This is a genomic window from Roseomonas mucosa ATCC BAA-692 (assembly GCF_000622225.1).
GTDB classification, from domain to species: domain Bacteria; phylum Pseudomonadota; class Alphaproteobacteria; order Acetobacterales; family Acetobacteraceae; genus Roseomonas; species Roseomonas mucosa.
In genome coordinates this window covers 276,747-390,025 of sequence record NZ_JHWD01000004.1, presented here as the reverse complement: position 1 = coordinate 390,025, position 113,279 = coordinate 276,747, and the positions used below count along the sequence as shown (strand labels likewise).

93 protein-coding genes and 1 riboswitch (2 of these 94 cut by a window edge) are annotated in these 113,279 nt (G+C 72.4%); of the genes, 46 read left to right on the top strand and 47 right to left on the bottom strand.

Annotated elements, in window-relative coordinates; all coding sequences use genetic code 11:
* The 3 genes in view from BT98_RS0108590 to BT98_RS23760 are tightly spaced (each overlapping or abutting the next) and all read left to right on the top strand, a layout consistent with a single transcriptional unit that may run on beyond the window.
* Window positions 1–269, top strand: partial view of a glycosyltransferase family 4 protein gene (locus BT98_RS0108590; RefSeq protein WP_019461685.1) — the final stretch only. The gene continues 886 nt to the left of window position 1, outside the view; 269 of the gene's 1,155 nt are visible here — the last part of the coding sequence; the start codon falls outside the window, past its left edge; it ends in the stop codon at window positions 267–269.
* Window positions 266–1,363 carry a glycosyltransferase gene (locus BT98_RS0108585; protein ID WP_019461684.1) on the top strand — a complete coding sequence of 366 codons (1,098 nt, stop codon included), beginning with the start codon at window positions 266–268 and terminating at the stop codon, window positions 1,361–1,363. Before BT98_RS0108590 ends, BT98_RS0108585 begins: the two co-directional genes overlap by 4 nt.
* Window positions 1,360–2,406, top strand: coding sequence for a glycosyltransferase (locus BT98_RS23760; protein ID WP_019461683.1), 1,047 nt, complete (start codon window positions 1,360–1,362; stop codon window positions 2,404–2,406). Before BT98_RS0108585 ends, BT98_RS23760 begins: the two co-directional genes overlap by 4 nt.
* Here the strand turns inward: BT98_RS23760 and BT98_RS0108575 are convergent.
* Window positions 2,397–4,541, bottom strand: a complete 2,145-nt coding sequence (locus tag BT98_RS0108575; protein ID WP_019461682.1) for an FUSC family protein — start codon at window positions 4,539–4,541, stop codon at window positions 2,397–2,399. The genes BT98_RS23760 and BT98_RS0108575 overlap by 10 nt on opposite strands.
* 351 nt (window positions 4,542–4,892) lie before the next feature.
* Window positions 4,893–5,987 carry an NAD(P)/FAD-dependent oxidoreductase gene (locus BT98_RS0108570; RefSeq protein WP_410527995.1) on the bottom strand — a complete coding sequence of 365 codons (1,095 nt, stop codon included), beginning with the start codon at window positions 5,985–5,987 and terminating at the stop codon, window positions 4,893–4,895.
* Window positions 5,988–6,138: 151 nt separating this feature from the next.
* Here BT98_RS0108570 and BT98_RS0108565 point away from each other — a divergent pair, with 151 nt between their 5' ends.
* A complete protein-coding gene (locus BT98_RS0108565) occupies window positions 6,139–6,423 on the top strand; it encodes a hypothetical protein (RefSeq protein ID WP_019461680.1) in 285 nt (94 codons plus the stop codon).
* A gap of 42 nt (window positions 6,424–6,465) precedes the next feature.
* Here the strand turns inward: BT98_RS0108565 and addA are convergent, their stop codons facing one another.
* The 3 genes from addA to BT98_RS0108550 form a co-directional block, all read right to left on the bottom strand.
* Window positions 6,466–9,930 (bottom strand): double-strand break repair helicase AddA, encoded by a 3,465-nt coding sequence (gene addA, locus BT98_RS23755; RefSeq protein WP_019461679.1) that lies wholly within the window; start codon window positions 9,928–9,930, stop codon window positions 6,466–6,468.
* Window positions 9,931–10,318: 388 nt separating this feature from the next.
* Window positions 10,319–13,390, bottom strand: coding sequence for a double-strand break repair protein AddB (gene addB / locus BT98_RS0108555; RefSeq protein ID WP_019461678.1), 3,072 nt, complete (start codon window positions 13,388–13,390; stop codon window positions 10,319–10,321).
* A 78-nt stretch (window positions 13,391–13,468) separates the two neighbouring features.
* Window positions 13,469–13,714 carry a DUF3297 family protein gene (locus BT98_RS0108550; RefSeq protein WP_019461677.1) on the bottom strand — a complete coding sequence of 82 codons (246 nt, stop codon included), beginning with the start codon at window positions 13,712–13,714 and terminating at the stop codon, window positions 13,469–13,471.
* A 238-nt stretch (window positions 13,715–13,952) separates the two neighbouring features.
* Here BT98_RS0108550 and BT98_RS23750 point away from each other — a divergent pair, with 238 nt between their 5' ends.
* Entirely contained in the window at window positions 13,953–14,948 is a 996-nt protein-coding gene (locus BT98_RS23750; RefSeq protein ID WP_019461676.1) for a GGDEF domain-containing protein, read from the top strand.
* A 57-nt stretch (window positions 14,949–15,005) separates the two neighbouring features.
* A complete protein-coding gene (locus tag BT98_RS0108540; protein WP_026033292.1) occupies window positions 15,006–15,686 on the top strand; it encodes a NeuD/PglB/VioB family sugar acetyltransferase in 681 nt (226 codons plus the stop codon).
* A gap of 80 nt (window positions 15,687–15,766) precedes the next feature.
* Here the strand turns inward: BT98_RS0108540 and BT98_RS0108535 are convergent, their stop codons facing one another.
* Window positions 15,767–16,927, bottom strand: coding sequence for a benzoate/H(+) symporter BenE family transporter (locus BT98_RS0108535; protein ID WP_019461674.1), 1,161 nt, complete (start codon window positions 16,925–16,927; stop codon window positions 15,767–15,769).
* Between the two features lie 363 nt (window positions 16,928–17,290).
* Window positions 17,291–18,202 (bottom strand): IclR family transcriptional regulator, encoded by a 912-nt coding sequence (locus BT98_RS0108530; protein WP_019461673.1) that lies wholly within the window; start codon window positions 18,200–18,202, stop codon window positions 17,291–17,293.
* A 176-nt stretch (window positions 18,203–18,378) separates the two neighbouring features.
* Between BT98_RS0108530 and BT98_RS27770 the strand changes: the two genes are divergently transcribed.
* The 4 genes from BT98_RS27770 to BT98_RS0108510 all read left to right on the top strand — a co-directional run bounded on the left by BT98_RS27770 (window position 18,379) and on the right by BT98_RS0108510 (window position 22,127).
* Window positions 18,379–18,609, top strand: coding sequence for a hypothetical protein (locus BT98_RS27770; RefSeq protein ID WP_202801206.1), 231 nt, complete (start codon window positions 18,379–18,381; stop codon window positions 18,607–18,609).
* A 320-nt stretch (window positions 18,610–18,929) separates the two neighbouring features.
* Window positions 18,930–19,562, top strand: coding sequence for a JAB domain-containing protein (locus BT98_RS23745; RefSeq protein WP_162175651.1), 633 nt, complete (start codon window positions 18,930–18,932; stop codon window positions 19,560–19,562).
* A 2-nt stretch (window positions 19,563–19,564) separates the two neighbouring features.
* A complete protein-coding gene (radC, locus tag BT98_RS0108515; RefSeq protein ID WP_019461670.1) occupies window positions 19,565–20,365 on the top strand; it encodes a RadC family protein in 801 nt (266 codons plus the stop codon).
* A 139-nt stretch (window positions 20,366–20,504) separates the two neighbouring features.
* Window positions 20,505–22,127, top strand: a complete 1,623-nt coding sequence (locus BT98_RS0108510; RefSeq protein ID WP_019461669.1) for an ABC-F family ATP-binding cassette domain-containing protein — start codon at window positions 20,505–20,507, stop codon at window positions 22,125–22,127.
* Between the two features lie 28 nt (window positions 22,128–22,155).
* Here BT98_RS0108510 and rsmA read toward each other — a convergent pair whose 3' ends face one another.
* The 7 genes from rsmA to BT98_RS0108475 all read right to left on the bottom strand — a co-directional run bounded on the left by rsmA (window position 22,156) and on the right by BT98_RS0108475 (window position 31,244).
* Entirely contained in the window at window positions 22,156–23,013 is an 858-nt protein-coding gene (gene rsmA / locus BT98_RS0108505) for a 16S rRNA (adenine(1518)-N(6)/adenine(1519)-N(6))-dimethyltransferase RsmA (protein ID WP_051004882.1), read from the bottom strand.
* A gap of 42 nt (window positions 23,014–23,055) precedes the next feature.
* Window positions 23,056–24,435, bottom strand: a complete 1,380-nt coding sequence (locus BT98_RS0108500; protein WP_019461667.1) for a peptidylprolyl isomerase — start codon at window positions 24,433–24,435, stop codon at window positions 23,056–23,058.
* A 104-nt stretch (window positions 24,436–24,539) separates the two neighbouring features.
* The gene (locus BT98_RS0108495; protein WP_019461666.1) at window positions 24,540–26,768 is read right to left on the bottom strand and encodes an LPS-assembly protein LptD; all 2,229 of its coding nucleotides are present in this window, start codon (window positions 26,766–26,768) and stop codon (window positions 24,540–24,542) included.
* Window positions 26,769–26,968: 200 nt separating this feature from the next.
* Window positions 26,969–28,105 carry an LPS export ABC transporter permease LptG gene (gene lptG, locus BT98_RS0108490; RefSeq protein ID WP_019461665.1) on the bottom strand — a complete coding sequence of 379 codons (1,137 nt, stop codon included), beginning with the start codon at window positions 28,103–28,105 and terminating at the stop codon, window positions 26,969–26,971.
* Window positions 28,102–29,256, bottom strand: a complete 1,155-nt coding sequence (gene lptF / locus BT98_RS23735; protein ID WP_019461664.1) for an LPS export ABC transporter permease LptF — start codon at window positions 29,254–29,256, stop codon at window positions 28,102–28,104. The genes lptG and lptF overlap by 4 nt, the downstream gene beginning before the upstream one ends.
* A gap of 170 nt (window positions 29,257–29,426) precedes the next feature.
* Complete coding sequence (locus BT98_RS0108480; RefSeq protein WP_026033290.1) at window positions 29,427–30,863, bottom strand: FAD-binding oxidoreductase; 1,437 nt, start codon at window positions 30,861–30,863, stop codon at window positions 29,427–29,429.
* A gap of 81 nt (window positions 30,864–30,944) precedes the next feature.
* On the bottom strand, window positions 30,945–31,244 hold the full coding sequence (locus BT98_RS0108475; protein WP_147292464.1) for a hypothetical protein: 300 nt from the start codon (window positions 31,242–31,244) through the stop codon (window positions 30,945–30,947).
* Window positions 31,245–31,428: 184 nt separating this feature from the next.
* Here BT98_RS0108475 and BT98_RS0108470 point away from each other — a divergent pair, with 184 nt between their 5' ends.
* A complete protein-coding gene (locus BT98_RS0108470; RefSeq protein WP_019461661.1) occupies window positions 31,429–31,875 on the top strand; it encodes a DUF3775 domain-containing protein in 447 nt (148 codons plus the stop codon).
* 148 nt (window positions 31,876–32,023) lie between these two features.
* Here the strand turns inward: BT98_RS0108470 and BT98_RS0108465 are convergent, their stop codons facing one another.
* A complete protein-coding gene (locus tag BT98_RS0108465) occupies window positions 32,024–32,752 on the bottom strand; it encodes a DUF1194 domain-containing protein (protein WP_037250073.1) in 729 nt (242 codons plus the stop codon).
* Between the two features lie 172 nt (window positions 32,753–32,924).
* Window positions 32,925–33,716, bottom strand: a complete 792-nt coding sequence (locus tag BT98_RS0108460; protein WP_019461659.1) for a phosphoribosyltransferase — start codon at window positions 33,714–33,716, stop codon at window positions 32,925–32,927.
* Window positions 33,717–33,821: 105 nt separating this feature from the next.
* On the opposite strand from BT98_RS0108460, the gene BT98_RS0108455 reads away from it, so the two are divergent.
* On the top strand, window positions 33,822–35,420 hold the full coding sequence (locus BT98_RS0108455) for an ABC transporter substrate-binding protein (protein WP_019461658.1): 1,599 nt from the start codon (window positions 33,822–33,824) through the stop codon (window positions 35,418–35,420).
* 51 nt (window positions 35,421–35,471) lie between these two features.
* Here the strand turns inward: BT98_RS0108455 and BT98_RS0108450 are convergent, their stop codons facing one another.
* Window positions 35,472–36,482, bottom strand: coding sequence for a calcium-binding protein (locus tag BT98_RS0108450; RefSeq protein WP_019461657.1), 1,011 nt, complete (start codon window positions 36,480–36,482; stop codon window positions 35,472–35,474).
* A 249-nt stretch (window positions 36,483–36,731) separates the two neighbouring features.
* On the opposite strand from BT98_RS0108450, the gene BT98_RS0108445 reads away from it, so the two are divergent.
* Genes BT98_RS0108445 through BT98_RS0108435 form a run of 3 tightly spaced genes read left to right on the top strand, consistent with a single transcriptional unit; the run spans window position 36,732 to window position 40,289 of the window.
* Window positions 36,732–38,336 (top strand): ABC transporter substrate-binding protein, encoded by a 1,605-nt coding sequence (locus BT98_RS0108445; RefSeq protein ID WP_019461656.1) that lies wholly within the window; start codon window positions 36,732–36,734, stop codon window positions 38,334–38,336.
* 28 nt (window positions 38,337–38,364) lie between these two features.
* Complete coding sequence (locus BT98_RS0108440; RefSeq protein WP_019461655.1) at window positions 38,365–39,387, top strand: ABC transporter permease; 1,023 nt, start codon at window positions 38,365–38,367, stop codon at window positions 39,385–39,387.
* A complete protein-coding gene (locus BT98_RS0108435) occupies window positions 39,384–40,289 on the top strand; it encodes an ABC transporter permease (protein WP_019461654.1) in 906 nt (301 codons plus the stop codon). The genes BT98_RS0108440 and BT98_RS0108435 overlap by 4 nt, the downstream gene beginning before the upstream one ends.
* Before the next feature lie 7 nt (window positions 40,290–40,296).
* On the opposite strand, the gene BT98_RS26055 is transcribed toward BT98_RS0108435, so the two are convergent.
* Window positions 40,297–41,364 (bottom strand): GGDEF domain-containing protein, encoded by a 1,068-nt coding sequence (locus BT98_RS26055; protein WP_019461653.1) that lies wholly within the window; start codon window positions 41,362–41,364, stop codon window positions 40,297–40,299.
* A gap of 205 nt (window positions 41,365–41,569) precedes the next feature.
* Between BT98_RS26055 and BT98_RS0108425 the strand changes: the two genes are divergently transcribed.
* From BT98_RS0108425 to BT98_RS26045, 5 genes are all read left to right on the top strand, one after another.
* Window positions 41,570–43,306 carry an ABC transporter ATP-binding protein gene (locus tag BT98_RS0108425; protein ID WP_019461652.1) on the top strand — a complete coding sequence of 579 codons (1,737 nt, stop codon included), beginning with the start codon at window positions 41,570–41,572 and terminating at the stop codon, window positions 43,304–43,306.
* A gap of 120 nt (window positions 43,307–43,426) precedes the next feature.
* Window positions 43,427–44,299 carry an ABC transporter ATP-binding protein gene (locus BT98_RS0108420; RefSeq protein ID WP_019461651.1) on the top strand — a complete coding sequence of 291 codons (873 nt, stop codon included), beginning with the start codon at window positions 43,427–43,429 and terminating at the stop codon, window positions 44,297–44,299.
* Entirely contained in the window at window positions 44,296–45,033 is a 738-nt protein-coding gene (locus BT98_RS0108415; protein ID WP_019461650.1) for an ABC transporter ATP-binding protein, read from the top strand. Before BT98_RS0108420 ends, BT98_RS0108415 begins: the two co-directional genes overlap by 4 nt.
* 121 nt (window positions 45,034–45,154) lie before the next feature.
* On the top strand, window positions 45,155–45,427 hold the full coding sequence (locus tag BT98_RS26050; protein WP_019461649.1) for a GntR family transcriptional regulator: 273 nt from the start codon (window positions 45,155–45,157) through the stop codon (window positions 45,425–45,427).
* Between the two features lie 12 nt (window positions 45,428–45,439).
* A complete protein-coding gene (locus BT98_RS26045) occupies window positions 45,440–46,033 on the top strand; it encodes a GntR family transcriptional regulator (protein WP_147292465.1) in 594 nt (197 codons plus the stop codon).
* Between the two features lie 18 nt (window positions 46,034–46,051).
* Here the strand turns inward: BT98_RS26045 and uvsE are convergent, their stop codons facing one another.
* Window positions 46,052–47,104 (bottom strand): UV DNA damage repair endonuclease UvsE, encoded by a 1,053-nt coding sequence (gene uvsE / locus BT98_RS0108405; RefSeq protein WP_019461647.1) that lies wholly within the window; start codon window positions 47,102–47,104, stop codon window positions 46,052–46,054.
* Between the two features lie 105 nt (window positions 47,105–47,209).
* Window positions 47,210–48,211 carry a cysteine synthase A gene (cysK, locus tag BT98_RS0108400; protein WP_037250072.1) on the bottom strand — a complete coding sequence of 334 codons (1,002 nt, stop codon included), beginning with the start codon at window positions 48,209–48,211 and terminating at the stop codon, window positions 47,210–47,212.
* A 99-nt stretch (window positions 48,212–48,310) separates the two neighbouring features.
* Here cysK and BT98_RS0108395 point away from each other — a divergent pair, with 99 nt between their 5' ends.
* Window positions 48,311–48,757, top strand: coding sequence for an RrF2 family transcriptional regulator (locus tag BT98_RS0108395; protein ID WP_019461645.1), 447 nt, complete (start codon window positions 48,311–48,313; stop codon window positions 48,755–48,757).
* A gap of 308 nt (window positions 48,758–49,065) precedes the next feature.
* On the opposite strand, the gene cobA is transcribed toward BT98_RS0108395, so the two are convergent.
* Window positions 49,066–49,905 carry a uroporphyrinogen-III C-methyltransferase gene (gene cobA / locus BT98_RS0108385; RefSeq protein ID WP_019461643.1) on the bottom strand — a complete coding sequence of 280 codons (840 nt, stop codon included), beginning with the start codon at window positions 49,903–49,905 and terminating at the stop codon, window positions 49,066–49,068.
* Between the two features lie 95 nt (window positions 49,906–50,000).
* Between cobA and BT98_RS0108380 the strand changes: the two genes are divergently transcribed.
* The 5 genes from BT98_RS0108380 (at window position 50,001) to BT98_RS0108360 (ending at window position 55,741) form a co-directional block, all read left to right on the top strand.
* The gene (locus tag BT98_RS0108380) at window positions 50,001–51,728 is read left to right on the top strand and encodes an NADPH-dependent assimilatory sulfite reductase hemoprotein subunit (protein ID WP_019461642.1); all 1,728 of its coding nucleotides are present in this window, start codon (window positions 50,001–50,003) and stop codon (window positions 51,726–51,728) included.
* A gap of 129 nt (window positions 51,729–51,857) precedes the next feature.
* Window positions 51,858–52,910, top strand: coding sequence for a sulfate ABC transporter substrate-binding protein (locus BT98_RS0108375; RefSeq protein WP_410527996.1), 1,053 nt, complete (start codon window positions 51,858–51,860; stop codon window positions 52,908–52,910).
* Complete coding sequence (gene cysT, locus BT98_RS0108370; protein WP_019461640.1) at window positions 52,907–53,746, top strand: sulfate ABC transporter permease subunit CysT; 840 nt, start codon at window positions 52,907–52,909, stop codon at window positions 53,744–53,746. Before BT98_RS0108375 ends, cysT begins: the two co-directional genes overlap by 4 nt.
* A 53-nt stretch (window positions 53,747–53,799) precedes the next feature.
* On the top strand, window positions 53,800–54,603 hold the full coding sequence (cysW, locus tag BT98_RS0108365) for a sulfate ABC transporter permease subunit CysW (protein WP_019461639.1): 804 nt from the start codon (window positions 53,800–53,802) through the stop codon (window positions 54,601–54,603).
* 88 nt (window positions 54,604–54,691) lie between these two features.
* Entirely contained in the window at window positions 54,692–55,741 is a 1,050-nt protein-coding gene (locus BT98_RS0108360) for a sulfate/molybdate ABC transporter ATP-binding protein (RefSeq protein ID WP_019461638.1), read from the top strand.
* Between the two features lie 148 nt (window positions 55,742–55,889).
* On the opposite strand, the gene BT98_RS0108355 is transcribed toward BT98_RS0108360, so the two are convergent.
* From BT98_RS0108355 to BT98_RS0108340, 4 genes are all read right to left on the bottom strand, one after another.
* Complete coding sequence (locus BT98_RS0108355) at window positions 55,890–56,213, bottom strand: chaperone modulator CbpM (protein ID WP_019461637.1); 324 nt, start codon at window positions 56,211–56,213, stop codon at window positions 55,890–55,892.
* Entirely contained in the window at window positions 56,210–57,208 is a 999-nt protein-coding gene (locus BT98_RS0108350; protein ID WP_037250210.1) for a DnaJ C-terminal domain-containing protein, read from the bottom strand. The genes BT98_RS0108355 and BT98_RS0108350 overlap by 4 nt, the downstream gene beginning before the upstream one ends.
* Window positions 57,209–57,331: 123 nt before the next feature.
* Complete coding sequence (locus BT98_RS0108345) at window positions 57,332–58,453, bottom strand: anhydro-N-acetylmuramic acid kinase (RefSeq protein ID WP_019461635.1); 1,122 nt, start codon at window positions 58,451–58,453, stop codon at window positions 57,332–57,334.
* A gap of 46 nt (window positions 58,454–58,499) precedes the next feature.
* The gene (locus BT98_RS0108340) at window positions 58,500–59,309 is read right to left on the bottom strand and encodes an MBL fold metallo-hydrolase (RefSeq protein ID WP_019461634.1); all 810 of its coding nucleotides are present in this window, start codon (window positions 59,307–59,309) and stop codon (window positions 58,500–58,502) included.
* A 384-nt stretch (window positions 59,310–59,693) separates the two neighbouring features.
* On the opposite strand from BT98_RS0108340, the gene BT98_RS0108330 reads away from it, so the two are divergent.
* Complete coding sequence (locus tag BT98_RS0108330) at window positions 59,694–61,658, top strand: DEAD/DEAH box helicase (RefSeq protein WP_027297193.1); 1,965 nt, start codon at window positions 59,694–59,696, stop codon at window positions 61,656–61,658.
* Window positions 61,659–61,846: 188 nt separating this feature from the next.
* Window positions 61,847–62,575: a hypothetical protein gene (locus BT98_RS23720; protein WP_139323567.1), complete on the top strand. Its 729-nt coding sequence runs from the start codon at window positions 61,847–61,849 to the stop codon at window positions 62,573–62,575.
* A gap of 33 nt (window positions 62,576–62,608) precedes the next feature.
* On the opposite strand, the gene BT98_RS23715 is transcribed toward BT98_RS23720, so the two are convergent.
* The 14 genes from BT98_RS23715 to BT98_RS28395 form a co-directional block, all read right to left on the bottom strand.
* Entirely contained in the window at window positions 62,609–64,090 is a 1,482-nt protein-coding gene (locus BT98_RS23715; RefSeq protein ID WP_081798556.1) for an aldehyde dehydrogenase family protein, read from the bottom strand.
* Window positions 64,091–64,167: 77 nt separating this feature from the next.
* Complete coding sequence (locus BT98_RS28400) at window positions 64,168–65,295, bottom strand: glycosyltransferase family 2 protein (protein WP_019461629.1); 1,128 nt, start codon at window positions 65,293–65,295, stop codon at window positions 64,168–64,170.
* Window positions 65,292–66,092, bottom strand: a complete 801-nt coding sequence (locus tag BT98_RS0108310) for a lysophospholipid acyltransferase family protein (RefSeq protein WP_019461628.1) — start codon at window positions 66,090–66,092, stop codon at window positions 65,292–65,294. Before BT98_RS0108310 ends, BT98_RS28400 begins: the two co-directional genes overlap by 4 nt.
* Before the next feature lie 5 nt (window positions 66,093–66,097).
* A complete protein-coding gene (locus tag BT98_RS23710; RefSeq protein WP_019461627.1) occupies window positions 66,098–67,681 on the bottom strand; it encodes a phytoene desaturase family protein in 1,584 nt (527 codons plus the stop codon).
* A 14-nt stretch (window positions 67,682–67,695) separates the two neighbouring features.
* The gene (gene crtI / locus BT98_RS23705; protein WP_037250205.1) at window positions 67,696–69,276 is read right to left on the bottom strand and encodes a phytoene desaturase family protein; all 1,581 of its coding nucleotides are present in this window, start codon (window positions 69,274–69,276) and stop codon (window positions 67,696–67,698) included.
* A 183-nt stretch (window positions 69,277–69,459) separates the two neighbouring features.
* Complete coding sequence (locus BT98_RS23700) at window positions 69,460–70,602, bottom strand: FAD-dependent oxidoreductase (RefSeq protein WP_019461625.1); 1,143 nt, start codon at window positions 70,600–70,602, stop codon at window positions 69,460–69,462.
* 147 nt (window positions 70,603–70,749) lie between these two features.
* A complete protein-coding gene (locus BT98_RS0108290) occupies window positions 70,750–70,905 on the bottom strand; it encodes a DUF2474 family protein (RefSeq protein ID WP_237719381.1) in 156 nt (51 codons plus the stop codon).
* Window positions 70,889–71,923, bottom strand: a complete 1,035-nt coding sequence (gene cydB, locus BT98_RS0108285) for a cytochrome d ubiquinol oxidase subunit II (protein ID WP_019461623.1) — start codon at window positions 71,921–71,923, stop codon at window positions 70,889–70,891. Before cydB ends, BT98_RS0108290 begins: the two co-directional genes overlap by 17 nt.
* A 6-nt stretch (window positions 71,924–71,929) precedes the next feature.
* Window positions 71,930–73,393 carry a cytochrome ubiquinol oxidase subunit I gene (locus BT98_RS0108280; protein WP_019461622.1) on the bottom strand — a complete coding sequence of 488 codons (1,464 nt, stop codon included), beginning with the start codon at window positions 73,391–73,393 and terminating at the stop codon, window positions 71,930–71,932.
* A 91-nt stretch (window positions 73,394–73,484) separates the two neighbouring features.
* Window positions 73,485–74,075 (bottom strand): GbsR/MarR family transcriptional regulator, encoded by a 591-nt coding sequence (locus tag BT98_RS0108275; RefSeq protein WP_019461621.1) that lies wholly within the window; start codon window positions 74,073–74,075, stop codon window positions 73,485–73,487.
* A gap of 339 nt (window positions 74,076–74,414) precedes the next feature.
* On the bottom strand, window positions 74,415–75,806 hold the full coding sequence (locus BT98_RS0108265; protein WP_037250071.1) for a GntP family permease: 1,392 nt from the start codon (window positions 75,804–75,806) through the stop codon (window positions 74,415–74,417).
* 149 nt (window positions 75,807–75,955) lie between these two features.
* On the bottom strand, window positions 75,956–77,785 hold the full coding sequence (thiC, locus tag BT98_RS0108260) for a phosphomethylpyrimidine synthase ThiC (RefSeq protein WP_019461982.1): 1,830 nt from the start codon (window positions 77,783–77,785) through the stop codon (window positions 75,956–75,958).
* A 90-nt stretch (window positions 77,786–77,875) separates the two neighbouring features.
* A riboswitch (TPP riboswitch) is annotated at window positions 77,876–77,998 on the bottom strand.
* A gap of 65 nt (window positions 77,999–78,063) precedes the next feature.
* On the bottom strand, window positions 78,064–78,354 hold the full coding sequence (locus BT98_RS0108255; protein WP_019461983.1) for a hypothetical protein: 291 nt from the start codon (window positions 78,352–78,354) through the stop codon (window positions 78,064–78,066).
* A 244-nt stretch (window positions 78,355–78,598) separates the two neighbouring features.
* Window positions 78,599–81,148, bottom strand: a complete 2,550-nt coding sequence (locus tag BT98_RS28395; protein WP_019461984.1) for a mechanosensitive ion channel family protein — start codon at window positions 81,146–81,148, stop codon at window positions 78,599–78,601.
* Between the two features lie 138 nt (window positions 81,149–81,286).
* Between BT98_RS28395 and BT98_RS0108245 the strand changes: the two genes are divergently transcribed.
* The 6 genes from BT98_RS0108245 (at window position 81,287) to BT98_RS26035 (ending at window position 86,658) form a co-directional block, all read left to right on the top strand.
* A complete protein-coding gene (locus BT98_RS0108245; protein WP_019461985.1) occupies window positions 81,287–81,481 on the top strand; it encodes a twin transmembrane helix small protein in 195 nt (64 codons plus the stop codon).
* 146 nt (window positions 81,482–81,627) lie between these two features.
* Window positions 81,628–82,377 (top strand): electron transfer flavoprotein subunit beta/FixA family protein, encoded by a 750-nt coding sequence (locus BT98_RS0108240; RefSeq protein ID WP_019461986.1) that lies wholly within the window; start codon window positions 81,628–81,630, stop codon window positions 82,375–82,377.
* Between the two features lies 1 nt (window position 82,378).
* Window positions 82,379–83,305: an electron transfer flavoprotein subunit alpha/FixB family protein gene (locus BT98_RS0108235; RefSeq protein ID WP_019461987.1), complete on the top strand. Its 927-nt coding sequence runs from the start codon at window positions 82,379–82,381 to the stop codon at window positions 83,303–83,305.
* Window positions 83,306–83,397: 92 nt separating this feature from the next.
* A complete protein-coding gene (locus BT98_RS0108230) occupies window positions 83,398–84,273 on the top strand; it encodes a 3-hydroxybutyryl-CoA dehydrogenase (protein ID WP_019461988.1) in 876 nt (291 codons plus the stop codon).
* A gap of 94 nt (window positions 84,274–84,367) precedes the next feature.
* The gene (locus BT98_RS26040) at window positions 84,368–85,498 is read left to right on the top strand and encodes a DUF898 family protein (protein WP_081798555.1); all 1,131 of its coding nucleotides are present in this window, start codon (window positions 84,368–84,370) and stop codon (window positions 85,496–85,498) included.
* A 140-nt stretch (window positions 85,499–85,638) separates the two neighbouring features.
* Window positions 85,639–86,658 (top strand): M48 family metallopeptidase, encoded by a 1,020-nt coding sequence (locus BT98_RS26035; RefSeq protein WP_157223117.1) that lies wholly within the window; start codon window positions 85,639–85,641, stop codon window positions 86,656–86,658.
* Here the strand turns inward: BT98_RS26035 and BT98_RS0108215 are convergent.
* Complete coding sequence (locus BT98_RS0108215) at window positions 86,645–87,148, bottom strand: pyridoxamine 5'-phosphate oxidase family protein (RefSeq protein ID WP_019461991.1); 504 nt, start codon at window positions 87,146–87,148, stop codon at window positions 86,645–86,647. The two genes, BT98_RS26035 and BT98_RS0108215, sit on opposite strands and share 14 nt — an antisense overlap.
* A gap of 111 nt (window positions 87,149–87,259) precedes the next feature.
* Complete coding sequence (locus BT98_RS23685) at window positions 87,260–89,113, bottom strand: ArnT family glycosyltransferase (protein WP_019461992.1); 1,854 nt, start codon at window positions 89,111–89,113, stop codon at window positions 87,260–87,262.
* Window positions 89,114–89,299: 186 nt separating this feature from the next.
* On the opposite strand from BT98_RS23685, the gene BT98_RS0108205 reads away from it, so the two are divergent.
* Window positions 89,300–90,541, top strand: a complete 1,242-nt coding sequence (locus BT98_RS0108205; RefSeq protein ID WP_019461993.1) for a transcription antitermination factor NusB — start codon at window positions 89,300–89,302, stop codon at window positions 90,539–90,541.
* A gap of 31 nt (window positions 90,542–90,572) precedes the next feature.
* Here the strand turns inward: BT98_RS0108205 and BT98_RS0108200 are convergent, their stop codons facing one another.
* Complete coding sequence (locus BT98_RS0108200) at window positions 90,573–91,010, bottom strand: GNAT family N-acetyltransferase (RefSeq protein ID WP_019461994.1); 438 nt, start codon at window positions 91,008–91,010, stop codon at window positions 90,573–90,575.
* Between the two features lie 191 nt (window positions 91,011–91,201).
* Between BT98_RS0108200 and BT98_RS0108195 the strand changes: the two genes are divergently transcribed.
* Complete coding sequence (locus BT98_RS0108195; protein ID WP_019461995.1) at window positions 91,202–93,232, top strand: AsmA family protein; 2,031 nt, start codon at window positions 91,202–91,204, stop codon at window positions 93,230–93,232.
* Window positions 93,233–93,259: 27 nt separating this feature from the next.
* On the opposite strand, the gene BT98_RS0108190 is transcribed toward BT98_RS0108195, so the two are convergent.
* Window positions 93,260–94,321: a Bug family tripartite tricarboxylate transporter substrate binding protein gene (locus BT98_RS0108190; protein ID WP_019461996.1), complete on the bottom strand. Its 1,062-nt coding sequence runs from the start codon at window positions 94,319–94,321 to the stop codon at window positions 93,260–93,262.
* A gap of 323 nt (window positions 94,322–94,644) precedes the next feature.
* On the opposite strand from BT98_RS0108190, the gene rpe reads away from it, so the two are divergent.
* The 4 genes from rpe to BT98_RS0108170 all read left to right on the top strand — a co-directional run bounded on the left by rpe (window position 94,645) and on the right by BT98_RS0108170 (window position 99,377).
* Window positions 94,645–95,343 carry a ribulose-phosphate 3-epimerase gene (rpe, locus tag BT98_RS23680; RefSeq protein ID WP_051004914.1) on the top strand — a complete coding sequence of 233 codons (699 nt, stop codon included), beginning with the start codon at window positions 94,645–94,647 and terminating at the stop codon, window positions 95,341–95,343.
* Window positions 95,340–97,130 carry a heparinase II/III family protein gene (locus BT98_RS0108180; protein WP_019461998.1) on the top strand — a complete coding sequence of 597 codons (1,791 nt, stop codon included), beginning with the start codon at window positions 95,340–95,342 and terminating at the stop codon, window positions 97,128–97,130. Before rpe ends, BT98_RS0108180 begins: the two co-directional genes overlap by 4 nt.
* Window positions 97,131–97,190: 60 nt before the next feature.
* The gene (locus BT98_RS0108175; protein ID WP_019461999.1) at window positions 97,191–98,300 is read left to right on the top strand and encodes a glycosyltransferase family 4 protein; all 1,110 of its coding nucleotides are present in this window, start codon (window positions 97,191–97,193) and stop codon (window positions 98,298–98,300) included.
* A gap of 147 nt (window positions 98,301–98,447) precedes the next feature.
* Complete coding sequence (locus tag BT98_RS0108170; RefSeq protein ID WP_019462000.1) at window positions 98,448–99,377, top strand: 2-hydroxyacid dehydrogenase; 930 nt, start codon at window positions 98,448–98,450, stop codon at window positions 99,375–99,377.
* A 121-nt stretch (window positions 99,378–99,498) separates the two neighbouring features.
* Here the strand turns inward: BT98_RS0108170 and BT98_RS27175 are convergent, their stop codons facing one another.
* Entirely contained in the window at window positions 99,499–100,749 is a 1,251-nt protein-coding gene (locus BT98_RS27175) for a hypothetical protein (RefSeq protein WP_019462001.1), read from the bottom strand.
* A complete protein-coding gene (locus tag BT98_RS0108160) occupies window positions 100,746–101,840 on the bottom strand; it encodes a hypothetical protein (RefSeq protein ID WP_147292466.1) in 1,095 nt (364 codons plus the stop codon). The genes BT98_RS27175 and BT98_RS0108160 overlap by 4 nt, the downstream gene beginning before the upstream one ends.
* Window positions 101,841–101,935: 95 nt before the next feature.
* Here BT98_RS0108160 and rfaE1 point away from each other — a divergent pair, with 95 nt between their 5' ends.
* Window positions 101,936–103,411: a D-glycero-beta-D-manno-heptose-7-phosphate kinase gene (gene rfaE1, locus BT98_RS0108155; protein WP_019462003.1), complete on the top strand. Its 1,476-nt coding sequence runs from the start codon at window positions 101,936–101,938 to the stop codon at window positions 103,409–103,411.
* A gap of 57 nt (window positions 103,412–103,468) precedes the next feature.
* Here the strand turns inward: rfaE1 and BT98_RS0108150 are convergent, their stop codons facing one another.
* Window positions 103,469–104,434 carry a glycosyltransferase family 8 protein gene (locus BT98_RS0108150; RefSeq protein WP_019462004.1) on the bottom strand — a complete coding sequence of 322 codons (966 nt, stop codon included), beginning with the start codon at window positions 104,432–104,434 and terminating at the stop codon, window positions 103,469–103,471.
* A 413-nt stretch (window positions 104,435–104,847) separates the two neighbouring features.
* On the opposite strand from BT98_RS0108150, the gene dgt reads away from it, so the two are divergent.
* Both dgt and BT98_RS23675 read left to right on the top strand, forming a co-directional pair.
* Complete coding sequence (gene dgt / locus BT98_RS0108145) at window positions 104,848–106,209, top strand: dGTP triphosphohydrolase (protein WP_019462005.1); 1,362 nt, start codon at window positions 104,848–104,850, stop codon at window positions 106,207–106,209.
* A 126-nt stretch (window positions 106,210–106,335) separates the two neighbouring features.
* A complete protein-coding gene (locus BT98_RS23675; protein ID WP_019462006.1) occupies window positions 106,336–107,466 on the top strand; it encodes an N-acetylmuramoyl-L-alanine amidase family protein in 1,131 nt (376 codons plus the stop codon).
* Between the two features lie 48 nt (window positions 107,467–107,514).
* On the opposite strand, the gene BT98_RS0108135 is transcribed toward BT98_RS23675, so the two are convergent.
* Complete coding sequence (locus tag BT98_RS0108135) at window positions 107,515–108,651, bottom strand: acyltransferase family protein (RefSeq protein ID WP_019462007.1); 1,137 nt, start codon at window positions 108,649–108,651, stop codon at window positions 107,515–107,517.
* A gap of 456 nt (window positions 108,652–109,107) precedes the next feature.
* Between BT98_RS0108135 and BT98_RS0108130 the strand changes: the two genes are divergently transcribed.
* The 3 genes from BT98_RS0108130 to BT98_RS0108120 form a co-directional block, all read left to right on the top strand.
* A complete protein-coding gene (locus BT98_RS0108130; RefSeq protein ID WP_019462008.1) occupies window positions 109,108–111,663 on the top strand; it encodes a penicillin-binding protein 1A in 2,556 nt (851 codons plus the stop codon).
* Window positions 111,664–111,783: 120 nt separating this feature from the next.
* Window positions 111,784–112,914, top strand: a complete 1,131-nt coding sequence (gene prfB, locus BT98_RS0108125) for a peptide chain release factor 2 (RefSeq protein WP_019462009.1) — start codon at window positions 111,784–111,786, stop codon at window positions 112,912–112,914.
* A 102-nt stretch (window positions 112,915–113,016) separates the two neighbouring features.
* Window positions 113,017–113,279 carry the 5' portion of a DUF2254 domain-containing protein gene (locus BT98_RS0108120; RefSeq protein ID WP_019462010.1) on the top strand. It continues 1,021 nt past the right edge of the window, so 263 of the gene's 1,284 nt are visible here — the first part of the coding sequence; its start codon is at window positions 113,017–113,019; the stop codon falls past the right edge of the window.

The window sequence follows — 113,279 nt, the reverse complement described above, 5'->3', positions numbered from 1 at the left end:
GAAGGCTGGCCCCGGCCGACGACGTGGAGGCGCTGGCCCGCATCATCCCGGAGGCCGGCCGCCTGTCCCGCGCCGACTGCCGCCACCGCGCGGAGGTCTTCTGCGATGCGCGGGTGATGGTGGACCGGTACGAGGCCCTGTACCGGGACACGATCCTGCGCCATAGGCAGGCCGAGGTGGCGGGCCGGTCCGGCCGGAACGGAGTCCGGATGGATTCCCGCCGCGACGGCTCGCCGGACGAAGGCATCGCACGCAGCCAGGCCACGTGATCCAGATCCCCGACCCGCTTTCCCTCGACCGCTGCGTCGTCTGTGTCCCCGCCCGCAACGAGGCGGTGGCGCTGCCCCGGCTGGTGGCCGCGCTGGCGCGGCAGGAGCTGTGCCGCGACGGCGGGCGGCTGCGGCTGGTGGTGGCCGCCAACAACTGCACGGACGGGACGGTCCCGGTGCTGCGGGGGCTGGCGACGCGCTATCCGGCGCTGCGCCTCCATGTGCTGGAGCTTTCCCTGCCGCCGGAGACGGCCCATGTCGGCGTCGCGCGGGCCCGTGCCATGGCCGAGGGCGCGGCCTGGCTGCGCGAGGAAGGCGTCGAGGACGGCATCCTGCTGGGCACCGATGCCGACACGCGGCCGCCGCCGCACTGGGTGGCGGCCAACCTGGCCGCGCTGGCGGGGGCGGATTGCGTGGGCGGCCGCATCGTCATCGAGGACAGCGGGGAGAACCCGGCGCCCGGCTGGTTGCGGATGATGCGGGAGCGGGTGGATGCCTACTGGTCGGCGGTGCGCGAACTGGCGCACGCGATCGATCCCCTGCCGCACGACCCGCCGCCGCGCCATGGCGACCATACCGGGGCGAGCCTCGCCCTGCTGGTCCGCTGGTACGAAGCCGCCGGCGGGGTGCCACCCCTGCCGGTGGGGGAGGACAACGCGCTGGTCGCGGCGGTGGAGCGTGCGGGCGGGCGGCTGCGCCACGCGCCGGATGTCTGGGTCGAGGTTTCCGCCCGGCAGGAGGGGCGCGCCAGCGGCGGCATGGCGGGCGAGATGCGCCGCTGGCGCCTGCTGGCCGAGAGCGGCTCGCCGCATCTCCTGCCGGGGGCGGGCTTCTGGCGGCGGGCCTTCGGGCGCCGCCGCATCCTGCGCGGGGCCTTCCATCGGGGAAGCTGGGCCGAGGATGCGGCGCGGCTGGGCCTGTCGGCGGAGGTGCTGGCACGGCTGGCGCTGGAAAGCCCCAACGACATCGCCTTCGTGGCCCGTGCGGAGCCCCTGCTGCCGCCCTTGCCGGCCGAGGAGGCGGAGATCCAGGCCGCCACCGGGGCGCTGGAGGCCATGAGCCGGGCGCTTTCCGGGACGGCGGAGGCGGTTTGAGGCCCATCGGCTATTACGTGCATCACCAGGGGGTGGGGCATTGGCAGCGCGCCACCGCCCTCGCGCGCCGGCTGCGTCACCCCTGCACCCTGATCGGCACGCTGCCGCCGGAGCGGGCGGCCAGCGCGCCCTGTCCGGTCCTGGCGCTGCCCGACGATGCGCCGGAGCCCGGCACGGCTTTTGATCCGGGGGGCGTCGCAGCGCTGCACTACGCCCCGCGCGGCCATGCCGGGCTGCGCGCGCGTTCCGCCGCCATCGCCGGCTGGATCGCCGCGCGACGGCCGGCGCTGATGGTGGTGGACGTATCCGTGGAAACGGTGCTGCTCGCCCGGCTCTGCGCCACGCCGGCGCTGTCCTTTCGCCTCGCCGGGCATCGCGACGACCTGCCGCACCGCACCGGCTTCGAGGCCAGCGAGGCGCTGATCGCCCCGTTTCCCGCCGCGCTGGAGGGGGCGGACACGCCAGGCTGGGTGCGGGAGAAGAGCTTCCATGCCGGCTTCCTCGCTCCCCCGCCCGAAATCGGTTCGGAGCCGGAGGACGGCTCGGTGCTGGTGATCTTCGGGCGCGGCGGGGCGGGCGGCTGCCGCCGGGCCCTGGCCGCGGCCGCGCGGGCCGTGCCGGAACGGCGCTGGCGGGTGCTGGGGCCGGTTTCCGGCGAGGCGGGAGAGGCGCTGCCGCCAAACCTGGAGATCCTGGGCTGGTCCGACCAGCCCGCCGCGCTGATGGCCCGGGCCTCGCTGGTGGTGGGCGGCGGTGGCGACGGGGTGCTGGCGGAGGTCGCGGCGCTGGGCCGGCGCTTCCTTTGCCTGCCGGAGCCCCGGCCCTTCGACGAGCAGCTTGTGAAGGCGCGGCGGCTCGCCGAGATCGGTGCGGCGGTGGTGCGGGAGGGCTGGCCGGAGGACGGCGCCTGGCCCGGGCTGCTGCGGGAGGCCATGGCGCTGAACCCCTCGCGGCTGGGCGGGCTGTTCGACCCTTCCGCCCTGGACCGCACGGCGGGTTTCATCGACGGGCAGGCGGAACGGGCGGTGCGCCTCTACGGCTGAGCCGGGGCTCCCCGCCCGATCCTTGTTTCCGTTTCCGGGGCCTGTTGCAGGCGTCCGATCGGGCCTTGCAGCAGCTCCACCTGGCGCACGATGCGGGCCAGGGGTTCCAGGGCGGGGCCTTCCGCGATCGCGGCGGGGCGGGGCAGCGGGCCAAGGCGGGCTTCGGCCAGGGCGGCCAGGGAGGCGTGGAGCCATTCCGCCCAGGCCTGCCAGCTCGCGTCGTCCAGCGCATCGCGCAGGCCGGGGTCGTGGCGCAGGGCGGCAAGCCGCCCGGCGATGCGGCGCAGGGTGGCGTCCACCACCAGCCCGGCCTCGATGCGTGCCCGGTCCTGCCCCGGTTCCTGCATGGCGCGGGAAAGCGAGGATTCCAGGTTGTTGGTGGAAACGCCGGCGGCGCGGCGGCTGGCCTCGATGCGGGAGTCCGGCTGGGCACCGGCCAGCACGGCACGGGCATAGTCGGCATGGGCGGCGAGGGCGGCCCGGACCTCCCGCCGCATGCGGTCGGGCTCCCAGCTCGGCCAGAGCAGCAGCCAGCCGGTCACGGCCATGAGGCCGCCCGCCAGGGTGAAGAGGGCGCGCAGGCCCGCCACCTCCCAGGAGGAATGGGTGGGGTGGAGCAGTTCCGTCAGCACCACGACGATGGTGGTGACCCCCGCCATCCAGGCGGAGAAGCTGACCTGCCGGCCGGCGAAGGCGAGGACGCAGAGCGGGAAGAGCAGGGCGGCATGGGTCAGCCCGTCATGCACCCCGGAGGCCAGGGCGGCGCCCAGCAGCCCGCCGAGAACCGTGCCGCCTGCCCGTTCCAGCGCCCTCTGCCAGGTGGTGGCGTAGAAGGGCTGCAGCGTCACCACCACGGTGATGGGCAGCCAGTGGGCGAATTCGTTGCCGGAGAAGGGCAGCGTCACCGCCAGCGCCGGGACGGCGATGACCGCCGTGCGCAGCGAATGGCGCAGCACCGCCGAGTTCCAGGTCAGGTTGGCCCGCACCGGCAGCAGCATCTGGTCGCGCCAGGGCAGGGCGGGCGTCGTGCCGGAAGCGCCGCCGGGCTGGTAGCCGCCGGGCGTGCTCAGCTTGGCGGCCACGCGCAGGCGCTCGGCGATGCTGGTGGCGATGCGGTGCAGGGCCGGGTCCGCCTCGGTGGCGCGCAGGGCCGTGGCGAGGGCGCGCTCGATCCGCCCGGGCGGCAGGGCGGTGTCGTCGAGGATCGCCTGGGACAGCACCACCAGGATCGGCCGCAGCACCCGCAGCAGCACGCCCGCCGCCGCCCTGCGCTCCGGGTCGCGGGCGGTCTCGATCAGCTCCGACAAGGCGATCAGCGCCCCGAAGAGCTGCTCGCCGGCCTCCAGCCGCAGCAGGGCCTGGGCGCCGCGCAGCGACAGCCGGCCGCGCATGCCCACCAGGTCCATGACGATGCCGCGGGCGAACTCGATCTCCTCCCGCACCGCGCGGCGATGGGCGCGGGCATGGGCCTCCCAGTCCTCGCCGCTGGCGTCCGGGCGGCCGGTCAGGTGGCGCAGGTCCTCGGTCAGCTCCGCCAGCCGATGCCAGACCTGCGACACCGCCGCCCGGGCGGGGCGGTAGGGGTGCAGCCGCCAGACCACCATGGTCAGCAGCGTCGCCCAGAGGCCGCCAAGCAGGAACAGCCCGGCGATCTCGCCCGCCGTGGCGAGGTCGAGCGGCTGGTCCAGGGACAGGATCAGCACCACCGAGAGCAGGTTGCCCACCGCCGTCGCCGCCGCGCCCCAGACGCGCACGAAGCTGGTGCAGAGCACGCCGAGGCAGGCCAGCGGGATGAGCAGCGGCAGGTCCAGGTTCCGCAGCAGGCCGAAGCCGCTCCAGATCAGCGCCCCGGCGACGGTGAAGGAGAGCAGGGCCGGGACGCGGGTGCGGATCGGGCCGCCGATGTCGCAGAGGCAGGTGAAGAAGGCGGCCATCGCCATGTAGATCAGCGCAGGCTTTCCCAGCCACTCGCTGAGCAGGATCACCACGGCACAGGCCAGGGCAGCGCGCACGCCCTCGGCCACACGGATGGCGCGGATGTCGAAGCCCATCGGCAGGCGCGACAGGTCGGCACCCGGGTTCCGTTCTGTCGCGCGCCAGGGGGAATGGAGGCGGGAGATGTCGGCGATGCGCATCGCCTGCTTTCTGGCGCAGCCGCGAGGCGGGCAAAACCCCCGCGGCTCCGTCTTTTCCGTGAAGGGAAGCTCCCGCGCCCGCTGGCTTGGGGAGTTGCACTCCGTGGTGGCCCGCCGGGGGAGAGGCGCCGCCTCTCCCGCCGGACCCCCTCTCCGCCGGGGACCGAAGCCGGTCCCCGGACCCCAGGCTTTCGTTGGCTCTCCGGCGCGATCCGGCACCAGCAAGCGCCAACGAACGGGAGGTCCAGGACCCTCAGGGTCCTGGCGGACAAGGGGGTCCGGCGGAAAAGGCGGAGCCTTGTCCCCCGGGGCGGCGCAACGCCAGACGGGATGCGCGGACCGGCCGGGGGATCAGGCGGCCAGTATGTCGCGAACGGCCCCGGCGAGGGAGAGGGAGGCGGTGAGGCCGGGGCTTTCGATGCCGTAGAGGTTCACCAGGCCGGGGACGCCATGCAGGGCGGGGCCCTGGATCACGAAGTCCTGGGCCGGAGCGCCCCGGGGCACGATCTTGGGGCGGATGCCGGAATAGCCGGGCTGGAGGGCGCCGTCGGGCAGGGCAGGCCAGTAGCGGCGGATGGCCTCGTAGAAGCTGTCGCCGCGGCGAGGGTCCACCTCATAGTCGATATGGTCCACCCATTCGACATCCGGGCCGAAGCGCGCCTGGCCGCCGAGGTCGATGGTCAGGTGGGTGCCCAGCCCGCCCGGCACGGGCACGGGGTAGATGAGGCGCGAGAAGGGCGAGCGGCCGGCGAGGGTGAAGTAGTTGCCCTTGGCGTAGTATTCCCGGGGCACGGTCTCCGGCGGCAGGCCCGCGATGGCGCGGCCGAGCGCCGGGGCGCCGAGGCCCGCGGCATTGACCAGGCTGCGGCAGAGCAGGGTCATCGGCTCGGCGCCGCCGGTCTCCAGCACGATGCCCTCGGGCACCACCCGGCCGGACAGCACGGGGCTGTGGAAGGCCAGCACGGCCCCGGCATTCTCCGCGTCGCCCTGCAGGGCCAGCATGTAGGCGTGGCTGTCGAGGATGCCCGTGGAGGGCGAGAGCAGGGCGCCGTGGCAGGACAGGGCGGGCTCCAGCGCCACGGCCTCGTCGCGGGACAGGACGCGCATGTCCTCCACCCCGTTGGCGGCGGCGCGGGCCTGGATCGAGGCGAGCCTGCCCGCCTCCTCCTCCGAGGTGGCAGCGATCAGCTTGCCGCAGCGGGCATGGGGCACGCCGCGTTCCGCGCAGAAGGCGTAGAGCATCCGTCGCCCGGCCACGCAGTGGCGCGCCATCAGGCTGCCGGCGGGATAGTAGATGCCGGCATGGATGACCTCGCTGTTGCGGGAGGACGTGCCCGTGCCGATCGCCTCGGCGGCTTCCAGCAGCAGGACCTCCCGCCCGGCCAGGGCCAGGCTCCGGGCGACGGCGAGGCCCACCACCCCGGCGCCGGCCACCACGCAGTCCACTGACTCCAAGTCCCGCCTCCTTCAAGAAATCCCATAAATTTTACGCATGAGGAACGCTGATGGCTCTACCCTTGGTTGCGCCGATTATGTGATATATAGGCCTCAATCAGTGTTGCGTGCAGGCAACATGCGAGTCGGGCCAGGAAAAGCCATGCTGACCATCGGAAGCATCGAGCGGATGTCGCCACGGCTGTTCAAGGCTGCCTATGCTGGCGTGTACCCGCAGCGCGAGCCGGCGGTCGATGTGAACGGGCTGGAGTTCTTCTCAGATCCAGAGGAGGCGCGCCGGTGGATCGTCGAGCAGATCGGCTGCGAGCCCGACCTCTGGGACCTGCACGACCTGGAAGGGGACGAGGTCCCGGATGGGCATCCCCGCGCATCGGCGCAGGGCGAGGGCCGGGACGCATACCATGGGGCGGCGCGGCCGGCGGGCTGAACGAGGCCGCTCCGGGACGGAAGCCGGCAGGGACGGTGGCTTTCATGCCGGTTCCGCGGCGGGGGCCGGGCTAGGGGACGGGTTCAGGGCCTGGGGAAGGTTGCGGTCCAGCAGGGATTCCGGCAGCGGCATCACCACGCCGGACCAGGTCCAGACCAGCACGCATTCGATCCGTCGCCCCGGCCAGGCCGCGCGCAGCACGGCGCGGTAGGCCGCCATCTGCCGCAGATAGGCGGGCGAGACGTCCTCGGCCCGTTCCGGCGGGGGGCGGTTGGTCTTGTAGTCCGCCACCACGATCCGGTCGCCTCCGATCCAGAGCCGGTCCACCTGCCCCGCCACCGTCACGCCGCCGATGCGGCCGGCGAGCGGCGCTTCTGACAGGCTGCCGGGGCCGAAGGCCTCCGCCAGGGCGGGGTGGTGCAGGACCCGCATCACCTCGGCGCGGGTCGCCTCCTGTTCCTCCGGGGACAGGCCGTGCCCGGACCGTGCGAGGTGGCGCTGCGCCACGGCCTCGCGCGCTGCCCCGGGATGTTCCGGCAGGTGTTGCAGCAGGGCATGGATCAGCGTGCCGCGCCGGAAGCGGCGGCCGGAGGGGTCCTTCTGCCCATGCGGCGCGGCGGCGGGGGGCACGGTTTCCTCGCCCGCGAGGCGCGAGGGTGCCACCGGGTCCTCCGAGGCCTCGGGCCTGGCGGGGTGGTGCGCCCAGGCGGGCAGCGCGGCGGACAGTGCCTTGCCGGCGCCCTCGCGGTCCGGCCGGGGCTCGGCGGTCTGGGCGGAGGACAGGCGGTAGAGCGGGCCGGAGAAGCCCATGCCGGGCGGCCCGCCGAAGGCCGCGGGGTCGAACTCTTCCTCCGCCACGCCGCCGCAGCGGGCGATGCCCTGGCGCACCAGCCCATGCCAGCTCGTCTCCACCACCTTCTTCGGCTCCAGCCCGCAAAGCAGCAGCCGGTCCTCGGCGCGGGTCAGCGCCACGTAGAGCAGGCGGTTCTCCTCCTCGGCATCGGCCTCGGCGCGGCGGCGCTCGGCCTCCTGCCAGGCGCGGGCCTGGAACTCCTTGCGCGGCGCCCAGAGGGGGAGGGACAGGGAGGCGTCCTCCTCCTCCCAGCGCAGGGGCGAGTTGCGGCCGCCGCGCCCGACATCGGGGATGATCACCACCGGCGCCTGGAGGCCCTTGGCGCCATGGGCGGTGAGGATGCGCACGGCGTCGCCGGCATTCTCGGCCTCGCGCTTCACCTCGGCGCCGCCGCGCCGGAGCCAGTGGGTGAAGCCCTGGAGGGAGGGCGGGTGGCGGTTCTCGTAGCGCAGCGCGGCGTTCAACAGCTCGTCCATCGCATCCGCCGCGTCGCCGCCCAGGCGTTCCAGCAGCTTCGCGCGGCCGCCATGCTCGCCCAGCACCTCGCTCAGCAGGGCGTGCGGCGTGACCAGGTCGGCGCGGTCGGCCAGCGCGGAGATCCAGCCGGCGGCCCGGCCCTCCGCCGTCAGCGCGCCCCGGTGCTGGAGCAGGCGGTGCCAGAGCGGGCCGTCCCGGTCATGGGAGAGGGCGAAAAGCGCCTCCTCCTCCAGCCCGATCAGGGGCGATTTCAGCAGCGCCGCCAGTTGCAGGTCGTCTTCCGGCAGCAGCAGCACGTCGCAGAGCGCCAGCAGGTCCTGCACCGCGATCTGTTCCACCAGCGCGATGCGGTCCACGCCGCCCACCGCCACGCCGCGCCGCTTGAGCTGGCGCACCAGAAGCTCCGTCAGCCGGGTGCGGCGGCGGACCAGGATCATGATGTCGCCGGGGCGGATCGGGCGGTCGCCGCGCGCGGGCAGGGTCTCATGCCGCACCATGTGGTCGATGCGCGCGGCCAGGGTCTCGGCCAGCAGCGCGTCGGCATCCTGCGCCACCACCGGCTGGCTCGGCACGAACCAGGGCTCCGGGTCCTCCGTGCTGCCGCGCGCGAGCAGGGGCCAGACCTCGACGCTGCCGGCATGACCGGCGCGGTCGGGGAAGTGGCGCAGCGGCTCGCCATCCGGCCGCACCACGCCGGCCCGCGCGGCGCCTTCGTGGAAGACGGCATCGACGAGCTGCAGGACCGGGGCGCAGGAGCGGAAGCTCACATCCAGCGCCACCGGCTGGAAGTTGCCGCCGGCCTGCCGCACCTGCTGCGAGAAGCGCGCCTCCCAGGTGGCGAAGCCCTGCGCGTCGGCACCCTGGAAGCCGTAGATCGACTGCTTCTCGTCGCCCACCACGAAGAGCGTGCGCTCCCCGGCCTCGCGCACACCCTCGCCGGCGAAGAATTCCTCGGCCAGCGCCTCGGCGATGCCCCATTGCGCCGGGTTGGTGTCCTGCGCCTCGTCGAGCAGGATGTGGTCGAGGCCGCCATCGAGCTTGAACAGCACCCAGGCCGAGCCGGGGTCGCGCAGCAGGCGCTGCGCGTGGTGGATCAGGTCGTCGAAGTCCAGCGCGCCCATGCGGCGCTTGCGGGCGGCGTAGTCGGACAGCACCGGCCCGGCGGCGACCAGCAGCGCGCTGGTGGCAGCCAGCAGGCGGTGCGCGTTGGCGCGTTCCTGGAACGAGCGGAGCCGCGCGGATTCCGCCGCCAGCGTGTCGAAGGGCTCCAGCGCCTTGCGGAGATCGCCCTTGCCGGTGTGCAGGCAGTCCCACCATTCCGCCTGCTGCGCCGCGCGCTCCTCCAGCGGCAGGGCCAGGAAATCGAGCATCCGCTGGCCGAGGTCGCGCGCCGTCTTGGTCTTGTGGGCCAGCAGCGCCTTCGCCTGTTCCGCGACCGCCGGGGGGATGTCGCAGATCAGCGCCGCCAGGTCCTCCTCGCGCTCCCCTTCCGGCAGGCCGAGGCGCCGGCCCAGCCTTCGTCCCAGCGCCAGCGCGCCGCCGGGCGTCTCGAACAGCGCGGCCAGCTTCTCCCGCCGCCCCGCCATCTCGCGCAGCGCCTCGGCGATCCGGTCGGCGGTGACAAGGCGGGCCAGGGCGGCCAGGGTTTCCGGGGGCACGCGCCCGCCGGACAGCGCCGCCTCCCGCGCCTCGGCCAGCAGGGTGGCGGAATCCGCGTCCTCCAGCATGGCGAACTGCGGCGGCAGCTCGGCCTCCAGCGGGAAGGAGCGCAGCAGCGACTGGCAGAAGGCGTGGATCGTGGCGATCCGCATCCCGCCCGGCTGTTCCAGCACGCGGCAGAACAGCTTGCGCGCGGTGGCGAGCTGCGCGGGCGGCACCGGCTCGCCGGTCAGCGCCTCGATCTCCCCACGCAGGTCGGCATCGTCGGTGACGGCCCAGCGGCCCAGGCGCCGGTTGAGCCGGATCGCCATCTCCGCCGCCGCCGCCTTGGTGAAGGTGAGGCAGAGGATGCGGCCCGGCTCCGTGCCCTCGCGCAGCAGCAGGCGCAGCACGCGGTCGGTGAGCACCTTGGTCTTGCCGGAACCGGCCGAGGCCCCCACCCAGGCGGAAAGGCGCGGGTCGGAGGCGAGGCGCTGGGCGTTCTGGGCGCGTTCGCGGGCGGAAAGAGGAATGTTCACGCCGGTCTCGATCCTGGCCTGGGCGTTGCGCCATCCCGGGTGAAAGGCGCCGCCTTTCCCCCGGCCCCCCTATCCGCCAGGACCCTGCGGGCCCTGGACCCGATGAGCTGGCGCCTGTCGTGGCCGGTTCGCGCCGGAGAGCGACGCTCTCCGGCGACTGGCGGCGCCATCCGCGCGAAAGGGATGCTGGTCTTTTTCCGGGAGCCCCGCGTCTCCGCCTGCTCCGACGGGTCGGGCGCCGGGCTGGTGGCCGCCACGCAGAGCCAACTCAGGCCCGGGGTCCGGGGACCGGCTCCGGTCCCCGGCGGAGAGGGGGGCCGGGCGGAGAGGGGGCGCCTCTCCCCCGGGGCCGGCCACGGGCGCGGCGCGGACATGGGGGACAGTGGCTTCACTCCGCGCCCGCTTCCTCGGCCCCGCCCCATTCGCGCTGGCGGGACAGGTGTTCGTAATCCGTGTTGCGGGGGCTGCGGCCCGGATGCGGGCGCGCCAGGAAGGGACGGTCGCCCAGCAGGAATTCCCGTGCCAGCACGTCCACCTGCCGCCATGCCGCCTCGGCCACCTCTGTCACGGTCACGTCGCCCCTGGGCTTGAAGACGAGTCGCTCGCCTTCCTCGATGGTACCCGAGAGCTTCCAGTGCTCCAGCGCCGAAACCGTGGCGGGGGCGATGTCGGGGAAGCCGCCCTTGAGCGCCATGGCGGCCTCCAGCGGCAGCTGCGGCGCGCGGCCGTCCTGGATGGCGATCTGGGCCGGGGGGGCGCCGGTCTTGAAGTCGAGGATGGCGAGGCCGCCATCGGCCAGGATGTCCAGCCGGTCGGCGCGCCCTTCCAGCCGCACGCCGCAGGGCAGCTCGATCTGGCCGGACTGTTCGGGGTGGCGTTCCCGCACCTCGGGGCGTTCCCGCTCGGTGGCCAGCAGGAATTCGCCGATGCGGCGCAGGCGCGGGCGCCAGAAGGCGGCGAGGCCGGGGCGCGGGGAGTGCCGGCGGATCGCTTCCTCCACCGCTTCCCCGAACCATTCCAGGGCCCGGTCGCCATAGGCACCGGCGCAGCGGCGGGTCCAGGCCGCCACCGCGTCATGCACCACCGAGCCGAAGGCGGCGCCGTCGGCCTCGGCATCCAGCGGATCGAGGGGGCGCAGCCGCAGTACGCGCTTGGCGTACCAGGCATAGGGATCGGCCTTCAGGTCCCAGACATCGGTGACGGTCAGGCGGCGCGGGCGCAGCAGCACCGGCGGGGCCGGGGCCGGGCGGGGGCAGGGGAGGACGACCTCCGGCATGTCCAGCCGCTCCGCCCAGCCGGTGGCGGGCGAGGCTTCGATCCGCAGGCCCTGGCCGTGCAGGAAGATCTGCAGCCGGGTCAGCCAGCGTGCCTGCACCGACGGGCTGCCGCCGCGCTTGCGGGCATGGCTCAGCACCACGTCCGGGGCGGACAGGGCGCTCATCATGAAATCGGCGGCGACGCGGCCGATGCGGGCCTCCGGCGCCGGCAAGCCGAACTCGCGGCGCATCGGGCGGCTCATCCAGGCGCCGGGATCGGTGGCGATGGGCCAGACGGTTTCCTCCAGCGCGCCCAGCACCACGCGGTCGAAGGATTGCAGCCGCGCCTCCAGCAGGCCCAGCACCTGCACCCGCGGATGGCTGCCGCCCTGGCGCCCGCGCATGTTGCGCACGCCCGGGGCCAGCGGCCCTTCGAGCAGCGCGTCGAACAGCGCGGGCCAGGCGGCGGCCGAGACGGGGGGCAGGCATTCCATGGCCGGGCCGAGCGAGGCGAGATGCACGGCCAGGGGCTCGCCCTCCTCCCCGGCATAGAGGCGCAGCCCGCCGGGCTCGCTGTCGGTGGCGGCCAGGGCCTCGGCGGCGTCGAGCAGGCCTTCCAGCACGGCCGCGGGCGGGCGGCCGATCTCGGGCAGGTCGGTGAAGCCGCCCAGGGCGCGTTCCAGCGCATCGAGCAGGGCGGTGGTGCGGGCCTGGCGTTCCAGCCGGGCCTGCCGCCGTGCCTCGCTTTCGGCCGGGGCCTCGGCGCCCGGCTCGGCGAAGGCGCGTGCCGTGGCGGCGCGGAGCCCGGCGAGACCGGGAGCGGGGCGGGGACCGCGCAGCGCGTGGCGCTCCAGGTCGCGCAGCGCGCGCAGCCAGTCGGCCCGCGCCATGCCGCCGGCGCAGGAGGGGTGCTTCAGGCAGGCGAGCAGGGCGACGGGGGAGAATTCCTCCGCCACCATGCGCGCGATCAGGCGCAGGAAGGCGCCGGTCGGGGTCTGGGCCAGGGGCTGGCCGGCGGAATCATCGGCCAGCACGCCATGGCGGGCGAGCTCCACGCAGACGCGGCGGGCGAGGTCGCGGTCCGGCGTCACCAGGGCGGCGCGGCTGCCAGGGGTTTCCAGCGCCTCGCGCAGCAGCAAGGCGATGGCGGCGGCCTCGCCGGCCTCGTCCGGGGCGGTGAGGAGGGTGAGGTGGTCGAGGGCCGGGGCCCAGCGTTCCGGCGCCTTCTCCTGCCAGCAGGCGATGTCGCCGGGCGGGCGCAGGGCGCGGGCGAGCAGGGTGCCGCGCGCCTCCCCGGCCGGGTCGGGCGGCAGGCCGTGGGGCCCCGGGGGAGGCCAGGGCCGCAGGTCGCCCGGCGTGGCGCCCATGGCCTGGAGCAGCCGCACCTGTCCGCAGAGGGGGTGGGTATGGCTGGCGCAGAGCTCGTCCCATGGCTGCGGGGGCAGCGGCTCGCCGGCGCCGTGCAGGACCACATGGCCGTTGGGGCAGTGCGCCAGGACCTTCAGCAACTCGGCGGCGGCGGGGATGGTGCCGCCCAGGCCGATCCCGGCGGCGATCACCAGATCCTCCGGCGGGTTCTCCTTCCACAGCGCGGTCTGGGCGCGGATGGTGGCGACGCGGCGGGTGCCGATGTCGGAGAGGCCCTGCTTCGCCAGCCAGGCCTGCCATTCCTGGATCACGCCGTTGAGGAAGACATGGGTGATCTGCCAGTGCCGGGCCAGCCGGTCCGGCACCAGGGAGGGCAGGCGGGCGGGGTCGCAATCCTCCAGCGCCATCTCGTCCAGCAGCGTCGCCAGCTCCTGCGCCAGCCGCCAGGCCTGGTCGGGATGCGAGGGGCCGCCGTAGTTCGGCGGCAGGCGCATCACCAGCGCGGTCAGCACCGCGAGACGCCGCGCCGGGTCCACCGCCGGGGGCTGGTCCATCAGGGCGGGGAGGGAAAGCTCCTCCGCATCCTCCACCGAAAGCCCGGCCAGGGGGCGCAGGCGCGGCAGCAGCAGGGCCTGCGCCCCGTTCACCTGCCCGGCGGCGCGCAGGAAGCTCTCGCGCAGGCTGCGGGCGGCGCGCCGGGTGGGCAGCAGGATCGTGGCGCGGGCCAGGATGGTGGGATCCGGGGCGGCCGGATCCTCCGCCCCGGCGAGGCGCACCACCCCCCGGGCCAGGGCGTCCAAAAAGGGGAGGTGGGCCGGGATCTCGTGAAGGTTCATGGATTCCCGATGGTTAGCCGATTTCCCTCCCATCCCGCCACCACCGTTTGCCGCGCTGCACCGATAAGGGGGGCGTTGTCAGTCCTGGGGCGGGCGGAAATAGGGCTCCACCGTGCCCTGGAGCTTGATGGTCATGGGATTGCCCTTGCGGTCGAGCGTGTTGCCCACGGTCAGGCGGACCCAGCCCTCGCTGACGCAGTATTCCTCGACATTGTTGCGGTCCACGCCCTTGAAGCGGACGCCGACGCCGCGTTCCAGCACGGACTTGTCGAAATGCGGGCTCTTCGGGTTGACGGAAAGGCGGTCGGGCGGCGTGTCGGTCATGCGTCGGTAACTCCGGAACCTGGAACGGGCGACCTGATAGAACAGGCGTGGCAGCGGAGCCACCCATCCCGGGAGAAGCGCGGCGCCGGCACGGGCATGGCGAGGGGGAGGATTTTCACGGCGGCCGAAACAACCCATAGTTGTAGACGCCCTGGTGAGTTGCGCCTGGATTTTCCTGCCCCGGACTCCCGGCCCGGCAGGATGGCCCCGCCATGAGATCCCGCTGGAGGTCGCCGCGATGCTTCCCCACCTGATGCCGCTTTCCGAGGAAGACCGTCTCGCGGCCCTGCGCTCCTATGACGTGCTGGACACGGCCTGCGAGGCCAGTTTCGACAACATCGCCCGGCTCGCCGCGGATCTGACGGAGAGTCCCATCTCGATGGTCTCGCTGGTGGATGCCGAGCGTGCCTGGTTCAAGGCGCATCATGGGCTGGAGGCGCCGGAAGCGCCACGGGAGCATGCCTTCTGCGCGCATGCCATCCTGGAGCCCGGGACGCCGCTGGTGATCCCCGATGCCAGCCGCGACCCGCGCTTCGCCGGCAACCCGCTGGTGACGGGGGCACCGGATATCCGCTTCTACGCCGGCGTGCCGCTGGTCAATCCGGAGGGGGCGGTGCTGGGAACCCTCTGCGTGCTGGACCGCAAGCCGCGGCGGATGAGCGCCGAGCGGCAGCGCATCCTGGTCCGGCTGGCCGAGGCGGTGATGACCACGCTCGAGCTCCGCCGCGCCATGAACCGGGTGCACCGGCTTTCGATGACCGATGCCCTGACCGGGCTGCTGAACCGGCCGGCCCTGATGGACGCGCTGGACAAGGCGGTCGCCCGGCTGAACCGGCATGGCGAGGGCTTCGCCCTGCTTTACCTCGACCTGGACGGGTTCAAGCAGGTGAACGACCGCGAGGGGCACGCGACCGGCGACGAGGTGCTGCGGGAACTGGCGGCGGTGCTGTGGGACAACCTGCGGCGGGAGGACATGGCGGCGCGGCTGGGCGGCGACGAATTCGCCGTGCTGCTGACGGGCCGCGAGCCGGATGCCGCGATCGTGGCGGAGCGCCTGCAGCGGATGCTGGAGGCGGCGATGCGGGCGAAGGGCTGGGCGGTGACGGCCTCGATCGGGGCGGTGAGCTTCCACAACGCGCCGGAGAGCGTGGATGCCGCCCTGTCGCTGGCGGATTCGCTGATGTACGGCGCCAAGGCCGCCGGCCGGAACCGGGTCCTGCACCGCGACCACTGAGGCGGGGATCGCGGCGCCGGCCCTTCAACGGGCGGGCGGACTGGGCTAGCGGAAGGCGTGACCCAGGCCCCGCTTCCTTCCCGTGTCGTGCTGATCGGTGCCGGCGGCCATGCCGCGGCGCTGATCGAGAGCATCCGTGCTGCCAATGGGGCCGCCAATGGGGCCGCCAACGGAGCCGCCAATGGGTTGGCCGGCGGGATGGAGATCGCCGGCTGCCTCGACCGGAGCGCGCGGGCGCCGGTGCTGGGCGTGCCGGTTCTGGGCGACGAGACCCTGCTGGAGCGGCTGCGCGGCGAGGGGATCGGGGCGGTGGTGGTGGCCATCGGGCACAACGCCACCCGCCTGCGCTGGCTGCGGCACGCGCGGGACCTGGGCTTCGCCCTGCCGGTGGTCGCGCATCCCTCCGCCATCCTGTCCCCCAGTGCGCGGATCGGCGCCGGCAGCGTCGTGCTGCCCCGCGTGGTGCTGGGCGCGCGGGCCGTGGTGGGGGAGGGCGCGATCCTGAACAGCGGCGCCATCGTCGAGCATGACGGCGTGCTGGGCGACGGCGTGCATGTCGCCTGCGGCGCGGCGCTCGGCGGCGGGGTGCGTGTCGGGGAGGGGGCGCTGATCGGGCTCAACGCGGCGCTGCGGCCGCTGGTGCGGGTGGGCGCCGGGGCCGTGGTGGGGGCGGGCGCCGCCGTGGTGGCCGATGTGCCGGAAGGGGCCAGCGTGTCCGGCGTGCCGGCGCGGGGCTAGGGCGGCGGTCGCGGCCCGGCATCCCGAAGAGGGCGCCGTCCGGTGGGCTCCTGGCTGGCCTGACGCCAGGTAAAGCGGGTTCAGGGTTCCAGCGGCCTGCGGAAGCGCGACAGCGCCAGCATGGCACCGCCCGCCAGCAGGCCCCAGAAGGCGCCGCTGATCCCGGCGAAGGCGGTGCCGGAAGCGGTGACGAGCAGGGTGACGATGGCCGCCTCGCGCTGTTCCGGCACGGCCATGGCGCCTTGCAGGGAGCCGCCCAGCGCGCCCAGCAGGGCGAGGCCGGCCACCGCCTCCACCAGCACCGGCGCCGCCGCGACGAAGGCCGTGACGAAGCCCGCGAGCAGGCCGAAGAGGATGTAGCCCACGCCGTTCACCACGGCGGCCTTCCAGCGCTGCGCCGGGTCGGGATGCGCGTCCTCGTTGGCGCAAAGGGCGGCGGTGATGGCGGCGAGGTTGACCGCGTGGCCGCCCAGGAAGGCGGCGGCGACGGAGAAGAGGCCGGTGGCGCGGAACAGCGGCCCGGGCGCGGGGCGGTAGCCGTAGAGGCCGAGCGTGGCCAGGCCGGGGATGTTCTGCGAGGCCATGGTGACCAGGAAGAGCGGGATGGCGGTGCCGATCAGTGCCTGGAGGGTGAATTGCGGCATCACCGGCACGGGGATGGGCCAGCTCGCCGCGATGGGGGCGCCCGGCATCGCCAGGATGATCCCGAAGGCCACGATCACCGCCGCCGGCACGGCGAGCAGCCGGTGCAGCCGCCCGGCGATGGCCCAGGCCGCGATCACCGCCAGGGCCGGGCCCGGCATCTGCGCCACCGCGCGCACCGGGGCGAGGCAGAGGCCGAACAGCACCCCGGCCAGCATGGCGCTGGCCAGCGTGGCGGGGATGGCGGCCACCCAGCGGCCCAGCGGCTTCCACCAGCCCGCCAGAACCACCAGCAGGGCGGAGGCGAGGAAGGCGCCGACGGCCACCGGGAAGCCGCCCGCGATGGCGCCGGAACTGGCCAGGAGGGCGGCGCCGGGCGTGCTCCAGGCGACGCTGACGGGCATGCGGGTGCGCAGGCTGAGCAGGATGCCGCAGAGGCCCATGGCGACGGCCAGGGCCATGAGGCCGGAGGCGGCCTGGGCCGGGCTGGCCCCGGCGGCGGTCAGGCCGCGCAGCACCACGGCAAAGGAGCTGGCGAAGCCCACGAAGGCTGCCAGCAGGCCAGCGGCCAGGGTATGGGGCGGCAGGAGGTCTCGCATGGCGGCGGCATTCCCCGGCACCGCGAAAGGTGCGGCGCATGACATCCGGCCGGCGCTTCGGGGCGCCTCCGGCCAGGGTTGGCCGCGGCAAGGCCGCCCGGCCACGGGACCATGGCTGTGGGGGCCTGCGAATCGCCGGATCGGCACCCATGAAAGCCAAGTTCGCCCAGGGAGGCCATACACGGGGGGCGGCCGGGGCGCAGGCCGCCGGATCAGGCGGTGATGCCGCCAAGGAGCGGTGCCTTCCCCGCCACGCCCGCCTCCGGCCCCCGCGTCGCCGCTGTCACCGCCAGGGCGGGGCCGCCGGCGCCGATCCCGGCGTGTCGCGGCTTCCCGCCCGCGTGCCCTCCGCCATCCCGCCCGTCAGCGCGGCCTCCCCATGGCGTTCCGGGCACCGTGCAGGGCGCGGTTCAGCAGGGGCGAGCCGAGGCTGGCCTGGGTCATCTCCGCCGCCGCCTCCAGCATCAGCGGGGCGAGCCCGTGCAGCTTCTCCTCCGGCAGGCGCATCAGCGGCCCGGCGATGCCGATCGTGGCACAGGCCGTGCCATCCGGCGCGCGCACCGGCGCCGCGATGGCCGACATCCAGGGAGTGAAGGTCTGGATCGCCACGGCATAGCCGCGCCTGCGGGTCTGGCGCAGTGCCTGGATCAGCGCCTTGGGCGTGCGCGGGGCGCGCGGGCCGAATTCCTCGGGCGGGCCGAAGCCCTGGCGCTCCACCAGGGCCAGGGCTTCCTCGTCGCCGAGCGTCGAGAGCCAGGCCCAGCCGCTGGCGCTGCAGGAGAGAGGGGCGACCTGGCCCATCTCCGGGTCGTAGCGCAGGCCGGACTGGGCGCCCTGCGCCCGGGCGACCCAGGTCAGGCTCCGGTTGGCGCCGTCGCCATCCATCACCGCGAGGCGCACCAGCTCGCCGCTCCGCGCGGCCAGGCGGTCCAGAACCGGCTGTGCGATGTCGGTGACGCCGCTGCGCGCCAGATAGGTGAAGGCAAGCGTCACCAGCCGCATGGTCAGGCGGTAGTCGCCATGGCCGCGTTCCTGCTGCACGACGCCGTGCCCGGCGAGTTCGGAAAGCAGGCGGTGCGAGGCGCTGAGGGGGATGCCCAGGCGATCGGCGATGGCCGAGATCGGCAGCCCGTCCGCATTCTCGGCCAGGAGCCGCAGCACGGCGAAGGTGCGGTCCATGACGCCGCTGGGCGCCGCCGAAGCGCCACGGCGCCCGCGGTCCCCGGAGGCGGCGAGGCCGCACGCCGGTTCGGCCTCGGATGGCATCGCGTTCATGCTGGGTACTCCGGATGCGCCGTGCCCGCTGCGAAAGGGCCGGCCGGGACCGGGTGGGGCGGGCCTCCGGGGTGGTACTGAAAGGGGCTTCCGATCTCAAGGAAAGATTCTGGAAAGTCTTTCCGGCGATCGGCAGGTCTCCCGCCGACCGCCGGAGATTGCGGATGGAGGGAATCATGTCCGGAAGCCTGAACGGCGCCACGCGCCTCTACCCGATCGTAGGCGACCCGGTTGCCCAGGTGAAATCGCCCTCCGGCGTCAGCCATGCGCTGGCGGAGCGGGGCATGAACGCGCTCTGCGTCCCCGCCCATGTGGCGCCGCGCGCCCTCGGCTGCCGCACGGCGACCGGCGTGGACATGTTCCGTGTCGCGCAGGGCCTCATCGTCGGTTTCCTGCTCGACGGCTGAACGCCGGGCCGGGGGGACCGTCTCCGCTCACCCAGGCCGCCGGTCGGTGAGCCTGGCGCGGCGGGCGGCTTCCGCTTCCCCACCCGCCGGAACACGGCGCGGCGGAGCGACCGGTGCCTCCGGGACCTTGTTCGCTCCCCTGCGCGGGAAGTTGCCGGTGGCCCAAAGACATGCAACCTTCGGTTGATGCTCCCGCCTCCGGGGAGCGCCTGAAGGACGCGTCGATGCCGAGGGAAGATCCCGGGCTTCACGGAAATCGGGTCGGGTCCGGCAGCGGGCCGGTTTTCGCCGGCACCGGCCCCCAGGGCCACCGCAGCCGGATGCGGGAGCGGCTGCTGCAGGGTGGACCGGCGGCGCTGCCGGATTACGAGATCCTGGAGATGCTGCTCTTCCTGGGCATCCCGCGCCGGGACACCAAGCCGCTGGCCAAGGGGCTGATCAACCAGTTTGGCAGCCTCGCGGCGGTGCTGGGGGCTGACCCGCGATGGCTGCGGCGGACCACGGCGCTGGGCATGGACAGCATCGCCGCGCTGAACCTCGTCTCGGCGGCCGCCACGCGCCTCGCCCGGGCGGAGGAGACGGAACGGCCCGTGCTGAAGAGCTGGGACCGGCTGATGGCCTATCTGGCGGCGGCGCCCCTGGAGGCGGCGCCCGGCGCCCGCCTGCCGCATGGGCGCGTCCTGTTCCTGGACAACCGGAACCGGCTGCTCGCCGACGAGAGCCAGGATGGCGTGCAGGAGCCGCGCGCCACTATGCGGCGGGCGCTGGAGCTGCATGCGACGGCCCTGATCCTGCTGACCTGGCGCCCCGGCGGCCAGCCGCGCGAGGAGGATGTGGCGCGCACGGAGCAGATGCGGAAGGCGGGCGCGCTGCTGGCCATCACCCTGCACGACCACCTGATCGCCGGTGGAAAGGCGGAACCGCTGAGCCTGCGGCGGGAGGGGTTGATCTGACGATGGCGGACGGTTTCTCGGATGTCGCCGGTTTCCTGTCGCGCGATCCGGCCCTGGCGCCCGTTCCGGGAAGCCGGCCGGTTCCGGCGCCCGAGGTTCCGGCCGCCGGCGTTCCGGTTCCGGGCGGCCCGGCCTCCGCGGCGCGGCCCGGGTCGCCCGTGGAGCTGCGCCGCCGCCTGCTCAACGAGGGCGAGGCGGCGCTGTCGGAGGAGGACATGACGGCGCTGCTGCTGGGCTTCGTCCTGCCTGCCGACCCGCGCGCCCTGGCGCAGGCGGCGCTGCGCCGCTTCGGCAGCTTCGCCGCCCTGCTTTCGGCCAGCCAGCGGGAGCTGCGCGGCGTGCCCGGCCTCGGCACCCACAGCATCGCGGCGCTCAAGCTGGTGCAGGAGGCGGCGCTGCGCCTCGCCCGGGCGGAGGTCATGGCGGCGCCGGTGCTGGACAACTGGGACCGGCTGCTCGCCTATCTCACCGCCTCCCTGGCGTGGGAGCGGATCGAGCAGTTCCGGGTCCTGTTCCTGGATGCGGAGGAGCGGCTGCTGGCCGACGAGGCGCAGGCGCGCGGCACGGTGAACCATACGCCGGTCTATCCGCGCGAGGTGGTCAAGCGCGCGCTGGAGCTGGACGCCGCGCGGCTGATCCTGGTCCACAACCATCCGAGCGGCGACCCCACGCCGTCCCGCGACGACCTGCTGATGACCGAGCAGGTCCGGCAGGCGGCGGAATGCCTGGGCATCGCGTTGCAGGACCACGTGATCGTGGGCAACGGGCGGCATACCAGCTTCCGGCGGGAAGGGTTGCTGTAGGGGGAGCCGGGCGAGGGGCGGAAAGGGGCGCCCCCCGCCCTGCCGTTCCGGCGGTGGTTGACGGCCGGTCTGCGGATGTGGTCTCGGACGGCTCCTCCCGGCGTCGGCGCGCCGCACCCATCCCAGGCCGAGAGTATCCATGATCCGCCTCGACTCCATCAGCAAGCAGAACGGCCAGCAGCTCGTCTTCATCGAGGCCTCGGCGGCGCTCCAGCGCGGCGAGAAGGCCGGGCTGGTCGGCCCCAACGGCGCGGGCAAGACCACGCTGTTCCGCATGATCACCGGGCGGGAGCAGCCGGATGACGGCCAGGTGCTGGTGGACCGTGGCGTCAGCATCGGCTTCTTCAGCCAGGATGTGGGGGAGATGTCCGGCCGCACCCCGGTGGCGGAGGTGATGGACGGCGCCGGCGATGTCAGCACCGTGGCGGCCGAGCTGGCGGTGCTGGAGGCCGCCATGGCGGACCCCGCGCAGGCGGAGGACCTCGACGCCATCATCGAGCGCTTCGGCGAGGTGCAGGGGCGCTTCGAGGAGCTGGGCGGCTACGCGCTGGAAGGCCGTGCGCGGGAGGTGCTGGCGGGCCTCGGCTTCAGCCAGGAGATGATGGAGGGCGATGTCGGCAAGCTGTCCGGCGGCTGGAAGATGCGCGTGGCGCTGGCGCGCATCCTGCTGATGCGCCCGGACGTGATGCTGCTGGACGAGCCCAGCAACCACCTGGACCTGGAAAGCCTGATCTGGCTGGAACAGTTCCTCAAGGGCTATGACGGCGCGCTGCTGATGACCTCGCACGACCGCGAGTTCATGAACCGCATCATCAACAAGGTGCTGGAGATCGATGGCGGGGCGCTGACCTCCTATTCCGGCGATTACGCCTTCTATGAGCAGCAGCGCGCCATGAACGAGCGGCAGCAGCAGGCGCAGTTCGAGCGGCAGCAGGCGATGCTGGCCAAGGAGATCGCCTTCATCGAGCGCTTCAAGGCCCGCGCCTCCCACGCCGCGCAGGTGCAGAGCCGCGTCAAGAAGCTGGAGAAGATCGACCGCGTCGAGCCCCCGAAGCGCCGCCAGACCGTGGTGTTCGAGTTCGGCCAGGCGCCGCGCTCGGGCGACGACGTGGCGAACCTGAAGGGCGTGCACAAGCGCTACGGCAACAGGGTGATCTACGAGGGGCTGGACTTCCTCCTGCGCCGCAAGGAACGCTGCTGCGTGCTGGGCATCAACGGCGCCGGCAAGTCCACGCTGCTGAAGCTGGTGGCGGGGACGACCGAGCCGGACCAGGGCAGCGTGACGCTCGGCGGCAGCGTGAGGATGGGCTATTTCGCGCAGCACGCCATGGAGCTGCTGGATGGCGACCGCACGGTGTTCCAGTCGCTGGAGGACGCCTTCCCCCAGGCGGCGCAGGGCTCGCTGCGGGCGCTGGCCGGCTGCTTCGGCTTCTCGGGCGACGAGGTGGAGAAGAAGTGCCGCGTTCTCTCGGGTGGGGAGAAGGCCCGGCTGGTGATGGCGCGGATGCTCTACGACCCGCCGAACTTCCTGGTGCTGGACGAGCCGACCAACCACCTGGACATGGCGACCAAGGAGATGCTGATCGCGGCCCTGTCGGAGTACGAGGGCACCATGCTGTTCGTCTCGCATGACCGGCACTTCCTGGCGGCGCTGTCCAACCGTGTGCTGGAGCTGACGCCGGAAGGCATCCACCGGTACGACGGCGGCTATACCGAATACGTGGCGCGCACCGGTCAGGAGGCGCCAGGGCTGCACGGCTGAGGCCGGGCGGCCTGCCCCGGGGCGAGCCTCAGCCGGTCCCGCGCGCCAGCAGGGCCTGTGCCAGGGCCTCGAACTCGGCGATGTCCAGCGTTTCCGCGCGGCGCGTCGGCTCGATGCCGCAGCCCGACAGCAGCGCCTCGGCCCCGCCCAGCGACTTCAGCGAGCCGCGCAGCATCTTGCGGCGCTGGCCGAAGGCGGCGGCGGTGACGCGCTCCATGGCGCGGGCCAGGGCCGGTTCCGGCTGCAGCGGGCGCGGCACGAGATGCACCACGGCGGACCAGACCCTGGGCGGCGGCGAGAAGGCGCCGGGCGGCAGGCGCAGCACCATGCTGGCCGCGCAGCGCCATTGCGCGAGGACCGCGAGGCGGCCGTAATGCTCCGTGTCCGGGGCGGCGACGATCCGCTCGGCCACTTCGAGCTGGAACATCAGCGTCAGGGATTCCCAGGCGCCGGCCTGGGACAGCCAGTTCACCAGCAGCGGCGTGCCGACATTGTAGGGCAGGTTGGCCACGACCTTGCGCGGCGTGCCGGTGAGGGCGGCGGCGTCCACCGCCAGCGCATCGGCCTCCAGCACCGTCAGCCGTCCGGGGAAGGCGGCGGAAAGCTCCGCCAGGGCGGCGATGGCGCGGCGGTCCAGCTCGATGGCGGTGACATGCGCGGCCGGGCTGTCCAGCAGGGCGCGGGTCAGCCCGCCGGGGCCGGGGCCGACCTCCACCACATGGCGGCCGGCGAGGTCGCCGGCCTGCCGCGCCACGCGCTCGCAGACCGCGGGGTCCAGCAGGAAGTGCTGGCCGAGCGACTTGCGCGCGTCCAGCCCATGGCGGGCCACCGTGTCCCGGAGAGAGGGCAGGGCAGCGGGCGTATCCGGTTCCGGGACGTCAGACATGGGCCACGCGGTGCCCCGTCGCGATGCGGCCTGGCATGGGCATCAGCCGTCCCTGGCGGCGCTGGGCCGGATGCGCATGTCGATCTGCGCCTGGCGGCGCAGGTTGCGCTGCTGCTGCTGCGAGACCAGCTCGACGCGCTCGCGCAGGATCTGCGCCTTGGCCATCTCCGGCGTGTACTGGGCGAGATTGCGGCTTTCGCGCGAGCAGACGGCGATCACCAGGATGCCGTCCGGCGTCACGATCGGCTGGCTGGCGCGGCCGGGGGAAAGGCTGGCGACGAGCTGGCGAAGCTGCGGCGGCTCCAGCGTCTCCTGCCGCACCTGCCCGGGATCGGCGGGGCGGACGCTGCCGGCGGCGCGGTTCGCCGCCTCCACCGCGTCGCAGCCGCCGGTCACGCGCTGCGCCTTTTCCAGCTGGCCGCGCTGCTGCTCGGTCGGGTTCTGCGGATCGAGCTGGCTGGTGAAGGGCAGGAAGGCCTGGCGCAGCGTGACCATCGTGGCGATGTCGCGGCCGGTCTCGCGCTTCTGCCGCAGGGCGACGATGCGGTAGCCGCCCGGCACGCGCACGGCGTTGCTGATGGCGCCGACCGGCATCTGCGTGATGATGCGGGCGATCTCGGGCTCCAGCTCCTCCGGGCGGACCCAGCCGAGGTCGCCGCCCTGCAGGGCCGTCTGGCTCTGCGAGAACTGCGTCGCGGCCACGGGGAAGGGCATGCCGGCGCGCAGGCGGCCGACCACGTCGTTGACGAAGCGCTGCACCTCGTCGGCGCGGGCGGGGTCGTCCACGGGCACGAAGATCTCGGAGACCTGGTATTCCGGCTGGCCGACCCGCGCCTCGTGCGCTTCCACGCGCTCGCGGATCTCGGCCTCGGTGGGCTCGGCCTGCTGGCCCAGGGCCTGGCGGATCAGGCGCGACCAGCCGATCTGCACGCGGATCTGGTCGAACAGCACCCGCGTGTCCACGCCGCCGGCGCGGAGCTGGGCCACCAGCCCGCCCTTGGGCAGGTTGTTGCGGCTCTCGATGTCGGAAAGGGCGGCCGCCACCTCCTCGTCGCTGACCACGATGCGCCGGCGCCGCATCTCCTGCAGGCGGAGCCGGTCGTCGATCACGAGGCGGACGATCTGCGGCTCCAGCCGCGTGATCAGGTCGCTGGAGGCGCCAAGCCCCGTGGTCATGGCGAAGAGCCTGGCGCGGCTCGCCACCTCGGACTGGGTGACCACCTCGCCGTTCACCACGGCGACGATGCGGTTCATGTCCTGGGGTGCCGGGGCGGCCTGTCCGTGGCCGGCGCGCGCGGGGGGGCGGGGCTGGGCCTGGGCCGCCACCGGGAAGCCGGCCGGCAGGGCCAGCGCCATGGCCAGCGGGAGGGCGAGCGGCGCCAGGCGGATCGGGCGGCGGGGGAGGGGGAGGGAGCGTCGCATGGGCTTGTTCCGGGATCAGGTCCGCCCGCCGGCTGCGTGGCCCGGGGCCTGGGGACCGGATCCGCGGGGCGGGAAGGGCAGGGGGAGGGCGGGTAGGCAGGGCATCAGAGGGCGCGGAAGCCGAAATCGCCCAGCGTCTTGAAGCCGAGGCGGATGAGCACCGTGGTGGAGGACGGATAGAGCGCGCCGGAGGTCTGCTCGGCATAGGACTTGTAGAAGCGGGTATCCAGGATCAGGCACTCGTCCTCGTAGGTGAGGTTCGCGCCGACCGAGACGCCGCGCTTGAGCTCCAGGTCGTAGCGGCCGAAGGCGCCCGTGGACCAGTGCTGGCCGACCTTCACGTTGGCGGAGCCGTAGACCTCCCGCCGATAGGTGGCGGGCGTCAGGTAGTCCTTCGGCACGGAGTAGAAGTAGCCGGCCGTGGTGCTGACCGGCACGCCCGTCAGAGGGCCGAAATCGAGCCGCGAGGAGACGTCGATCATCTGCCGGTCGAGGCTGCTCTTGTCGAAGCGGCCGCGGCCGATCACGCTCAGCCAGGGCGTGGGCGAGACGCGGACGCGGGCGACCAGGTCGGAGACCTCGTCGCGCAGGCCGGAGCGTGCCGCGAAGACCTCCTCCTTGGAGGCGCGGTAGGACTGGCCGACCAGCCCCTCGATCTGGCCCCCATTGGGGAAGAACCAGGCCGAGCGCAGCGCCGCGTCGATGCGGGAGCCGCCTTCCTGCCGGTCGCGGCCGGTGAAGCGGTTCAGCGAGAAGAGATTGGCGTCGGTGAACTCGAAGTCGAGGCTGTCCTCGTTCGGGATCAGCGTCTGGCGGCCGGTGGCGGGGCCGGTCACGAACTGCACATGCGGCTCGATGAGCTGGCTGCCATAGGCGCCGGCGGAGCGGATGAAGGGCATGCGCCAGTCGATGGCGGCGCGGACATTGCCGGTCGCCGTCTCGCGGCTGTTCACCGAGGCGCGGAAGGGGGCATCGTCGAAGTCGTTGACGGAATAGCCCATGGCGTCGCCCTGGAACCTGAAGGTCCAGAGGTCGCCCAGCAACCCGTAGCGCGGCAGGTCGTAGGTCAGGCGCGTGGAAAGGCGGCGGGTATCCGTGCCCTCGGTGCGGAACAGGAAGAAGTCGGAGGTGTCGATCGTCGCCAGCCCGCCCAGGCTGTCGGGACGGAAGGCGTGCTCGACGAAGATGTTGGGCAGGACATAGGGGATCTGGCCCACGTCATCGACGTCGCGCAGGCCCTGATAGGCGCGGCCGTCGATCTTGGCGTAGGTGTCGGTGCCCCAGAAGCCCTCGGCGTAGAGGTTGCTCGTCAGCACCCGCTGGGTCGGGAAGCGGAAGGCGCGCAGATAGGTCTCGGAGGTGGCGCGGTTGGCGTTGAAGCCGACGCGCCAGTTCTCGTCGATGTTGAAGCTGCCCTTGCTGAAGACATGGCTGCCGACGCCCTTCTCGCCATTGGTCTGGTTGCCGTCCAGCTCGCCGATCGAGCCCTGGATGTCGATCTGGCCGAAGTTGAAGCGCCGGCGGTAGCGGGCGGCCAGCGAGGGCAGCACGCGGGTCGAGACGGTGGGCGTGAGCGTCAGGTCGGAGCTGCCGTCGATGGCCCAGTAATAGGGCAGCTCGACGAAGCCGCCGAGGTAGCGCGTCTGGCCGAAGGAGGGCGAGAGGAAGCCCGAGGAGCGCGGCGCCGAGGGGTCGGGCATGGAGAGATAGGGCGAGTAGAAGACCGGCCAGCCGTCGAGCCGCACCTGCGCGTCGCGGAAGCGGATGCGCTGGGCTTCCTCGTCGCGGGTGGCGAGGCGGGACTGGATCTGCCAGAGCGGCGGGCGCGTCGGGTCCTCGGCGCAGAGGTTGCAGGCCGAATAGACCGGCCGCGTCATGTCGGTGATGGCGCCGGCGGGGCGGTCGGTGCGGCGGGCGCCGTTGGCCACCAGCTTGCCGTTCTGGGCGAGCAGGGCGCTCACCCCTTCCAGCACGCCGTCCTTCATGTTGCCCGTCAGCTCGGCGCGGTCGGCGAAGAGCACCTGTCCGTCCGGCTGGAGGAGCTGGACATTGCCTTCCGCCGTGGCGACGCCGGTTTCGCGGTTATAGGTGAACTTGTCGGCGCGCAGGATCTGCTCGTTCTGCCAGGCCTCGACATGGCCGGTGGCGGTCACGACCTTGCTGTTGTCGTCGTAGTCCACCTGGTCGGCGGTGAAGGTGACGGGGGCGTCGCGGTCCGCCGGGCTGCCCAGCAGGCTGCCGAAGGCGCTGCCGGCGCTGGGCGCGGCCGAGGGCTGGGCGCTGGCGCCGGGCGGGGCTCCGGCGGGCACCTCGGTGGTGCCGGCGCCGGCCATGGGCAGGGTGCCGCCCGTCTCCTGCGCGCCCAGCGGTCCCGCGAGCAGCAGGCAGAGGGCCGTGCCGCCCAGCAGTGCCGGGCGCCGCGCCCTTCCGCGGGGGGGCCGGAGGGCGGCCCGGAACGCGGTGGGGAAGGCTCCCCGGGACGCCTCCTGGGATGCCTCCCGGGACGCTCCCCGGGGTGAGGCCTGTCGGCGCATCAGCCGTCCTCCAGATGCAGCAAAAGGGTGAGGGCCAGCAGCAGGCCGGCCAGGGCGGGTGCCCAGGCGGCCAGGGCGACGGGGAGGGTGCCGGTCTCGCCGAACTCCCCCGCCACCCGGTCCAGAACGAAGAGGGCGAAGCCCGCAGCCACGCCGAGGCCCAGCATCTGCGCCACGCCGCCGCGCCGGGCTTGGCGCATGGAGAAGCCGGCCGAGAGCAGCGCCATGGCCAGGCACAGCACCGGCAGGGCCAGCAGCGACTGGTAGTGCAGGCGGTGCCGCACCGCCGAGAAGCCGGCCGATTCCAGCACCCCGATGAAGTCCGGCAGCGCCCAGAAGGACAGGGTGTCGGGGCTGGCGAAGCTGTCCTCGATGCGGGCGGGGGTCAGGTCGGTGGGCAGGGCGATCCGCATGGGGTCGGAGGCGCGGCGGTCCTGCCCGAAGGTCACGGCGTTCTCCAGCACCCATTCGCCGACGCCGCCATGGCTCTGCAGCTCCGCATGCGGCGCCTCGACGCGGGCCAGTGGCTTGTCGTCGCCCGACAGGCGCCAGACGCTGACATCGTCGAGCTTCAGGGCGGCGCGCTCGATCCGATTGCTGTTCGCCGCCGGCCGCCCGGCCAGGATGGCGACGCCCTGCGGGTCCAGGGCCCGGTCCGCCTGCCGCAGCCAGAGCCGCCCGCCCGCCAGGGCGGTGATGCCGGAGGCGTTGCGCAGGTAGATGCCGTCCAGCCGTTCCGCCCGGGCCAGCATGGCGGAGGAGAGCGGCGAGATGCCGGTGGTGGCGACGATGCCGATCATCAGGGCCACCACCGCAGGGCCGGTCAGGAAGCCCCAGGCGGAGATGCCGGCGGCGCGGGCCACCACCAGCTCCGAGGAGCGGGACAGGCGCCAGAAGGCGACGATGCCGCCCAGCAGCACGGCGAAGGGCAGGATCTGCAGGGCCATGAAGGGCAGGCGCAGCCCGCCGATCGTGGCCACGATGCCGAAGCTGGCCTCCGCCCGGGTGGCGGCGCGGCGCAGCAGCTCGATGAAGTCGAACAGCGAGACCAGCCCGGTGAGCGCCAGCAGCAGGGCCAGGACCATGGCCGTGAAGCGCCGGGCCACATAGAAGGTGAAGGTGAGGGGCAGGCTCATGCGGCGGCGAGCCGCCGGCGGCGCGGCCAGCCGGGCATGCCCGACAGCACCCAGGCGGAAACCAGGCCGGGGCCGACCGCGTGCAGCCAGATCAGCGGCACCAGGGCGTTGTTGCGGGCGGCGAGGTTGCCCACGGCCAGGCCGAGCGCCAGCAGCCCGACCACGGTGCCGACGCCGACGCCGATGGCGAAGCCGCCGCCATGGCGGCGGAAGCCGCTGGCCAGGGCGGTGGCCAGGCCGACCAGGGCGAAGGACAGGGTGGTCAGGGGATTCGAGAGGCGCTGGTGCGCCTCGGCGTAGAATTTGCGGATGTCGCGCTCCGGCAGGTTCTCGGCGGGGTCGGGGTGCAACAGCTCGCTCACCGAACGTTCCCGCGAATCGCGGTTGCGGGAATCATCGTCGCTCCGGCCGGTGCGGGCCAGATCCACGCTGTTCTCGCCGAAGGTGAGCACCGCGAGGCGCAGGGTGGGCGGGGTTCCGGGGGGGCTGCCGGCGGGCGGGGCCACGCGCTCCACCTGCTGGCGCTGGCCGTTGAGCAGGATCACCCGGGGTCCGCTCGGGGTCTGGGTGATGCGCCCTTCCTCCGCCAGGATGGTCACCGGGGCGCCGGCGTCGCGGCTGTCCTGCACCAGGATCCCCCGCAGCGTGCCGTCGCGCTCCCGCAGCCGGGCATAGACGGTGAGGTCGTCGCCGACGCTGCTGAAGACCCCCTCCTGCACCAGGATCGCGGCCATCTGGTTGCGGATCTCGAACTGCCAGGTGCGGAAGGCGGTGTGGCTCATCGGCACCAGCCAGAGCTGGAGCATGAAGCAGAGGCCGGTGGCGATCGCCGCCAGGTACAGGGCGGGGCGGGAAAGCTGCCACTGCGACAGGCCGGCCGCGCGCATCACCACCAGCTCCCGGTCCGTGGACAGGCGCACATAGGTGAAGAGCGTCACCACGAAGGTCGCGATCGGCAGGATCACGGCGAAGAAGGAGGGCATCAGCAGCCCGGTCAGTTCCAGGAAGACGGCAAAGGACAGGCCCCGGTCGAGCACGAGCTCGATGAAGCGGAGGCTCTGGGTCAGCCAGATGAGCAGCGCCAGCCCCACCGTGACCGCGATGAGGGCGACGGCGAGCTGGCGGAAGATGTAACGATCCAGCCGTGACATGGCGGGGGCAACCTATCCAGCCGAGGGGGCGCCGGCAAATCGGCGCCCAGGAACCGCCAGCCTCTACAGCCTTTCCGTGGCCTTTCCGAGGCTTGTCATGGCTTCTTCGCGAAACCCGGAAACCCGCTGTTGCAGATGGGTGCCGCTTGCGGGGGCCGGGGCGGGCGGGTTCAGCCCGGAAAGACCTTGCCCGGGTTCATCAGCCCCTGCGGGTCCAGCGCCGCCTTGATCCGGCGCATCGCCTCGTATTCCGCGCCGCCGCGCCAGTCGGCCAGCATGTCGGTCTTGAGCCGCCCGACGCCGTGCTCGGCGGAGAAGGAGCCGTCCAGGTCGCGGACCACGGCGTTCACCGCCTCCATCAGGTCATGGGCGCGGGCCATGAAGGCGGCGGGTTCCATCCCCTCGGGCTGGACCACGTTCATGTGGATGTTGCCGTCGCCCATGTGGCCGAAGGGCACCGGGCGGCAGCCGGGCACCAGGGCCCGCATGGCCTCGGCCGAGCGGCGGATCATCTCCGGCACCCGGGAGACCGGGACGGAGACATCATTCTTCACATTCCCGCCGGCGCGCTTCTGGGCCTCGGCATGTTCCTCCCGCAGCCGCCACAGGTTGGCGGCCTGGGCCTCGCTTTCCGGCAGGGCGGCGTCGAGCACCTCGCCAGCCTCCAGCGCCTCCTCCAGCACCGCCTCCATCAGCCCGCGCAGGTCGGCATCGGGGCGGGAGGAGGCGAGGTCCACCAGCACGTAGTGATCGGCGCGTCCGGCAAGGGGCAGGGTCGCGCCCTCGATCAGGCTCGTCACGAAGTCCATCCCGGCGCCGGACATGTATTCGAAGGAACGGACGCTGCCTTCGTCCCGGTCGCGGAAGCGGCGGAACAGGGCCAGGGCCGCGTCCTCGTCGGCCATGGCGCAGAGGGCCAGGGCGGTGGTGCGGGGGCGGGGGAAGAGGCGCAGCACGGCGGCGGTGATGATGCCCAGCGTGCCCTCGGAGCCGGCGAAGAGCTGGCGCAGGGCGAAGCCGGTGTTGTCCTTGCGGAGGCGGCGCAGCCCCTCGATCACGCTGCCGTCGGGCAGGACCACCTCGATGCCCATCAGCAGGTCGCGGGCATTGCCGTAGCGGACCGTGTTGTTGCCGCCGGCATTGGTGGCCAGCACGCCGCCGATGGTGGCGGAGCCCTCGGCGCTGAGGGACAGCGGAAAGAGGCAGCCCGCTTCGGCGGCCGCGTCCTGGGCGGTCTTCAGGATCACCCCGGCCTCCGCCACCATGGTCATGTCCACCGGGTCGATGTCGCGGATGCGGTTCATCCGGGCCAGGGAAAGCACCACCTGCCGCCCGCTCTCGTCCGGCATGGCGCCGCCGACCATGGAGGTGTTGCCGCCCTGCGGCACCACGGCGACGCCCGCCTGGCCGAGCAGCCGCATCGCCGCCGCCAGCTCCGCCGTGTTCGCCGGACGCAGCAGGGCCGGCGAGGCGCCGTGGTAGAGGCCGCGCCAGTCCGACAGGAAGGGCTCCATGTCCGCGGGATCGGTGACGAGCCCGCGCGGGCCCAGCAGGGTGGAGAGCGCGTCCAGCAAGGCCGGCGGCAAGGCGGTAGGGGCGTCGGTCATGGTGCCCCAAGGGATGCCAGTTGGCCCTCCCCGGTCAAGAGACCGCGATGAGAGTCGCGTGGCGGGGTCCGGCGCCGGGCGTCAGGTGCGGTGGATGACCTTGCGCGGCCCTTCCTGCCCAACGGCGCAGAGATGGAAGGCGGGGCGCAGGGTAGCCTCGGGCTCGTCGTCCTCGATGGGCGGCAGCGGGCGCAAGGGAGAACTGGCAGGGGATTTCGGAGTGCGGCGCGCGGCGACCTCCTGCGGCAGGCCGAAGGCAGTTCCCCGGGCACCGAGGCCGCTGTCGCAGGACATGGCGGGCTGGGGCGGAATCGGGGCATCGGAGGACCCCGCGGGAGCGGCCATCGCCGCGCCCGACATCATCAGAAAGAACCCTGCCATCGCCACCCGCATCCCGTCTGCCCTCCGCTGTTGCAGTTATACAACTCCGCGCGCCTGAGATGGTAATTCTGCCACATATCCTATTGACTGTGGCCAATTTCCAATCGGCGTTTCCAACGCGAAGCCGAAGCCCTGGTTTCGGCGTTGGGCGGGCACAGCAACCCGAACGGCAGAGGTAGGCTCGATGAGCGACCGCCCAGACCCCACCGGCACCGGCCCCGCCGGCGGCCCCGACAATGATGACGACCTGGATCTCGGGATCGGGATTCCGACCGTCGTGAGCATCATCGACACCGCCCGGCAGGTGGACGAGCTGGTCGAGGACGAGGAAAACGAGGATCTGCAGGACGAGGAGGCGCTCGACGATTCCGATCCCGAGGGCCTCGCCGAGATGCTGGAGGAGCAGATCACCGCGCTGAACGAGGACGAGCAGGCGGCGCTGATCGCCCTCGCCTGGATCGGGCGCGGCGACTACGAGGCCGAGGACTGGGAGGAGGCGCTGCGCCTGGCGCGGGAACGCAACGAGCGTGGCGACGCGGCCAGCTACCTCACGGGCATGGAGATGCTGGGCGACCTGCTCTCCGAGGGTCTGGAGGCGTTCGGTATCTCGCCGGAGGAAACGGCGCGCTGAGGGCAGGCCCGGCCTCCCCTGCCCCGGAGCCCCTGCCGGCCCGGCCGTGTCCGGCTGGAGGGCGTCCGGCGAAGGGGAGCGCGGGCCGGATGCCTTGCCCCGCCGTCCCCCCCGTCGGCATGGGGCGGCGTGGGGCGGCTCCGCGCCTTCAGCCGCGCATCATGCGGGGGCCATCCAGCCCGGCGACCTCGCGGACCAGCTTGCGCCGCACGGCGTTCTCGAAGGCGTCGAAGTCGGCGGCCGAGATGAGAAAGGCGCCGGGACCGCCGATCACGTTTTGCGCGTAGTACTGGTCGAGCGGCAAAGGCGGCATGCGGCCATAGGCGGGGCGGTCGTTCATGATGGGCAGGCCGTTGATCACGATCCCGTCCGCCACGGCGCGGTCCCGCGCCTCCTCGGCCGGCGGACCGCTGTTGTTCACCCCGTCCCCGGACACGTCGATCACGCGGCGCATCGCCTCGTAGGGCATGTCGCCCAGCAACTGGTGCGAGAAGTCGATGCCGCCCGAGATCGAGGTCCAGGACAGGGACTGGCGCGGGGCGCGGTCCAGCGCCCCGGCCCAGTTCTCCGCATCGGTCTGGCTGGCGATCTGGGTCCAGGGGATCACCAGCCTCTGGTACTCGGCGCCCGCCCATTCGACATAGGCCAGGGCGATGCTGCCGATCATGCCGCCCCGGATCGCGGCCACCACGCGGGGATCGGTGACCGCCTTGCGGTAGCCTTCCCGCTGCAGGCGGGCCTCGTCCTCGTCGATGGAGCGCGACACGTCCACGGCGAGCACGAGGGCGACGTCGACGGGTTCCGCGGCGCGGGCCAGCCTGGGATGGGCCAGGAGGCCCATGGCCCCACCAGCGATCAGCAGGGATCGACGGCGCATCAGCACACTCCCGAATGACCAAGGGGGAGTCAGTGCATCAGGATCGCAATGTGCGTCGCAACAGAATTCGGACCGGTGAAGTCACGAATGCGGGAAAGCCCGGCTTCCGCCTCGCCTGTCGCGGGAGATGTCCCGGGTCCAGGCTTCCTGGTGGGAGCCGGTGCGGGAGCGGTCAGGCCAGGCCATGGGGCGCGGGCAGCAGGACCGGAGGCAGCGTGGCTGTGTCCGGCACCCAGCCCGGCCCGGTGCCAGGGGCCCCGTTGACTGCCGTCCCGGCCGGTGTTCCCGTGGATGCCGGGCGCAGCAAGGGCGTGGCGAAGCCCGCCGCGACCGGCACCTCCACAGGCCAGGAGGCGCGCCAGCGGTCGCCCTGCGCCATGCCGACGCAGAGGCCCACCGGCCTCACCCCCGCCGCCGCCAGCAGGGCCAGCCCGGCCAGGGCGGAGCTGCCGGTGCTGATCACGTCGTCCACCAGCAGCACGCGGCGCCCCGCGAGCCGGTGCAGCACGCGCGGGTCCAGCCAGATGCGGCGCTCGTCCGTCGCGGTGGAGGAAGAGACAGGCACCGAGGGGGCGTCCGTCCCGTACCAGCGCTTGCGCGAATAGCCGGCGGCGACCCAGTTGGAATGGCCCAGCGCCTCGGCCACCGGGGCGGCCAGGACATGGCCCAGCGTGGGCAGGCCGCAGACCACCTCCACGCCCAGGGGCCGCGCCGCCTCGGCCATCCAGCCGGCCAGGGCGCGCACCACGGCGAAGGAGGCTTGGTTGGCGATGAAGCCCGTCACCGCGATGGCGCCATAGTCGCGCAGCGGCAGCCAGAGGCGCGAGCCGTCGGGCATCGGCGCGGGGAAGCGGTGCCCGTAGGGCGGGCCGGGGTCCTCGGACGCCGCCGAGAAGGATTGCCAGAACTCCATGCCGCCGCCGGTGCCATGGCGCGCGGCACGGGTCCAGCGGCAAAGCCGCATGCCCGTTCCGTGCCCCCGGCGCCGGCGCCCGAACGGGCCATGGCGGGGCGGCGCGGGGCGGTCTATCCTGGAGCGGTCTTCACGATTTGGATAACGGATCGCAACATGATGGCCTCCCGCCGCGCGCTGCTGGCCGGCTCCGCCGCCGCTGCCTTCGCCATGACCCATTCGCGCTGGGCCGAGGCCCAGTCGCCGTCCGGGGTCATCGTCTTCGCCAAGCAGATCGACGACCTGATCAGCCTCGATCCGGGCGAGTGCTTCGAGTACACGGGCTCCGAGATTTGCGGCAACGTGTACCAGAAGCTCGTGACCACGCCGAACAGCGACCCGTCCCGGCTGGTGGGCGAACTGGCGGAGAAGTGGGACGCGTCGGAGGACGGCAAGACCTTCACCTTCACGCTGCGGGAGGGGCCGAAATTCGCTTCCGGCAAGCCGGTGACGGCGGAGGACGCAGCCTGGTCGCTGCAGCGGGCGGTGATCCTGAACAAGAGCCCGGCCTTCATCATCAACCAGTTCGGCTACACCAAGGACAATGTGGCGGGGATGATCCGCGCCACCGGGCCGCGCACGCTGGTGATGCAGACGGCGCAGGAGACGGCGCCGACCTTCCTGCTCTACTGCCTCTCCGCCGTGGTGGGGAACGTGGTGGAGAAGGCCGTGGCGATGTCGCACGAGCAGAACGGCGATCTCGGCAATGCCTGGCTGAAGCAGAACTCCGCCGGCTCCGGCCCCTATGCGGTGCGCGCCTGGCGGGCGAGCGACAGCGTGACGCTGGAGGCCAACCCGAACAGCACCGTGGCGCCGAAGACGAAGCGCGTGATCCTGCGCCACATGCCCGACCCCTCGGCGCAACTCCTGGGCCTGCAGCGCGGCGACATCGACATCGCGCGCAACCTGAGCTCCGACCAGATCCGGCAGGCCAGGGCGGACGGCGACTACAAGGTCCAGTCGCAGCGCAAGGCCAGCCTGCTCTATATCGCGATGAACCAGAAGCATCCGATCCTGAGCAAGCCGGAGGTGCGGCAGGCGATCAAGATGGCGATCGACTATGACGGCATCCAGAAGAACATCGTGCCCGACCTCTATGCCGTGCATCAGGCCTTCCTGCCGGAAGGGCTGCCCGGCGCGCTGACCGACAAGCCCTTCCACCACCAGATCGCCGAGGCCAAGGCGCTGCTGGCCAAGGCGGGTCATGCGGACGGGTTCGAGGTCACCTTCGACTACGCCTCGATCTCGCCCATCAGCGACATGGCGCAGGCGATCCAGGCGAACCTCGCCGAGATCGGCATCCGCGTGCGGATGCTGCCGGCCGAGCAGCGGCAGGTGCTCACCCGCGTCCGCGCCCGTCAGCACGAGATTTCCATGAGCCGCTGGGGCAGCGACTACTTCGACCCGAACTCGAATGCCGAGACCTTCGCGGTCAACACCGACAACGGCGACGACGCGCGCAACCGCACCTCCGCCTGGCGCTCCTCCTGGCTGATCCCGGAATATTCCGCCCAGGTGGTGGCCGCGGCCAAGGAGCGGGACCCGGCGAAGCGGACGGCGATCTACCTGAAGCTGCAGAAGGAGCTGCAGGAGCACGGGCCCTTCGCCTTCCTGCTGCAGGAGATCGAGGTCTCGGTCAGCCGCAAGGGCGTGACCGGCTTCGACATGGGTCCGATGAACGACCGCCACCGCTATGTGGAGATCGTGAAGGCCTGAGGCGGAGTCCGGCGCGCGCGGGGCCGGGAGCCGCGTGCGCGCCGGGGGCGGTCAGGCGAAGATGAAGTCGCTGCCGGCGGGATGCTCGACGCCGACAAGGGCGATGTAGCTGTCGGTGCCGAAGGTGATCAGGCTGCCGGTATAGCTCGGCCCGCTTGGCAGGCTGATGCTGCCCGAGCGGATGCTGAGGTCGCCCAGGTCATGCACGCCTATGCTCGCGAAGGCGGTCAGGTCGATGTGATCCTGGCCCTGCCCGAAATCCATGATCCGGTTCTGCGCGATGCCGGGCGCGAAGACGAAGGTGTCGCTGCCGCCCACCGTGTTGCCGCCGGTCCGCTCGCCATCGCCCCAGATCTGGTTGCTGGAATGCGCGCCGGCAACGATGACGTCGTCGCCGCCCACGGCGTTGTCGCTCATGCGCCCGTCGCCCTGGATGATGCAGGAAACGGAGGCGGCGGGGCCGATGATCCGGTCGTTGCCGCCCCTGGCGAAGCCCGACAGGGCGCCATCGCCGTAGATCTGGACAAGCGATGTCCCCGCGGTCACCCAGATCAGGTCGTTGCCGCCTTGCGCGTGATCCCGCAGGGCCTGGGCGTCGCCGTAGAGGCTGGTGTTCGTGGAACTGCCCATGATGCAGTCATTGCCGCCGACGGCGAAGCCATCCATCCCGAGGGCGTCGCCATAGACATTGGCGTCGTTGCCGACGATCCAGTCACTGCCGCCCCTGGCATTGTCGTGCATCTCCTGGGCATCGCCATAGACCACGGGATGGTTGTAGCCGCTCGTCCGGCCGCCGAAGATGGAATCGTTGCCGCCCTGCGAGAAGCCGCTCATCACATAGGCGTCGCCGTAGATCTCCTCCACCAGGTTCGTGGCGCTGCCGCCGATGATGAAGTCGTTCCCGCCGCGCGCGAAGTCCTGCATGGCCTGGGCATCGCCATGGATTTCGGTGACCACGGTCTCGTAGATGGATGTCGCGCTCGGACCGATCAGGGTCTGGTCGCCGCCAACCTGTTCGCAGAACAGGGTGCCGCTGGTATCACCGTAGATGATGTTCGTCATCGGATGCTCCCCGGCCGCCGGAACGGGCTCCGGCGGCGGGCGCCTCGCGCCCACACCATGATGGGCTCAATTTGGCGTCCTTTGCGTGAAATCTGGATCAGGCGCCGCGGCGGTCCGCACCATGACCCGTCCCGCCGGCCCGGCCAAGGCCCCGGCCGGGGCACCCCGGCCTCCGTGCAAGCACAGGCTTGGCAGCCTCGCGCCGCGCGCTAGGCTCGGGTTTCCCCGCGAGGTCCGAGGCAAGAAACGATGACCACCCGACGCGCCCTGCTGGCCGGCTCCGCCGGCGCCCTGGCCCTGCCCGCGCTGCCGCCGGGCCAGGGTTCCGCCCTGGCCCAGTCGCCGCCCGGCGTGGCGGTGATCGCCAAGCAGATCGACGACATCATCAGCCTGGACCCGGCCGAGAGCTTCGAGTTCTCGGGCAACGAGCTCTGCGGCAACATGTACCAGAAGCTGGTCCGCAACGACGAGAAGGACCCGACCAGGCTGACCGGCGACCTCGCCGAGCACTGGGAGGCCTCTTCCGACGGCAAGAGCTTCACCTTCCGCCTGCGGAAGGACGCACGCTTCTCCTCCGGCAAGCCGGTGACGGCGGAGGACGTGGCCTGGTCGCTCCAGCGCGTGGTGGCGCTGAACAAGAGCCCGGCCTTCATCATCAACCAGTTCGGCTATACCAAGGACAACGTGGCGCAGATGATCCGCGCCACGGCGCCGGACACGGTGGTGCTGGCCACGGCCGAGCCTGCCTCGCTGAGCTTCCTGCTCTACTGCCTCTCGGCCAATGTCGGCGCGGTGGTGGAGAAGGCGGCGGTGGCCACGCACGAGGCCAATGGCGATTTCGGCAATGCCTGGCTGAAGCAGAACTCCGCGGGGTCCGGCCCCTATATGCTGCGCGCCTGGCGGGCCAGCGACAGCGTGACGCTGGAGGCCAACCCGCACGGCGAGACGCAGCCGAGGACGAAGCGCCTGGTGATCCGCCATGTCGCCGATCCCTCGGCGCAGCTCCTCGGGCTGCAGCAGGGGGACTACGACGTGGCCCGCAACCTGCAGGCCGACCAGATCAAGGGGCTGCAGGGCAACGACCGCTTCCGCATCCTGGAACAGCGGCGGGCGATGGTGATGTTCCTGTCGCTGAACCAGAAGAACCCCTTTCTGGCGAAGCCCCAGGTGCGGCAGGCGATCAAGTGGGCGATCGACTATGCCGGCATCCAGAAGAACATCGTCCCCTCGACCTATGCCGTCCACCAGGCCTTCCTGCCCGAGGGCCTGCCCGGCGCGCTGACCGAGAAGCCCTTCCAGGCCGATGCGGCGAAGGCGAAGGCCCTGCTGGCCGAGGCGGGGCATCCGGAGGGGTTCGAGATCGGCTTCGACTACTTCTCCGTCTCGCCCTATGCCGACATCGCCCAGGCGATCCAGGCCAACCTCGCCGCCATCGGCATCCGCGCCCGCATGCTGCCGGCCGAGCAGCGGCAGGTGATCACCAAGACCCGCGCCCGGCAGCACGACATCGCCCTGGTCTACTGGGGCAGCGACTATTTCGACCCGCACAGCAATGCCGAGGCCTTCAGCATCAACACGGACAACAGCGACGACGCCCGGAACCGGACCCTGGCCTGGCGGGCCTCCTGGCCCATCCCGGAGCTTTCGAAGCGGACGATGGAGGCCCTGCGCGAGAGCGACGGCGGGAAGCGGGCCGCGCTCTACGAGGCATTGCAGCGGGACCACCAGCAGGTCAGCCCCTTCGTGATCCTGCTCCAGGCGATCGAGGTGGCCGTGACGCGGGCCGGAGTTTCGGGCATGAGGCTCGGCGTGATGAGCGACCAGACCTCCTACGCCGGTATCAGCAAATCGTGACACCCCATCCCTCGCGCGGGGGGCTCCTTTGAGCCTCGGCCGCGCACGCCTGAAGGCGCTGGCGGCCACCCTCGCCAGCGTTCCGATCACCCTTTTCGGCCTGACCCTGGTGACCTTCTTCATCGGGCGGGTCATGCCGATCGATCCGGTCCTTGCCATCGTGGGCGACCGCGCGCCGCAGGACGTGGTGGAGCGGACCCGGCTGGAGATGGGCCTCGACCAGCCCCTGCCGGTGCAGTTCGTCCGCTACCTGGGCCAGCTGCTGCATGGCGACCTGGGCCGGTCGGTGATGACCTCCAACACCGTGACGCAGGACATCGCCAACTTCTTTCCGGCGACCTTCGAGCTGGCCACGGTGGCCATCATCCTGGCCGTGCTGATCGGCGTGCCGCTGGGCGTCTGGGCGGCCAGCCGGCAGGGCCGGGCGGTGGACCAGGCGGTGCGGCTCTTCAGCCTGTCGGGGCATTCCATCCCCGTCTTCGTGCTGGGGCTGGTCAGCCTGCTGGTCTTCTATGCGCGGCTGGGCTGGCTGCCGGGGCCGGGGCGGCAGAACGTCGCCTACCAGGACATGATCGACGTCCATACGGGGATGCTGACCATCGACTCGGCCCTGGCCGGGGAGTGGGACGTGTTCCGGGACGCCGTGGCGCATCTGGCGCAGCCGGCCGGGGTGCTGGCCTTCTTCTCGCTGGCCTATATCGCGCGCATGACACGGGCCTTCATGCTGGCGGAGCTGCGTTCGGAATACGTGACCACCGCCCGGGCCAAGGGGCTGTCCGGCTTCCGCATCGTCTGGGGCCACGCCTTCCCCAACGTGGCGGTGCCGCTGGTGACGGTGGTCTTCCTCACCTATGCCGGGCTGCTGGAAGGGGCGGTGCTGACCGAGACCATCTTCTCCTGGCCGGGGCTGGGCCAGTACCTGACCGTTTCCCTGATGAATGCCGACATGAACGCGGTGCTGGGCGCGACGCTGGTGGTGGGGCTGATCTATGTCGCCCTGAACCTGCTTTCCGACCTGCTCTACCGCCTGCTGGACCCGCGCGTGCGATGACCGCCAAAGCCTTCTCCCGCGCCTGGCTGCTCTCGCCGGCCCCCGAATCCCGCCGGCAGGCCGCCTGGGGGCAGCGCTACCAGGCCTGGCTGGCCTTCCGCCGCAACCCGCTGGCCATGGCGGGGCTGATCGTGGTGGTGGCGCTGCTGCTGCTCTCGCTTCTGGCGCCGGTGCTGGCCACGCACGACCCGAACATCCAGGACCTCGCCAACCGGCTGCAGCCCTGGTCGGCCGACCACTGGCTGGGCACGGACGAGCTGGGGCGCGACGTCTATTCGCGCCTGCTCTATGGCGGGCGGATCACGCTCGGCATGGTGGTCTCCGTGGTGGTGCTGGTGGCGCCGCTGGGCCTCGTGGTGGGCTGCATCGCGGGCTATGCCGGGGGGATCTGGGACCGCATCCTGATGCGCGTCACCGATGTCTTCCTGGCCTTTCCCCGGCTGATCCTGGCCCTGGCCTTCGTGGCGGCCCTGCGCCCGGGGGTGGAGAGCGCGGTGATCGCCATCGCGCTGACCGCCTGGCCGCCCTATGCCCGCCTCGCCCGGGCGGAAACGCTGACCATCCGGCGGACCGACTACATCGCCGCGGTGCGCCTGTCCGGCGCCTCGCCGATCCGGGTGGTGCTGCGGCACGTGGCGCCGATGTGCATCCCCTCGCTGACGGTGCGGGTGACGCTGGACATGGCCTCGATCATCCTCACCGCCGCCGGGCTGGGCTTCCTGGGCCTGGGCGCGCAGCCGCCGCTGCCGGAATGGGGAACGATGATCGCGACGGCGCGGCGCTTCGTGCTGGAGCAGTGGTGGGTGCCGGTGATCCCGGGCATCGCCATCTTCGTCGCCAGCCTGGCCTTCAACCTGTTGGGCGACGGGCTGCGCGACGTGCTGGACCCGAAGCAGCGCTGAGACGGCATCAGGCCGGGACGGAGACCACCCGGTTCCGTCCCGCCCGCTTGGCCAGGTAGAGGCCCTGGTCGGCCCGCATCAGGGCCTCCTCGAAACCCTCGCCCGCCTGCCAGGCGGTGACCCCGACCGAGGCGGTGACGCCGAGCGTGGCGGTGGGCAGGGCGACAGGGGTGTGGGCGAGCGCCTCGCGCAGCCGCTCCGCGATCTCGTGCCCCTGCGACGCTCCGGCGCGCGGCGCCAGGGCGACCAGCTCCTCCCCGCCATGCCGGGCGAGGTGGTCCCCCTCCCGCAGCGCGCCGCGCAGCGTGGTGGCCACCGCCTTCAGCACGAGATCCCCGCCGGCATGGCCGTGCCGGTCGTTGATCGCCTTGAAATGGTCCAGGTCGAGCAGCATCAGCGCGCAGGACCCGCCTTCGCGGCCCAGGCGCGCCGCCTCCGCCATGGCGACGCGCAGGAGGCCCCGGCGATTGGCGATGCCGAGGAGCGGGTCGGTGGCGGCCAGCCGGTCCAGTTCCCGGTTGGCGGTCCGCAGGGCCTCCAGCTCCTTTCGCAAGGCCAGGGCATCCGGCGACTGCCGCTGCGCCGAGATGTCGGTCAGCAGGGTGAGGTAGCCGCCTCCCGGCATGGGGCAGCCGGCTACCAGCAGGTGCACCCCGCCGGGGCGCTGCCGTTCGAGCTGGAAGCGGTGGCCACTGCGGATCGCTTCCTTGCGGAAGGCGGCATGGCGCATCGAGGACCCCGGGCCATACTCGCCCGAGGCGGCAATGCGCTCGATGATGGGCTGGACAGGGGCAAGGGGAAGCATATCCGCCGCGGCCACGGGGAAGGTGTCCTGCCAGGCGTGGTTGGTGAGGGCCAGCCGCATCTCCGGGTCGGTCACCATCAGCGGCTGCGGCAGGAGCATCAGCGCCTCCCGCAGGAGGGGGATGGTTTCCAGCGAGAAGTTGTGGCCGGACCACCCGTTGCCCGCCGGTCCGCCGTTCAGCCGCTCGACCAGTCGTGGGCCGGATGGGGCGATCTCCGGGTCCGTGGTGATCTGGAGTGGGGTTGTGCGTTCTGGTGTGGCGACCGGCATGTCATCCCGGGCAGCAGAGGTGGCAGGTGAGGTGACGAGTCTGGAAATATCCGCAATCGGAGCGTGTATAACAGTTCTGTGATGCGAAGGCGATACAAACACTCGCCATGCCGTCGCGCTGGCCGGGCAGGGACGGGCTTGACGCTTCCCCCGCAACGGGGTTCTGCACCCCTGTCCCCGCCGCGCCGCCGTGAGTCCCCGCCCCATGCTCCGTCGCTTCTTCGCCTATTACCGCCCCTGGCGGCGCCTCTTCCTGCTGGATTTCGGCTGCGCAGTGCTGTCGGGCCTGCTGGAACTGGGCTTTCCCATCGCGGTGCGGGCCTTCGTGGACCATCTCCTGCCGCGGCAGGACTGGCCGCTGATCCTGCTGGCCTCGGCGGGGCTGATCTTCATCTACCTCGCCAATACCGGGCTGATGGCCATCGTGAACTACTGGGGCCACATGCTCGGAATCAATATCGAGACGGAGATGCGGCGGCGGGCCTTCGACCACCTGCAGAAGCTCTCCTTCCGGTTCTATGACAACCAGAAGACGGGCCATCTGGTGGGCCGGCTGACCAAGGACCTGGAGGAGATCGGCGAGGTCGCGCATCATGGGCCGGAAGACCTGTTCATCGCGGTGATGACCTTCCTCGGCGCCTTCGCGCTGATGCTCTGGGTCAATATGCCGCTGGCCCTGATGACAGCGGTGATCGTGCCGCTGACGAGCTGGATCTCCACCCACTACGGCAGCCGCATGACCCGCACCTGGCGCGCCATCTACGGCCGCGTCGGCGCCTTCAACGCGCGCATCGAGGAGAATGTCGGGGGCATCCGCGTGGTGCAGGCCTTCGCCAACGAGGATCACGAGAGGGCGCTCTTCGCCCGCGACAACACGGGCTACCGCGATACCAAGCTGCAGGCCTACCGCATCATGGCGGCCAGCCTGTCCATCTCCTATCTCGGCATGCGGCTGACGCAGATGGTGGTGATGGTCGCCGGGGCCTATTTCGTGATCCGGGGCGAGCTCACGGCCGGCGGCTTCGTCGGCTTCCTGCTGCTGGTCGGCGTCTTCTTCCGGCCGGTGGAGAAGATCAACGCGGTGCTGGAGACCTATCCCAAGGGCATCGCCGGCTTCCGCCGCTACATCGAGCTGCTGGAAACCCGGCCCGACGTGGCGGATGCGCCCGATGCCGTGCCGGCGCCGCCGCTGCGCGGCGACATCCGCTTCGAGCACGCCTCCTTCGGCTACACGCCGGACAAGCCGGTGCTGCGCGATATCGACCTGGAGATCGGAGCCGGGGAGACGGTGGCCTTCGTCGGCCCCTCCGGCGCCGGCAAGACCACGCTCTGCTCGCTGCTGCCGCGCTTCTACGAGCTGGATACCGGGCGCATCACCATCGACGGGATGGACATCCGCCGCATGACCCTGGCCTCGCTGCGGGCGCAGATCGGCATCGTGCAGCAGGACGCCTTCCTCTTCTCCGGCACGCTGCGGGAGAACATCGCCTATGGCCGCCTCGATGCCGGCGAGGCGGATATCCGCGAGGCGGCACGGCGCGCACGGCTGGAGGCCATGATCGCCGCCCTGCCGGAAGGGCTGGACACGGTGGTGGGCGAGCGCGGGGTGAAGCTGTCGGGCGGGCAGAAGCAGCGCATCGCCATCGCCCGGATCTTCCTGAAGAACCCGCCGATCCTGATCCTGGACGAAGCCACTTCCGCCCTCGACACCGAGACGGAGCGGGCCATCCAGGCCTCGCTGGCCGAGCTCTCCGAGGGGCGAACCACGCTGGTGATCGCCCATCGCCTCGCCACCATCCGCAACGCCGACCGGATCGTGGTGGTGGACGCCTCCGGCATCGCCGAGCAGGGCCGCCATGCCGATCTGGTGGCGCACGGCGGGATCTACCGCCGCCTGCACGAGGCGCAGCACGGGCCGGCCGGTACGACGCGGGCGGGGTAGGGGGCGCCTTTGCACCCAGCTCCGGGGGAGGGGAGCCTTGTCCCCTGGGATGGCGCAACGCCGGACGTGACGCGAAAGCCTGAATTCCCCTCCGCACGGTGCTGTTCTAGAAAGGCGGGAATGGCCGAACCCCTCGTCGAGATCCGCAACCTGCGGGTCGCCTTTGCCTCCGCCACCGGCGTCACGCCCGCCGTGCGCGGCCTGTCCCTGACCCTGGGCCGCGAGAAGCTCGGCATCGTGGGGGAAAGCGGCTCCGGCAAGTCCGTGACCGGCCGCGCGCTGATGCGCCTGCTGCCCGGCAGCGCGGATGTGCAGGCCGATGCGCTGCGCTTCGGCCGCACCGACATCCTGAAGGCGCCGGAGCGGGAGATGCGGCGCCTGCGCGGTGGCCGTATCGGGCTGATCCTGCAGGACCCGAAATACAGCCTGAACCCGGTGATCACCATCGGCCGCCAGATCACCGAGGCGCTGCGCCAGCACAAGCGCGTCGGCCGGGGCGAGGCGCGGGACCGGGCGTTGGCGCTGCTGGAGAGCGTGCGCATCCGCGATCCGAAGCGCGTGCTGGAGTCCTACCCGCACGAGGTTTCGGGCGGCATGGGGCAGCGCGTGATGATCGCCATGATGCTGGCGCCGGAACCCGACATGCTGATCGCCGACGAGCCGACGAGCGCGCTGGATTCCTCGGTGCAGGCGGAGATCCTGCGCCTGATCGGCGATCTGGTGGACAGCCGCGGCATGGCGCTGATGCTGATCAGCCACGACCTGCCGCTGGTCAGCCATTTCTGCGACCGCATCCTGGTGATGTATGCGGGGCAGGTGATGGAGGAGCTGAAGGCCTCCGAGCTGCACAAGGCGGAGCATCCCTATACGCGCGGCCTGCTGGCCTGCCTGCCCTCGCTGGCCAGGCCGCGCGGCCGCCTGCCGGTGCTGACGCGTGATCCGGTCTGGCTGGAGCCGCAGGCTCCCGTCCATCATGGAGGAGCCGCGTCGTGATCGAGGTCGGCGACCTGCATGTCCGCTTCGGCAGCACTCATGCGGTGAAGGGCGTCTCCTTCTCCGTCGGCCAGGGCGAGAGCTTCGGCCTCGTCGGGGAAAGCGGTTCCGGCAAGTCCACCGTGCTGCGCACCCTGGCGGGGCTGAACGAGGACTGGTCCGGCACGGTCATGGTGGACGGCAAGCCGCTCGGGCGGCGGCGCGACCGGGAGTTCCACCGCCGCGTCCAGATGGTCTTCCAGGACCCCTATGGCTCCCTGCATCCGCGCCAGACGGTGGACCGCCTGCTGTCCGAGCCGCTGCTGATCCACGGCATCGGCGAGGTGGACCAGCGCATCGTGCGGGCGCTGGACGAGGTCGCGCTGCCGCGCGCGGCGCGCTTCCGCTTCCCGCACCAGCTTTCCGGCGGCCAGCGCCAGCGCGTGGCCATCGCCCGCGCGCTGATCGCGGAACCGTCGGTACTGCTGCTCGACGAACCCACCAGCGCGCTCGACGTCTCGGTGCAGGCGGAGGTGCTGAACCTTCTCGCCGACCTGCGCGCCGCACGTGGTCTGACCTTTCTGCTCGTCAGTCACAACCTCTCCGTGGTGGCGCAGATCTGCGAAAGGCTGGCGGTGATGCAGAACGGCGAGATCGTCGATCTGCTCACGGAATCGGACCTTCGCAGCGGGCAGGCGCATCACGCGCATTCGCGGGACCTGCTGCGACTTTCGCGGGAGCTGGAAGAGGGCTGAGAAGCCGTCGCGTCGGGCCCGGGCTGCGTGACAACCGCCCGGGGCGTGATCTCATCACAGTGTGAGCATGAACGGGCTGCCACAGAGGGTGGAACGGTCGTTTTCCGGAACGGAAGCGGCTATGCCGCTGATGATGACCGAGCCCGATGCAAGCGCATCCCCGTTCCACCGCGACCTCGCCCGGGACATCCTGCTGCGGCTGCGCGCGCGTGGCGCCCGGCCCGGCGATCGCCTGTCGCGCCTCGGCCTCGCCCGGGAATTCGGCGTCAGCCGCACACCGGTCCTGGCCGCGCTTGCCCTGCTGGAACGTCTCGGCGTCGTGGCCACCGAGGGGCGTTCCGTCAGGATCCTCGATCCCGACTACGATCCGGCGCGCCTCGACGTTGCCGACTAGACCGCCCGCCTGGTGCTGCGGATCGCATGTGAGCGGCGCGACGGGAATCTGCCCGAGGACGTGTCGGAGCGGATGCTGCGGCAAAGGACCGGGGCCAGCCGCACGGCGTTGCAGGAAGCCTTGCATCATCTGGAGGCGGTGGGGATCGCCACGCGCAACCGCGGCCATGGCTGGCGGCTCAGCGTAGGTTTCGCGAGCGAGGAGGAGCGCGTGGCTTCCTACCGCTTCCGCCTGATGCTGGAACCGGCCGCGCTGCTGGAGCCACGGTTCAGCCTGTCCGCCGACCGGATGGCCGCCATGCGGGAGAGCCAGGAGGCCACCCTGCGGCGGCAATGGCGGGAGGAGGACGTGCCGCGTTTCTACGAGAGCGCCGCGGCCTTCCATCTCGCGCTGGCGCAGGGCTGCGGCAACCGTTTCGTCATCCAGGCGGTGGAGATGCAGAACCGCCTGCGCCATCTCTACAGGCTGCACCTGCTGAACCGGGAGCGCGCGCATGAGGCGGCGCGCGAGCATCTCGGCATCCTCGATGCGCTGGAACTGGGCGACCGCCCCCTGGCGGCGGAACGGATGCGCGCGCACCTGCAGGGCAGCATCGCCGTGCGGTAGAGGGCGCCCGCAGGGAGGTCAGGTCCCGGCCGGGATATCCTCCTCCAGCAACGCCGCTTCCTCGGCATCCAGGCGGCCCGCCTCCTCGGGCCGGAGGCCGAAGCGCAGCGCGACATCGGGGGCGTAGCGCAGCAGGTCGGGCCGCAGCCGGATCAGTGCCAGGTCCTTGGCCTTGGCCTCCAGCATCACGTCGAATTCCAGCCCTTCGGCGAGGCGCATGAAGGTGATGAACTCGAAGGGATTGCAGTAGTCGGCGTGGCCCGTCCAGACGGGCGGCACGAGCACGGTCTTGTTCTTGCCGGTCCGGCGGTCCTTGCGCTGCATCTCCCGCAATTCCGTTCGCGGCGAGGAGAAGTGGCATTTCGGGCGCACCCCCTCGGGCCAGGAGCGCAGAAAGCGTTCCAGCGCCGGGCGCATCGCCAGCCCTTCCGGGTTCAGGCACCAGAAGTGCTGGTGGTCGAAGATCAGCCGCACGCCGGTCCGCTCGTGAATCCAGATCACGTCGGCGGCGGAGAAGCGCAGGTCGTCGTTCTCCAGCACCAGGCGGCGCCGCACGGGCTCGGGCAGCCGTTCCTCCCAGCAGCGCACCCAGCGCTCCCGGCTGGCCGGCACGTCGCCATAGGTGCCGCCGACATGCACCACCAGCACGGCCTCCGGGCCGAGCCCCATGCGGTCCAGCATCTCCGCCTGGGCGGCGAGGTCGCGGATGCTCTTCTCCACCAGCACCGGATCGGGGCTGTTGAGCACGATGAACTGCGAGGGATGGAAGGAAAGCCGGATATCCAGCGCCCGCGCTCTGGCGCCGAAGGCGCGCAGCTCCGCGTCGCTTTCCGCGATCATGCCGTGGAACTGCGGCATGTCGGGGTGCGTGGCATAGGGCGCGAGGTCCGAGGACATCCGGTACATGCGGATGCCGTGCCGGGCGAGATAGTCCAGCGCCTGATGCATGTATTCCAGCGAGACACGGAGATGCGGCGCACTCTGCCAGCGCCGCGTGTCGTTGCTCCGGATCTCCGGCGCGCCCATCAGCTTGACGGGAAAGCCGAGGCGCAGCGGTTCCTGTGTGGCCATGCCGTCCGTCTTCCCCCTGGGTGTCACCCGTCGCCAACGCGGCATGGCGGCCGGGGTTCGGGGGCCTCGCCGAAGCGTGCGGACGGGGCCGCCCCAAGGGCCGCCCTAAAGGCCCTGGAACAGCGCCGTGGAAAGGTAGCGTTCCGCAAAGGAGGCGGCGATGCCGACGACTAGCCGGCCCTCCATCGCCGGGTCCCGCGCCACCTCCACCATCGCATGCAGCACGGCGCCGGAGGAGATGCCGACCGGCAGGCCCTCCAGCCGTGCGCAGCGGCGGGCCATGGCCATGGCGTCGGACTCGCCCACGGCGCGGATCTGGTCCACCCGCTCCAGCTCCAGTACCCCCGGCTTGAAGCCGGCGCCGATGCCCTGGATGTCGTGCGGCCCCGGATCGTCCCCGGCGGACAGCACGGCGCTCTCGCGCGGCTCCACCCCGACGATGCGCAGGCCGGGCCGGCGCGGCTTCAGCGTGCGGGCGATGCCGGTCAGCGTGCCGCCGGTCCCGATCCCGGCAACGATGGCATCCACCGCGCCGCCGGTATCGGCCCAGATCTCCTCGGCCGTGGTCGCGGCATGGATATCGGGATTGGCCTCGTTGTCGAACTGGCGGGGAATCCAGGCGCCCGGCGTGGCGGCGGCGATGGCTTCGGCCCGGGCGATGGCGCCCGACATGCCGCGCCGGGCCGGCGTCAGCTCCACATGTCCGCCCATCAGGCGGATCATCTTCTGCCGCTCCACCGAGGCGCCGTCGGGCATCACCACGGTCAGGGCATAGCCCTTGGCGGCCGCCACGAAGGCCAGAGCGATGCCGGTGTTGCCGGAGGTGGGCTCGATCAGCGTGGAATGGCCGGGGCGGATCAGCCCCTGGCGCTCGGCGGCCTCCACCATGGCCAGGCCGATCCGGTCCTTCACCGAGCCGAGCGGGTTGAAGAACTCCAGCTTCAGCGCCAGGCGCGCCGGCAGGGCCTCGGCGGCTTCCAGCCGAGGCAGGCGCACCAGCGGCGTGGCGCCCACGAGGTCGAGCACGCTGTCGTACATCCGCCCCCTCGGCTGGCTCTGTTCGGCGTGGAATCGTTCCTCTGGCAGGGCGGGGGAGGGGGACGTCATGTCTTCTTTCATCGCGCCGTCTGGATTACCACGGTGCGGCGGCGTATTTTAGGGGGCATCAGGGATAAGGAACGGCCTCCACCCCATGTTGTTGCGCCCATGCTGCTGAAACAGGATCGAGCCCTCACCGCCATCTCCGTGATGCTGGATGTCGCCTTCCATGTCGGGCGCGGCGCGGAGGTGGCGAGCGGCGGGGACATCGCGGACCGCCTCGGCGCGGCCAAGCGGGGGATCGAGCCGGTCTTCCAGGCGCTTTCCCGTGCCGGGCTGCTGGACAGCACCCGCGGCCCGCGCGGCGGCTACCGCCTCGCCCGCCGGTCGCGCGACATCCGCCTCTGGGATGTGGTGTCCGCCGTGGCCGAGGAGGAGGAAAGCCCCGACATGACCGGGCAGCTCCAGGCCGCCGTGGTGGCGCCGCTCTGGGGCGAGATGGAAGGCCTGCTGCGCGAGCGCCTGGAAGGGATGACCTTGGACGACCTGCTGCGCCGCGCCCAGGCGCGCGGCCTCAAGCGTCCCTCCACGGAGCCGCTGAACTTCGCGATCTGAAGCGGCGGCTGTTCGGGTTCCGGCCCGGGGGGGGGAGGCTCTGCCTCTCCGGCGCGATCCGGCGCCAGACAGGAACCAACTCATCTGGCCCAGGGCTCGAAGAGTCCTGGCGGATAAGGGGAAGGGGGGGAAAAGAGGCGGAGCCTTGTCCCCCGGACGGCAGGGTCAGAGCAGCGGCGAAACCCAGGTCATCAAGGCCAGGATGGTCGCGGCGATGGCCAGGGCCAGCGGGGCCGGGTCCGCCTCCTGCAGCAGCAGGGCCTCGATCTCGGCGTCCATGGCTTCCTTCTCCGGGTTCCGCATGGAGGTCAGGCCCGCTTTCCGGCCGGCAGCACCGTTTCGGGCCTGGCCAGGTCCTCCAGGCCGGGCAGCAGCGTGGCGGCGAGGCCGGCGACCTCGCCCACCACCACCAGGGCCGGCGTGGGCAGGCCGGCGGCCCGGGCGGCGAGGCTGCAACGGCCCAGCGTGCTACGCAGGGTGCATTGGCCGGGCAGGCTGGCCTGGGCGACGATGGCCACCGGGGTTTCCGGCGGGCGGCCCGCGGCCAGCAGGCGCAGGGCGATCTCGTCCAGTCGGCTCAGCGCCATGAAGGCCACCACCGTGCCGCCGCCGCGACCGAGCGAAGCCCAGTCCACGCTCTCGGGCAGGTTGCCGGCCTCGTCATGGCCGGTGACGAAGGTGACGGCGCTGGACACGCCGCGCTGGGTGAGGGGGATGCCCGCCGCCGCCGGGGCGGCGAGGCCGGCGCTGACCCCCGGCACCACGCGCCAGGGGATGCCGGCGGCGGTCAGCGCGGCGGCTTCCTCGCCGCCCCGGGCGAAAAGGAAAGGGTCGCCGCCCTTCAGCCGCACCACGCGCTGCCCGGCCCGGGCACCGGCCACCAGCCGGGCGTTGATCTTCGCCTGGGACAGCGGTGCCGCGCCCTTGCGCTTGCCCACCGGCACCAGCGTGGCCCGGGGATTGGCCAGTCGCAGCACGCCGCGCCCGGGCAGGGCGTCGTAGAGAACCAGATCGGCCCGGCGCAGCGCCTCGGCCGCCCGCAGGGTCAGCAGCGAGGGATCGCCCGGCCCGGCGCCGACCAGCCAGACCTCGCCCGGCCGCGGCGCATCGCCGGCTGCCAGGGCCGAGCCGCGATCCAGTTCCGTCATCTGCGCACCGGCATAAGGGTTATCCTAAACTACGTTTGACAAGAGCTAATATTGGTATTTCACTTGGATCAAGAGGTTTAAGGCGCTTTTCGCACATGGCTCAGACCGGCACGACCACAGGCACCACCCAGAAGAAGCCGACGGGTGTGGAGATCAGCAAGCTGGCGAGCCGTGGGCTGCGTGGCGGGGTGGCGGCCGAGCTGTCCAGCACCGAAACCCGCGGCGGGGTCAGCGAGGACAGCTTCAACCTGCTGAAGTTCCATGGAACCTATGAGCAGTTCGACCGTGATACCGCCACCCCGCGCAAGCAGGCGGGACTGGACAAGGAGTGGCAGTTCATGGTCCGCGTCCGCGCCCCGGCGGGGCTGCTGACGGCGGAGCAGTACCTCGCCCTGGACGCGATGGCCGACCGCTATTCCAACAGCACGCTGCGTGTCACCACGCGACAGGCCTTGCAATTCCACGGCGTGTTGCGGGAAAACCTCAAGCCGACCATCGCGGCGATCAACCACACGCTGCTGACCACCATGGCCGCCTGCGGCGACGTGGTGCGCAACGTCACCACCACCCCGGCGCCGCGCCGGGACGCGATCCACCGGCAGCTCGTCGAGGATGCGCGGATGCTGTCCGAAAGGCTGCTGCCCCGGACACGCGCGCATCACGAGATCTTCCTGGACGAGGAACCGGTTTCCGCCGTGCCGGAGGAGGAGCCGCTCTACGGCGCCACCTACCTGCCGCGGAAGTTCAAGATCGGCCTCGCCCATCCGGACGACAACACGGCGGACGTGCTGACCAACGACCTGGGCTTCATCGCCATCGGGGACGGGGCGGGGGGCATCGGCGCCTATCAGGTCTGCATCGGCGGCGGGCTGGGCCTGACGCACAACCGGCCCGACACCTTCCCCCGGCTGGCCTCCCCGGTGACGGTGGTGCCGCGCGAGCGGCTGCTCCATGCCGCCGAGGCGGTGGTGCGCTTCCAGCGCGACCACGGCGACCGCACCGACCGCCGCCGCGCCCGCCTGAAATACGTGATCGAGGATTACGGGCTGGACTGGGTGCGCGAGCAGCTCGCCCCCTATTTCGGCGGCGAGCTGGCCGATCCCGGCCCGCTGCCGCGCCTGTGCCTGCCGGAGCTGCTGGGCTGGCACGCCCAGGGCGACGGGCGCTTCTGGCTGGGCGTGCCGGTGCCGTCGGGGCGGATCGCCGACCAGGGGCGGGTGCGGCTGCGCACGGCGCTGCGGGAGGTCGTGACGCGCTGGGGCGCCAACCCGGTGCTGACGCCGCAGCAGGACGTGATCCTCGCCGACCTGCCGGCCAATTCCCGCGAGGCGGTGGAATCGCTGCTGCGCGAGCACGGCGTGACGCTCACCGAATCGCTCTCCCCCCTGGCCCGCTGGGCCCTGGCCTGCCCGGCGCTGCCGACTTGCGGGCTGGCGCTGACCGAGGCGGAGCGGGTGCGCGACCCGCTGGTGGCGGAGATCGAGGCGGCGCTGGAGCGGCAGGAGCTGCTGGACGAGCGGATCAGCCTGCGGATCACCGGCTGCCCCAATGGCTGCGCCCGGCCCTATGCCGGGGATATCGGGCTGGTGGGCCGCGTGCCGGGGCATTTTGCCATCTTCGTCGGCGGCGATTTCGAGGGCACGCGCCTGTCCTTCAAGCTGCACGAGCGGGTGCCGCAGGGGGAGATCGCGGCCCGGCTGGAGCCGCTTTTCGCCGCCTTCGCCGGGGACCGGCGGGAGGGGGAGGGCTTCGGCGACTTCTGCCACCGACTCGGCCCCGATGCCCTGCTGGCGCTGGGGGCGGCGGAATCCGTCCCGGCCTGATCCCGCGCCGCAGCGACGGACCGGGTAGCCACAGGGCCCCTGCCAATGGGGCCCTGAACAGGAGTTGAGCGGACACCGCTTGCCTTCGCCCATCCGGACGAAGCATCGTGCGCTTCGGTCCGAGAGAAGATAAGGAGCCGCGCCTTGCTTCGCCTGAACCGACGCCAGGTTCTCTCCGCCCCTCTGCTCGCCGGGCTGGCCACCACGCCGTTGCTGGCCGCGCGCCGGGCCTCGGCCCAGCAGGTGCCGCCGCTGCTGAATGTCAGCTACGACCCGACGCGGGAGCTCTACCGCGACTTCAACGCCGCCTTCGCCGCGCAATGGGCGAAGGACCATGGCGGGCAGAGCGTGCAGATCCGCACCTCGCATGGCGGCTCCGGCGCCCAGGCGCGCTCGGTGATCGATGGCCAGCCGGCGGACGTGGTGACGCTGGCCCTGGCCTATGACATCGACGCCATCGCCGAGCGCGGGCTGATCGCGAAGGACTGGATCACCCGCCTGCCGCACAACAGCGCGCCCTATACCAGCACCATCGTGCTGCTGGTGCGGAAGGGGAATCCCAAGGCGATCCGGGACTGGGGCGACCTGGTCAAGGACGGCGTGGGCGTCATCACCCCCAATCCCAAGACCTCGGGCGGGGCGCGCTGGAACTATCTCGCCGCCTGGGCCTGGGCGAAGCGCCAGCTGGGCGGCTCCGATGCCACGGCGGAGGACTTCGTGGCGAAGCTCTTCCGCAACGTGCCGGTGCTGGACACGGGCGCGCGGGGCTCCACCACCACCTTCGTGCAGCGCGACCAGGGCGACGTGCTGCTGGCCTGGGAGAACGAGGCGCACCTCGCCTTCAAGGAGTTCGGCGCCGGGAAGTTCGAGATCGTCTATCCCTCGCTCTCCATCCTGGCCGAGCCCTCGGTGGCGGTGGTGGACCAGGTGGTGGAGCGCAAGGGCACGCGCGCCGTGGCGGAGGCCTATCTGCGCCACCTCTACTCGCCGGAGGGCCAGCGGATCGCCGCACGCAACTTCTACCGCCCACGCGACGCCGCGGCGCTGGCCGCCGCCGGCGCCACCTTCCCGAAGCTGGAGATGGTCACCGTCGATGACAGCTTCGGCGGCTGGGCGGCGGCGCAGAAGGCGCATTTCGCCGATGGCGGCTCCTTCGACCGGATCTACAAACCGGGACGATGACCGCCGCCAGCCTCCGGATGCCGCGTCGTGACCCCGTGGCCGGCTTCGGCCTCTCGCTCGGGGTCACGCTGCTCTGGCTGACCGCGATCGTGCTGGTGCCGCTGCTGGCGCTGGTGCTGCGGCCCTGGGAGATCGGGGTTTCCGGCGTGCTGGCCTCGCTGGCCGAGCCGCGCGTGCTGGCAGCGCTGCGGCTGAGCTTCGGCGCGGCCTTCCTGGCCACGCTGTGCAACCTGCCGCTGGGGCTGCTGCTGGCCTGGGTGCTGGTGCGCTACCGCTTTCCCGGGCGGCGCCTGATGGATGCGGTGGTGGACCTGCCCTTCGCCCTGCCCACCGCCGTGGCGGGGCTGGCGCTGACCGCGCTCTTCGCCACCAATGGCTGGCTGGGCACGCCCCTGGCGGCGCTGGGCATCAAGGTCGCCTTCACGCCGCTGGGCGTGATCGTCGCCATGGCCTTTGTCGGCCTGCCCTTCGTGGTGCGCACGGTGGAGCCGGTGCTGCGCGACCTGCCGCTGGAGGCCGAGGAGGCGGCGGCGACGCTGGGCGCCACCCGCCCGCAGGTGCTGCGCCGGGTGGTGCTGCCCGCCCTGGCGCCCGCGCTGCTGACCGGCTTCGGCCTTTCCCTGGCGCGCGCCGTCGGCGAATACGGCAGCGTCATCTTCATCGCGGGCAACATGCCGATGGTGAGCGAGATCGCGCCGTTGCTGATCGTCACCCGGCTGGAGCAGTTCGACTATGCCGGCGCCGCCGCGATCGGCCTGGCCATGCTGCTGATCTCCTTCGCCGTGCTGCTCTGCCTGAACCTCGCGCAGCGCTGGCTGCGCAGGGGCCGCCGCTGAGCGGCGCGGTTCCGGACCGGGGAGGGCGGCCGGCGGCGGAGGACCCGCGGCCGATGCGGGCCGTGCTGCTGCTGCTGGCGGTGCTCGCGCTGGCCCTGTTCCTCGTCCTGCCGACCGTGGCCGTCTTCGCCGAGGCCAGCCGGCGCGGCTGGCCGCCGGTCGCCGAGGCGCTGTCCGACCCGGACACGATCGCGGCGATGCGGCTCACCCTGCTGGTGGCCGCGATCGCCGTGCCGGTGAACACGCTGGGCGGGGTGGCGGCGTCCTGGTGCATCGCCAAGTTCGACTTCCCGGGCAAGCGCCTGCTCACCACGCTGATCGAGCTGCCCTTTTCCGTCTCGCCGGTGATCTCGGGCCTGGTCTGGGTGCTGCTCTTCGGCGCCCAGGGCTGGTTCGGCCCCTGGCTGCAGGCGCACGACATCCAGATCATCTTCGCCCTGCCGGGGCTGGTGCTGGCCACGGTCTTCGTGACCTTCCCCTTCGTGGCCCGCACCCTGATCCCGCTGATGCAGGAACAGGGGCGGGAGGCGGAGGAGACCGCCGCCACGCTGGGGGCCAGCGGCTGGCAGAGCTTCTGGCGCGTCACGCTGCCGGAGGTGAGATGGGCGCTGCTGGCCGGCATCCTGCTCTGCAACGCCCGCGCCATGGGGGAATTCGGCGCCGTCGCCGTGGTGTCGGGCCATATCCGGGGGGAGACCAACACCCTGCCGCTGCATGTCGAGATCCTCTACAACGAGTACCAGTTCGTCGGCGCCTTCGCCGTGGCGGCGCTGCTGGCCTCGCTGGCCCTCGTCACCCTCTGCGCCAAGCTGCTGCTGGAGCGCCTTTCCGGCCGCAGGACCCTGCTGGAGCATTGAATGTGGCGATGACCCCGGGCGTGCCGACCGCCATGCCCCTCCCATGCCGCCGTGCCGGCCCGCCACTGTCCGGAAAGGCGTTGCGGGGATGAGCGTCGAGGTCTCGGGCATCTCCCGCCGCTTCCAGGCCGGGCCGTCGGCGCTCGATTCGGTGGATCTCGCCATCGGCGACGGCGAGTTCGTGGCCCTGCTGGGCCCCTCCGGCTCCGGCAAGACCACGCTGCTGCGAATCCTCGCCGGGCTGGACTTCCCGGATGCCGGGCAGGTGCGGATCGACGGCCGGGACGTCGCCGCGCTGCCGGCGCGGCTGCGCGGCATCGGCTTCGTGCCGCAGAACTATGCCCTGTTCCGGCACATGAGCGTCTTCGAGAATGTCGCCTTCGGGCTGCGCGTCCGCCCGCGCGCCACCCGGCCTTCCGAGGCCGGGATTGGCGAGCGCGTGCGGCGCCTGCTCTCCCTGGTGCAGATCGCCGAGCTGGAGCGCCGCTATCCCGACCAGATTTCCGGCGGGCAGCGGCAGCGCGTGGCCCTGGCCCGGGCGCTGGCGATCGAGCCCGCGCTGCTGCTGCTGGACGAGCCCTTCTCGGCGCTGGATGCGCAGGTGCGCAAAAGCCTGCGCGGCTGGCTGCGGGAGCTGCACGAGCGGCTGGGCCTGACCAGCGTCTTCGTCACGCACGACCAGGAGGAGGCGATGGAGATCGCCGACCGGGTGGCGGTGCTGCGCGCCGGACGGATCGAGCAGTTCGACACGCCGGGCGCCATCCTGGCCCGCCCCGCCAGCGCCTTCGTGGCGGGCTTCCTGGGCGAGGCGAACCGGCTCGGCTGCGAGGTCCGGGGCGGACAGGCGCATTTCGCGCCGCTGCCCCTGCCGCCGGTCGCGGTCGCGCTGCCGGACGGCCCGGCCCTGGCCTTCCTGCGCGCCCATGACCTCGTCGCGCGTCCGGGGGAAGGTCCCTGGGTGGTGCGCCAGGCGCGGCAGGACCCGCGCGGACTGCGCCTCCAGGTCTCGGCGGGCGGGGATGGGCCGGTGCTCGACGTCACGCCCGAGCCGGACTGGCGCGAGGCACGGCGGGGGGATGCCTGCACGCTTCGCCTGCTCTCGGCGGCCGTCTTTCCCCGTGGGGCGGCGAAGGGCTGAAGGCGGGCGGCGTTTCCTGGCGTCGCACCTTGTCGGTCACGGGGGAGAGGCGTCGCCTCTCGCCCCGGAACTTCCTCTCCGCCGGGGACATGGTATGTCCCCGGACCCCGCCTTTCCCCTGGCCACGGCACAACCCCGGACGCGGTTCTCAGCGGCCTCCCAGCCGGCCCAGGATGTCGCGGACGCGGTCCTCGGGGCCGGCGGCGTCCAGCATCTCGCAGAGCCGGCGCATGTGGCGGCGGCTGGCGTGAAGCTGGTCGAGCAGCGAAAGCACCACGGGCATCGCCGTTTCCCCGACCTCCATCTCGTCGCGCAGTTCCAGGATCAGGCGCAGCCGGGCGATGTCCATCTCCTCGAACAGGGTCTCGCCGCCACGCCGGGCCGGGCGCACCCAATCCTGCGCGACCCAGCTCCACAGCGTCGGCTCGTCCAGGCCATGGACGCGCTGCAGGACGGTGGTGACGGTGATCATGCCTGCCTCCTTATCTCCTGGCGGGCCTCGTCGCCGCTCCTGTCCTTCGCCCAGTCGCGCAGGAACTCCTCGACCCGGTCGTCCACCGGCCCGAGCACGATCCGCAGCGTGGCGTAGAGGTCTCCGGCGGGCTGGCCGCCGTGCTCGGCCACGCCGCGCCCGCGCAGCCGCAGGCGGGTGCCGGCGTCGGAGCGTGGCGGCACGGTGAGCGTCACCTCACCGCGCGGCGTCGGCACCGCGATCCGGCCGCCCAGGATCGCCTCGGCGAAGGTGACGGGGACATCCATCTCCAGGTCGCGGCCCTGGCGCCGGTAGAGCGGGTGGGGGTGCACCGCGATCTCGATCAGGGCGTCGCCGTCGGGGCCGCCGTCGCGCCCGGGCCGGCCCTTGCCGCGCAGGCGCAGCACTTGGCCGTCCTCCAGCCCCGGCGGGATGCGGACATCGAGCGTGCCGCCTTCCGGCAGGGTCAGGCGCTGGGTCGCGCCATTCACCACGTCGAGGAAGGGGACCTCCAGGTGGTAGCGGCTGTCCTGGCCCTTGCGCGGGCGGGAGGAGCCGGCGGATTCGCCGCCCCGCTGGCGGAAGAACTGGCCGAAGATGTCGCCCAGGTCCTCCGGGTCGATCTGTCCCTCGAAGCCGCCATGCTCGAACCCGCCGCCGTAGCCGGTGGCGCCATGGGCCTCCGCACCGGCGCCGGGACCGGCGCGGTAGCGTCCGGCGCCGGGGGCGTCGGCATAGTCGCGCCAGTACTGGCGTGGCGGGACCTCCTGGCCGGTGGCGTCGATCTCGCCCCGGTCGAAGCGGGCCCGCTTCTCCGGATCGGAGAGCAGGTCGTGGGCGGCATTGGCCGCCTTGAAGCGTTCCTCCGCCACCTTGTCGCCGGGGTTGAGGTCGGGGTGGTGCTTCTTGGCGATGGCGCGGAAGGCCTTGCGGATCTCGTCCGGGCTGGCCTGGCGGCTGACACCGAGCGTGCTGTAGGGATCGTCTTGGGCCATGGCGACCATGGTAACGCCGGGTCCGGCCGGAAGTCTCCCCACAGCCGCATGCAGGGCGGGCATGCGGATCCTCCGCGGCCCGGAGGGGCGGGCGCCCCCTTTCCGGCATCGGCGCCGGCGGGTTCAGCCGGGCAGGGGGCGCCCGGGCACGGGGTGGTGCCGCCCGCCCGGCATCGGCGCCGGCACCCCGGTGGTGGAGGGCAGGCTGAGCGGCAGGCCGCGCAGCGAGCGCAGCGCCAGGAAGCCGAAGCACTGCGCCTCCAGGAAGTCGCCGTTCCAGCCAACCGCCTCCACCGCCTCGACCGGCACGCCGAGGCGCTGGCGCAGCCCGTCCATCAGCACGGCATTATGCCGCCCGCCGCCGGCGACCAGCCAGCGCCGCGGCGGGCGAGGCAGGTGGCACAGGGCGGCGGCCTGGGCCTCCACCGTGCAGGCGGCCAGGGTGGCGGCGCCGTCGGCGTCGGACAGGCCCGCCACCCAGTCCAGCGTGGCGGCGAAGGCGTTGCGGTCCAGGGATTTGGGCACGGGACGGCCGAAGAAGGGGTTCCCCAGGAAGCGCGCCACGATCCCCGCATCGGCCCGGCCGCTGCGTGCCAGCCGCCCGCCCTCGTCGAAGCTGCGGCCGGTGCGGCGGAACAGGAAGTCGTCCAGCATGGCATTGGCCGGGCCGGTGTCGAAGGCGATCACCGTCTCGCCATCCAGGTAGGTCACGTTGCCGACCCCGCCCAGGTTCAGCACGGCGAGCGGCCCCGTCTCCCCCAGCCCCGCCACGAGGGCGCGGTGGTAGAGCGGCACCAGCGGCGCCCCCTGGCCGCCCGCCGCGACATCGGCGTCGCGGAAGCGGTCCACCACCGGCAGGCCCAGGCGCGCGGCGGCGGCATCGCCGAAGACGAGCTGGCGGGTGAAGCGCGCCTCCGGCCGGTGCAGCACGGTCTGGCCGTGCAGGCCGACCACGGCGACCTCCTCGCGCGGCAGGCCGGTCTCGGCCAGGAAACGCTCCACCGCCGCCGCATGGGCCCCGGTGACCGCCTGTTCCAGCGCCGCGAGCGGGTCGCGCAGCACCCGCTCCGGCTGCGCCGCCAGGCTCAGCAGGGCGGTGCGCAGGCCGGGCTCATAGGGATAGGTACGGCCCTCGCCCGGCTCCACCAGCGATTCGCCGTCGCTGCGGATGGCGGCGACGTCGATCCCGTCCACCGAGGTGCCGCTGATGACCCCGATGGCGGTGGCGGCGGGATGGCGGGGCATGGGCGCACTCCGGAGGCTGGGATCGCGGGGTCTGGATGGCGAGCTTCTAGGGGATCTCGCCGAGGAGCTCGGTATAGCGGGCTGCCGAGCGGGCGACGATCGCGTCGCCCTCCGCCCGCACGTCCTGCCCCTGGAAGGCGCCGTGGATGCGCCCGAAGGACCAGGGCGCAAGCCGGCTCGCGACGCGCCGTACCTCCGCAGCCGGCAGGGGCATCATGTTGGGATAGCTCCACATGAAGGAGACGCGCCGGGCGCCGGGCGCCACCTGCACGATGTCGCCGGCGAGCAGGACACCCGTGCCGTCCGCAGCGCCGGTCCAGTGCAGCACCGTCCCGCCGGGAAAATGGCCCCCGGCCCGGATCAGGGTCGCCGTCGGGGCGATTTCCAGCGTCCCGCCTTCCCAGAGCCGGATATGGGGGGAGGGGCGCATGATCCAGTCGCGGTCCGCCGCGTGCAGGTGGATGGGCGCCTCGAAGGCGGCGGCCCAGTCCTGCATGGCCGTGTAGTAGTGCGGGTGGGAGATCGCGATGGCGCCCAGTCCGCCCAGGCCGTGGATCAGCGCCTCGGTCGCGGGGTCGAGCAGGGCGACGCAGTCCCACAGCACGTTCCCGGCGGGGGTGGCGAGCAGGAAGGCGCGCTGGTTGATGGCGAAGGCCGGCACGGTCTGCAGGCTGAACAGGCCGGGCTCGTGGCGGTGCCAGGCGTTGCGGTGGGTCCGGGCCAACTCGTCCCGCGCGGTCCAGGCCTGGCCCTCCGCCGGGACGAACTGCCGCTCGTCCTGGCAGACCGGGCAGTTCTCCGGTGGCGTGGGGGCGGGCGGATAGGAGGTGCCGCAGGCTTTGCACAGGAAGATCATCCGCGGTTCGCTCCCTTTCCAGGCTGTCCCTGGCAGGCCGGTGCGGCACCGGGATGAGGCGACCGGCCCGGGCGGTGCGCCGTGGACCCGCCTTCCCGCCCCTGGTCTGTGCCGGAAAGGCTAGCGCCGCGTTCCGGCGCGGGAAAGTCCGGTCGCGCAAGGGCAGGGTGGCCCCCTGGGGTGTTCCGCCGGGAGGCTGGCGGGATGAGGAAAGGTTCCGCCCTGCTGTGCGGCTGCGGCAAATAATCCCCGGCATTCACAGAGAATCCACAGGGAATCGGTGGACATGTGGATTTCTTCCTGCATGTTCATGGAATGTCTCAGGAACTTCCCGCAGACGCATGACGGAACGCAGGATGGCCAGCGCATGATCGCGGGGCGCTGATGCTGCCGGCCCGACCGCTGCGCGATCACCAGCGGCGCATCCTAGCCATCGCCCGGGCCATCGCCGGCGGGGCGGAGGCGCGGGACCTGCTGGCCGCCGTGACGCCGGGTGGCGGCAAGTCGCTGCTGCCGGTGCTGATGGCGCATGAGCTGATCGAGGCCGGGATCGTCGAGCGCGTCTGCTGGGTGGTGCCGCGCGACAGCCTGCGCCTCCAGGCCGAGGAAGCCTTCGCCGACCCGCTCTGGCGGCAGGCGCTGGGGCACCGCGTTTCCGTACGGGCGGCCGAGAACGCACCGGACCCCTGCCGGGGGCTGCAGGGCTATGTGACCACCTACCAGGGCGTGGCGGCGGCCCCGGACCTGCACCTGGCGGAATTCCAGCGGCACCGGACGCTGCTGGTGGTGGACGAGGTGCACCACCTGCCGGCCCTGGCGGAGCTGGACCCCGGCGGGCGGGCGCGGGGGGAGGGCGAGACGGTGGACGAGGCCGCCGCCTGGTCCGCCGCGCTGCTGCCGCTGCTGGAATGCGCGCGGGTGCGGCTGCTGCTGTCGGGCACGCTGGAACGGGCGGATGGGCGGCGCATCCTGTGGCTGCCCTACCGGCGCGGGGCGAAGGCGGCGACGCACGAGGTCGATCTCGACGCGCCGGGCTGGGCGGTGGTCGGCTATTCCCGCGCCCAGGCCCTGGCCGAGCGCGCCGTGCTGCCGGTGACCTTCGGCGCGCTGGACGGGGAGGCCTCCTGGCTCGATGCCGCCGGGCCGGACGGGGCACGGGCCACGGTCGGGCCGCACCGCCTGTCCGTCAGCGTGCCGGGCGAGACGACGCGGCCCGCGCTGTTCACCGCGCTGCGCACCGGCTTCTCGGAAACCCTGCTGCGCCATGCCTTCGACGCGACGCGCGACCTGCGCGCGAAGCGGCGCCGTGGCCGGGGACTGGTGGCGGGGGAGGGCGCGCGCGGCCTCGGCAAGCTGCTGGTGGTGGCGCCGGACCAGAGCTGCGCGCGGCTCTATCTCGACATGCTGCGGCGCTGGGTGCCGGCGCGGCAGGCGGAGAACCTGCGCCTCGCCACCTCCGACGAGCGCGACGCGCACGAGACCCTGGCGGCCTTCCGCCTGCGGCCGGAGCCCTCGATCCTGGTGACGGTGGCCATGGCCTATGAGGGGCTGGACGCGCCCGAGGTCGCGGTCGTGGCGGCGCTGACGCATATCCGCTCCCGCCCCTGGCTGGAGCAGATGGTGGCCCGCGCCACGCGGGTCGATCACCAGGCCGGGCCCTATGAGGAGCAGCAGGCGCTGGTCTTCCACCCGGACGACCCGTTCTTCGGCCAGTTCCGCTGGCGCATGGAGGAGGAGCAGGGCACCCGCGCCCGCGCGGCCAAGCCGCCGCGCCCGGGCGTGCTGCCGCTCTGGCTGAAGGAGATGCGGGAGGATGCGCGGGAGCGGGAAGGCATCGTGCCGCTGGAAAGCAACGCGCTGGCGCTGCGGCTGTCCACCCTGCGCCCGGGGCCGGACCTGGCGCAGCGGCGCCCCGAATTCAGCGAGCCGCAGCAGGAGCTGTTCGAGGCGCCCTCGGTCGCCGAGCGGCGGCTGCGGGCGCGGGTCGGCGAGCTTGTGGCGGCGCAGGTGGTGGAGGACGAGGGCGCGCTGCACGCGCCACGCGGCCAGGGCACCTACCACGCCTACAACGCCGCGCTGAAGCGCGTGCTGGGCAACAAGGGGCGGGCGGAGATGACCCTGCCGGAGCTGGAGGCGGCGGTCTCCTGGCTGGAGCGGAACCGGCTGTCCGACCATCTCCATCTGCTGGCGGGCGACCACCGCTACGACTGGGCGGCGCGGCAGCGACAGGACTGGCGCCCGCCGGTCGGGCGCCCGGCCACGCGGCGCCCGGTGCGTGAGGCGGCAAGGGGGGAGCCGGGGCGGGAGGACGCGGCGCCCGCGCGGCAGACCGGCCGCAAACAGGCTTGAGGCACGGCGCCGCTGGCTTTACCTCGGCCCCCGGAAACCCCCGGCTAGGCCGGGGGCGGTGTCGCGGCCCGGCCGGTGCGGGCCGTTTCCGGCCCCCCCGGCCCCGGCGTGTCGCGGGGTGGCGGAGGCCGGTGCGCGATCACGATGGACCGACGGATGCCATGGGCCTTCCTGCCGGAATGCTGACGATGCGGCGGCTCACGTCCCGGGCGGCCCTGCCGCTCGCCCTCCTCCTGGCAGGGTGCAGTGCCGACTACACGCCCGACACCTATGCCACGCGGGCCGTGCAGCAGGCGAACAAGGTGGAGCAGGGCACCATCGCCGGGGTGCGCCCGATCGGCATACGCGCCGATGGCACGACGGGGGCGACGGCGGGCGCCGCGGCGGGCGGCATCGCCGGCTCGACGGTGGGGCAGGGCAGCACGGCCGGGGCCTTCGGCGCGATCGGCGGCGGGCTGATCGGCGGGCTGCTCGGCTCGGCGGCGGAGCGCGCAGCCGGGGATACCGACGGCTATGAGTACATCGTCCGCAAGGCGAACGGGGACCTGCTTTCCGTCACCCAGGTGGACAAGGTGCCGCTGGCCCTCGGGCAGAAGGTGCTGGTGATCACCGGCAGCCAGGCGCGGGTGGTGCCGGACTACACGGTGGCCGAGCAGCCCGGAGGCACGGCCGCGGCCCGGCACGCGGCGCCGGGGCAGCAGCCGGCGGCCTCGGCGCCGGCGGGGACAGCGGGCGGCACCGCCGCGCCGGGAAGCGCCCCGGCCGGCACGCCCGCTCCGCCCCCCGCGCCGGTGGAGACCGCGCCTCTGTCACCTCCTGCGACGCCCGGTCCAACCGGCGGCGCCGAAACCCCGGCCGCCACCGCCGCACCCGGCTCCCGCTCGCTCTTTCCCGGCTTTCCGACGCTGGGGATCTGAGGCCCCGGCCTTCCGGACGCGCGCCGGGGCCGCTCAGCGCAGGAGGCGGCGGGCCAGCTTCCGCGCGAAATCGCCGCGCGGCGGATCGAGCAGGCGGGCCAGGGCGAAAGGCCCGTGGCGCACCCGGGCGCGCCAGTCGCTGAATTCTGCGAAGCCGGCGACGCCATGATAGCGCCCATGGCCGGACCCCCCCACGCCGCCGAAGGGAAGGTTGGGGAAGCCCACATGGTCCAGCGCCCGGCCGCAGGCGATGGCCCCGGCGCGGCTTTCCGCTGCGATCCGCGCTTCCTCGCCCCGGCTGGCACCAAAGAGGGACAAGGCCAGCGGTGCCGGGCGGGCGCGCAGCCAGCCGAGCGCCGCGTCCAGGTCCGCACATTGCACCACGCCAAGCACGGGGCCGAAGCGTTCCTCGCCCGAATCGCCGCCGAGGCGCAGCGGCGGCCCCGCCGGTCCTTCCGCCAGGGCCTCGCTGCCGGACGACAGGCGCGCCTGTCGTGCCGCCTGCCAGGGCGCGACCCGGCTTTCCGGAACGATGCCGGTGGCCCGGGCAGCCCCGGCGAAGGCATCACGGGAATGGCCCACCAGCAGCACCGTGTCGGGGGCCACGCAGGTCTGTCCGGCATTCAGCGCCTTGGCGGCCAGGATGGCGCGGGCGGCACGGTCCAGCCTCGCCCCCGGCAGGACCAGGGCGGCGCATTGCCCGCCGAGCTCCAGGGTCAGCGGCGTGAGGTTCGGCGCCGCGGCCCCGGCCACCTTGCGCCCGGTTTCCGTGCCGCCGGTGAAGACCAGGTGGTCCCAGGGCTGCGCCGCGAAATCCGCCGCCACCGCCGCATTGCCCTGCACCACCCGGGCGATGCCGGGGCCCCAGGCGCGGGCGACGATCTCCTCCAGCAGCGCGGCGCAGCGGGGCGTGTGCTCGCTGGGCTTGATGGCCACGCGGTTGCCCGCCGCCACAGCCTCCAGCGCCGGCCAGAGGGCGATCTGGATCGGGTAGTTCCAGGGCGCCATCACCCCGACCACCCCCTTGGGCACCGGCTCCGTCCAGGCCAGGCAGGGCTGGAAGGGCAGGGGGGCCAGCACCGGGCGGGGCCGCGCCCACCAGCGCAGCCAGCGCCGTGCCCGCCGCGCCGCCTGCACCGTCACCAGCACGTCGCCCAGCAGCGTGTCCTCCGCCGCGCGCCCGCCGAAATCGGCATCCGCCGCCGCCACGATCGCCTCCGACCGCCGCGCCAGCTCCGCCGCCAGCGCCGCCAGCAGCCTGCGCCGCTCCGCGATCCGCGGTGCCGGCCCGGCGGCCCGCAACGCCGCCAGCACCGCGGCGGGGGAGGCTTCGGGGGATCGGGCCTGGGAACCGGGAGGCTCTGCTTCCCGGACCCTTTGCTGAAGGAGGGGCCGCTCAGGGGGATAGTATCCCCCCGAGACCCCGTCATGAGCGCCCCGCGAGGAGGGGGATGGTTCCGCCGTTGCACCGTCTGGCGACCGGTGTCCTGCCCCTCCTCCTCGCGGAGCGCCCATAGGGCCCCCAGGGACTAACGTCCCTGGGCGGGTGGGGTCCGGGGAAGGCAGAGCCCTTCCCGGAGCACCCGGTCCGATCACTCGAACGCCCCGCCGCCGGCGGAGTAGGCGCGGCCTTTCCAGGCGGCGCGGTGGCCGAGGGCGGAGCGGACCAGGGCGGTCCACTGGATCGCCAGGGCGACCAGCACGGTGGCGGGGTGGAGGGGGATGGTCCAGGAGGGCTCGCGGGACAGCCAGGTGATCAGGCCGCGCAGGGCATAGCCCAGCAGCAGCGCCAGCGCGGCCAGCGGGGCGGGCAGCAGCAGCCAGGGCAGGACATGGCCGCCGAAGAGCACGACCGTCCAGACCGGCAGGCCGAGCGGCGTCGCCATGCCTTCGCGGGCGTTCTTGAGGAAGCCGTTCCAGCTTTCGCGGAAGCCCCGGTACATGCGGCAGGTGGCGAGATGCGCGCCGGCCACCACCTCCGTCCGGTGGCCGGCGGCGCGCAGGCGGCGGGCGAGGGCCAGGCCATCATGCAACACGCCATGCAGCGCGGCATGGCCGCCGCTGGCGCGATAGGCGCCGGCTTCCACCAGGATCAGCTGCCCGCAGGCGGCGGCCAGGGCCGGGTGGCGGGTGAAGGCGCGCCCGGCGCCGGGCAGGTAGCCCAGCATCAGCAGGTTGATCGCCGGCACCGTCAGCGCCTCGCCCAGCGTGCCGATCTCCTGCCGGGGCACGCCGCTCGCCAGGGCCAGCCGGTGCCGGCGCGCATGGGCGGCCAGGGCAACGGCGGCCTGGGGGGCGAGGCGCACATCGGCATCGATGAAGAGCAGGTGCCCGCCGCGTGCCGCTTCCGCCAGCCGGGCGCAGGCATGGACCTTGCCGGTCCAGCCGGGCGGCAGGGGCGGGGCGCTCAGCAGGCGCAGACGCGGATCATGCGCCGCCAGCGCCTCCACGATGGCGGCGGTGCCGTCGCGGGAGCCGTCATCCATCACCAGCACCTCCACCCCGATGCCGGTGGAGGCCAGGGCGGCTTCGGCGCAGGCGGCGATATGGGCGGCCTCGTCGCGGGCGGGGATGAGGATCGAGACCAGGTCGCCCGCCAGTGCCCCGCCACGGTCCGGCGCCTTCGGGCGCGGCAGCAGGATGGCGTTGAGCAGGGCCATTCCCACCGGGAAAAGCACCAGGGCCAGCGCCACGATCTGCAGGACGAAGGACAGGCTCATCGGGCGTGCCGGGCGTCGAAGCCCTGCCCGCCGGCCAGGGCGCGCAGGCGGCGCCACAGGTCATAGGCGCCGCCCATCCCTTCCCGCCCTTGCAGCAGGGTGGCGAAGCGGTCCGCGTCGCGCGACATGGCATCCGCGGCCAGCCGGTCCATGGTGGCGGTCAGCGCCGCGCGCAGCCGCTCCGCGCGCTCTTCGCGCGTCAGCGCCGCCAGCTCGGCGCCGGGAATGGGTGGGCCGAAACCCGCCAGCATCTCGGGCTTGCGCTCCGTCCAGAAGGGGTATTCCAGCGCCAGCGGCAGGAAGCGCGCGGCGGGGGCGAGTTCCGGCAGGCGCAGCAGGCCCGGCACGAGGCCCACGGGCCGTTCCCGCACATCCTGGAAGCGGCCGGGCGCGTTGATCCACAAGGCATGGTCCGGCACGGCCAGCACCCGCCGCGCGGTGCGCAGAAAGGCCGCCGCGCCGCGCGGCGTGCCGCCTTCCACGCCGAAGACGCCCAGCCGCCGCATGAAGCGGTAGCGGGACAGGGCCTCCGCCTCCATCGGGATGAAGGTGCGCTGCCGGGGGAGCAGCACGGTGGAGAGCAGCATGAAGGCCACGCCGTCCCACCAGGAGGGATGGTTGGCGAAGACCACCAGCGGCGTGCCGGGCGGGCCGGGATCGGGCTGCCCCCAGCGGGCGAGGCGCAGCGCCCGCATGTGGCGGCGGCCGAAGCGCGTGAAGGCCCGGCGGAAGAAGCCGTGCCAGCGCGCGTCGTAGAGCGCAAGCGGGTCTTCCGTCGTGCCGGGGGCGTCTGGCATGGCGGCTACTCGGCCGCCTGCGGCATGTCGGCCTCCCGCAGCCCGGCCCGTTCCGCCGCGGCGCCCATGCCGCGCCCGCCGAGGTCGCGGTCCAGCGCATCCGCCGCGATCCAGCCGGACATCATCACCATCGGCATGCCGGGCCCCGGATGCGCCGCGCCGCCGGCGAGGTAGAGCCCTTTCACGCTGCGCGAGCGGTTGCCCGGCTTGAAGGCGCCGAGGAAGGTGCCGTGCGAGGCGAGGCCGTAGATGGCGCCGTTCAGCACCTTGTAGCGGTCGTGGATGTCCTGCGGCGTCAGGGCGCGCTCCACCACGATGCGCTCCTCGATATCCTCCAGCCCGGCGCTGCGCTTCAGCTTGTCGAGGATGGTCTGCCGGTAGGCGGGCAGCATCCGCGGCCAGTCGTGGTGCGGGCGCAGATAGGGGGTGTGGACAAGGACGTAGAGCGCCTCGCCGCCTTCCGGCGCCACGGAGGGATCGCTGGCGGAGGGCGCGGCGAGATAGGCGGTCGGGTCCGGGGCAGGCTCGCCCTTGCGGTAGATGCTGTCGAACTCCTCCTCCGCATCGCCGGAGAAGACGAAGTCGTGGTGGGCAAGGTGCTCGTAGCGCTTCCTCAGGCCCAGGTAGAGCACCACGCCGGAACAGGCGGGCTCGAAGCCCTTGCGGGCGTATTTCCGGCCGGTCTCGCCGCCCACCAGCTCCTTGTAGGTGCGGATGGCATCCATGTTGGAGATCACCGCGTCGCAGGCGATCCGCTCGCCGCCCGCGACCACGCCCTTCACGGCTCCGTCCTGGATATCGAAGCCGGTGACCTCCACGCCCGGGCGCAGATCGGCGCCGAGGTCGCCCGCCAGCTTCGCCAGCCCCTCCGCCACGGCGCGCGTGCCGCCGACGGGATACCAGACGCCCTCGCTCGCCTGCATGTCGCCGATCGAGCAGAGCACCGCCGGCGCCTTGTAGGGATTCGAGCCGACATACTGGCAGTAGTGGTCCAGCATCTGCGCCAGGCGCTCGTCCGGCACATGGTTGCGGATGACCTTCGCGACGTTCTGGCCCATGCGCAGGCTCAGCACGTCCTTCATCGTGCCGGGCTGCATGTTGCTCTTCCAGTCGATCGTGTCGAAGAGGTCCTCGACCGGCTTCCAGAAGAAGAACTTCTCCGACACGCCGTGCAGGTGGCGCGCCAGCTTCTGGAACTTCTCGTAGCCAGGGCCGAGATCGCGGCCCGGCGCGAAATCCTCCATGGCGCGGGCCATGGCGGGCACGTCCTCCCGCAGGTCGATGCGCGTGCCGTCCGCGAAGAAGCAGCGCCATTGCGGGTCGAGGCGGATCAGCGGCAGGTCGCGCGCCTGGTCGCGCCCGGCCTCGGCGAAGATCCGGCGCAGCACGCGCGGCACGGTCAGGATGGTCGGCCCCATGTCGAAGCGGAAGCGGCCGGAGCCGTCCGGCGCCTCCAGGTCGAGCACCGCCGCCTTGCCGCCGAGCCAGGGGTTCTTGTCGAAGAGCGTCACCTCGTGCCCGCGCGCCTGCGCCACCGCCGCCGCCGCGAGGCCGCCCAGGCCGGAGCCGATCACCACCACCCGTGCCATCGTTCCCCTCCCCCTCAGGCTTCCACCGCCGCGCCGGGCATCCGCGTATCCACGCCGTGCAGGCCCAGGTCGCGCAAACAGAGATCGGCGCTGATGCGCGCCCCTTCGTAGATCACCGGCAGGCCGGAGCCCGGATGCGTGCCGCCGCCGACGAGATAGACGCCCTGCACGTCATTGAAGCGGTTGCCGGGGCGGAAGGCCAGCATCTGCCGCAGGTCGTGCGCGAGGTTGAAGGTCGCGCCGAAGCCCACGGAGAACTCGTCCCGCCAGTCCTGCGGCGTCACCATGCGCTCGTACCGGATGCGCGGCCGCAGGTCGCCGATGCCGAGCTTGCGCACGCGGTCCAGGGCCAGCTCCCGGTAGTGGCGGGCCGCCTGCGCCCAGTCCAGGCCGCGGGCATTGCCCTCCCGCAGGTTGGGCACGGGGACAAGAAGGTAGAGCGCGCTGTGGCCGGGCGGGGCCATGCCGTCCTCCGTGGCGCCGGCATGTTGCAGGTAGACCGAAGGCGTCTGCGGCAGCGTGCCCTCGCCGACCTCGCGCAGGTTCCGCTCGTAGTCCTCGGCCAGCAGGATGCTATGGTGCGCGAGCTGCGGGAAACTCCCCTCCACGCCGAGATAGAGCATGAAGGTGGAGCAGGAGTACCGCGCCGCCTCGATCTTGCGGTCCGGCCAGCGGCGGCGGAGATGGTCGGGGATCAGGCGCGGCGCGGCATGGGCGAAATCCGCGTTCATCACCACCGCGTCGGCGTCGAAGCTGCGGCCGCCGCTGTCCACCCCGCGCGCGCGCCGGCCCTCGAAGCGGATGCGGTCCACCGGGCTGTCCAGGCGGATCTCCGCACCCAGGCGCTCCGCCACGCGCGCCATGGCCAGCGCCACCGCGCCGCAGCCGCCGCGTGGGTGGAAGACGCCGTGCTCGTATTCCAGGAAGCTCAGGATGGTGAAGAGGCTCGGGCAGCGATAGGGACTCATCCCGAGGTACTTGGTCTGGAAGGAGAAGGCGAGGCGCGTGCGCGGGTCGCGGAAGAAGCGCCGCATGTCCCCGTCCACCGATTTCGCCGGGCGCAAGTGCGGCAGGGCGCGCAGCAGGTCCGGCGCCATCATGTCCGTGGCGCGGGTGAAGGCGCGTTCCAGCACCGGGCGGAAGCTCTTCAGCTTGGCGCGGTTGTCGGCCAGGAAGCGGCCGAGGTTACCCGCGTCGTGCGGGTCGAGCTTCGCGATCTCCGCCTCCATCCGCCCGAGGTCGGAGGTCGCGTCGAGCGTGACGCCGCCATCGCCCTGCTCGAACAGCAGCCGGTACTGCGGGTCGAGGCGCAGGAGCTCCACCTCCTCGCGCAGCTCGGCGCCGCAGTCGCGGAAGATCTCCTCCAGGATGCGCGGGTAGAGGAAGAAGGTCGGCCCCAGGTCGAAGCGGTAGCCGCCCGGGGCCTCCAGCCGCCGGTTGCGGCCGCCGACCACGCCGTCCTTCTCCAGGACGGTGACGCGCACACCCCGCGCGGCCAGGAGCATCGCGGCGGCAAGGCCGCCCGGCCCGGCCCCGATGACCACCGCCTGCGGGCGGTCGGACCGGATCGAGGGAGCATAGAGAGGAGCATTCATCGTGTGGTGCTGGATCCGGTCAGGCAGGGAACGGGTGGCGAACCGTCCATGTTCGTGCGAACCGCCGCGCCGCAAGACCCGCATCGTCACGGGGTGGGCCATGCTCCGGTTTTCGTGACCTGTTCCGGCGCCTTGTCCCCGGGGACGGGGGGCGGCAGGCGGCAGGAGGGGCCGCCATCCGGATCAGCCGCCGGGAAGCAGGTCCGGCGGGGGTTCGGCCTGCCCGGCGACCCAGGCGGCGAGGACGGGAAGGTGTTCCGGCGTGGCGGCCGCGGCGGCCAGGGCGTCGCCCAGGACCGGGCCGAACTTGAAGCCGTGGCCGGAGGTGCCGCAGAGCGCGAGGCAGCGCTCCCCCGGCCGGGCCAGGGCGATGCGTTCCTCCGGCGCGACCTCGTAGTAGCAGGCGCGGGCGCCCAGCACCCGGTAGCCCCCGGCATCGCGCAGGCGCGGCCGGGCGAGGGCGAGGATCTCCTCCGCCTCGGCCGGGCTGGCCTCGCGCGGGTCGTCGGGATCGCCGCGCAGCGAGAAGCGGTGGTCGCCGATCTTCAGCGGCGTGCCGGCCACCGGCGGCACGGCGTAGAAGCCGCCGCTGGGCGAGAGGTCCAGCACCATCGGCCCGGCCTCCCAGGCGGCGCGGTGGGCGGCGGGCGGTTCCAGGAAGACCACGATCTGGCGCGAGGGCGTGGCGCGCGGGGCCAGTTCCGGCAACAGCCTGGCGGTCCAGGGGCCGGCGGCCAGCACCAGCAGGTCGGCGCCCGCCACCGTGCCGTCCGCGAGCCGCGCCTGGCCCCGTTCCGGGTCCACCGCCTCCACCCGCGCCCGGCGCAGCGTGACGCCGGAGGCCTCCAGGTGGCGCGCGAGGCCCGCCACGATGCGTTCCGCCAGCAGCACGCCGCCGGTGGGCAGGAAGGCCGCCTCGGCGAGTCCGGCCGGATCGAGCATGGGGAAGCGGGCGGTGAGGGCGGCGGGCGGGATCTCCTCCATCCGGTGGCCCTCCGGTCCCAGGGTGGCGCGGCTGGCGGCCAGCCAGCTGTCGCGCGCATCCGCCAGCATCAGCGTGCCGGTGGGGATGTAGGGCGTCTCGCCGATCGCGGCGAAGAGGCTGTCCCAGGCCCGGTGGGCGCGGTCCACCATGCGCATATAGACCCTCTCCGCCCCATAGGCGTGGCGGATCAGCCGGTGATGGTCCACCGAGGAGCCGCGCGGGTTGGGGCAGGTGTCCTGCTCCAGCACCTCCACCGCCCAGCCCGCCCGGCGCAGTGCCCGGGCGGAGCAGAGTCCCATGATGCCGCCGCCGACCACCAGCGCCTTTCCGATCCCCGCCATGCCACGCTGCTCCCCTGCCGGCCACGCCGCCCTGCCCGGCGCGAATCAGCACCGGGGCGAGGAAGGCTGGACCAGGAGGGGATGAGGCGGAAGCCGCCCGCGCCGGTATCCGGAGCGGCGATCGTCCCGGACGGCGCGGGGCGGTGCTCAGGGATGCAGCAGGCTGCGGAGCAGGAAGGCCACGGCGCCCACCGCCACGACGCCGCCGAGCCAGAGCAGCACGAACCAGCCGAGGCGACGCCAGCGGCTGCCCGGCGGCGTGGGGTCCCGCATGGCGCCGCGCCCGTCAGTGATAGCCGGCACCGGCCCGCACCTTGCCGCGGAACAGCCAGTACACATAGCCCGTGTAGCCCAGGATGATCGGCAGCAGCACCACGGCGCCGACCAGCAGGAAGATCTGCGAGGAGGCCGGGGCCGCCGCCTCCCAGATGGTGATCGAGGGCGGCACGATATGCGGGTACATGCTGATGCCGAAGCCGACATAGGTGATCAGGAAGATCCCCAGCGCCAGCACGAAGGGCTTCGCATCCGCCCAGAGCCCGTGCTGGTCCGCATCCCGCACCGCGCGGAAATACAGCCAGGCCAGCACCAGCACGATCACCGGCACCGGGGCGGCGAGGACGATGTTCGGGAAGCTCAGCCAGCGCGCCGCGAAGGCGGGTTGGAGGAAGGGCATGGTGACCGACACCACGAGGATGAAGAACAGCAGCACCGCCATCATGCTGCCGGCCTGCCGCCGGGCGCGGTCATGCAGCGCGCCCTCGGTCTTCCACAGCAGCCAGCAGGCACCGAGCACCCCGTAGCCGGTGACGAGCGCCAGGCCGGTGAAGAGGGAGAAGGCGGTCAGCCAGTCCCACCAGCCGCCGGCATAGGCGTTGTTCGCGACCGGAATGCCCTGCACGAAGGCGCCCAGCGCGATGCCCTGGCAGAAGGCGGCGACGTAGGAGCCCCAGGAGAAGGCGCGGTCCCACCATTTCTGCTGCGTCTCGTTGGCGGCGCGGAAGCGCATCTCGAAGGAGACGCCCCGGAAGACCAAAGCCAGCAGCATCAGGATGACGGGCATGTAGAGCGCCGGAAGGATGATGGAGAAGGCGAGCGGGAAGGCCGGCATCAGCCCGACGCCGCCCAGCACCAGCCAGGTCTCGTTGCCGTCCCAGACCGGGGCGATGCTGTTCACCGCCACGTCCCGGTCCTCCTTGTCCGGCATGACCGGAAAGAGGATGCCGACGCCGAGGTCGAAGCCGTCGAGGCAGACATAGACGAAGACCGCGACGGCGATGAGGAAGGCCCAGATGAAGGCCAGGACATGGGGGTCGAGCATCGCGCCTTACTCCGCCGGCTGGGTCTGGGGACGCGGGTCCGGCCCGCGCCGGGCCGAAGGCGCCGGGGTGGTGCCCGCCGAGCGGATCGGCTTGTCGGTGGGAGGCCCTTCCTCATGCGCCTGCGGCGTCTGCGAGAAGAGGCGGAAGAGGAACCAGATGCCGGCGCCGAAGACGATGAAATAGACAATGGCGAAGGCCACCAGCGAGGTGGCCACGGCCGGTGCCCCGATCGGCGCGACGCTGTTCGCCGTGGTCAGGTGGCCATAGACGGTGAAGGGCTGGCGCCCGGCCTCGGTCACGATCCAGCCCGCCGTCACCGCCAGCAGCCCGGCCGGGCCCATGGCGATGGCGGCGCGCAGCAGCCAGGGCGTGTCGTAGAGCCGTCCGCGCAGGCGCAGCACGAGGCTGCTCAGCCCCAGCCCGATCATCAGCAGGCCGAGCGCCACCATGACGCGGAAGGCGAAGAAGACCAGCGGGATGTTGGTCGGCCAGTGGTCGCGCGGCAGGTCCTTCAGCCCGCGCACCTCGCCGGTCCAGCTATGGGTGAGGTAGAGGCTGGCGAGGTTCGGGATGCCGATCTGCAGCCGCGTGCGCTCCTCCTCGGCCGAGGGGATGCCGAAGAGGATGGCAGGGGCACCGCGCTCCGTCTCGAAATGCCCCTCCATGGCGGCGAGCTTGGCCGGCTGGTGGTGGAAGGTGTTGCCGCCATGCAGGTCGCCCAGCACCGCCTGGATGGGCGCCACGATGGTGAGCATCCACATCGCCATGGACAGCATCACCCGGGCGCGCGGATTGGGCTCCCGCGTGCCGAGCGTGTCGTTGCGCCGCTCCCGCAGCACGTGGAAGGCGCCGACCGCGCCGACGATCAGGGCGGTGGTGAGATAGGCGCCGGTGACGGTGTGGGCGAAGCGATAGGGGAAGGAGGGGTTGAAGATGATCGCCCACCAGTCCTCCGGATGGAAGCTGCCGTCGGGCGCGATGCTGAAGCCCTGCGGCGTCTGCATCCAGGAATTGGCGGACAGGATCCAGAAGGCGGAGAAGCAGGTGCCGATGGCGACGAGGCAGGTGGCGGTGAAGTGCAGCCCCTTGCCCACGCGTTCCAGCCCGAAGAGCATCACGCCGAGGAAGCCGGCCTCCAGGAAGAAGGCGGTCAGCACCTCGTAGCCGAGCAGCGGCCCCAGGATCGGCCCCGCCAGGCGCGAGAGCCCCGACCAGTTGGTGCCGAACTGGTAGGACATGACGATGCCCGAGACCACGCCCATGGCGAAGGCGATGGCGAAGATCTTCAGCCAGTAGCGGAAGGTGTCGAGATAGACGGCATCTCCCGTCCAGAGCCAGCGCGCCTCCAGCACCGCGAGATAGGAGGCGAGACCGATGGTGAAGGCGGGAAAGAGGAAGTGCCAGACCACCACGAAGGCGAACTGGAAGCGGGCGAGGTCCAGCGCGCTGGGCAGCAGGGACTCGATCATGGGCGGGGGCTCCACGGATTCGGGCTTCGCGCTTCGTCAGTTGAGCGCAGTTGGCGAAGGGAGATGGGTCACAAAAGCGGGGGCTTGCGCCTCAGCCCTCTTTTCCGGGAATGGCTTCCCCCGGCAGGCGCGGGCCGCGCGCGATGGAAACCAGCCGGTCCTTGGCATCCAGCAGCCGGGTCACGCGCGCGCCGAGCGACAGGAGCATGGCCAGGCGCTCCGTCTCCAGCGTCTTCACGTCGTCGTACCAGCGGCCGAGCTGCTCGATCAGCTCGTGCATCTCCGCCATCCGGTCCTGGGCGTGGCGCTCCGCCTCGCTGCCGGGCTGCTGCATCAGCAACTCCCGCAGCACGGACAGGGTTGGGTCCACCTCCCGCTTCTTCCGTTCCTCGGCCAGGGTGCGGAGGATCTGCCAGACATCGCCGGGAGTGGTGAAGAAGTCCCGCCGGTCGCCGGGCCGGTGCCGCAGCACCACGAGGTTCCAGGCCTGCAGTTCCTTCAGCCCCATGGAGGTGTTGGAGCGCGAGATCCCCAGGCCTTCCACGATCTGGTCGGCGCAGAGGGGCTCCTCCGACACATAGAGCAGGGCGTAGATCTGCCCCACCGTGCGGTTGATGCCCCAGCGGCTGCCCATCTCGCCGAAATGCAGCACGAAAGCCTGGGTAAGGGGGGGGAGGTCCATGGCGTCCGGTTATTTCAGTAATTTCTGAAGTTTCAATATGGACCGAAAACAAAGAAGGCAAGTCCCCTTTGCGCGAGGCCGGAGCTTCATGTCCTGCGCCCGGATGGATAGCATCGGGGCGGCCGGCATTGGTGCATGTGCGAATGGGCCGCGCTCGCCGTTTCCCGGCAGGCGGGATGGGGGAGGTAGCCGGAGTGCCGCGCAAGGGCGCGACGCGGCCCGCCGGACGCGGCCGGACGCGGCCGGACGCCCTCGCGCCCGGCGGGCAACTCGTTTCCATCACCGAGCGCCCGATCTACATGGCCCCCTGAACCCGGGCTGGCTGCCCCCCCCGCGCCGTCAGCCCATCCAGCCCGCGGGGCCCCAGAGCAGGGCGGTCAGCACCAGCCCCGTCACGGACACGATGGTCTGCAGCACCGACCAGGCCCAGACCGTCTGGCCGAGGCGCAGGCCGAAGAACTCCCGGATCATCCAGAAGCCCGCATCGTTGACGTGGCAGAAGAAGACCGAGCCCGAGCCGATGGCGAGCACGAGGAGCGAAGTCTGCGCCGGGGTCAGGCCGAAGCCGCCGACCAGGGGCGCCATCAGCCCGGCCACCGCCGTGGTCGCCACGGTGGCGGAGCCTGTGGCCTGCCGCAGGCAGACGGCGATCAGCCAGGCGAGCAGCACCAGCGGCATGCCGGTGTCCTGCGCGATCTTGCCCAGGGTGCCGGTGATGCCGGCCTCCACCAGCACCTGCTTGAAGCCGCCGCCCGCGCCGATGGTCAGCAGCAGGATGGCGATGGGCGGCAGGGCGGCGCTCATCACCTTGCCCACCTCGGTCCGCGTGGCGCCGCGGGCCCAGCCCAGGGCGATGGCGGCGAAGACCACGCTGGCCGCCAGGGCCACGATGGGGGCGCCGACGGCCTCCAGCAGGGTCCGCGCCGCGCCGGGCGGCAGCGCCACCTGCGCCACGGTGCGGCAGAGCATCAGCGCGACCGGCAGCAGCAGCACCAGCAGCGACAGGGTGAAGGAGGGGCGGGAGCCCAGCGTGACCCAGGCCTCGCCATGCTGCTCCTCCTTCCTTTGCGTCGCGGCCTGCCCGGCCTCGCGCATCGAGGGGATGCGCACGATCACCTTGCTGTAGAGCGGCCCGGCCAGGGCCACCGCCGGCACCGCGATCAGCAGGCCGAAGCCCAGGGTCAGGCCGAGATCCGCATGGAGCTGCGCGATGCCGATCAACGGCCCGGGATGCGGCGGCACCAGCGCGTGCAGCGTCGTCATGCCGGCAAGCGCGGGGATGGCGACCTGCATCACCGGCAGCTTCGTCTTCCGCGCCATGGCGAAGATGATCGGGATCATGATGACCAGCCCGACCTCGAAGAAGAGCGGCAGGCCGATCAGCATGGCCACCAGCGCCAGCAGCCAGGGCAGGCTGCGCGCCGTGGCATGCTGCAGCACGCCGTCCACGATGCGGTCGGCCGCGCCGCCCGCGGTCAGCAGCCCGCCCAGCATGGCGCCGAGGGCGATCACAACGCCGATATCGCCCAGCACGCCGCCCGCGCCATGCTCGAAGGCGGGGGTGAGCTTCTCGATCGGCAGGCCGGTGATGGCGGCGAAGACGCCGGCGCCCAGCATGATGGCGAGAAAGGCCGCGATCCGCCCCCAGGCGATCAGCAGCACGATCGCGCCCAGCGCGACGGCGGCGGCGATGAGAAGAAGCGTGTCGCCGCTGTTCCAGGCCGCTGTCATGGATATCTCTCCACCAGTCCGGATGGAGGCTCCCGCAGGGCGAAAACCGTGTCAAAGCAGGGCAGCCATGTGACCGCCCGCGAGACGATCCGGATGCGTGGCAAATCCTATGCCGGGGCGGGGGCAACCCCCGCCCCGGCGTGCCGGCCCTATTCCGCGGCGGGGCTGTAGATCTGGCTGCCGCCGTCGCGGAAGCGTTCCGCCATCTCGGCCATGCCTTCCTCGGCGGCGGCGCGGATGGCCTCGTCGCGGATGTCCTGGCTGATCTTCATGGAGCAGAACTTGGGTCCGCACATGGAGCAGAAATGCGCGACCTTGTGCGCCTCCTTGGGCAGCGTCTCGTCGTGGTAGGCGCGCGCCGTTTCCGGATCGAGGCCGAGGTTGAACTGGTCCTCCCAGCGGAACTCGAAGCGCGCGCGGCTCAGCGCATCGTCCCAGGCCTGCGCCGTGGGGTGGCCCTTGGCGAGGTCGGCGGCATGGGCGGCGATCTTGTAGGCGATCACGCCGGCCTTCACGTCGTCGCGGTCCGGCAGGCCCAGATGCTCCTTCGGCGTGACGTAGCAGAGCATCGCCGTGCCGAACCAGCCGATCATCGCCGCGCCGATGGCCGAGGTGATGTGGTCATAGCCCGGCGCCACGTCGGTCGTGAGCGGGCCGAGCGTGTAGAAGGGCGCCTCGCCGCAGACCGCGAGCTGCTTGTCCATGTTGGCCTTGATCTTGTGCATCGGCACATGGCCGGGGCCCTCAATCATCACCTGGCAGTCGTGCTTCCAGGCGACCTGGGTCAGCTCGCCCAGCGTTTCCAGCTCGGCGAACTGCGCCGCGTCGTTGGCATCGGCGATGGAGCCCGGGCGCAGGCCGTCGCCCAGCGAGAAGGCGACGTCATAGGCCCGCATGATCTCGCAGATCTCGTCGAAGCGGGTGTAGAGGAAGCTTTCCCGGTGATGCGCCAGGCACCACTTGGCCATGATCGAGCCGCCGCGCGAAACGATGCCTGTGACGCGCCGCGCGGTGAGCGGCACATGGGCGAGGCGCACGCCGGCATGGATGGTGAAGTAGTCCACGCCCTGTTCCGCCTGCTCGATCAGCGTGTCGCGGAACACCTCCCAGCTCAGGTCCTCGGCCACGCCGCCGACCTTCTCCAGCGCCTGGTACAGCGGCACCGTGCCGACCGGCACGGGGGCGTTGCGCAGGATCCATTCGCGCGTGTCGTGGATGTTGCGCCCGGTGGAAAGGTCCATGATGGTGTCGGCGCCCCAGCGGATCGCCCAGACCATCTTGTCCACCTCCTCCGCCACCGAGGAGCTGACCGCGGAATTGCCGATATTGGCGTTGATCTTCACCAGGAAGTTCCGCCCGATCGCCATCGGCTCGGATTCCGGGTGGTTCACGTTGTTCGGGATGATGGCGCGGCCGCGGGCGATCTCGTCGCGCACGAATTCCGCCGTCACCACATCGGGGATGCTGGCGCCGAAATCCTCGCCGTCGCGGATGACCTCGCGCAGCATCTCGCGGCGCATGTTCTCGCGGATGGCGACGAACTCCATCTCCGGCGTGACGATGCCGCGCCGGGCATAGGCCATCTGCGTCACCGCCGCGCCGGCCTTCGCCTTCAGCGGGCGGATGCGGCCCGGGAACTGCGGCACGCGGTGGCTGTCGGACACGTTGCCGTTGTCCTCCGGCCGGATGGCGCGGCCCTCGGTCTCCTCCACATCGCCCCGGGCGCGGACCCAGGCGTCACGGATGCGGGCGAGGCCGCTCGCGATGTCCACCTTCGCCTCGGGGTCGGTATAGGGGCCGGAGGCGTCGTAGAGCGTGACGGGCGGCTCCTCGGCGGAGGGATGCACCGCGATCTCGCGGAAGGGCACGCGGAAGCCGCGCGCCGGGCATTCCACATAGACGCGGCGGGAGCCCGGGATCGGGCCGGTCACGACCTCGCCGATCGCCGGCGGGGATTTCGGGGGAAGGCTGTCTGGCACGGTCGGATCTCCTGCACCTGCGCATGGTCGGAGATCCGGGTCGTCTGGTGTGACGTCGGGGTGGGACGCCTACGGAATCATATCCCGGCCCGTGGCGGCCCGTTCCTGTCCCTTCGCCGGCATGACCCGGATCAGGTTCAAAGGGTCAGCGCGGCGGGCAGGATGCCCCAGCGCTATCTCAGCCCCTGGACCGGGACCCCCCTTGGAACATGCCCGCATCAGGGCCACGCGGCGCGGGCCGTGTCAACGGGCGCGGCCGCCCTCGCGGCTTCGTGTGCTCAGGCGGCGACGGCGAGCACCGCGGGGCCGCGCTCCATCTCGCCCTGCTCCACCTGGAGCTCCAGCACGCCGACGAGGCGGGCGAGGTCGCCGCGCACGAGGTTCACCATCTCCGCCGGCATGGCCTTCATGCCGAAGGACAGGCGCAGCGTGCCGCCCTCGCGGTGCGAGGCGAAATGGTCGGGCACGAGGTCGCGCTTGGCGAAGGGCTGCATGGCGCGCGGCAACAGGCCGGGCGAGGGTTCGGCGAGCAGGCTGAAGCGGGCGGCGACGGGAAGGTGGTCGGACATGGCTCTGGAGGCCTCCGGACAAAACGCGGCGAAGAGGGGGTGACGGATCATTGTCCCGGCCGCTCTTCGCCCGCCTCGGAGGGGGATGGCCCCCCGGGCGGCGCTCAGGCGACCGGGCGTGTAATTCGCCGCGTGAAGGTCCGGACCGTCATATTGGCGAGCCTAGGACGGGCTTCGGGCGGCTGTACAGGCGGCCCGGACAAAACCGGCGCGGAGCTGGCCCGCGCCGGAGGCATGGCAGAGGTCAGGCACTCGCGCCGGTCGCATGCATCTGGTCCTCCTCCGTGGCGGCCTTGCGCCAGGGGGAGGGGATGACGATGCCCAGCTCCTCGAACCTCGCCTGGATGCGGCGGTTCATCTCCCGCCCCACCGGGAAGCGCTGCGAGGGCTCGGTCTTCAGCCGGGCGCGCAGCACCACGCCGGTCTCCAGCAGGCGATCCACGCCCATGACGTCCAGGTCGTCGCGGATCGCGCCGCTCCAGCGTGCCTCAGCCCGCATCTCCTTCGCGATCTGGCGCAGCACCTCGGCCACGCGGTCGGTGTCCTCGCCATAGGAGAGCGAGAATTCCAGCATGGCGAAGGCGAAGTCGCGGGTCATGTTGGTGACCGAGGTGACGGCGGAGAAGGGGATGATGTGCACCGACCCGTCCATCGCGCGCAGGCGGATGGAGCGGATCGAGAGCCGCTCCACCACCCCGGTCTGCGGCGGCGTGCCGAGGGTGACGCTGTCGCCCACCGCCACCGCGTCCTCCAGCAGCAGGAAGAGGCCGGTCACCACGTCCTTCACCAGCGTCTGCGAGCCGAAGCCGATGGCCACGCCGACGACCGAGGCGCCGGCGATCAGCGGCGCCACGTTGACCCCGATCTCGCTCAGCACGTTCAGCACCAGGAAGATCAGGATCACGATCATCAGCGCCGTGCGCATCATCGGCAGCAGGGTGCGTACCCGGGCCGAGCGCGCGGCCTGGCCCTCGCGCGAGGCCTTGGTGAGCTGGCGGGCGATGGCGCTGTTCGCCACCTCCCACACCAGGATGGCCACCAGCGCGCTGACGCCGATGGAGCCCAGCGCCCCCAGGATGCGCGAGCCCAGCCGCCCCTGGGTGAACCAGGCGAAGGCGCCGATGCCCCAGGCCTCCAGCAGCAGAAGCAGGGCCGCCACGGTCAGCACGCCGCTCACCAGGCCGCGCAACAGGGGCCCGTAGCGGGTGGCGCGCAGCTCCAGCCCGGGATAGCGGGCGGCGAGGCCGGCGGGAAGCGCCATGGCGCGGTCCAGGAGCTGGCGCAGGCCGACATCGAGCCCCTTGGCCACGCCCAGGATCAGCAGCGTCGCCCCGGTGCCGCGCAGCAGGCGCGAGAAGCCGTCCGGTACCTCCAGCGCCCAGACGCCCCAGAGCGCGAGCAGCCAGAGGATCACCACCACGTGCCAGATCTCGGCCAGGCGGTTGCGCAGCGTGCGCAGCGCGGCGCGGGATCCCGAGGGCTCCTCGCCGGGCGGCAGGGCCGGGGCGCGCAGCAGCCCGGCGACCACCTGGCGCTTCTGCACCACGACGATGACCAGCATCAGCGAGACCAGCAGCATGATCAGCCGGATGATGCCGTCATGCACCGCCCAGGGGACGCCGAACTGCAGGCTGGCCTCCGCCAGCGCATAGCCGAAGACCGACAGCCCCACGATGCGGCGCAGCCAGCGGGTGAAGTAGGCCGCCGTCTCGTCCGGCATGCGGACCAGCCGCAGATGCGCCGAGGCGGGCGAGAGCAGCATGCGCGAGGCCATCATGATGGCCCGGCACAGCACATAGGCATTGTTGATGGTGAGCAGCACCAGCTCCGTGGTGGGCAGGGGGCGCACCGCCTCCACCATCGGATAGGCGACCAGGGCGAAGCCCAGCACCGGCAGCAGGTCCAGCAGCAGGCGCCCGGCCACGACGGGCACGCGGCGCAGCCAGTTCCAGCGGCCGCCCGGGGCCGGGGCCATGGCGTCCAGCCGCCGGCGCGGCACGCGCAGCAGGTGATAGACCGCGATCTCTGCCAGCACGCCCAGGCCGAAGGTCAGCAGCATCTTCCAGGCGGCATCGGTGATGCGGACCCGCGCCACCGGGTCGCGCGCCACGCCGGAGGCCCAGGAGGCCACGGCCGGCAGGTCGGCGAGCACGCGGGCACCGGCCATGACCTGGTCCAGCGCATGGCGCAGGCGCTCGGCCGCGCCGCTGGCGATCTGGCCGACCAGGTTGTTCGGCACCACCACGGAGCTGGCCTGGGGCGTGGCGGGAGCCTCCGCGGTGGGGGCGGCCGCGGCGGAGGGCGGGGCGGCCGCTCCCTCCACAGGCGCGGCGGAGGAGGCGGATGCGGGCGCCGGGGGAAGGGCCCCGGCGGGGGCTTCGGCCGGGGCGGGGGTGCCGCCCTCGCGCCTGGCCCGCTCGGCCGCGCCCAGGGTTTCCAGGCTGCGGATCAGCTCGTTGCGGCGGGTCTCGTCGCGCAGCACGCCCAGCATGCGCTCGGCCTCGCCCGGCGGCAGGCTGGCGGCGCGGCCCGGGCTGGCGGGCTGGTTGCCGTTATGGGCGGCCGGTGGAGCCGGGCGCGGCGCCGGTGAAGCCTCGGCGGGGCGGGGCGGGGCGGCGGGCGCTGCCGGGGCGGGGGGCACCGCCTGCGCGGGCGGCAGGGGCTCGGCCGGCGCCATCTGAGCCAGCGCCATCCGGGTCAGTGCCCCCGGGCTGGCCAGGGGAAGCGGCAGGGCCAGGATCAGGCTGGCCAGGAGCAGCAGGGCCAGAAGCCTGGCGAAAGGGCGACGGGGCATGGTGGCGCCTTGGACCGCGCCCCGCCGTGCCGGTCAATCGGGCATCGCCGCCGGGCACCCTCGCCATCCATGCGGGCGTCCGGCGGCGATGCGGGCCGGGGCGTTGCACTCCGGCCGTTCCGGCACAACTCTGATCGCATGATCACGCTCCTCACCATCCTGGTGGCGCTCGCCATGCTGGCCACGCTCGGTGTCCTCTTCGCCGGCATGATCGGCATGGTGGGCGGAACGGGGGACGGGGCGCGGTCCAACCGGCTGATGCGCTGGCGCGTCGGGCTCCAGGCCCTGGCGCTGGGGCTCTTCGCCCTGCTCCTGCTGCTGACACGCCGCTAGGGGGGGGCATCGTGGCAGGGGTTCCCCGCCTTGCCAGCCCGTAATTCCCCGCCCTATGGTCCGCGGCACCTGGTCCGCCGATGCGCGGGCCGATCCTCCGGCGGGCACTGGTCCCGCCATCGTCTCGGGAAACGGCTGGAAACAAGATGAAGCTTCTCGTGCCCGTGAAGCGGGTGGTGGACTACAACGTCAAGGTACGGGTGAAGTCGGACGGGACGGGCGTCGAGACGGCGAACGTCAAGATGTCGATGAACCCCTTCGACGAGATCGCGGTCGAGGAAGCGGTGCGCCTGAAGGAGAAGGGCATCGCCACCGAGATCGTGGCGGTCTCCGTCGGCCCCACCCAGGCGCAGGAGCAGATCCGCACCGCGCTCGCCATGGGCGCCGACCGCGGCATCCTGGTGGAGCAGGAGGGCGTGGTCGAGCCGCTGGCGGTGGCCAAGATCCTGAAGGCGCTGGCCGGGCGCGAGCAGCCGGGGCTGATCGTGATGGGCAAGCAGGCCATCGACGACGACATGAACGCCACCGGCCAGATGCTGGCGGCGCTGCTGGGCTGGGGCCAGGGCACCTTCGCCTCGAAGGTGGAGATCGCCGACGGCACCGCGAAGGTGACGCGCGAGATCGATGGCGGGCTGGAGACGGTGTCGCTGAAGCTGCCGGCGGTGGTGACCACCGACCTGCGCCTGAACGAGCCGCGCTATGCCTCGCTGCCCAACATCATGAAGGCGCGCAAGAAGCCGATCGAGACGGTGAAGCCCGCCGACCTGGGCGTCGATGCGGGCCCGCGCCTGACCACGCTGAAGGTCGAGGAGCCGCCGAAGCGCCAGGCGGGCGTGAAGGTGGGCTCGGTGGCCGAGCTGGTGGACAAGCTGCGCAACGAAGCCAAGGTGATCTGAGATGAGCGTCCTCGTCCTGGCCGATCACGACGGCGCCGCCGTCAACCAGCCGACCCGTTCCGCCATCGCCGCCGCCCGGAAGCTGGGCGGCGAGGTGCATCTCCTGGTCTCCGGCCCCGCCGCCGCGGCGCAGGCCGCCGCCGGCATCCCCGGCATCGCCAAGGTGCTGCATGCCGAGGGCGACGGGCACATGCTGGCCGAGCCGCTGGCGGCGCTGCTGGTGCAGCTGGCGCCCGGCTACTCCCACCTGCTGGCCCCCGCGACGGCGGTGGGCAAGAACGTGATGCCGCGCGCCGCCGCGCTGCTGGACGTGCAGCCGGTGAGCGACATCTCGGGCGTGGTGGATGCCGATACCTTCGTGCGGCCGATCTATGCGGGCAACGCGCTGGCGACGGTGAAGTCGGCGGATGCGACGAAGGTGATCACGGTGCGGGCCGCCTCCTTCGACCCGGTGCCGGCCGAGGGCGGCTCCGCCCCCGTGGAAAGCGCGGCGGCGGCGGCCGATCCGGGGGTGTCCAGCTTCGTGGGTGCCGAGATCGCGAAGAGCGAACGCCCTGAGCTGACGGCGGCGCGGGTGGTGATCTCGGGCGGCCGCGCCATGGGCTCGGCGGAGAACTTCGCGATCCTGGACAAGCTGGCGGACGGGCTGGGCGCCGCGGTCGGTGCCTCGCGCGCGGCGGTGGATGCGGGCTATGCGCCCAACGACCACCAGGTGGGGCAGACCGGCAAGATCGTGGCGCCGGAGCTCTACATGGCCTTCGGCATCTCGGGGGCGATCCAGCACCTCGCCGGCATGAAGGACAGCAAGGTGATCGTGGCCGTCAACAAGGACGAGGAGGCGCCGATCTTCCAGGTTGCCGACTACGGCCTCGTGGGCGACCTCTTCACCATCGTGCCGGAACTGACCGCCGCCCTCGACAAGGGCTGAGCAGCGGCGGGCTTCGGCCCCCGTTCCGGAACCGCCCCGGCCCGCGGCTCCCGCGGGGCGGCGCTGCAACACCGCGAGAGGGAGAAGAGGCTTTGGAGATCGCTTCCGTCGGCGTGATCGGCGCCGGGCAGATGGGCAACGGCATCGCGCAGGTCTGCGCCGTGTCCGGCCTCGCCGTGACGCTGGTGGATGTCAGCGAGGCGGCGCTGGAGAAGGCGCGCGCCACCATGGCGAAGAACCTGGACCGGCAGGTGGCCAAGGGCACGATCCAGGCCGCCGACAAGGAGGCCGCGCTGGGGCGCATCACGGCCGGCACCGACATGGCGGGGCTGGGTGGCTGCGACATCGTGATCGAGGCCGCGACCGAGCGCGAGGAGCTGAAGCGCAAGATCTTCGCCGGGCTCTGCCCGGAGCTGAAGCCGGAAGCGATCCTCGCCAGCAACACCAGCAGCATCTCCATCACCCGCCTGGCCAGCGCGACGGACCGGCCGGGCCGCTTCATCGGCATGCACTTCTTCAACCCGGTGCCGGTGATGAAGCTGGTGGAGGTGATCCGCGGCATCGCCACCGAGGAGGCCACCGTGCGGGCGGTGGAGGCGCTGGCGAAGCGCCTGGGCAAGACGGTGGCCTCGGCGGAAGACTATCCGGGCTTCATCGTCAACCGCATCCTGCTGCCGATGATCAACGAGGCCGTGACCGCTCTGCAGGAAGGGGTGGGCGACGTGGTGTCCATCGACACGGCCATGAAGCTCGGCACCAACCAGCCGATGGGGCCGCTGGAACTGGCCGACTTCATCGGCCTGGACACCTGCCTGTCCATCATGCGGGTGCTGCATGAGGGGCTGGGCGACAGCAAGTACCGGCCCTCGCCGCTGCTGGTGAAGTACGTCGATGCCGGCTGGCTGGGCCGGAAGACGGGCAAGGGCTTCTACGACTATTCGGGCGAGACGCCGAAGCCAGCGCGTTAGGCAAAATCCAGAAAAAGAGATTTTGCCTATACACCTTTAGGTTGCACCAATGCGATAATTCTCCGGACGAACGGTTCGGAGAGCGATTCGAAGGATGTCCAGCCAGGGACCAGTGCCGGAGCATGCCCCGGGGGCCGCGCCCGGCCACCGCCTGCGCTATGACGGGCGGCTGGGGGATCTCTACCGGATCTTCTTCCTCAATCTTCTCCTGACCGTGCTGACCCTCGGCATCTGGCGCTTCTGGGCCCGCACGCGGCTGCGCCGCCATGTCTGGCAGCACCTCAGCCTGGACGGGCAGAGGCTGGAATATACCGGGACGGGCGGAGAACTGTTCCGGGGCTTCCTTCTCGCCCTTCTCGTGATCGTCCCGCTCCTGTTCGCCATGGGCCTGACGCAGATGCTCGCGCCGGAGGCCGCGCGGCTGGCTTCCTTCGCCCTCTACCTGCCCGCCGGCCTGCTCGGCTTCGCTGGTGCCTTCACCGCCCGCCGCTATCTGCTGAGCCGCACCCTGCTGAACGGGGTCGCCTTCCACCTGTCCGGCTCGCCCTGGCGCTATGGCGCCGGGATGCTGGGACGGATGTTCCTGAGCTTCCTGACCCTGGGCCTCTCCCTGCCCTGGATGGCCGCGACCTCGCTGCGCTGGACGCTGGGCGAGACCTCCTATGGCACGGCGCGGTTCACCTTCACCGGCCGGGGCGGTCAGCTTTTCCCGTGGTATCTGCTGGCGGCCCTGCTGGCCGCCATCCTGACCTTCGCCGCCGTGGCGGCCTTCCTGCTACCGCCCATCCTGCAGAACGCGGCGCTCTTCCAGGGCGGGGGCCGGGTGGACCCGGCGGTGCAGGATGCGCTCGGCAAGCGGCTCATGGTGCTGATGCTGCCCGTGGGCGGGGTCTTCCTCCTGTCGCTCCAACTGGCCGGGTCGCTGATCCAGGCTGCGCAGTGGCGCCTGACGGTGCGGAGCACGAGCCTGGAGGAACTGCGCTTCCGCAGCCGGCGCGGCACCCTGCGCGTCGCCCTGTTCCTGTTCGGCAATGCGCTTCTCGTCTGGCTCAGCCTGGGGCTGCTCTGGCCCCTGGCGCAGCACCGCTCCCTCCGCTTCTTCGCGGACGACCTGCTGCTGTCCGGGGAGATGAGCCTGGCACGGGTGCGGCAGGCGGAAGGCTACCGCCCCGGCCATGGCGAGGGGCTGGCGGATGTCCTGGGCGCCGGGGCCTCGGTCTTCTGAGAATGGGCGCGGACAGGCCGGGCGACGGGGAATGGGCCGCCACCCTTTATGACGGGCGGAGCGCGGCCGGTTCCCCCGCGACGGTCCGCCTCGCCGATGGAGAGCTTCACATCCGGGTGGAGGGCGGAAACGGGCATGGGATGGCCTGGGCGCTTTCCGGGCTGCGCGTGACCCTGGATCTGCCGGGCGAGTTCGGGCTGTCCTGCGCCTGGGGCAGTTCCCGGGACGGCATGCGCCTGCTGCTGTCCGGCGACAGGGCGAAAGCCCTTCGTGACGCCCTGCGGCGCGACCAGGGCTGGACCCGGCAGCACCGGCGGCGACGGGTCGTGGCCGCGCTTGGCGTGCTGGCCGCCTGCCTGGTGCTGCCCGCCTTCCTCTTCGGCGGCCCGGTCCTGGCGGATATGGCGGCTCGCCTCGTTCCAACGGCGACGGAGCGGTCGCTGGCGGACTGGATCCTCGCGGACCACCTGTCCATGCCGCGCTGCACGCAGCCGCAGGGGCAGGCCGCGCTGGACGGTCTGGTGCGAAGGCTGGCGCCGGATCTGGCGAATGTCGAGGCGATGGTGCTCGATGGCCCCGCGGTGAACGCCTATGCCCTTCCCGGCGGGCGCATCGTGCTGATGCGGGGGCTGCTGGACCAGGCCGGGGACAGCGCCGAGGTGGCGGGAATCCTGGCGCACGAGCTGGGCCATGTGTCCAGGAATCACGCCATGCGGGCCCTGGCGCGTGCCATGGGGCTGCAACTGCTCACCGGCTACGTGACCGGCTATGCCGGGCTCAGCGCCTCGGCCGCGGGGGCAGCCGTCCTGTCCGGAAGCCGGGGTTTCGAGGCCGAGGCGGATGCCTGGGCCGCCGCCGCGCTGGAACGCAGCGGGATCGGCACCGGGGGGCTGCGCGTTTTCCTGACGCGCATCGCCGACAGGGAAGGGAGGGAGCCGGCGATCCTGGGCTATCTCAGCACGCACCCGCCCACGGGTCGGAGGTTGTCCGACCTGCCGCCGGTGCCGGCGCGTGGCCCAGCCCTGGACGATGCCTCCTGGGCGGCGCTGCGAGGGATCTGCGGATCGCGTCCGCCGGGGAGCCGGCCCGTGGCACCGCCACGGGACGGGCTCTGGGACCGGGCCGCCCGGGACCGCCCAGAGGAGATCAGGCGAAGCTGACCTTGGCATTCTCGCCGCCCTGGGGCGGCTTGCCGGTGGCCATGGCCTTCACATAGCCATAGGCGTGCAGCATCTTCGAGGAGGGCGCGTCCCAGTACTCGGCGCCTGCCACCTCCACCGCGATCAGCGTCAGCGAGGGGTCCTCCGGCCCTTCCGGGAACCAGGCGCGCATGCCTTCGCTCCAGAGTTCCTTCTGCTTCGCGGGGTCGGTGAAGCTCTTCGCCTCGCCGGAAAGGCTGACATAGTCCTGCTTGCCCGGCTCGGCATAGGACAGCAGCACCCGCGCATCGGCAGCGATCTCCCGCACCACGGGGGAATCCTTGCGGGCGAAGAACCACAGGGTGGTGTCGAAGCTCTCCTGCTGCGCCCACATCGGCCGGCCGCGGAAATGGCCCTGGGCGTCCAGTGTCACCATGGTCGCCACCTTGATATGCCGGATCATGTCCCAGACCTTGTTCTGGGCATCCCGGTCGCTGCGGGTCTCGACCATGCGCGTTCTCCTCGAAAAGCCGGATATCCGCGCTAACGCCCGCCCCGGCCCGGGGTTCCCCGGTGTGGGCTTCCCGGCGCGCGGCTCCCCCGAGCCAGGACGCGGACCCCGCTAGGGCGCCACTGTCAGCAGGGAGAGTCGCACCCGCCGCCCGCGCGTGTAGTTGTAGCCCTCCACCGTCCCGGCCTCCCGCGCCCGCAGCCCGGCCGCGGCCAGGGCGGCCTGGAAAGCGGGCGCCTCGCGGGCCTCGACGGCCACGAGCCGGGTCTCGCCCTCGTTGCGCCCGGCAGCGAGGAAGGCCACCGCCGCCTGCCCGTTGTCCAGCAGCGTGACGCGCGTGCCCAGCGAGAAGATGGCGGAAGGCTCATGGAAGCCGAGCAGCCCCACGCGTTCCGGCGGCAACCCGCCGGGGATGCCCCGCCCCGCCTCGGCCACGGCCCGGGCCAGATGCGGCGCCACCCAGGGGGCCTCCAGCCGGGGGAGGGTGGCCTGCATCACGATCCATTGCAGGGGGATCGACCAGAGCACGGCCGCCAGGGCGGCGCGCGGCCAGCCCTGGCTCCAGCCCTGGGCGCCACCTCGGGCCCCTCCGGCGGGCCGTGGCGCCGGGCGCGCGGAGCGCGGCGGATGGCCGTTCCCGCGTCCGGACATGCCCGCACCGGCACCGGAGGCAGCCGCGAGGTTGGCGACGTTCCCGACGGGCACGCGGTCCTCCGCGCCGGCCCTGCCGCCACGGGCGTGGTGCAGCACGCGCCAGACCAGCACCGCCGCCGCCGGGATGGCGAGCAGGGCGAAGGGGTCCACGCGCCGGTCGGACAGCCAGAACACCACCGAGGGCGCCACCGCCAGCCCGGCCGCCACCAACACCAGCGCGACCCAGCCGAGCCCGGCCAGCCAGCGCGGCGCGGGGCGGCGCAGCGGGTCCATCGCCCAGGCCCCGGCCAGCAGCATCAGCGCCGGGAAGGCCGGCAGGACATAATGCGGCAGCTTGGTGGAAACCGCCTCGAAGACGATCCAGGTCGGCGCCGCCCAGGCAAGCAGGAAGCGCGTACCGGGCTGGAGGCGGGAGGCCCAGGCCCCCGCCAGGGCGCGCAGCACCAGGAAGGCGCCGGGAAAGGCGGTCAGGCCGAAGATCAGCAGGTAGGTGCCGGGCGGCGCGCCATGCGCCTCCTCGCCCGAGCCGACCTTGGCCAGCATGTCGTTGCCCACGGCCTCGGAAAAGAAGCGGCCCTGGGTGGCCACGCCGATCGCCACCAGCCAGGGCACGCAGAGCAGCAGCATCAGCGGCACGCCCCAGCCGGGCCGCAGCGCCCGCAGCCAGGGCGCGCGGCGGTCGGCCACGGCCAGGGTGATGCCGGCCAGCAGCGGCACCATGGGTCCGATCGGCCCCTTGAGCAGGATGCCCGCCCCCAGCGCCAGCCAGAAGCCGGCGGCCTGCCGGGGCGTGAAGGTGCCGGGCGAGAGATAGGCCCGCCCCATCAGCCCCATCGAGGCCGCCACCGTGGCGAGCAGCGCCGCGTCGGTCTTGGCGATATGCACCTCGACGCAGAGCAGGATGCTGGCGGCCAGCAGCGCCGCGCCGAGGAAGGCCGCGCGCCGCCCGACCAGGGCCCGGCCGAACTGGAAGGTGGCCAGCACCGCCAGCCAGGCCCCTAGGGCGGAGGGGATGCGATAGGCCCAGATCCTCCCCTGGGCCGGGATGCCCACCGCCTCCAGCGCCGTGACGGCGCCGGCCTGAGCCCAGTAGATGCCGACGGGCTTCTTGTTGCGTTCCTCGTCCTGCACCCGGATGCGCACCCAGTCGCCGCTTTCCACCATCTGGCGGGAGGCCTGGGCGAAGCGGCTCTCGTCGCGATCGCCGGGCGGCAGGGTGAAGAAGCCGGGGAGCCAGAGGAGCAGGCAGAGGAGGCTCAGCAACAGCCTTGGCCGCCGCGCCTCCGGCAGCCTGTCGAGGAGATGCTGCACCAGTCGATCGATCCCTTGGGGCGACGGGATGGCGAAGGCCGGAACCCGTCCAACGAGGCATGGTCCTTCCGCGTTCCCGTCCGGGACCATGCGCGGCGCCGGAACGGGAACGGGCGCGGGGAAAAACATTCCGCGGCCCTGCCGCCTCTAGCATGCGCGGCACGGCGGGGACATACGGAGCGTGACATGACTATCAATCCGACCAGAAGCACCGCCGCGGCGCTGCTGACCGCCGTGCTGGAACGCCACCGCCCGCTGGAGGAAGCGCTGGACGCGTTGCCGCCGCTGGAGCCGCGTGACCGGGCCGCCGCGCACCGCCTCGCCTCCCATGTGCTGCGCCGCCTGGGCACGATCGACGCGCTGCTGGAGCCCTGGCTGCGGCGGGAGCCCCCGGCCCCGGCGCGGCTGGCGCTGCGCATCGGCACGGCGGACCTGCTCCTGCTCGGCACGCCGCCCCATGCCGCCGTCTCCGCCGCGGTGGGGCTGGCGCCGAAGCCGCTGGCGGGGCTGGTGAACGCGGTGCTGCGCCGCGTGGCCGAGGCCGGGCCGGCGGCGCTGGAGGGGCTGGATTCCGAGCGCCTGGACACGCCGCCCTGGCTCTGGGGCGCCTGGCACGCCGCCTATGGCCCGGCGGTGCGCGCCATCGCCCGTGCGCATCGCGAGCCCGCGCCGCTGGACCTCAGCCTGATGCCGGGCGCTGCCCCGCCGGAAGGGGGCGAGCTGCTGCCCACCGGCACGCTGCGCCTTCCGGCCGGGACGCGCTTCTCGGATCTGCCCGGGGCGGGCGAGGCGCGGTTCTGGGCGCAGGATGCCGCCGCCGCCCTGCCGGCGCGGCTGCTGGCGGCGCGGCCGGGGGAGCGGGTGGCCGATCTCGGCGCCGCGCCCGGCGGCAAGACGGCGCAGCTCGCCGCCGCCGGGGCGAGGGTCACGGCGGTGGAGAAGGATGCGAAGCGCGCCGGACGCCTGGGCGAGAACCTGCGCCGCCTGGGGCTGGAGGCGGAGCTGGCGGTCGCGGACGTGCTGGAATGGGCGCCGGCGGAGCGGTTCGACGCCATCCTGCTGGACGCGCCCTGCACCGCCACCGGCACCATGCGCCGGCACCCGGACGTGCCCTTCCTGAAGCGCGCCTCGGACATCGCGCCGCTGGCCGACCTGCAGCGCCGGATGCTGGCGGCGGCGGCGCGGCAATTGAAGCCCGGCGGGCGGCTGGTCTTCGCCACCTGCTCGCTGCAGCCGGAGGAGGGCGAGGCGCATCTGGCCACGGCCGCCACGCTGGGGCTGGAACTCGATCCGGTGCGGCCGGAGGAGGTGCCCGGCCTCGCCGAAGCCGTCACGCGGGACGGGGCGCTGCGCACCCGGCCCGATCTCTGGTCGGAACGCGGCGGGCTGGACGGCTTCTTCGCCGCCCGCCTCCGGGCGAGGGCCTAGGCCGTTTCCCGCACCCCGGGCGGGGCGGCTCCTACCGGCCCGGCTCGCCCAGGGTCTTGCGCAGGAAGTAGCGGGAATGGCCGGCCGGGTAGTCCTCCAGCGTGCCGAAGACGCTGTAGCCGAGCTTCTCGTAGAAGCCCCGCGCCTGGAAGCTGAAGGTGTCGAGCCAGGCGTAGCGGCAGCCGCGCCGCAGCGCCTCCTCCTCCGCCGCGATCAGGATGCGGCGGCCGGTGCCCTGGCCCCGCGCTTCCGCCGGCAGGTGGAACATCTCCACGAAGAACCAGTCCCGGGTGGTGCGGCCGATCAGCCCGCCCAGCGGGTGGCCCGTCCCCGGATCGCGCAGGATGACCGCCAGGGGCCGCATCTCCAGCGGCCCGGCACGTTCCGTGTTGAAGGCGATCAGCCCCCGGAGGACGGTCTCGCGCTCGGCCTCGGCCGGCGAATCGGTGACGGCGATCTGGGCATCCATGCGCCAGGGTGGCCGGCCCGCCTTCCGGGGGCAAGGCCGCACTTGCGGCGCAAGGCGCGGGGCTTTCCCGGGGAAGCGCCGCGAGGCCCGTTCCGCGAACGGCTTGTGGCATGGCGTGCCGATCCCGTACCTCTGCCGGCGCGGAACGGCGGAACCAGGCGCGGGATGACGGGTGGAGCTCAGGCAGGATCATGATTCGCTGGGCCATCCGGATCATGCTGTCGCTGGCGGTCCTGCTGCTGCTGGCGCTGGCCGGCGGCTGGTGGCTGCTGCCGCATCTCGACCTCGGCCCCGTGGCGGGGCGGGTCGGCGGCGCGCTGCTGGGGCGGGACCTGGCCTTCGCCGGGCTGAAGGTGGTGCCCGGGCACTGGACGCGCCTGGAGGTGCGGGGCCTGCGGCTGGCCGGGCTGCCCGGCGCGGCGCCCATGCTGGAGGTCGCCCAGGCCGAGGGCGAGCTGGATGTCCTGTCGCTGCTCCAGGGGCCGCCCGTGTTGCGGCACCTGTCGGTTTCCGGCGCGAGGCTGCGGCTGGAGCGGGCGCCGGACGGCACCGGCAACTGGCATTTCCACGCGAAGGGCCAACAGGAGGCCCAAGGGGAAGTCCGGGGGGCTGGCCGGCAGCCGGCCTCGGCACAGCCCCGGGACACGGCCTCCGCTGGCACGGCCCCAGGGGCGGCTCCCGAGACAGCTCCTGGGGCGCCCGCCGGGCAGGCGGCCTCGTCGGCACAGGGGGCCGGGCCGGATGCCCTGCCGCCGGTCGATCCCCCCGGCCGGGCGGGCTTTCCCGCGCTGCTGGACCTCGTCCTGACCGATGGCGAGGTGGAGATCGCCACATCGGGCGGCAACCGGCTGCACGTCCGGCTCGACCGTGTTTCCCTCGGGGCGGAGGATCTGGACGAGCCGGTGCGGCTCAGCGCCCAGGGGGCCTATAACGGCCTGCCGCTGCGCCTGCAGGTCGATCTCGCCTCCTTCCTGGCGCTGCGCGACAAGAGCGGGCCCTGCCCCGTCACGTTGCGCGTGAATTCCGGCGACACCAGCCTGGGCTTCGGCGGCACCATGGCCGATCCGCTGAACCTGGATGGGGCGAAGGGGCAACTCGTGCTGGAGGCCGCGACGCCGGATGTCCTCCTCGCCATCGCCGGATCGCCGCCGCCGGAAGCGAAGGCAGGCCCGCCGCTCCGCCTTGCCGGCGTACTGGAACGCTCCGGCGACCATTGGCGGCTGCGCGATGCCTCGGGCGCCCTGGGCGGGTCGGCCATCGCGGGCGCGCGGCTGCGGCTCGACGAGGGCGCGCGGGGCGAGCCGGACAGGCTCGCCCTCGACCTGCCCTTCGCCCGCCTGGACCTGAACCGCCTGCTCGGCGCACCCGCCAGCGGCGGCTCGGGGGACACCACCGACCTGCCGCTGGCGGTGGACCGCTCGCCGGGGATGCTGGTCTCGGCCCGGATCAGCGCGGAGCAGCTCGACTACGGCACGCTGCGCCTTACCGGGGCCAGGCTCGCCGCCAGCCTGGAGCCGGGGCGCGTGGTGCTGGAGGACCTCTCGGGCGGCTATCTCGGCGGAAAGGTCGAGGGGCAGGGGGCGGTGGAAAGCCCGGCGGAGCCCGGCCAGCCCGGTGCCCGCATCTCCGCCCGGCTCGCCGCCACCGGCCTGGATGTCCAGGCCCTGCGGCGGGAACTCGGCATCGGCCAGATCGACCTCCAGGGCCGAATGGACGGGCATGTCACGCTCAGCGCCCGCGGCGCGACGCTCAACGGCGCGGCGCGGGGCGCGCATGCCTCGGCCGTGGTGGGCATGACGGGCGGCAGCATCGCGCGCGAGTTGATCGAGCTCGCCTCGCAGGACCTGCGGGGCCTGTTCCGCACGGCGCGGGGGCAGAGCGCCATTTCCTGCCTCCTGGGCGTGGTGGACCTGCGCGACGGCGTCGCCACGGTCGCGCCCTTTCGCCTCCGGGCCGAGCACGGGACCATCGCCGGCAATGGCCGCTTCGACCTGCGCCGCCGGCAGATGGACCTGACCGTGGGCAGCGCCCGGTCCACCACCGGCACCCTGGCGCTGGATATCCCCGTGCGGGTCAGCGGCGCCTTCGCCGCCCCGTCCATCCGCCCCGCCCGCTGGACGCCGGAGGGACGCGCCCTGCTGGCCGCCGGCAACGTGCTGGAACGCATCCCGCCCGAACTCCGCGACTATGCCCGCCGCAGCCCCTGTCTCTCCCCTGGCTGAGCGCGGCAGGCTTCGCCCCGCCGGGCGTCACTCCAGCCGGGCGCCGGAGGCCCGCACCACCTCCGGCCAGCGCCGGGCCTCGGCGGTGACCAGGGCGCGGAAACGGTCCGGGCCGGTGCCGGTGATCTCGAAGGCCTGGGCGCGGAGCTGGCCCGACACCTCCGGGTCGGCGAGGCCGGCGGCGATCTCCCCGGCCAGGCGGCGCAGGATGGGCGCCGGCGTGCCGGCGGGGGCGAGGATGCCCTGCCAGGTCACCACCTCGAAGCCGGGAAAGCCGCTCTCGGCCAGGCTCGGCACCCCGGGCAGGTTGGGGTCGCGGCCCGCGGAGGTCACCGCCAGGGCGCGGATGCGTCCGGCCCGGATCTGCTCGATCGCGGCGGGCAGCGTCACCATCAGCGCGTCGATATGCCCGCCGGTGAGGTCGATCACCGCCGGGCCGCCGCCGCGATAGGGCACATGCGTCCAGGCCACGCCCGCCCGCTGCGCCAGCAGCGCGCCGGCGAGGTGGCCAAGGCTGCCATTGCCCTGGGAGGCCATGGAAAGGTTCCCCCCGGCCTCCCGCGCCAGGGACAGGAAGGCGCCGATGTCCCGGGCCTCCAGCCCGTCGCGCACCACCAGCACCTGCGGCGCGCGCACCGCCTCGGCCACCGGCGCGAAGTCGCGCACCGGGTCGTAGCCGGCGCGGGGATAGAGGGCCGGGTTGATGGCCAGAACGTCGGAGCCGACCAGAAGCGTGTGGCCGTCCGGCCGGGCATGGGCGACGTGCTCGAAGGCGATGTTGCTGCCGCCTCCGGCCATGTTCTCCGCCACCACGGGCTGGCCCAGCGTGGCGGTCAGGCGCTTGGCCAGGACACGGCCGAGGATGTCCAGGCTGCCGCCCGGGGCGACGGGGATGATCAGGCGGATGGGGCGGGCGGGCCAATGTCCCGTGCCCTGATCCGTTGCCTGGCTTGCCCCCTGGCTGGTCCCTTGGCCTTCGCTGTCGCCCTGGGCGGGGGCGGCGTGGCCGGAAAGAACCAGGGGTGGCGCGCCAGCGGAAAGCAGGGCAGCGGTGGCGGAAAGCAGGCGGCGGCGGGTGGGGGAGGGCATGGCGGAGGTCGGGGGGACTCTGCGGTTTGGAAATCTTTTCTCCACGACCGCGCCCGCTTCGCAACAGGAAAGGAAATCCTGCCCCGATGTGGCAATCCGGGAGGTGAAATTTTCTCCGCGCGCATGCGGCACGATGCCACGGTGCTCCCGCCCGTCGCCCGCCTCGGGCCTTCGCGCGGAATCGGCGCGCCGGCGGCGGGAAGAGGCGGAAGGGCGTTTTCCCGGAATCGTGAGCCCGCAAGGGGCGGCACTCGTGGCGATCGGCCGCCGCAAACCTATCTCTGGCGGTTGCCCACCGCCGGACCGGCTGGCAAAACGGCCCCGTGTCCAGATCAGTCCGCATCGCCCCATCCCTCCTGGCCGCTGACTTCGCCCGATTGGGCGAGGAGGTTCACGCCATCGAAGCCGCCGGCGCCGACTGGCTGCATCTCGACATCATGGACGGGCATTTCGTGCCGAACATCTCCTTCGGCCCCTCGCTGGTGCGCGCGCTGCGCCGGCACTGCACGCTGCCCTTCGACGTGCACCTGATGATCGCGCCGGCCGATCCCTACCTGGCCGCCTTCGCCGAGGCCGGGGCGCATGTCATCTCCCTGCATCCGGAGGCCGGGCCGCACCTGCACCGCTCGCTGCAGACGATCCGGGGCCTGGGCTGCAAGGCGGGCGTGGTGCTCAACCCCGCCACGCCGGTCTCGGCGCTGGAGAACGTGCTGGACCTGCTCGACCTCGTGCTGGTGATGACGGTCAATCCGGGCTTCGGCGGCCAGTCCTTCCTGACCTCGCAACTGCCGAAGATCGAGGCGCTGCGCCGCATGATCGACGCCTCCGGCCGCGACATCGCGCTGGAGATCGACGGCGGTGTCACCGACCAGACCGCGCCGCTCTGCCTCGCGGCGGGCGCCGACACGCTGGTGGCCGGCACCGCCGTCTTCGGCAAGCCCGACTATGCCGCCGCCATCGCCGCGCTGCGCCCGCAGGCCACGGAGGGCGGGGGCGGCGAGACGTTGCGGAGACCGGAATGAGCGGCTGGCTGCGCGGCGCCAAGCGCACCCTGGCCGGGCTCAAGCCGCTGCGCGTGCCCGAGGCGCCGGCCCGCGCCTTCCGCGACCTCTGGCCGGGCGACGCGGCGCGCGGCCAGCGGCTGCTGAAGGGCGAGTTCGAGGTGCTCGGCACCACCGGCCTGCTGCTGCCCGCCGAGGCCGCCCGCGCCACGCCCGGCGCGCCGGAGGCGATGAGCGGCGGCAGCCCCTGCTGGCGCGCCGCGCTGCACGGCTTCGCCTGGCTGCGCGACCTGCGGGCGCTGGGCACGGACAATGCCCGGCTGCGGGCGCGGGCGCTGACCCAGGACTGGCTGTCCCGCACCGGCAACGAGGCCCTGGCCGATGCGCCGGAGGTGGTGGGGGCGCGGCTTTCCGCCTGGCTGGGGCACTGGGACTTCCTGGCCGCGACCGCCGAGGACGGCTTCCGCAAGGCGCTGATGCAGCGGCTGGCGCAGGACGCGCGCGGGCTGGTCGCCGCTCTGCCGGCGCATTGCGAGCACCGCGGCGGGCTGGTGGCGCTGAAGGGCGCCATGGCGGCCGCCGTGGCGCTGGAGGAGGAGGGCTGGCTCACCCGCTGCCTGAAGCTCCTCCCCGCCGAGCTGGAGCGCCAGTTCCTGCCCGATGGCTGCCACGCGGAACGCTCGCCCGCGGTGCATCTGGCCGCGCTGCAGGACCTGATCGAGCTGCGCAACCTCCTGCACGGGGCCGAGCTGGAGGCGCCGCCGCATCTTTCCCTGGCGCTGGACCGCGCCGGCCCGGCGCTGCGCGTCTTCCGCCACGGCGACGGCGGGCTGGCCTGCTTCAACGGCACGCGGGGAGAGGCGGCGCCGCTGCTGGACCTCGTCCTCACCCAGGCCCAGGCGCGTGGCCGGGCACCGCTGATCCTGCCCGACAGCGGCTTCCAGCGCCTGCTCGCCGGGCGGACGCTGGTGATCGTGGATTGCGGCCCGCCGCCGCCGCATGAATCCGGCCCCGGACCGCTGCCGCGCGGCGCCGACCGCTGGCACCATGCGGGCACGCTCAGCTTCGAGATGTCGGTCGGGCGGGACCGGTTGATCGTGAACTGCGGCGCCTCCCCCCTGGCCGAGCCCGAATGGCGCGACGCGCTGCGTTCCACCGCGGCGCATTCCACCCTGGTCCTGGCCGATACCAACAGCGCCGAGCTGCGCGAGGACGGGCTGGGCCGCCGGCCGGAGGTGGTGGAGGCCGAGCGGCAGGAGGCCGAGGGCGCGCAATGGCTGGATGCGACGCATGACGGCTGGAAGAAGATCCTCGGCGCCGTCCATCGCCGCCGCCTCTGGCTCTCCGAATCCGGCGACGACCTGCGCGGCGAGGATGCGGTGGAGGCCGAGAGCCCGGCCGGCGGCTTCGCGGTGCGCTTCCACCTCCATCCCACGGTGAAGGCCTCCGTGCTGGAGGATGGGCGCGGCGTGCTGCTCCGCCTGCCCTCGGGCACGAGCTGGCGGATGCGCGGCGAGGGTGCCGCCCTGGCGCTGGAGGAAAGCCTCTATGCCGCCGGCGAGCCGCAGCCGACCCGCCAGGTGGTGCTGCAGGCGGAACCGGGGACCCAGAGCGTGCAATGGGCGATCCGCCGCGTGCCGCCCGGCGAATTGCGGGGCGACACGCCCGGCCGGGCCGAAGGGGCCGCGCCGGGGGCGCAGAAGGGCATTCCGGGCACGCCGTCGCGGCCGGTCCAGGAGGCGCCCCACAAGGGAGCGGCGCCGGAACCGGCCCCGGGCCCTGCGGCGAGCGGCCCGCGAGAGGACTGACAGGACCGCCATGCACCATCCGTCCGGTCCGGCCGGTGGCCACGCAGGGGGCTGCCGGGCGTGAAAGTCCTGTTCGTCGCCAACGTGGATTTCGCCCTGCGGCACTTCGTGCTGCCGCTGATGCGCGCGGCGCGGGAGCGCGGGCACGAGGTCGTGGGCGCCTGCGCCGAGGGGCCGCTGCTCGACGCACCTCGGGCCGAGGGGTTCCGCATCGTCGGCCTGCCCATGGCCCGGTCCCTGTCGCCACGCGCCAACTGGCGGGCGCTGCGGGCGCTGCGGGCGCTGATCCGGGCGGAGAAGCCCGATCTGGTGCACGGGCATTTCCCGATCAGCGGGCTGCTGGCGCGGCTGGCGGCGAAGCTCGAAGGCGTGCCGCGCATCGCCTATACGGGGCATGGCTTCCTGTTCAACCAGCCCGGCCGACCCTGGCGCCGGGGGCTGTCGCTGGGCATGGAATGGCTCGGCGGCCGCGTGACCGACGTCTTCATGACGGTCAGCACCGAGGAAGCGGGCGATGCCCGCCGCCTGGGGATCTCCCGCCACGCCGTGGCCTGCGGCAATGGGCGCGACCCGGCGCTGTTCCACCCCGATGCCGCCACCCGTGCCGAGGTCCGGGCCGAGCTGGGCGCCGCGCCGGAGGACTGCGTGGTGGCGGTGGTCTCCCGTCTCGTGCGGCACAAGGGCCATCCGGAACTGCTGGAAGCCATGGAGTCCGTGCCCGGCGCCACGCTCTGGGTGGTGGGGGAGCGCCTGGCCTCCGACCATGGCGAGGACCTGGAACCGGCCTTCGCCCGGGCGGAGCGGGAGCTGGGCCCCCGGCTGAAGCGCCTCGGCTACCGGCACGACGTGGCGCGGCTGCTGCGGGGGGCGGATGTCTTCTGCCTGCCCAGCCATTTCGAGGGCCTGCCGATGTCGGTGATCGAGGCCATGCTCACCGGCCTGCCGGTGGTGGCGACCGATATCAGCGGCCCGCGCGAGATGGTGCTGGAAGGCGAGACCGGCTTCCTCGTCCCGCCCATGCAGGCGGCACCCCTGGCCGGGGCGCTGCGCCGGCTGGCCGGGGACCCCGCCTTGCGTCGGCGCATGGGCGAGGCGGGGCGGGCGCGGGCACTGGACCTCTATGCCGAGGACAAGGTCGTGGCGCGGACCCTGGACCTGCTGGGCCTCTGAGCCCCGCCCGTCGCGGGGGGAGCCTCGCGCGAGGCGCCGGACGCGCGTCTGCCATGCGCGATGGGCGCGACGGCTGGCACGGCTTTCGCGAGGGAAGCTTCGTGAAACGCCCCTCACCGCGGGTGGGAGATCCGGAGGCCTGATGCGATGGCGATCCTTTGCAGGTTGCACGATGCCTATGGCGACCGTCTGATCGAGGGGCTGCGCGCCGCCCTGCCGGGCGAGGATCTGCGCCTCTGGCCCGAGATCGGCGACCCGGCCGAGATCGATATCTGCCTCGTCTTCCGGATGCCGCCGGGCTTCCTGGCGCAGTTTCCCAACCTGAAGCTGGTGTCCTCCACCGGGGCCGGGATCGACCATTTCATGCTCGATCCGGACCTGCCGCGCCATATCCCCTTCGTGCGGGTGGTGGACGAGGATTTCGCTTCCCGCATGGCGGACTATGTCTGCTGCTGGACCCTGTTCCACCATCGCGAGGTGGCGCATTTCCTGGCGGCGCAGCAGCGCCACGAATGGTCCTACCGCACCATGCGGGCAGCGCGCGAGGTGGTGGTCGGCGTGATGGGGCTGGGACAGATGGGCGGGCTCGCGGCGCGGCGGCTGGCCGGGCTCGGCTATACGGTGCGCGGCTGGTCGCGTACGCCCCGGGCGATCGAGGGCGTGCAGGGCTTCGCCGGCCCGGAGGAATTCGGCGACTTCCTGTCGGGCACGGAGATCCTGGTGAACCTTCTCGCCCTGACCGGGGAAACGCGCGGCATCCTCTGCCGCGACACCTTCGCGCGCATGCCGCGGGGCGGGGTGGTGGTCAGCGCCGGGCGCGGCGGCCATCTGGTGGAGCAGGAGCTGATCGACGCCCTGGCCGGCGGCCAGCTCCGCGCCGCCACGATCGACGCCTTCTCGCAGGAGCCGCTGCCGCCGGAACATCCTTTCTGGACGACACCGGGCCTCTTCGTGACGCCGCATGCCTCCTCCACTGCTTCGTTGGAAAGCACTGTGAACACGCTGGCCGGGAATGTGCTGCGCTTCCGGCGTGGCGAGCCGCTGCTCAACCGCGTGGACCTGTCGCGGGGCTACTGAGCCCCCGCCGGGCCTGTTCGCCGATGCTGACCAACGCGCCGCTGGCCCGGGCGCAGCGGAACGGGTCGAGGAAGACCCAGCCCGTTCCATGCTCCTGGATATGCGCCTTCCGCCGCTGCCGTCAGCCCCGCCGGTGCTGGATGGCGCGGCCCTGGAAGAGCCGGATGCCCATCTTCCAGCCCCAGGCGATGGCGGCGGCGCCGTCGCAGCCCGCCAGGACCAGCTCCGTCCGCCGGTCCTCCAGTACTGTCCGCAGCATCCCGGGGGCGGCGGGCAGGTCTGGCGAAAAGGGGATTCGCAAGGTGGCGATGCCGAGTCGCGCCGGACGGAAGGCGGCCAGCAGGCCGGGCTCCGGCACCTCCAGCGCCAGGCGGTAGCCGCGGGCCAGCAGGAAGCGGCGCAGCAGCGGCACCTCGCCCGGGGCCGCGAGCACCTCCAGCGCCGGAAGGCCGAGGGTCAGCAGCGGCTTCAGCGCCGGGGGGAGCATCGCGTCCAGATGCAGGAAGGCCGGGCCGGACAGGGTCGCGAGGGAGAGCGGCAGGTGCAGCGGCCGGGGGCTGCCCTGCCAGTCGCGGCGCGACAGCAGGGTCGCCAGCAGCCGGGCGGCGAGCAGGTCGCCCAGATGCGCGGCCAGGGCGGGGCTGGCCGAGGCGTCGCGGCCGCCCAGCAGGCGCTCGGAGACGCTGGCCGCGATCGGTCGCACATCCTCGCGCACCGGCTCCAGCCGGCCTTCCTCCGGGATCAGCCGGCAGACGGATTGCCGGGCGTGCAACGGCCAGACATCGGCGTGGCGCAGCGCCCGTTCCGCTTCCGCCAGCCCCGCCGGGTCCAGCGGCCGGGCATCGGCGGGCGGGGCGGGGGGCTGGCGCAGGCCGAGGCTTTCCTCCAGCGCGGCCAGGACGCTCACCGCCTCCTGCGGCAGGCGCATGGTGCGCAGGACCTGCCCCAGCATCACCTCGGGCAGGGCGCCTTCCAGCGCCGCACGGGTGGTTTCGGCGATGCCGGCGCCAGGGCCGGGCGGCGCCACCACCGCGAGATCGCCGTTCGGCAGGTGGAAGCTGCGCCCGCGCGGGCCCACCGGCGGGGTCGCGGCCTCCCGCAGCAGGCGGCGGTGGTGCGGGCGGTCCAGCCCCGGCGGCAGCGTGGAAAGGCGAAGCCAGACCACGTCCCGGCGCGAATCGCTGGCGGTGCAGTGATGTACCAGCGCGGCGAGGTCGCGGGCCGTGCCGGCCTCGCCGCCGGGCAACGCCTCCCGGCGGCCGAGGGAGGGAGGCGGAGGATGGCCCGGTGGATGCCCCGAGGGGTGGTCCAGGGGGTGGTCCAGCGGCGGCGCACTGGCCGGCTGCCGCGGCGTGGCGAGGGACAGGCTCACGGCGCTTCCTCCTGCGGAATCAGGCGTTGCGGGGCGGCGCAGCCGGAACGCGCGCGGGGCGACAGGCCGGCGGCGCTGGCGGCGCAGGTGGCGGTGCTGCAATCCTGGCGGAAAGCACAGTCCCGCCGCCGCACCACGGCCAGCAGGCGCGAAGGCTGGGCCCCCGTGAAGCGCCCGATGCCACGGGACAGGCCCCAGGCCAGGGCGGCCTCGTCCTCCACCTCGTCCAGCACCAGGCGGCCGGGGTCCAGGGCCGCGATGCTGTCCGGCGGCAGCGCGGCCAGGCCCGGCGTCCAGCGCAGGTGCAGCGCCGCGCCGGGCAGGTTGCCCGCGTCGCAGAGCGCCAGGGAGGCGGCCTCCAGCCCCGACAGGGCGAAGGGCAGGGAGGGCACCGGACCGGCCAGCACGGCCAGGGGCAGCACCGGCAGGAGCGGCAGATCCCCAGGCCAGCCGGGGAGGGCGGCGAGGTCGGCGGGCCGCATGTCCAGGTGCAGCGGCACCGCCGGCACGGCGCCGAGCAGGGCCTGCCGTTGCGCAGGGTCCGCCAGGGCCTGGAAGGCACGGTGCATCGTGTCCTCGCCCATATGGCCCAGCAGGTGCGGGGGGAGGCCCTGCCCCAGGCGCAGCAGGCCGGCGCGGGAAGGCTTCAGGTGCAGCCCGGCGAGTCGCGGCAGGCCCCCGGGGGCGAGGCCGACGATGGGCAGGCGCTCCAGCACTTCCTCCAGGAAAGGCTGCGGCACACGCTCCGGGGCAGCCATGCCCGGGGCGCCCGGCTGAGGCGGGGGGGCATGGGGCGGGGCGGCGGCCAGCGGCTGGGACCCGGGCGGGCATTGCGGCCGGCGGGACAGGCTTTCGGCGCCCAGCACGCGCCAGAGGCCGGGCATCAGGCGGTCGAGCAGGGCGGGCGCCGCGCCGAGCAGCAATTCGCCGCCGGCGAGTTCCCGCAACGATCCGCCTTCCGCGGCGGCCTCGGCCAGGAGTGCCCGTCCCAGCCGCCGGTGCAGAGGGCTGCGAGGGGTCAGGACAAGCCATTCCAGGGCGGTCCGCGGGCCCTCGGGGCGTGTCGCGGAGGGGAGGGAAAGGGGCTGCATCGCCCCGCAGGTTGCCGCCGATGCGCTTAACGCAGTCCTTACGCGGCGGGAGCAGCCTTGTGTCGGGCCGTAACCCTGCGCTACCGAGATGCCGCATGAACGGCCACCTGCCGGAATCTCCGGTTTCCCACGACCTCGCGGAGGCCGTGCGTAGTCTCAAGCGCGCTTCGGTCCTCGTGGTGGGCGACGCGATGCTGGACCGCTTCGTCTATGGTCGCGTGGCCCGGGTCTCGCCCGAAGCGCCGATCCCCGTGCTCACCGTGGACCGGGAGGTCGCCATGCCCGGCGGCGCCGGGAACGTGGTGCGCAACCTGACGGCGCTCGGTACGCCCACCGCCTTCCTGTCCGTGGTCGGCGACGACCAGGCCGGATCGGACCTGACCGCGCTGATCGGCGGCCAGAGCGGTGTGGAGCCCTGGTTGCTGGTGCAGGGGGGGCGGGCCACCACCACCAAGACCCGCTTCGTCGCGCAGGGGCAGCAGCTTCTCCGCGCCGACCATGAGAATCCCGAGCCGATCCAGGCGCGCCTCGCCGACAGGCTGCTGCGGATCGCCCAGGACACCATCGCGGCGACCCGGGTGATGGTACTCTCCGATTACCGCAAGGGGGTGCTGTCCGGGGATATCCCGCAGCGCCTGATCGCCGCCTCCAAGGCCGCCGGGCGCAAGGTGGTGGTGGACCCCAAGGGTCTGGACTACAGCGTCTATGCCGGGGCGGACCTGGTGACGCCGAACCGCAACGAGCTCCGCCTCGCCACCGGCCGCTCGATCGAGAGCGAAGGCGCGCTGGTGGATGCCGCCCGGTCCCTGCGCCTGCAGCACGGCTTCGGCGCCGTGCTCGTGACCCGGGCCGAGGACGGCATGACCCTGGTGCAGGCGGACGGGGTGCAGCATTTCCCCGCCGAGGCACCGGAGGTCTATGACGTCTCGGGCGCCGGGGACACGGTGGTGGCGGTGGTGGCCGCCGCCATGGCCGCGGGCCTGCCCCTGGAGGTTGGCGCCCGCCTGGCGAACATCGCCGCCGGGATCGTGGTCGGCAAGGTCGGCACCGCCGTGGCGCGGGAAGAGGATATCGCCGAGGCGCTGAAGCCCGAGCGCGGCACGCTGCGCAAGGTGGTCTCGCGTGCCGCCGCGGCCGAGCAGGCGGAGCGCTGGCGGCAGAGGGGCTACCGGGTCGGCTTCACCAATGGCTGCTTCGACCTGCTGCATCCCGGCCATGTCCACCTGCTGGAACAGGCGCGGTCCTGGTGCGACCGGCTGGTGGTGGGGGTGAATTCCGATGCCTCGGTGAGCCGGCTCAAGGGGCCGACGCGGCCGATCCAGGGGGAGGCGGCGCGTGCCGCCGTGCTGGCCTCGCTCGCCACGGTGGATCTCGTCGCGGTCTTCGAGGAGGACACTCCGACCGAACTGATCCGGCTGGTCCGCCCGGACGTGCTGGTGAAGGGTGCCGACTACACGGTCGACCAGGTGGTCGGCGGCGACCTCGTGCAGGAATGGGGCGGCGAGGTGAAGCTCGCGGAGCTGCTGCCCGGCAATTCCACCACTGCCACGGTGGCGCGCATCAAGGGCTGAGGCGGCGGAACGGCCTTCCCGCGCCCCTTGGGGCGGGAAGGGGGCCTGCGGCCCGCGTCAGCCGATCGCCGGGTCCACGTTCACCCGGCTGCGCCGGCCCAGCGCGGTGCGGGCCATGCGGCAGAGATGCGGGAAGTGCCAGTTGGCGCGTTCCTTGAGCTTCTTCATCCGCAGGGCCTTGCGGATGACGTTGCTCATCGTCTGGTCCGCCGGCGGGCGCGCCCAGGGGGTGAGGCGCGCGGCCTCGTGGTACCAGCTCTTGTAGTGGGGCTCCTGCATGTAGAACCAGGGCTTCGAGCTGCCGGTGTAGTGGATGATCTTGGGCGCGCGGCGGAGTTCCTGGAACTCCTCCTCGGAGAGCCCCATCTCCGCGGCCGAGAAGTCCGCGAAATTGGGCTGGAAGTTCCAGCAGGCCGGGACGGAGGCGATCCGGTCGCGGAAGACGTTGTTGATCACATCCTGGTCGTGCGCGGTCAGGTGCTCGGCATTCTCCACGGTGAAGGTCAGCAGGGCGGGGAGGACGTTGTCCTCGCGCCACTTCCGCACGTTCACCACCAGCACGCCGGAGTTGTAGTAGGTATCGTCCTTGTCGAAGCCCGGGTGATAGGCCTTGTAGGGCTCGGGAACGGCCGCGAGATAGGCGTCCTCCAGCGGGGTCTCCCAAAGCGCCCGGATGTCGTCGCGGACGATGATGTCGCTGTCGAGATAGACCACCTTCTCGATCGAGGGATCGAGGAATTCCGTGACGAAGAGGCGCAGGTAGGCGGAGACGGTGATGTGCTTGCTGACCGGCAGGTTGGTCTTCACCTTCTGCAGGTCGAAGCACACGAACTCCACGGTCGCGTTCCGGTGTTCCGCCACGAAGCGCGCGATCTGCTGCTCGCTTGCCGCGTTGCGTTCCGTCGAGCAGACGATCAGACGGAAAGTGTTGTCCGGATTGCTGGACAGCAGCGAGGCCATGGTGGCAGCCATGTAGGGGAAGTACCGCGCATCGGCACAGAACAGGACCGGGATCTTCTCCAAGACATGCGCTCCTAAATAGCCAAAGATTGCCAAAAAACTGAACTCGGGTCGATTTTTTTCTGGTGCTGAAGCACGCTTGGGACAAGGATCAAATTAGATACGATGCCGAAATTTTCACTGACTTGGGTGCCAGTGCCGAGTCCAAACCTCTTCTAGTGTTTGCACCGCACCAAAGCAAACCAAACCGGTGCGAATTCCATAATGATACTGTGACTAATTTCTATGGGGTTGCTGAGCGAATTCTACAATCAACTGATGGTTGTTTCCAGCCCATTCCAGAAGGGCCTTCGGCGTTTCTTCGCGCGCCGCCATGATGCTGTGGCGCCTCGATTTTTTCGCCGATCCCCGCGCCGCCTCTGGCCAGCGGCCGGACCGCGCTGCTACTCCCGTCCGGGCGACAAGGAGGTTGCCCCTTGCACTGGATCACGCTGCTGGATACGCGACGCCTGGGTCCCGGCAGCATGTCGCAGGAGGAACTTTTCCCCGGCGACGACGAGCCGGACGGCAACCCCTTCCAGACGGATGGCGACCGGATCGTCTTCTCGCGGCCTTTCCGACGCCTGCAGCAGAAGACCCAGGCTCACCCACTGCCCTTCAACGCGCATGTGCGCAACCGGTTGGTCCATACGCTGGAGGTCGCAGCGGTCGGCCGTTCCCTGGGCTATGCTGTCGGCGTCCGGCTGGGGGAGGAACTGCGGGCCACCGGCCGCTCGGCGGACGACCTGGGCTATCTCGTCCATGCCATCTGCCTCGCCCATGACATCGGCAACCCGCCCTTCGGCCATGCCGGGGAGGAGGTGATCGCCGCCTGGATGAGCCGCTGGCTGCGGGAGGTGGGGGAGGGGAGCGGGCTGGAGCTCGATCCGGACCTCGCCTATTTCGACGGCAATGCCCAGGGCTTCCGGGTCCTCACCCGGGCGGACGGGCATCGTGGCGGCGGCGGGCTGCGGCTGACCGTGGCGACGCTGGGGGGGTTCCTGAAGTACCCCTGGGAGGCCGGGGACCCCCGCGCCGCCCGCGACGGCGTGCCGGGGGTGAAGTTCAACGTCTTCGCCACGGAGCGAGGCATCTTCGAGGAAGTGCGCAACGCCTGCGACCTGTCCGGCCCGCTGCCGCGCCACCCGGCGGTCTGGCTGATGGAGGCGGCGGACGACATCGTCTATACCCTGGCCGACCTGGAGGATGCGCTGGAGCTCGGCATCCTGCGCTTCACCGATTACGCGGCCATCGTGGCGCCTTTGGCCGAGGTCTCCATGGCCCGGCTGGAGCGGGAGGCGGACGAGGGCGGCCGCGTCACCCTGCTGCGCACCCTGGCCATCCGCCGCCTGCTGCGCGCGGTGGCGGAGGTCTTCATGGCGCACCGGCAGACCATCCTGGGCGGGGCGCTGCAGCCCGGGGAAAGCCTGACCCGGCTGATGGGGCCGGTGGCGCCGGCGCTCTTCGACGCGCTCGGCATCGCCGCGCGGCGGACCGAGGAGGTGGTCTATTTCAACGCGCGCAAGGTGGAGTTCGAGATCGGCGCCCATGACGTGCTGGGCAAGGCGCTGAGCGTCTTCGTGCCCGCCTGCCTGGCCTTTGCCCGGGCCAATGGCGATGCGGCGAGGCTGAACCTGCGCGAGCGCCAGGCGCTGTCCCTGCTGCTCGACTACCATCCCCGGCCGGGAATGAGCGCCAGCGAGGTGATGCGCTGCGCCGTCGATTTCGTGGCGGGGATGACCGACAGCTATGCCTCCTGGCTGGCGGCCAAGCTGCGGGGGCTCGACACCCGGGTCTGATGCAGGTTGCCTTCGCCGGGCCGCAGGGGTGTGTCCTGGCGGCGACAGCGCCACTCGTCCCGGCTGCGAAAACGTCGAAAGCCTGGCCGGCCTGCGCTAGGTTGCCCCGCAGGGGGACTATTGGAGATGGATGGACAGACCGGCCGGCGCGGCTTCCTGCGCTTCGGCCTCTCCATGCTGGCGATGGGGCTCGGGGGGGCCTCCATCGCCGGACCGGCGCTGGCGCAAGCCGTGGCCTTGCGCGCGGACGGAAACGGGGCACGGCTCACGCTGCCGCTGGGGCCCACGGAGCGATGGCGACTGACCGCCACGGCGCGGCCGGCGCGGCTGCGCCTCCATCTGCCCGGCGGGTGGAAGGGTCCGAATCGGCTGGCCGGCGCCGGGCCCGTGCGGGGCGGGCGCTGGGATGCCCGTTCCGGTTCCCTGCTGCTGGACCTGGAGGGGCCGGTGGCCGCCCCGGGGGTGGACCGGCAGGGCGGCAGCCTGACGCTGACCGTCCGGCCTGGGAGCAGCGCCGGCTTCGCCCGCCTGGCGCGCAGCCGCACGGTGGCGGAGGGTGGGCCCGCGGCCGCCCGGCGCAGCCTGCCGGTGGTGGTGCTGGACCCGGGCCATGGCGGCAAGGACCCTGGGACGATCGGCGTTTCGGGCACCTATGAGAAGCGGGTGGTGCTGGCGACGGCGCATGAGCTGCGCAAGCGGCTGGAGGCGAAGGGGCTGTGCCGGGTGGTGATGACCCGCTCGAACGACACCTTCATTCCCCTGGCCGGGCGGGTGGAATTCGCCCGCAAGCGCAATGCCGTGCTGTTCATGTCCATGCATGCGGACAGCGCGCCGGGGGCGCGGGGGGCCAGCGTCTATACCCTTTCGGACCGGGCGACGGACGCGCTCTCGGCCGGATTGGCGAAGCGGGAGAACGCGGCGGACGCGGCCGCCGGGCTGCACCTGCCGCCGGTTTCGCCGGAGGTGGCGCGCATCCTGATGAGCCTGGTGCGGCAGGAGACGCGGCAGGGTTCGGACCAGATGGCCCAGTTCGTGGTCGGTTCGCTGCGCGGCGACGTGCCGCTGCTGCCGAACACCCACCGGCAGGCAGCCTTTGCCGTGCTGAAGGCGCCGGACATCCCGTCGGTGCTGGTGGAGATGGGCTTCCTCAGCAATGCCTCCGACGAGGCGGCGCTGAACCGGCCGGCGCACAGGGCCAAGCTGGCCAGTGCCCTGGCCGATGCCGTGCACCGCTTCATCGCCAACCGCACGGCCTGAGGACGACCTTCCGGCCCCGCGCGAGGTCATGCGGGACCGGGACAGGCGTCACATCGTGTTGTCGGCCATGGCCACGGCCGGCGCGTCGCGGCGGCGCGGCATGCTGTCCGCGAGGCGGCGGCCGAGGGCGATCATCGGCTTCTCGACCCAGTGGTAGGTAAGGGCGCTGATCCCCACGGTGATGCCCATCACCACGGCGATGTAGAGATGCGCGCCATAAGGGATGGGGAAGGGCGCCAGCCCGATCATCGAGGAGAGGCCCCAGATCGGCGACTGCAGCAGGTAGATCGAGTAGCTCACCGCACCAAGCCAGGCGAGCGGCCGCAGGTTCATGCGCAGGACGGTGGTGCAGAGGGTGAAGAACGCCAGGCTGGCGTAATAGGTCACCAGGTACCGCCACCACGTCTCATTGTAGCCGAAGTCGTGGTTGTAGGCGAGCAGGCAGATCGGCGGCAGCAGGACGGCGAAGGCCAGGAGAGCCTGGAAGGAGGCGCGGCGCGCATCGGGGCGGTCCTCGATCACGTAGCCGCGCCAGAGGCAGCCGAAGAACATCACCGAGAGGGCCAGCGGCAGGGCCACGGGCAGCTTGATGACCAGGGCGTAGCGCAGCACCGCGAGGGCGAGCCCGGCGGCGAGGAAGGCCATCACCGCCAGGAACTGGGACCGGACCGAGTCCAGCCGGCCGCCGAGGAAGAGGCCAAGACAGAGGACGTAGAAGACCATCTCGATCTGCAGGGTCCAGGCGACGCCGTTGATATCCGGGAAGCCCATGAAGCCCTGGACCATGGTCAGGTTGGCCAGGATGGTCCGCAGCGGCCAGTCGTGTCCCTGCATCACCGCTACCAGGAGGCACAGGGCCAGGGCCAGCCAGTAGAGGGGGTAGAGCCGGAAGAAGCGGCTGAACAGGAAGCGCCGCACGGGGGCATGGCCGCCGCGGGACAGGCTGATCGGCACGATGAAGCCGCTGATGGTGAAGAACAGCACCACCGCCGCCTTCCCCAGGTCCAGGCCCAGGGTGAACAGGTCCATGACCGGCGCCTCACCCGGCGACAGGGGCAGGCCCTGCTCGCGGATCGCCATGGCCATGTGGAAATAGCCTACCGCCAGGGCCGCCAGCCCGCGCAGCGCGTCCAGGTAGTCCAGACGCGGCTTCGGGCGCGGGGCAGGGTTTTCCGCATTCGCCATGGAAGGTGCCTCGCTTGATAGTGGGGCAGACATTAGCCGCAATCTCGCAGGTGCGAAAAACTATTAAAAAGCTTGGTGACACTTTTTGAGATTCCGACGCCGTGCTAGCCTTTGCGCCCACTGGCGGCAAGCTTTCTGTACACCTATCTGCGGATCACTGCTGCGAGAGGGCCGGCCATCCGGCAGAGATGGGGCGCCACGGCACGCGGCGGGGATCGGTGCTCTGGCGGAATGCGGGTTCCGGTGTCGGTCCTGCCTCGCTTATCACACGCCCGTCCGCGGGCCATGGAAGCCGGCTACCCGGCGCGGGGCGAGGCCATCCGGGGGAGCGGCTTCCCGCAGGTTCCGGTCCGGAGGCCGTCCTGCGGGGTGCGCCGCACAGCAATGCGTGATCGGGGGTGTCCCCGGCACAGGATGCGCAACACCGGCGGGGCGCGAGCATGTATTGGGGCGACGATGAGTGATGACAGCCAACGGGAGCGCGCTCCCCTGAGCAGCGACGCTCCGCAGCAGGACGGCCGGGACGGGCGCCCGCGGCCCGGTCGGGACAGGCGCGCGCGCCGCGAGGCACGGCAGGCCCGGTCCCGCCACCGCTGGCTGCGCCGCATCCTCGGCGGCATCGTGGGCCTGGCGCTGGTCTGCGTCGTGGTGGGCGGCATCGCTGCCTTCGCGCTGTGGGAGACCGCCACCAAGGACATGCCGGACTACAAGTGGCTGGCCGACTACCAGCCGCCGCAGATGAGCCGGATCTATGCCTCGGACAGCCAGCTGATGGCGGAGCTGGCGCTGGAGCGCCGGGTCTTCGTGCCGATCGAGGCGATCCCGCCGCTGTTGCAGCAGGCCTTCATCTCCGCCGAGGACCAGAATTTCCGCAGCCATGGCGGCGTCGACCTGCTGGCCATCGCGCGCGCCGCCGTGACCAACCTGGAGCAGCTCGGCTCCGGTCGGCGGGCGGTCGGCGCCTCGACCATTACCCAGCAGGTCGCCAAAAACATGCTGGTCGGCAACGACCGCACCATGCTGCGCAAGGTCCGCGAGGCCATCCTGGCCAACCGGATCGAATCGACCATGTCCAAGGACCGTATCCTGGAGATCTACCTGAACGAGATCTTCCTGGGGCAGCAGTCCTATGGCGTAGCCTCCGCCGCCTGGAACTACTTCAACAAGAGCCTGAGCGACCTGAGCATCGCCGAGATGGCCTTCCTGGGCGCGTTGCCCAAGGCGCCGAACAACTACAACCCGGTACGCTATCCCGAGGCCGCCAAGGCCCGGCGCGACTGGGTGATCGACCGCATGGCCGAGGACGGCGCCATCACCCAGGCCCAGGCCGAGCAGGCCAAGCGGGAGCCGATCCGCCCGCAGAACCGGGGCCGGCCCGAGGTCCTGGCCGTGGGCCGCTACTTCACCGAGGAGGTGCGGCGGGAGCTGCTGGCCCGCTTCGGCGACGAGCAGACCACCATGGGCGGGCTCGTGGTCCGCACCTCGCTGGAGCCGAAGCTGCAGCAGGCGACCGAGGACGCGCTGCGCCGGGGGCTGCTGGAATATGACCGGCGCCGGGGCGGCTGGCGCGGCCCGGTGACCCAGATCTCCGCCGCAGCCTCGGAATGGATGCCGGCGCTGGAGGCGCTGCCCCGCCCCGCCGGAATGCTGCAGGAATGGCGGCAGGCCGTGGTGCTGGACGTGAAGGATCGCGAGGCGCGGGTCGCCTGGCTGGAGCGCCCGCCGGGCAGCCAGGCCTCGCAGCCGCGGCAGGCCACGCTGAGCTTCTCCGATGTCAGCGGCTGGGCCCGGCCGGTGAATGCCCAGGGCCGGATCGGCGCCGCGCCACGCCGCATGGCGGATGTGGTGAAGGCGGGCGACGTCGTGATGGTGGAGCCCGCCGGCAGCGGCCGGGCGCAGCTGCGCCAGGTGCCGCAGGTCGAGGGCGCCGCCGTGGCGCTGGACCCGGCGACGGGGCGCGTGCTGGCCATGACCGGCGGCTTCTCCTTCGACAAGTCGGTGTTCAACCGCGCCACCCAGGCGATGCGGCAGCCGGGCTCCTCCTTCAAGCCCTTCGTCTATCTGCCGGCGCTGGAGATGGGCATCCCGCCGAACCAGCAGCTGCTGGACGCGCCGCTGGAGATCATGACGCCGCAGGGCCCCTGGCGGCCGGGCAACTATTCCGGCCGGGCCTCGGGCGGCTATGTCACGATGCGAACGGCACTGGAGAAGTCGCTGAACCTGCCGACCGTGCGCATGGCGCAGGAGATCGGCATGGACAAGGTGGCCGATTCCGCCGCGCGCTTCGGGGTGATCCAGAACATGCCGCGCGTGCTGGCCATGTCGCTTGGCGCCGGGGAAACCACGGTGCTGCACATGGCCGGTGCCTATGCCTCCTTCGTCAATGGCGGGCGGCAGGTGACGCCGACCCTGATCGACAGCGTGCAGGACCGGCTGGGCCGGGCGGTCTGGCGCAACAACATCCGCTCCTGCGCCGGCTGCGACGCCGATGTCTCGGCCGGTCCGCCGGTGCTGAAGGACGAGCGCAAGCAGATCACCGACCCGATCGCCGCCTACCAGATGGTGAACATCCTGACCGGCGTGGTCGAGCGCGGCACCGGCACCGCCGCCGGCAAGGGGCTGGACCGGCCGGTGGGCGGCAAGTCGGGCACCACCAACGACTTCCGCGACAACTGGTTCGTGGGCTTCACCCCGGACATCGTCGTGGCGGTATGGATGGGCTTCGACGACAGCCGCTCGCTCGGCAATGGCGAGGCCGGCGGCGGCAATGCCGCGCCGATCGTGCACGACATCCTGGCCGCGGCGCTGAAGGATAGCCCACCGGTGCCCTTCCGCGCCCCGCCCGGCGTGGCGCTGGTGCGGATGACGGATTTCAACGGCGCGCCGATCACCGAGGCCTTCCGCCCCGGCACCGAGAACAGCGCCCGGGCGCCGCTGGGCGGCGGCGGCGGCGGCAGTGGAGACCCGCCCACCGCTTCCGCCGTGGACAGCAGCCTGGGCGGGCTCTACTAGACCCGCTTCCGTCCCGCCCCTCGCCAAGGGGGGCGGGGCGTGCCTTGGAAGACCATATCGTATGAGACGCGGCCCGTGCCCCCGGTTGGGGGCGGAGGGCCGCGCCAGTCGGGGCCCCCCATGCGTGCCGATGCCGAAGCCCTGAAGGGCCAGATCGAAGAATCCGTCAACCTCCTGCGCCGCCACCTGGACTGGGACGCGGCGACCGTGCGGCTCACCGAGCTGAACGCCCGGGCCGAGGACCCGACGCTGTGGAACGACGCCGACGAGGCGGGCCGCGTGATGCGCGAGCGCGGGCGGCTGGCCGACCAGATCGAGGGCGTGGCGCGGCTGCAGCAGGATGTGCGCGATGCGCTGGACCTGATCGAGCTGGCCGAGGCCGAGGGCGATGCCGCCACGGCCGATGCGGCGGTGGCGGATCTCAAGGCCCTGGCGGCCGAGGCCAAGCGGCGGGAGATCGAGAGCCTGCTTTCCGGCGAGGCGGATGCCAACGACGCCTTCCTGGAGGTCAATGCCGGGGCGGGCGGCACCGAGGCGCAGGACTGGGCCGAGATGCTGCGGCGCATGTACACGCGCTGGGCGGAGAAGCGCGGCTACAAGGTGACCATCACCGAGGAGAGCGAGGGCGAGCAGGCGGGCATCAAGTCCGCCACGCTGCAGATCAGCGGCCCCAACGCCTATGGCTGGCTGAAGACCGAGAGCGGGGTGCACCGGCTGGTGCGCATCTCCCCCTTCGACGCGGCGGCGCGGCGGCAGACCTCCTTCGCCTCAGTCTATGTCTATCCGGTGATCGACGACCGCATCGAGATCGAGATCAACCCGGCCGACCTGAAGACGGACACCTTCCGCGCCTCCGGCGCCGGCGGGCAGCACGTGAACAAGACGGAATCCGGCGTGCGCTTCACCCATATCCCCACCGGGATCGTGGTGGCCTCGACCCAGGACCGCTCGCAGCACCGCAACCGCGCCATCGCCATGGATATGCTGCGCGCCCGGCTCTACGAGCTGGAGCTGAGCAAGCGCGAGGCCATCTCGGCCGGCGTCGAGGCCAGCAAGACGGATATCGGCTGGGGCCACCAGATCCGCTCCTACGTCCTCCAGCCCTACCAGATGGTGAAGGACCTCCGCACCAGCGTGGAGAAGGGCAACCCGGCCGCGGTGCTGGATGGCGACCTGGACGAGTTCATGGCGGCCGCCCTGGCCCAGCGCGTCGGCGGCACCCGGTCCGAGGCCAGCGCCTCCGCGATCTGACCTGGGCCTTTCCCCTGCAACGCTTGCCCCGCCTCCGGCGTCTTTGCCGTGACGGGAGGAGGGGGGAGAGGGGATGCGGCACCGCTGTTCGGCCCTGGCGGCATGACCGTCCGGCTGCGGGCCTGGATGGAAAGCCTCCAGGAAGTCTTCTGGCTGCGCCCCGCTGTGCTCGTGACGCTGGGCATCGTGGCGGCGGAGGTCCTGGTCCGGCTGGACGGGGCCTTCACGGACCACGAATGGGTGCCTTCCGGCTGGATCTATGCCGGGGGCGAGAGCGGCGCCCGGGCGCTGCTGGGCGCCATCGCCTCCTCGGCGATCGGCGTGGCGGGCACGGTCTTCTCCATCACCATCGCCGCGCTGTCGCT

What these genes read in the sequence shown, in the direction of transcription:
- BT98_RS0108575 (WP_019461682.1), bottom strand. Translation starts at nt 4,541, where the DNA reads ATGCGCATCGCCGACATCTCCCGCCTCCATTCCCCCTGGCGCGCGACA.
- BT98_RS0108565 (WP_019461680.1), top strand. Translation starts at nt 6,139, where the DNA reads ATGCTGACCATCGGAAGCATCGAGCGGATGTCGCCACGGCTGTTCAAG.
- addB (WP_019461678.1), bottom strand. Translation starts at nt 13,390, where the DNA reads ATGAACCTTCACGAGATCCCGGCCCACCTCCCCTTTTTGGACGCCCTG.
- BT98_RS0108550 (WP_019461677.1), bottom strand. Translation starts at nt 13,714, where the DNA reads ATGACCGACACGCCGCCCGACCGCCTTTCCGTCAACCCGAAGAGCCCG.
- BT98_RS23750 (WP_019461676.1), top strand. Translation starts at nt 13,953, where the DNA reads ATGCTTCCCCACCTGATGCCGCTTTCCGAGGAAGACCGTCTCGCGGCC.
- BT98_RS0108535 (WP_019461674.1), bottom strand. Translation starts at nt 16,927, where the DNA reads ATGCGAGACCTCCTGCCGCCCCATACCCTGGCCGCTGGCCTGCTGGCA.
- BT98_RS0108530 (WP_019461673.1), bottom strand. Translation starts at nt 18,202, where the DNA reads ATGAACGCGATGCCATCCGAGGCCGAACCGGCGTGCGGCCTCGCCGCC.
- BT98_RS27770 (WP_202801206.1), top strand. Translation starts at nt 18,379, where the DNA reads ATGTCCGGAAGCCTGAACGGCGCCACGCGCCTCTACCCGATCGTAGGC.
- BT98_RS23745 (WP_162175651.1), top strand. Translation starts at nt 18,930, where the DNA reads ATGCGGGAGCGGCTGCTGCAGGGTGGACCGGCGGCGCTGCCGGATTAC.
- radC (WP_019461670.1), top strand. Translation starts at nt 19,565, where the DNA reads ATGGCGGACGGTTTCTCGGATGTCGCCGGTTTCCTGTCGCGCGATCCG.
- BT98_RS0108510 (WP_019461669.1), top strand. Translation starts at nt 20,505, where the DNA reads ATGATCCGCCTCGACTCCATCAGCAAGCAGAACGGCCAGCAGCTCGTC.
- rsmA (WP_051004882.1), bottom strand. Translation starts at nt 23,013, where the DNA reads ATGTCTGACGTCCCGGAACCGGATACGCCCGCTGCCCTGCCCTCTCTC.
- BT98_RS0108500 (WP_019461667.1), bottom strand. Translation starts at nt 24,435, where the DNA reads ATGCGACGCTCCCTCCCCCTCCCCCGCCGCCCGATCCGCCTGGCGCCG.
- BT98_RS0108495 (WP_019461666.1), bottom strand. Translation starts at nt 26,768, where the DNA reads ATGGCCGGCGCCGGCACCACCGAGGTGCCCGCCGGAGCCCCGCCCGGC.
- lptG (WP_019461665.1), bottom strand. Translation starts at nt 28,105, where the DNA reads ATGAGCCTGCCCCTCACCTTCACCTTCTATGTGGCCCGGCGCTTCACG.
- lptF (WP_019461664.1), bottom strand. Translation starts at nt 29,256, where the DNA reads ATGTCACGGCTGGATCGTTACATCTTCCGCCAGCTCGCCGTCGCCCTC.
- BT98_RS0108480 (WP_026033290.1), bottom strand. Translation starts at nt 30,863, where the DNA reads ATGACCGACGCCCCTACCGCCTTGCCGCCGGCCTTGCTGGACGCGCTC.
- BT98_RS0108475 (WP_147292464.1), bottom strand. Translation starts at nt 31,244, where the DNA reads ATGGCAGGGTTCTTTCTGATGATGTCGGGCGCGGCGATGGCCGCTCCC.
- BT98_RS0108470 (WP_019461661.1), top strand. Translation starts at nt 31,429, where the DNA reads ATGAGCGACCGCCCAGACCCCACCGGCACCGGCCCCGCCGGCGGCCCC.
- BT98_RS0108465 (WP_037250073.1), bottom strand. Translation starts at nt 32,752, where the DNA reads ATGCGCCGTCGATCCCTGCTGATCGCTGGTGGGGCCATGGGCCTCCTG.
- BT98_RS0108460 (WP_019461659.1), bottom strand. Translation starts at nt 33,716, where the DNA reads ATGCGGCTTTGCCGCTGGACCCGTGCCGCGCGCCATGGCACCGGCGGC.
- BT98_RS0108455 (WP_019461658.1), top strand. Translation starts at nt 33,822, where the DNA reads ATGATGGCCTCCCGCCGCGCGCTGCTGGCCGGCTCCGCCGCCGCTGCC.
- BT98_RS0108450 (WP_019461657.1), bottom strand. Translation starts at nt 36,482, where the DNA reads ATGACGAACATCATCTACGGTGATACCAGCGGCACCCTGTTCTGCGAA.
- BT98_RS0108445 (WP_019461656.1), top strand. Translation starts at nt 36,732, where the DNA reads ATGACCACCCGACGCGCCCTGCTGGCCGGCTCCGCCGGCGCCCTGGCC.
- BT98_RS0108435 (WP_019461654.1), top strand. Translation starts at nt 39,384, where the DNA reads ATGACCGCCAAAGCCTTCTCCCGCGCCTGGCTGCTCTCGCCGGCCCCC.
- BT98_RS26055 (WP_019461653.1), bottom strand. Translation starts at nt 41,364, where the DNA reads ATGCCGGTCGCCACACCAGAACGCACAACCCCACTCCAGATCACCACG.
- BT98_RS0108425 (WP_019461652.1), top strand. Translation starts at nt 41,570, where the DNA reads ATGCTCCGTCGCTTCTTCGCCTATTACCGCCCCTGGCGGCGCCTCTTC.
- BT98_RS0108420 (WP_019461651.1), top strand. Translation starts at nt 43,427, where the DNA reads ATGGCCGAACCCCTCGTCGAGATCCGCAACCTGCGGGTCGCCTTTGCC.
- BT98_RS26050 (WP_019461649.1), top strand. Translation starts at nt 45,155, where the DNA reads ATGCCGCTGATGATGACCGAGCCCGATGCAAGCGCATCCCCGTTCCAC.
- uvsE (WP_019461647.1), bottom strand. Translation starts at nt 47,104, where the DNA reads ATGGCCACACAGGAACCGCTGCGCCTCGGCTTTCCCGTCAAGCTGATG.
- cysK (WP_037250072.1), bottom strand. Translation starts at nt 48,211, where the DNA reads ATGACGTCCCCCTCCCCCGCCCTGCCAGAGGAACGATTCCACGCCGAA.
- BT98_RS0108395 (WP_019461645.1), top strand. Translation starts at nt 48,311, where the DNA reads ATGCTGCTGAAACAGGATCGAGCCCTCACCGCCATCTCCGTGATGCTG.
- cobA (WP_019461643.1), bottom strand. Translation starts at nt 49,905, where the DNA reads ATGACGGAACTGGATCGCGGCTCGGCCCTGGCAGCCGGCGATGCGCCG.
- BT98_RS0108380 (WP_019461642.1), top strand. Translation starts at nt 50,001, where the DNA reads ATGGCTCAGACCGGCACGACCACAGGCACCACCCAGAAGAAGCCGACG.
- cysT (WP_019461640.1), top strand. Translation starts at nt 52,907, where the DNA reads ATGACCGCCGCCAGCCTCCGGATGCCGCGTCGTGACCCCGTGGCCGGC.
- cysW (WP_019461639.1), top strand. Translation starts at nt 53,800, where the DNA reads ATGCGGGCCGTGCTGCTGCTGCTGGCGGTGCTCGCGCTGGCCCTGTTC.
- BT98_RS0108360 (WP_019461638.1), top strand. Translation starts at nt 54,692, where the DNA reads ATGAGCGTCGAGGTCTCGGGCATCTCCCGCCGCTTCCAGGCCGGGCCG.
- BT98_RS0108355 (WP_019461637.1), bottom strand. Translation starts at nt 56,213, where the DNA reads ATGATCACCGTCACCACCGTCCTGCAGCGCGTCCATGGCCTGGACGAG.
- BT98_RS0108350 (WP_037250210.1), bottom strand. Translation starts at nt 57,208, where the DNA reads ATGGCCCAAGACGATCCCTACAGCACGCTCGGTGTCAGCCGCCAGGCC.
- BT98_RS0108345 (WP_019461635.1), bottom strand. Translation starts at nt 58,453, where the DNA reads ATGCCCCGCCATCCCGCCGCCACCGCCATCGGGGTCATCAGCGGCACC.
- BT98_RS0108340 (WP_019461634.1), bottom strand. Translation starts at nt 59,309, where the DNA reads ATGATCTTCCTGTGCAAAGCCTGCGGCACCTCCTATCCGCCCGCCCCC.
- BT98_RS0108330 (WP_027297193.1), top strand. Translation starts at nt 59,694, where the DNA reads ATGCTGCCGGCCCGACCGCTGCGCGATCACCAGCGGCGCATCCTAGCC.
- BT98_RS23720 (WP_139323567.1), top strand. Translation starts at nt 61,847, where the DNA reads ATGCGGCGGCTCACGTCCCGGGCGGCCCTGCCGCTCGCCCTCCTCCTG.
- BT98_RS23715 (WP_081798556.1), bottom strand. Translation starts at nt 64,090, where the DNA reads ATGGGCGCTCCGCGAGGAGGAGGGGCAGGACACCGGTCGCCAGACGGT.
- BT98_RS28400 (WP_019461629.1), bottom strand. Translation starts at nt 65,295, where the DNA reads ATGAGCCTGTCCTTCGTCCTGCAGATCGTGGCGCTGGCCCTGGTGCTT.
- BT98_RS0108310 (WP_019461628.1), bottom strand. Translation starts at nt 66,092, where the DNA reads ATGCCAGACGCCCCCGGCACGACGGAAGACCCGCTTGCGCTCTACGAC.
- BT98_RS23710 (WP_019461627.1), bottom strand. Translation starts at nt 67,681, where the DNA reads ATGGCACGGGTGGTGGTGATCGGCTCCGGCCTGGGCGGCCTCGCGGCG.
- crtI (WP_037250205.1), bottom strand. Translation starts at nt 69,276, where the DNA reads ATGAATGCTCCTCTCTATGCTCCCTCGATCCGGTCCGACCGCCCGCAG.
- BT98_RS23700 (WP_019461625.1), bottom strand. Translation starts at nt 70,602, where the DNA reads ATGGCGGGGATCGGAAAGGCGCTGGTGGTCGGCGGCGGCATCATGGGA.
- cydB (WP_019461623.1), bottom strand. Translation starts at nt 71,923, where the DNA reads ATGCTCGACCCCCATGTCCTGGCCTTCATCTGGGCCTTCCTCATCGCC.
- BT98_RS0108280 (WP_019461622.1), bottom strand. Translation starts at nt 73,393, where the DNA reads ATGATCGAGTCCCTGCTGCCCAGCGCGCTGGACCTCGCCCGCTTCCAG.
- BT98_RS0108275 (WP_019461621.1), bottom strand. Translation starts at nt 74,075, where the DNA reads ATGGACCTCCCCCCCCTTACCCAGGCTTTCGTGCTGCATTTCGGCGAG.
- BT98_RS0108265 (WP_037250071.1), bottom strand. Translation starts at nt 75,806, where the DNA reads ATGACAGCGGCCTGGAACAGCGGCGACACGCTTCTTCTCATCGCCGCC.
- BT98_RS0108255 (WP_019461983.1), bottom strand. Translation starts at nt 78,354, where the DNA reads ATGTCCGACCACCTTCCCGTCGCCGCCCGCTTCAGCCTGCTCGCCGAA.
- BT98_RS28395 (WP_019461984.1), bottom strand. Translation starts at nt 81,148, where the DNA reads ATGCCCCGTCGCCCTTTCGCCAGGCTTCTGGCCCTGCTGCTCCTGGCC.
- BT98_RS0108245 (WP_019461985.1), top strand. Translation starts at nt 81,287, where the DNA reads ATGATCACGCTCCTCACCATCCTGGTGGCGCTCGCCATGCTGGCCACG.
- BT98_RS0108240 (WP_019461986.1), top strand. Translation starts at nt 81,628, where the DNA reads ATGAAGCTTCTCGTGCCCGTGAAGCGGGTGGTGGACTACAACGTCAAG.
- BT98_RS0108235 (WP_019461987.1), top strand. Translation starts at nt 82,379, where the DNA reads ATGAGCGTCCTCGTCCTGGCCGATCACGACGGCGCCGCCGTCAACCAG.
- BT98_RS26040 (WP_081798555.1), top strand. Translation starts at nt 84,368, where the DNA reads ATGTCCAGCCAGGGACCAGTGCCGGAGCATGCCCCGGGGGCCGCGCCC.
- BT98_RS26035 (WP_157223117.1), top strand. Translation starts at nt 85,639, where the DNA reads ATGGCCTGGGCGCTTTCCGGGCTGCGCGTGACCCTGGATCTGCCGGGC.
- BT98_RS0108215 (WP_019461991.1), bottom strand. Translation starts at nt 87,148, where the DNA reads ATGGTCGAGACCCGCAGCGACCGGGATGCCCAGAACAAGGTCTGGGAC.
- BT98_RS0108205 (WP_019461993.1), top strand. Translation starts at nt 89,300, where the DNA reads ATGACTATCAATCCGACCAGAAGCACCGCCGCGGCGCTGCTGACCGCC.
- BT98_RS0108200 (WP_019461994.1), bottom strand. Translation starts at nt 91,010, where the DNA reads ATGGATGCCCAGATCGCCGTCACCGATTCGCCGGCCGAGGCCGAGCGC.
- BT98_RS0108195 (WP_019461995.1), top strand. Translation starts at nt 91,202, where the DNA reads ATGATTCGCTGGGCCATCCGGATCATGCTGTCGCTGGCGGTCCTGCTG.
- BT98_RS0108190 (WP_019461996.1), bottom strand. Translation starts at nt 94,321, where the DNA reads ATGCCCTCCCCCACCCGCCGCCGCCTGCTTTCCGCCACCGCTGCCCTG.
- BT98_RS0108180 (WP_019461998.1), top strand. Translation starts at nt 95,340, where the DNA reads ATGAGCGGCTGGCTGCGCGGCGCCAAGCGCACCCTGGCCGGGCTCAAG.
- BT98_RS0108170 (WP_019462000.1), top strand. Translation starts at nt 98,448, where the DNA reads ATGGCGATCCTTTGCAGGTTGCACGATGCCTATGGCGACCGTCTGATC.
- BT98_RS0108160 (WP_147292466.1), bottom strand. Translation starts at nt 101,840, where the DNA reads ATGCAGCCCCTTTCCCTCCCCTCCGCGACACGCCCCGAGGGCCCGCGG.
- rfaE1 (WP_019462003.1), top strand. Translation starts at nt 101,936, where the DNA reads ATGAACGGCCACCTGCCGGAATCTCCGGTTTCCCACGACCTCGCGGAG.
- BT98_RS23675 (WP_019462006.1), top strand. Translation starts at nt 106,336, where the DNA reads ATGGATGGACAGACCGGCCGGCGCGGCTTCCTGCGCTTCGGCCTCTCC.
- BT98_RS0108135 (WP_019462007.1), bottom strand. Translation starts at nt 108,651, where the DNA reads ATGGCGAATGCGGAAAACCCTGCCCCGCGCCCGAAGCCGCGTCTGGAC.
- BT98_RS0108130 (WP_019462008.1), top strand. Translation starts at nt 109,108, where the DNA reads ATGAGTGATGACAGCCAACGGGAGCGCGCTCCCCTGAGCAGCGACGCT.
- prfB (WP_019462009.1), top strand. Translation starts at nt 111,784, where the DNA reads ATGCGTGCCGATGCCGAAGCCCTGAAGGGCCAGATCGAAGAATCCGTC.